General features: G+C 64.1%; 121 protein-coding genes, 4 tRNA genes, 1 other RNA gene and 1 riboswitch (1 of these 127 running past the window's edge). Of the genes, 87 read left to right on the forward strand and 39 right to left on the reverse strand.

Annotated features, from left to right (window positions below):
• The 7 genes from NJ75_RS24795 to NJ75_RS18830 all read left to right on the forward strand — a co-directional run.
• On the forward strand, positions 1-635 hold a 635-nt coding region (locus NJ75_RS24795), incomplete at its 5' end, for a hypothetical protein (protein WP_039337322.1).
• A gap of 99 nt (positions 636-734) precedes the next feature.
• Positions 735-810, forward strand: a tRNA-Ala gene (locus NJ75_RS18805).
• 136 nt (positions 811-946) lie between these two features.
• Positions 947-2005: a GTPase ObgE gene (obgE, locus tag NJ75_RS18810; RefSeq protein WP_039337324.1), complete on the forward strand. Its 1059-nt coding sequence runs from the start codon at positions 947-949 to the stop codon at positions 2003-2005.
• A 70-nt stretch (positions 2006-2075) separates the two neighbouring features.
• Complete coding sequence (proB, locus tag NJ75_RS18815) at positions 2076-3209, forward strand: glutamate 5-kinase (RefSeq protein ID WP_039337326.1); 1134 nt, start codon at positions 2076-2078, stop codon at positions 3207-3209.
• Complete coding sequence (locus NJ75_RS18820; protein WP_039337328.1) at positions 3209-4129, forward strand: NAD-dependent epimerase/dehydratase family protein; 921 nt, start codon at positions 3209-3211, stop codon at positions 4127-4129. The genes proB and NJ75_RS18820 overlap by 1 nt, the downstream gene beginning before the upstream one ends.
• 199 nt (positions 4130-4328) lie before the next feature.
• A complete protein-coding gene (locus tag NJ75_RS18825; RefSeq protein WP_052242648.1) occupies positions 4329-4772 on the forward strand; it encodes a DUF805 domain-containing protein in 444 nt (147 codons plus the stop codon).
• Between the two features lie 22 nt (positions 4773-4794).
• Positions 4795-5211 carry a DUF805 domain-containing protein gene (locus NJ75_RS18830; RefSeq protein WP_039337330.1) on the forward strand — a complete coding sequence of 139 codons (417 nt, stop codon included), beginning with the start codon at positions 4795-4797 and terminating at the stop codon, positions 5209-5211.
• Here NJ75_RS18830 and NJ75_RS18835 read toward each other — a convergent pair.
• On the reverse strand, positions 5208-7745 hold the full coding sequence (locus NJ75_RS18835; protein WP_039337332.1) for an ABC transporter permease: 2538 nt from the start codon (positions 7743-7745) through the stop codon (positions 5208-5210). The genes NJ75_RS18830 and NJ75_RS18835 overlap by 4 nt on opposite strands.
• Positions 7742-8449: an ABC transporter ATP-binding protein gene (locus tag NJ75_RS18840; protein WP_039337334.1), complete on the reverse strand. Its 708-nt coding sequence runs from the start codon at positions 8447-8449 to the stop codon at positions 7742-7744. Before NJ75_RS18840 ends, NJ75_RS18835 begins: the two co-directional genes overlap by 4 nt.
• A gap of 68 nt (positions 8450-8517) precedes the next feature.
• Between NJ75_RS18840 and NJ75_RS18845 the strand changes: the two genes are divergently transcribed.
• Positions 8518-9213, forward strand: coding sequence for an arylesterase (locus NJ75_RS18845; RefSeq protein ID WP_039337335.1), 696 nt, complete (start codon positions 8518-8520; stop codon positions 9211-9213).
• A 3-nt stretch (positions 9214-9216) separates the two neighbouring features.
• On the opposite strand, the gene recF is transcribed toward NJ75_RS18845, so the two are convergent.
• Complete coding sequence (recF, locus tag NJ75_RS18850) at positions 9217-10290, reverse strand: DNA replication/repair protein RecF (protein WP_039337337.1); 1074 nt, start codon at positions 10288-10290, stop codon at positions 9217-9219.
• A 68-nt stretch (positions 10291-10358) separates the two neighbouring features.
• Positions 10359-11387: a phage shock protein operon transcriptional activator gene (gene pspF / locus NJ75_RS18855; protein ID WP_039337338.1), complete on the reverse strand. Its 1029-nt coding sequence runs from the start codon at positions 11385-11387 to the stop codon at positions 10359-10361.
• Positions 11388-11568: 181 nt separating this feature from the next.
• On the opposite strand from pspF, the gene NJ75_RS24800 reads away from it, so the two are divergent.
• The 15 genes from NJ75_RS24800 to NJ75_RS18915 all read left to right on the forward strand — a co-directional run bounded on the left by NJ75_RS24800 (position 11569) and on the right by NJ75_RS18915 (position 16823).
• The gene (locus NJ75_RS24800; protein WP_169745747.1) at positions 11569-11727 is read left to right on the forward strand and encodes a hypothetical protein; all 159 of its coding nucleotides are present in this window, start codon (positions 11569-11571) and stop codon (positions 11725-11727) included.
• Entirely contained in the window at positions 11727-12548 is an 822-nt protein-coding gene (pspA, locus tag NJ75_RS18860; RefSeq protein ID WP_052242659.1) for a phage shock protein PspA, read from the forward strand. Before NJ75_RS24800 ends, pspA begins: the two co-directional genes overlap by 1 nt.
• Positions 12549-12551: 3 nt before the next feature.
• Positions 12552-12848, forward strand: a complete 297-nt coding sequence (gene pspB, locus NJ75_RS18865; RefSeq protein WP_039337340.1) for an envelope stress response membrane protein PspB — start codon at positions 12552-12554, stop codon at positions 12846-12848.
• Positions 12845-13219 (forward strand): envelope stress response membrane protein PspC, encoded by a 375-nt coding sequence (pspC, locus tag NJ75_RS18870; protein ID WP_039337341.1) that lies wholly within the window; start codon positions 12845-12847, stop codon positions 13217-13219. Before pspB ends, pspC begins: the two co-directional genes overlap by 4 nt.
• Before the next feature lie 30 nt (positions 13220-13249).
• Positions 13250-13534 (forward strand): hypothetical protein, encoded by a 285-nt coding sequence (locus NJ75_RS18875; RefSeq protein WP_039337342.1) that lies wholly within the window; start codon positions 13250-13252, stop codon positions 13532-13534.
• Positions 13531-13833: a hypothetical protein gene (locus NJ75_RS18880; protein ID WP_039337344.1), complete on the forward strand. Its 303-nt coding sequence runs from the start codon at positions 13531-13533 to the stop codon at positions 13831-13833. The genes NJ75_RS18875 and NJ75_RS18880 overlap by 4 nt, the downstream gene beginning before the upstream one ends.
• Positions 13830-14102 carry a hypothetical protein gene (locus NJ75_RS18885; protein ID WP_039337347.1) on the forward strand — a complete coding sequence of 91 codons (273 nt, stop codon included), beginning with the start codon at positions 13830-13832 and terminating at the stop codon, positions 14100-14102. The genes NJ75_RS18880 and NJ75_RS18885 overlap by 4 nt, the downstream gene beginning before the upstream one ends.
• Before the next feature lie 11 nt (positions 14103-14113).
• A complete protein-coding gene (locus NJ75_RS18890; RefSeq protein WP_039337349.1) occupies positions 14114-14359 on the forward strand; it encodes a hypothetical protein in 246 nt (81 codons plus the stop codon).
• A gap of 33 nt (positions 14360-14392) precedes the next feature.
• Positions 14393-14605: a hypothetical protein gene (locus NJ75_RS18895; RefSeq protein WP_039337351.1), complete on the forward strand. Its 213-nt coding sequence runs from the start codon at positions 14393-14395 to the stop codon at positions 14603-14605.
• Entirely contained in the window at positions 14602-14778 is a 177-nt protein-coding gene (locus NJ75_RS24805) for a hypothetical protein (RefSeq protein ID WP_169745748.1), read from the forward strand. The genes NJ75_RS18895 and NJ75_RS24805 overlap by 4 nt, the downstream gene beginning before the upstream one ends.
• A gap of 39 nt (positions 14779-14817) precedes the next feature.
• Positions 14818-14943, forward strand: coding sequence for a hypothetical protein (locus NJ75_RS25340; RefSeq protein ID WP_255527728.1), 126 nt, complete (start codon positions 14818-14820; stop codon positions 14941-14943).
• 9 nt (positions 14944-14952) lie between these two features.
• Positions 14953-15366: a SufE family protein gene (locus NJ75_RS18900; protein ID WP_039337353.1), complete on the forward strand. Its 414-nt coding sequence runs from the start codon at positions 14953-14955 to the stop codon at positions 15364-15366.
• Positions 15367-15382: 16 nt separating this feature from the next.
• Complete coding sequence (locus NJ75_RS18905) at positions 15383-15733, forward strand: YbaN family protein (RefSeq protein WP_039337354.1); 351 nt, start codon at positions 15383-15385, stop codon at positions 15731-15733.
• Between the two features lie 74 nt (positions 15734-15807).
• A complete protein-coding gene (locus NJ75_RS18910; RefSeq protein ID WP_039337355.1) occupies positions 15808-16380 on the forward strand; it encodes a hypothetical protein in 573 nt (190 codons plus the stop codon).
• Positions 16381-16409: 29 nt separating this feature from the next.
• Positions 16410-16823 (forward strand): hypothetical protein, encoded by a 414-nt coding sequence (locus NJ75_RS18915; protein WP_230487675.1) that lies wholly within the window; start codon positions 16410-16412, stop codon positions 16821-16823.
• 4 nt (positions 16824-16827) lie between these two features.
• Here NJ75_RS18915 and NJ75_RS18920 read toward each other — a convergent pair whose 3' ends face one another.
• Positions 16828-17343 carry a sterol desaturase family protein gene (locus NJ75_RS18920; protein WP_039337359.1) on the reverse strand — a complete coding sequence of 172 codons (516 nt, stop codon included), beginning with the start codon at positions 17341-17343 and terminating at the stop codon, positions 16828-16830.
• 136 nt (positions 17344-17479) lie between these two features.
• Between NJ75_RS18920 and NJ75_RS18925 the strand changes: the two genes are divergently transcribed.
• From NJ75_RS18925 to NJ75_RS18960, 8 genes are all read left to right on the forward strand, one after another.
• On the forward strand, positions 17480-17860 hold the full coding sequence (locus NJ75_RS18925; protein ID WP_039337361.1) for a hypothetical protein: 381 nt from the start codon (positions 17480-17482) through the stop codon (positions 17858-17860).
• A gap of 109 nt (positions 17861-17969) precedes the next feature.
• Entirely contained in the window at positions 17970-19409 is a 1440-nt protein-coding gene (leuC, locus tag NJ75_RS18930) for a 3-isopropylmalate dehydratase large subunit (protein ID WP_039337363.1), read from the forward strand.
• An 8-nt stretch (positions 19410-19417) separates the two neighbouring features.
• A complete protein-coding gene (locus NJ75_RS18935; protein WP_062780389.1) occupies positions 19418-19948 on the forward strand; it encodes a hypothetical protein in 531 nt (176 codons plus the stop codon).
• 184 nt (positions 19949-20132) lie between these two features.
• Positions 20133-21215 (forward strand): zinc ribbon domain-containing protein, encoded by a 1083-nt coding sequence (locus NJ75_RS18940; protein WP_236727192.1) that lies wholly within the window; start codon positions 20133-20135, stop codon positions 21213-21215.
• Complete coding sequence (locus NJ75_RS18945) at positions 21212-21709, forward strand: DNA-deoxyinosine glycosylase (RefSeq protein WP_039337367.1); 498 nt, start codon at positions 21212-21214, stop codon at positions 21707-21709. Before NJ75_RS18940 ends, NJ75_RS18945 begins: the two co-directional genes overlap by 4 nt.
• A gap of 60 nt (positions 21710-21769) precedes the next feature.
• A complete protein-coding gene (locus NJ75_RS18950) occupies positions 21770-21931 on the forward strand; it encodes an LPXTG cell wall anchor domain-containing protein (protein ID WP_156135865.1) in 162 nt (53 codons plus the stop codon).
• A 90-nt stretch (positions 21932-22021) separates the two neighbouring features.
• On the forward strand, positions 22022-22630 hold the full coding sequence (gene leuD, locus NJ75_RS18955; protein ID WP_039337370.1) for a 3-isopropylmalate dehydratase small subunit: 609 nt from the start codon (positions 22022-22024) through the stop codon (positions 22628-22630).
• 89 nt (positions 22631-22719) lie between these two features.
• The gene (locus NJ75_RS18960) at positions 22720-23721 is read left to right on the forward strand and encodes an NADPH:quinone oxidoreductase family protein (RefSeq protein ID WP_039337372.1); all 1002 of its coding nucleotides are present in this window, start codon (positions 22720-22722) and stop codon (positions 23719-23721) included.
• Positions 23722-23770: 49 nt separating this feature from the next.
• Here the strand turns inward: NJ75_RS18960 and NJ75_RS18965 are convergent, their stop codons facing one another.
• The 11 genes from NJ75_RS18965 to NJ75_RS19015 form a co-directional block, all read right to left on the reverse strand.
• Positions 23771-24430 (reverse strand): trimeric intracellular cation channel family protein, encoded by a 660-nt coding sequence (locus NJ75_RS18965; protein ID WP_236727193.1) that lies wholly within the window; start codon positions 24428-24430, stop codon positions 23771-23773.
• A 4-nt stretch (positions 24431-24434) separates the two neighbouring features.
• Positions 24435-24632 carry a hypothetical protein gene (locus tag NJ75_RS18970; protein ID WP_039337375.1) on the reverse strand — a complete coding sequence of 66 codons (198 nt, stop codon included), beginning with the start codon at positions 24630-24632 and terminating at the stop codon, positions 24435-24437.
• Positions 24633-24697: 65 nt separating this feature from the next.
• Complete coding sequence (locus NJ75_RS18975) at positions 24698-25393, reverse strand: spermidine synthase (protein ID WP_039337376.1); 696 nt, start codon at positions 25391-25393, stop codon at positions 24698-24700.
• 54 nt (positions 25394-25447) lie between these two features.
• Entirely contained in the window at positions 25448-25783 is a 336-nt protein-coding gene (locus tag NJ75_RS18980) for a DUF6481 family protein (protein WP_039337378.1), read from the reverse strand.
• Positions 25784-25927: 144 nt separating this feature from the next.
• Positions 25928-27328 carry a dihydrolipoyl dehydrogenase gene (lpdA, locus tag NJ75_RS18985; protein WP_039337379.1) on the reverse strand — a complete coding sequence of 467 codons (1401 nt, stop codon included), beginning with the start codon at positions 27326-27328 and terminating at the stop codon, positions 25928-25930.
• A 119-nt stretch (positions 27329-27447) separates the two neighbouring features.
• Complete coding sequence (gene odhB, locus NJ75_RS18990; RefSeq protein WP_039337380.1) at positions 27448-28692, reverse strand: 2-oxoglutarate dehydrogenase complex dihydrolipoyllysine-residue succinyltransferase; 1245 nt, start codon at positions 28690-28692, stop codon at positions 27448-27450.
• A 28-nt stretch (positions 28693-28720) separates the two neighbouring features.
• The gene (locus tag NJ75_RS18995) at positions 28721-31573 is read right to left on the reverse strand and encodes a 2-oxoglutarate dehydrogenase E1 component (protein ID WP_039337382.1); all 2853 of its coding nucleotides are present in this window, start codon (positions 31571-31573) and stop codon (positions 28721-28723) included.
• Between the two features lie 218 nt (positions 31574-31791).
• Positions 31792-32676, reverse strand: a complete 885-nt coding sequence (gene sucD / locus NJ75_RS19000; RefSeq protein ID WP_039337384.1) for a succinate--CoA ligase subunit alpha — start codon at positions 32674-32676, stop codon at positions 31792-31794.
• A 117-nt stretch (positions 32677-32793) separates the two neighbouring features.
• Positions 32794-33756 (reverse strand): malate dehydrogenase, encoded by a 963-nt coding sequence (mdh, locus tag NJ75_RS19005; protein WP_039337385.1) that lies wholly within the window; start codon positions 33754-33756, stop codon positions 32794-32796.
• Positions 33757-34082: 326 nt separating this feature from the next.
• The gene (locus tag NJ75_RS19010) at positions 34083-34382 is read right to left on the reverse strand and encodes a hypothetical protein (protein ID WP_039337386.1); all 300 of its coding nucleotides are present in this window, start codon (positions 34380-34382) and stop codon (positions 34083-34085) included.
• A 258-nt stretch (positions 34383-34640) separates the two neighbouring features.
• The gene (locus tag NJ75_RS19015) at positions 34641-35813 is read right to left on the reverse strand and encodes a cell wall hydrolase (RefSeq protein ID WP_039337388.1); all 1173 of its coding nucleotides are present in this window, start codon (positions 35811-35813) and stop codon (positions 34641-34643) included.
• Positions 35814-35992: 179 nt separating this feature from the next.
• A riboswitch (cobalamin riboswitch) is annotated at positions 35993-36193 on the forward strand.
• 69 nt (positions 36194-36262) lie between these two features.
• On the opposite strand from NJ75_RS19015, the gene NJ75_RS19020 reads away from it, so the two are divergent.
• The 4 genes from NJ75_RS19020 to NJ75_RS19035 all read left to right on the forward strand — a co-directional run bounded on the left by NJ75_RS19020 (position 36263) and on the right by NJ75_RS19035 (position 40873).
• Positions 36263-38194, forward strand: coding sequence for a TonB-dependent receptor plug domain-containing protein (locus tag NJ75_RS19020; protein ID WP_052242650.1), 1932 nt, complete (start codon positions 36263-36265; stop codon positions 38192-38194).
• A gap of 128 nt (positions 38195-38322) precedes the next feature.
• On the forward strand, positions 38323-39183 hold the full coding sequence (locus NJ75_RS19025; protein WP_236727194.1) for an ABC transporter substrate-binding protein: 861 nt from the start codon (positions 38323-38325) through the stop codon (positions 39181-39183).
• Positions 39180-40142 carry a FecCD family ABC transporter permease gene (locus NJ75_RS19030; RefSeq protein ID WP_039337390.1) on the forward strand — a complete coding sequence of 321 codons (963 nt, stop codon included), beginning with the start codon at positions 39180-39182 and terminating at the stop codon, positions 40140-40142. The genes NJ75_RS19025 and NJ75_RS19030 overlap by 4 nt, the downstream gene beginning before the upstream one ends.
• Positions 40142-40873: an ABC transporter ATP-binding protein gene (locus tag NJ75_RS19035; protein ID WP_082013473.1), complete on the forward strand. Its 732-nt coding sequence runs from the start codon at positions 40142-40144 to the stop codon at positions 40871-40873. Before NJ75_RS19030 ends, NJ75_RS19035 begins: the two co-directional genes overlap by 1 nt.
• Positions 40874-40879: 6 nt before the next feature.
• Here the strand turns inward: NJ75_RS19035 and NJ75_RS19040 are convergent, their stop codons facing one another.
• On the reverse strand, positions 40880-41095 hold the full coding sequence (locus NJ75_RS19040; RefSeq protein WP_039337394.1) for a hypothetical protein: 216 nt from the start codon (positions 41093-41095) through the stop codon (positions 40880-40882).
• Positions 41096-41358: 263 nt separating this feature from the next.
• Here NJ75_RS19040 and NJ75_RS19045 point away from each other — a divergent pair, with 263 nt between their 5' ends.
• The 4 genes from NJ75_RS19045 (at position 41359) to NJ75_RS19065 (ending at position 46455) form a co-directional block, all read left to right on the forward strand.
• Positions 41359-42288 carry a HupA family protein gene (locus NJ75_RS19045; RefSeq protein ID WP_039337396.1) on the forward strand — a complete coding sequence of 310 codons (930 nt, stop codon included), beginning with the start codon at positions 41359-41361 and terminating at the stop codon, positions 42286-42288.
• 36 nt (positions 42289-42324) lie between these two features.
• Positions 42325-43413 (forward strand): IS5 family transposase, encoded by a 1089-nt coding sequence (locus NJ75_RS19050; protein WP_039337497.1) that lies wholly within the window; start codon positions 42325-42327, stop codon positions 43411-43413.
• A 443-nt stretch (positions 43414-43856) separates the two neighbouring features.
• Complete coding sequence (locus NJ75_RS25195; protein WP_236727195.1) at positions 43857-45083, forward strand: transferrin-binding protein-like solute binding protein; 1227 nt, start codon at positions 43857-43859, stop codon at positions 45081-45083.
• A gap of 148 nt (positions 45084-45231) precedes the next feature.
• A complete protein-coding gene (locus NJ75_RS19065) occupies positions 45232-46455 on the forward strand; it encodes a transferrin-binding protein-like solute binding protein (RefSeq protein WP_039337402.1) in 1224 nt (407 codons plus the stop codon).
• 13 nt (positions 46456-46468) lie between these two features.
• Here the strand turns inward: NJ75_RS19065 and NJ75_RS19070 are convergent, their stop codons facing one another.
• Complete coding sequence (locus NJ75_RS19070; RefSeq protein ID WP_039337404.1) at positions 46469-46840, reverse strand: hypothetical protein; 372 nt, start codon at positions 46838-46840, stop codon at positions 46469-46471.
• Positions 46841-47080: 240 nt separating this feature from the next.
• Here NJ75_RS19070 and uvrA point away from each other — a divergent pair, with 240 nt between their 5' ends.
• The 5 genes from uvrA to NJ75_RS24480 all read left to right on the forward strand — a co-directional run bounded on the left by uvrA (position 47081) and on the right by NJ75_RS24480 (position 53777).
• Entirely contained in the window at positions 47081-49999 is a 2919-nt protein-coding gene (gene uvrA / locus NJ75_RS19075; protein WP_039337406.1) for an excinuclease ABC subunit UvrA, read from the forward strand.
• Between the two features lie 428 nt (positions 50000-50427).
• On the forward strand, positions 50428-51273 hold the full coding sequence (locus NJ75_RS23505; RefSeq protein ID WP_156135866.1) for a hypothetical protein: 846 nt from the start codon (positions 50428-50430) through the stop codon (positions 51271-51273).
• A 376-nt stretch (positions 51274-51649) separates the two neighbouring features.
• On the forward strand, positions 51650-52210 hold the full coding sequence (locus NJ75_RS19085) for a hypothetical protein (RefSeq protein WP_039337408.1): 561 nt from the start codon (positions 51650-51652) through the stop codon (positions 52208-52210).
• Positions 52179-52361, forward strand: a complete 183-nt coding sequence (locus tag NJ75_RS19090) for a hypothetical protein (RefSeq protein WP_039337410.1) — start codon at positions 52179-52181, stop codon at positions 52359-52361. The genes NJ75_RS19085 and NJ75_RS19090 overlap by 32 nt, the downstream gene beginning before the upstream one ends.
• A gap of 180 nt (positions 52362-52541) precedes the next feature.
• On the forward strand, positions 52542-53777 hold the full coding sequence (locus NJ75_RS24480) for a hypothetical protein (RefSeq protein WP_156484054.1): 1236 nt from the start codon (positions 52542-52544) through the stop codon (positions 53775-53777).
• Here NJ75_RS24480 and NJ75_RS19100 read toward each other — a convergent pair.
• From NJ75_RS19100 to NJ75_RS19125, 6 genes are all read right to left on the reverse strand, one after another.
• Positions 53671-55554 (reverse strand): ABC-F family ATP-binding cassette domain-containing protein, encoded by a 1884-nt coding sequence (locus NJ75_RS19100; RefSeq protein WP_039337414.1) that lies wholly within the window; start codon positions 55552-55554, stop codon positions 53671-53673. The two genes, NJ75_RS24480 and NJ75_RS19100, sit on opposite strands and share 107 nt — an antisense overlap.
• 116 nt (positions 55555-55670) lie before the next feature.
• Positions 55671-56495, reverse strand: coding sequence for a hypothetical protein (locus NJ75_RS19105; protein WP_039337416.1), 825 nt, complete (start codon positions 56493-56495; stop codon positions 55671-55673).
• Entirely contained in the window at positions 56492-57217 is a 726-nt protein-coding gene (locus NJ75_RS19110) for an SIMPL domain-containing protein (protein ID WP_156135868.1), read from the reverse strand. The genes NJ75_RS19105 and NJ75_RS19110 overlap by 4 nt, the downstream gene beginning before the upstream one ends.
• A 193-nt stretch (positions 57218-57410) precedes the next feature.
• Positions 57411-57487, reverse strand: a tRNA-Ile gene (locus tag NJ75_RS19115).
• 48 nt (positions 57488-57535) lie between these two features.
• On the reverse strand, positions 57536-58546 hold the full coding sequence (locus NJ75_RS19120; RefSeq protein WP_039337419.1) for a polysaccharide deacetylase family protein: 1011 nt from the start codon (positions 58544-58546) through the stop codon (positions 57536-57538).
• Complete coding sequence (locus NJ75_RS19125) at positions 58543-60291, reverse strand: histidine kinase dimerization/phospho-acceptor domain-containing protein (protein WP_052242652.1); 1749 nt, start codon at positions 60289-60291, stop codon at positions 58543-58545. Before NJ75_RS19125 ends, NJ75_RS19120 begins: the two co-directional genes overlap by 4 nt.
• A 258-nt stretch (positions 60292-60549) precedes the next feature.
• Between NJ75_RS19125 and NJ75_RS19130 the strand changes: the two genes are divergently transcribed.
• A complete protein-coding gene (locus NJ75_RS19130) occupies positions 60550-61026 on the forward strand; it encodes an Lrp/AsnC family transcriptional regulator (protein ID WP_039337420.1) in 477 nt (158 codons plus the stop codon).
• Positions 61027-61050: 24 nt separating this feature from the next.
• Here the strand turns inward: NJ75_RS19130 and NJ75_RS19135 are convergent, their stop codons facing one another.
• A complete protein-coding gene (locus NJ75_RS19135; RefSeq protein ID WP_039337422.1) occupies positions 61051-61341 on the reverse strand; it encodes a chorismate mutase in 291 nt (96 codons plus the stop codon).
• Between the two features lie 100 nt (positions 61342-61441).
• On the opposite strand from NJ75_RS19135, the gene NJ75_RS19140 reads away from it, so the two are divergent.
• Both NJ75_RS19140 and NJ75_RS19145 read left to right on the forward strand, forming a co-directional pair.
• Positions 61442-62455: a polyprenyl synthetase family protein gene (locus NJ75_RS19140; protein ID WP_039337424.1), complete on the forward strand. Its 1014-nt coding sequence runs from the start codon at positions 61442-61444 to the stop codon at positions 62453-62455.
• 31 nt (positions 62456-62486) lie between these two features.
• Positions 62487-63503 carry an aldo/keto reductase gene (locus NJ75_RS19145; protein ID WP_039337425.1) on the forward strand — a complete coding sequence of 339 codons (1017 nt, stop codon included), beginning with the start codon at positions 62487-62489 and terminating at the stop codon, positions 63501-63503.
• 2 nt (positions 63504-63505) lie between these two features.
• Here NJ75_RS19145 and NJ75_RS24485 read toward each other — a convergent pair whose 3' ends face one another.
• Entirely contained in the window at positions 63506-63652 is a 147-nt protein-coding gene (locus NJ75_RS24485) for a hypothetical protein (RefSeq protein ID WP_156135869.1), read from the reverse strand.
• A 108-nt stretch (positions 63653-63760) separates the two neighbouring features.
• Between NJ75_RS24485 and hrpB the strand changes: the two genes are divergently transcribed.
• The 3 genes from hrpB to ffs all read left to right on the forward strand — a co-directional run bounded on the left by hrpB (position 63761) and on the right by ffs (position 66670).
• Complete coding sequence (gene hrpB, locus NJ75_RS19150; protein WP_039337427.1) at positions 63761-66211, forward strand: ATP-dependent helicase HrpB; 2451 nt, start codon at positions 63761-63763, stop codon at positions 66209-66211.
• Between the two features lie 33 nt (positions 66212-66244).
• The gene (locus tag NJ75_RS19155; RefSeq protein ID WP_039337503.1) at positions 66245-66523 is read left to right on the forward strand and encodes an ETC complex I subunit; all 279 of its coding nucleotides are present in this window, start codon (positions 66245-66247) and stop codon (positions 66521-66523) included.
• A gap of 52 nt (positions 66524-66575) precedes the next feature.
• An RNA gene (gene ffs / locus NJ75_RS23900) (signal recognition particle sRNA small type) lies at positions 66576-66670 on the forward strand.
• On the opposite strand, the gene NJ75_RS19160 is transcribed toward ffs, so the two are convergent.
• Positions 66668-67156 carry a DUF4188 domain-containing protein gene (locus tag NJ75_RS19160; protein WP_039337428.1) on the reverse strand — a complete coding sequence of 163 codons (489 nt, stop codon included), beginning with the start codon at positions 67154-67156 and terminating at the stop codon, positions 66668-66670. The genes ffs and NJ75_RS19160 overlap by 3 nt on opposite strands.
• Before the next feature lie 98 nt (positions 67157-67254).
• On the opposite strand from NJ75_RS19160, the gene NJ75_RS19165 reads away from it, so the two are divergent.
• The 3 genes from NJ75_RS19165 (at position 67255) to NJ75_RS19175 (ending at position 70580) form a co-directional block, all read left to right on the forward strand.
• Positions 67255-69096 carry a DNA polymerase III subunit gamma/tau gene (locus tag NJ75_RS19165; RefSeq protein ID WP_039337430.1) on the forward strand — a complete coding sequence of 614 codons (1842 nt, stop codon included), beginning with the start codon at positions 67255-67257 and terminating at the stop codon, positions 69094-69096.
• Positions 69093-69428, forward strand: a complete 336-nt coding sequence (locus NJ75_RS19170) for a YbaB/EbfC family nucleoid-associated protein (protein ID WP_039337431.1) — start codon at positions 69093-69095, stop codon at positions 69426-69428. Before NJ75_RS19165 ends, NJ75_RS19170 begins: the two co-directional genes overlap by 4 nt.
• 129 nt (positions 69429-69557) lie before the next feature.
• Positions 69558-70580 carry an MlaA family lipoprotein gene (locus NJ75_RS19175; RefSeq protein WP_052242653.1) on the forward strand — a complete coding sequence of 341 codons (1023 nt, stop codon included), beginning with the start codon at positions 69558-69560 and terminating at the stop codon, positions 70578-70580.
• Between the two features lie 85 nt (positions 70581-70665).
• Here the strand turns inward: NJ75_RS19175 and NJ75_RS19180 are convergent, their stop codons facing one another.
• Positions 70666-71700, reverse strand: coding sequence for a hypothetical protein (locus tag NJ75_RS19180; RefSeq protein ID WP_039337433.1), 1035 nt, complete (start codon positions 71698-71700; stop codon positions 70666-70668).
• Between the two features lie 211 nt (positions 71701-71911).
• Between NJ75_RS19180 and lon the strand changes: the two genes are divergently transcribed.
• Both lon and NJ75_RS19190 read left to right on the forward strand, forming a co-directional pair.
• Positions 71912-74317, forward strand: coding sequence for an endopeptidase La (gene lon, locus NJ75_RS19185; RefSeq protein ID WP_039337434.1), 2406 nt, complete (start codon positions 71912-71914; stop codon positions 74315-74317).
• A gap of 211 nt (positions 74318-74528) precedes the next feature.
• Positions 74529-74801: an HU family DNA-binding protein gene (locus tag NJ75_RS19190; RefSeq protein ID WP_039337436.1), complete on the forward strand. Its 273-nt coding sequence runs from the start codon at positions 74529-74531 to the stop codon at positions 74799-74801.
• A 73-nt stretch (positions 74802-74874) separates the two neighbouring features.
• On the opposite strand, the gene NJ75_RS19195 is transcribed toward NJ75_RS19190, so the two are convergent.
• Together NJ75_RS19195 and rlmB are read right to left on the reverse strand one after the other, a co-directional pair.
• Positions 74875-75735 carry a hypothetical protein gene (locus NJ75_RS19195; protein WP_052242654.1) on the reverse strand — a complete coding sequence of 287 codons (861 nt, stop codon included), beginning with the start codon at positions 75733-75735 and terminating at the stop codon, positions 74875-74877.
• 18 nt (positions 75736-75753) lie between these two features.
• Positions 75754-76569: a 23S rRNA (guanosine(2251)-2'-O)-methyltransferase RlmB gene (gene rlmB, locus NJ75_RS19200; RefSeq protein ID WP_039337438.1), complete on the reverse strand. Its 816-nt coding sequence runs from the start codon at positions 76567-76569 to the stop codon at positions 75754-75756.
• 175 nt (positions 76570-76744) lie between these two features.
• Here rlmB and NJ75_RS19205 point away from each other — a divergent pair.
• The 4 genes from NJ75_RS19205 to NJ75_RS19220 all read left to right on the forward strand — a co-directional run bounded on the left by NJ75_RS19205 (position 76745) and on the right by NJ75_RS19220 (position 79414).
• A tRNA-Tyr gene (locus tag NJ75_RS19205) sits at positions 76745-76830 on the forward strand.
• A 92-nt stretch (positions 76831-76922) separates the two neighbouring features.
• Positions 76923-77786 carry an alpha/beta fold hydrolase gene (locus NJ75_RS19210; RefSeq protein WP_039337507.1) on the forward strand — a complete coding sequence of 288 codons (864 nt, stop codon included), beginning with the start codon at positions 76923-76925 and terminating at the stop codon, positions 77784-77786.
• A 39-nt stretch (positions 77787-77825) separates the two neighbouring features.
• Positions 77826-78575, forward strand: a complete 750-nt coding sequence (locus NJ75_RS19215) for a phosphatidylserine decarboxylase (protein WP_039337508.1) — start codon at positions 77826-77828, stop codon at positions 78573-78575.
• On the forward strand, positions 78572-79414 hold the full coding sequence (locus NJ75_RS19220) for a CDP-alcohol phosphatidyltransferase family protein (RefSeq protein WP_039337439.1): 843 nt from the start codon (positions 78572-78574) through the stop codon (positions 79412-79414). Before NJ75_RS19215 ends, NJ75_RS19220 begins: the two co-directional genes overlap by 4 nt.
• On the opposite strand, the gene NJ75_RS19225 is transcribed toward NJ75_RS19220, so the two are convergent.
• Positions 79362-79640 carry a hypothetical protein gene (locus NJ75_RS19225; protein ID WP_039337441.1) on the reverse strand — a complete coding sequence of 93 codons (279 nt, stop codon included), beginning with the start codon at positions 79638-79640 and terminating at the stop codon, positions 79362-79364. The two genes, NJ75_RS19220 and NJ75_RS19225, sit on opposite strands and share 53 nt — an antisense overlap.
• Before the next feature lie 466 nt (positions 79641-80106).
• Here NJ75_RS19225 and rpsB point away from each other — a divergent pair, with 466 nt between their 5' ends.
• The 13 genes from rpsB (at position 80107) to NJ75_RS19290 (ending at position 91974) form a co-directional block, all read left to right on the forward strand.
• Complete coding sequence (gene rpsB, locus NJ75_RS19230) at positions 80107-80865, forward strand: 30S ribosomal protein S2 (RefSeq protein WP_039337510.1); 759 nt, start codon at positions 80107-80109, stop codon at positions 80863-80865.
• A 124-nt stretch (positions 80866-80989) separates the two neighbouring features.
• Complete coding sequence (tsf, locus tag NJ75_RS19235; RefSeq protein ID WP_039337443.1) at positions 80990-81916, forward strand: translation elongation factor Ts; 927 nt, start codon at positions 80990-80992, stop codon at positions 81914-81916.
• Positions 81917-82058: 142 nt separating this feature from the next.
• Positions 82059-82781, forward strand: coding sequence for a UMP kinase (gene pyrH, locus NJ75_RS19240; protein WP_039337444.1), 723 nt, complete (start codon positions 82059-82061; stop codon positions 82779-82781).
• Positions 82782-82784: 3 nt separating this feature from the next.
• Positions 82785-83342 (forward strand): ribosome recycling factor, encoded by a 558-nt coding sequence (gene frr, locus NJ75_RS19245; RefSeq protein WP_039337446.1) that lies wholly within the window; start codon positions 82785-82787, stop codon positions 83340-83342.
• Complete coding sequence (gene uppS, locus NJ75_RS19250) at positions 83339-84049, forward strand: polyprenyl diphosphate synthase (RefSeq protein ID WP_039337448.1); 711 nt, start codon at positions 83339-83341, stop codon at positions 84047-84049. The genes frr and uppS overlap by 4 nt, the downstream gene beginning before the upstream one ends.
• Positions 84050-84125: 76 nt before the next feature.
• Positions 84126-84785, forward strand: a complete 660-nt coding sequence (locus tag NJ75_RS19255; RefSeq protein ID WP_236727196.1) for a phosphatidate cytidylyltransferase — start codon at positions 84126-84128, stop codon at positions 84783-84785.
• Positions 84786-84791: 6 nt separating this feature from the next.
• Positions 84792-85949 (forward strand): 1-deoxy-D-xylulose-5-phosphate reductoisomerase, encoded by a 1158-nt coding sequence (locus NJ75_RS19260; protein ID WP_039337454.1) that lies wholly within the window; start codon positions 84792-84794, stop codon positions 85947-85949.
• The gene (gene rseP / locus NJ75_RS19265; RefSeq protein WP_082013475.1) at positions 85949-87070 is read left to right on the forward strand and encodes an RIP metalloprotease RseP; all 1122 of its coding nucleotides are present in this window, start codon (positions 85949-85951) and stop codon (positions 87068-87070) included. Before NJ75_RS19260 ends, rseP begins: the two co-directional genes overlap by 1 nt.
• A 211-nt stretch (positions 87071-87281) precedes the next feature.
• On the forward strand, positions 87282-89915 hold the full coding sequence (gene bamA / locus NJ75_RS19270; RefSeq protein WP_052242655.1) for an outer membrane protein assembly factor BamA: 2634 nt from the start codon (positions 87282-87284) through the stop codon (positions 89913-89915).
• The gene (locus tag NJ75_RS19275; protein ID WP_039337455.1) at positions 89915-90598 is read left to right on the forward strand and encodes an OmpH family outer membrane protein; all 684 of its coding nucleotides are present in this window, start codon (positions 89915-89917) and stop codon (positions 90596-90598) included. The genes bamA and NJ75_RS19275 overlap by 1 nt, the downstream gene beginning before the upstream one ends.
• A gap of 24 nt (positions 90599-90622) precedes the next feature.
• A complete protein-coding gene (fabZ, locus tag NJ75_RS19280; protein WP_039337457.1) occupies positions 90623-91096 on the forward strand; it encodes a 3-hydroxyacyl-ACP dehydratase FabZ in 474 nt (157 codons plus the stop codon).
• Positions 91097-91195: 99 nt separating this feature from the next.
• On the forward strand, positions 91196-91420 hold the full coding sequence (rpmE, locus tag NJ75_RS19285) for a 50S ribosomal protein L31 (RefSeq protein ID WP_039337458.1): 225 nt from the start codon (positions 91196-91198) through the stop codon (positions 91418-91420).
• Positions 91421-91533: 113 nt separating this feature from the next.
• A complete protein-coding gene (locus tag NJ75_RS19290; protein WP_052242656.1) occupies positions 91534-91974 on the forward strand; it encodes a MarR family winged helix-turn-helix transcriptional regulator in 441 nt (146 codons plus the stop codon).
• Between the two features lie 3 nt (positions 91975-91977).
• On the opposite strand, the gene NJ75_RS19295 is transcribed toward NJ75_RS19290, so the two are convergent.
• On the reverse strand, positions 91978-92610 hold the full coding sequence (locus NJ75_RS19295) for a prolyl hydroxylase family protein (protein ID WP_039337460.1): 633 nt from the start codon (positions 92608-92610) through the stop codon (positions 91978-91980).
• An 85-nt stretch (positions 92611-92695) separates the two neighbouring features.
• Here NJ75_RS19295 and NJ75_RS23905 point away from each other — a divergent pair, with 85 nt between their 5' ends.
• The 15 genes from NJ75_RS23905 to NJ75_RS19365 all read left to right on the forward strand — a co-directional run bounded on the left by NJ75_RS23905 (position 92696) and on the right by NJ75_RS19365 (position 103905).
• Positions 92696-93166 (forward strand): GspH/FimT family pseudopilin, encoded by a 471-nt coding sequence (locus NJ75_RS23905; protein WP_169745749.1) that lies wholly within the window; start codon positions 92696-92698, stop codon positions 93164-93166.
• Positions 93156-93530 (forward strand): type II secretion system minor pseudopilin GspI, encoded by a 375-nt coding sequence (gene gspI / locus NJ75_RS19305; protein ID WP_039337461.1) that lies wholly within the window; start codon positions 93156-93158, stop codon positions 93528-93530. Before NJ75_RS23905 ends, gspI begins: the two co-directional genes overlap by 11 nt.
• A complete protein-coding gene (gene gspJ / locus NJ75_RS19310) occupies positions 93527-94123 on the forward strand; it encodes a type II secretion system minor pseudopilin GspJ (protein WP_039337463.1) in 597 nt (198 codons plus the stop codon). The genes gspI and gspJ overlap by 4 nt, the downstream gene beginning before the upstream one ends.
• Positions 94120-95103 carry a type II secretion system minor pseudopilin GspK gene (gene gspK / locus NJ75_RS19315; protein ID WP_039337465.1) on the forward strand — a complete coding sequence of 328 codons (984 nt, stop codon included), beginning with the start codon at positions 94120-94122 and terminating at the stop codon, positions 95101-95103. The genes gspJ and gspK overlap by 4 nt, the downstream gene beginning before the upstream one ends.
• Before the next feature lie 90 nt (positions 95104-95193).
• Positions 95194-95270: transfer RNA gene (locus tag NJ75_RS19320), tRNA-His, on the forward strand.
• 153 nt (positions 95271-95423) lie between these two features.
• Entirely contained in the window at positions 95424-96152 is a 729-nt protein-coding gene (gene ccmC, locus NJ75_RS19325; protein ID WP_039337467.1) for a heme ABC transporter permease CcmC, read from the forward strand.
• A 7-nt stretch (positions 96153-96159) separates the two neighbouring features.
• The gene (locus NJ75_RS24810) at positions 96160-96300 is read left to right on the forward strand and encodes a hypothetical protein (RefSeq protein WP_169745750.1); all 141 of its coding nucleotides are present in this window, start codon (positions 96160-96162) and stop codon (positions 96298-96300) included.
• Positions 96297-96776 carry a cytochrome c maturation protein CcmE gene (gene ccmE, locus NJ75_RS19330; protein WP_236727197.1) on the forward strand — a complete coding sequence of 160 codons (480 nt, stop codon included), beginning with the start codon at positions 96297-96299 and terminating at the stop codon, positions 96774-96776. The genes NJ75_RS24810 and ccmE overlap by 4 nt, the downstream gene beginning before the upstream one ends.
• Entirely contained in the window at positions 96773-98728 is a 1956-nt protein-coding gene (locus tag NJ75_RS19335; protein ID WP_039337468.1) for a heme lyase CcmF/NrfE family subunit, read from the forward strand. The genes ccmE and NJ75_RS19335 overlap by 4 nt, the downstream gene beginning before the upstream one ends.
• Positions 98725-99273 (forward strand): DsbE family thiol:disulfide interchange protein, encoded by a 549-nt coding sequence (locus tag NJ75_RS19340; RefSeq protein WP_039337470.1) that lies wholly within the window; start codon positions 98725-98727, stop codon positions 99271-99273. Before NJ75_RS19335 ends, NJ75_RS19340 begins: the two co-directional genes overlap by 4 nt.
• 14 nt (positions 99274-99287) lie before the next feature.
• Entirely contained in the window at positions 99288-99695 is a 408-nt protein-coding gene (locus NJ75_RS19345) for a cytochrome c-type biogenesis protein (RefSeq protein ID WP_052242663.1), read from the forward strand.
• Positions 99692-100390 (forward strand): tetratricopeptide repeat protein, encoded by a 699-nt coding sequence (locus tag NJ75_RS19350; RefSeq protein WP_039337471.1) that lies wholly within the window; start codon positions 99692-99694, stop codon positions 100388-100390. Before NJ75_RS19345 ends, NJ75_RS19350 begins: the two co-directional genes overlap by 4 nt.
• Before the next feature lie 166 nt (positions 100391-100556).
• Positions 100557-102491: a potassium transporter Kup gene (locus NJ75_RS19355; RefSeq protein ID WP_039337473.1), complete on the forward strand. Its 1935-nt coding sequence runs from the start codon at positions 100557-100559 to the stop codon at positions 102489-102491.
• 96 nt (positions 102492-102587) lie between these two features.
• Positions 102588-103562 (forward strand): sensor histidine kinase, encoded by a 975-nt coding sequence (locus NJ75_RS19360; protein ID WP_052242658.1) that lies wholly within the window; start codon positions 102588-102590, stop codon positions 103560-103562.
• Positions 103555-103905, forward strand: coding sequence for a response regulator (locus tag NJ75_RS19365; protein WP_039337474.1), 351 nt, complete (start codon positions 103555-103557; stop codon positions 103903-103905). The genes NJ75_RS19360 and NJ75_RS19365 overlap by 8 nt, the downstream gene beginning before the upstream one ends.
• Before the next feature lie 51 nt (positions 103906-103956).
• On the opposite strand, the gene NJ75_RS19370 is transcribed toward NJ75_RS19365, so the two are convergent.
• The 7 genes from NJ75_RS19370 to NJ75_RS19400 all read right to left on the reverse strand — a co-directional run.
• A complete protein-coding gene (locus NJ75_RS19370; RefSeq protein WP_039337476.1) occupies positions 103957-104262 on the reverse strand; it encodes a hypothetical protein in 306 nt (101 codons plus the stop codon).
• Between the two features lie 146 nt (positions 104263-104408).
• Positions 104409-104981, reverse strand: a complete 573-nt coding sequence (locus tag NJ75_RS19375; RefSeq protein ID WP_039337478.1) for a urate hydroxylase PuuD — start codon at positions 104979-104981, stop codon at positions 104409-104411.
• Positions 104982-105124: 143 nt separating this feature from the next.
• Positions 105125-105784, reverse strand: coding sequence for an inner membrane-spanning protein YciB (locus NJ75_RS19380; RefSeq protein WP_039337479.1), 660 nt, complete (start codon positions 105782-105784; stop codon positions 105125-105127).
• Positions 105781-106719 (reverse strand): signal recognition particle-docking protein FtsY, encoded by a 939-nt coding sequence (gene ftsY / locus NJ75_RS19385; protein WP_039337482.1) that lies wholly within the window; start codon positions 106717-106719, stop codon positions 105781-105783. Before ftsY ends, NJ75_RS19380 begins: the two co-directional genes overlap by 4 nt.
• Positions 106716-107936 carry a MiaB/RimO family radical SAM methylthiotransferase gene (locus NJ75_RS19390; protein ID WP_039337483.1) on the reverse strand — a complete coding sequence of 407 codons (1221 nt, stop codon included), beginning with the start codon at positions 107934-107936 and terminating at the stop codon, positions 106716-106718. Before NJ75_RS19390 ends, ftsY begins: the two co-directional genes overlap by 4 nt.
• Positions 107933-108742, reverse strand: coding sequence for a diaminopimelate epimerase (gene dapF / locus NJ75_RS19395; RefSeq protein WP_039337485.1), 810 nt, complete (start codon positions 108740-108742; stop codon positions 107933-107935). Before dapF ends, NJ75_RS19390 begins: the two co-directional genes overlap by 4 nt.
• Before the next feature lie 51 nt (positions 108743-108793).
• Positions 108794-110090, reverse strand: partial view of a putative bifunctional diguanylate cyclase/phosphodiesterase gene (locus NJ75_RS19400; RefSeq protein WP_052242664.1) — the 3' portion only. Its footprint extends 368 nt past the window's final position; the window shows 1297 of its 1665 coding nt (coding positions 369-1665); its start codon lies off the right edge, out of view; its stop codon occupies positions 108794-108796.

Genomic DNA, 110090 nt, shown 5'->3' on the forward strand with positions numbered 1-110090 from the left:
CCCCGCCACCCCCGCCACCCAAGGTCGTGGTCATTCCGCCAAAGCCCAAGGCACCCAATGGCGCTTCGGACAACATCGCGGTTCCGCCAGCCGATGCAAATGGACTGCGCCAATCGCTGAACCGCAACATCTCGTCGGCCCAGATGGTGTGGAACCTTCGCTCGGCCTACAATGTGGCCGCGCTGAACTGCAACGCCCCGGTCCATGCCGACATCCTGCCCCGCTACAAGGCTTTCCTGACCACGCACAACAAGGTGCTGAACGCGATTAACAAGCGCCTCGATGTCGAATTCAAGGCCAAGTACGGTGCCAAGTTCATCGCTCCGCGTGAGGCTTACATCACGCAGGTGTATAACCACTATGCCCTGCCACCGACGCTTTCGGACTTCTGCGATGCCGTGATGGCGGTCAGCCGCGATGGTGCGGCCGTCAAGTCGGCCGATCTTGAGGCCTTCGCCGTGCGCAGCCTGCCCAATATCGAAGTCGTGTTCGACGACTTCTATCGTCGTTATGAGGTCTATCGCACGGATCTTGCCATCTGGCAGGCCCAGTACGGCAGCCTTGTCAATCCGCCGCAGCAGGCGGTGAAGATCACCGCGGCGCCTGTTCCGGACGGTACTGCCGCCGGGCACTGAGCCGGACTGGACAGGCAAAAAATTTCTTTTCAGTGGGGAGGCGCTGCGCTAATGGCGGCTCTCCCTGCGGTGAGCACACCGTGGGGCGATACCGGGAACGGGGCCGTAGCTCAGATGGGAGAGCGCGTCGTTCGCAATGACGAGGTCAGGGGTTCGATCCCCCTCGGCTCCACCAGGTATCACCGAACCGCCTGATATGGCAGGCGCCTCGCGGTTCGGCGTTACAAGCTCTCCATGAACGGGTAAAAGGCTCGCTTCCGGGGCGGCGTGTTGCATTTGCTCCGGGCCTGTCATTGGAAACAGTTACCCGCATGCATTTTCTCGATCAGGCCAAGATCTTCATCCGTTCAGGGCAGGGCGGCCCAGGCGCGGTCAGCTTCCGGCGCGAGAAGTATGTCGAATACGGCGGTCCCGACGGCGGCAACGGCGGCAAGGGCGGCGACATCATCTTCGAAGCCGTCACCGGCCTCAACACCCTGATCGACTTCCGCTATACCCAGCACTTCAAGGCGCAGCGAGGCGGTGGCGGCGCGGGCCAGAACCGTACTGGTGCGGGCGGCAACGACCTCGTCATCAAGGTGCCGGTCGGCACGCAGGTTCTCGACGACGATCGCGAGACCGTCCTGCTCGACATGACCGAAGTGGGTGTCCAGAAGGTTCTTCTGCGCGGCGGCGATGGCGGCCGGGGCAATGCCTCGTACAAGTCGTCCACCAATCGTGCGCCCCGCCAGCACGGTCCCGGTTGGCCGGGCGAGGAAATGTACGTCTGGCTCCGCCTGAAGCTTCTCGCAGACGCTGGCCTTGTCGGCCTGCCCAATGCGGGCAAGTCGACCTTCATCAACCAGATCACCAACACCAAGGCCAAGGTTGGCGATTACGCCTTCACCACGCTGCGTCCGCAACTGGGCGTCGTGCGCCATCGCAACCGCGAGTTCGTGTTGGCGGACATTCCCGGCCTGATCGAAGGCGCGGCCGATGGTGCAGGAATTGGCGACCGCTTCCTCGGTCATATCGAACGTTGCCGCGTGCTGATCCACCTCATCGACATCCACAGTGAAACCGATCCTGTCGAAGCCATGCAGATCGTCGAAGGGGAACTCGAAGCCTACGGTGCCGGGCTCGATGAAAAGCCCCGCCTGATCGCACTCAACAAGATCGATCTTGTCGATGCCGAACTGGTCAAGGCCTTCACCAAGGAACTGCGCGAGGCAGGCGCAAGCAAGGTCTATCCGATCTCCGGCGCGACCGGGAAGGGCATGGACGCCTTGCTCGATGCAGTCCTCGAACACCTGCCGCTCGCCACGGCAACCGAGCGGCCGACGGGCGAGGTGGAGGAAGAGGCTGACCAGAAGCCGTGGTCGCCGATCTGATCGCCCAAGCGCTCCGCCAGCGGGACTGACAGCCCTTCACGATCCGTCACAATTGCCCTAAGCGGCCCTCATGAAGATCAGCCAGCTTGCCCACCTGACCGACGCCTCTGCCTGTCCGCGCCTGGTGGTCAAGGTCGGTTCGGCGCTGCTCGTGGGCAAGGACGGTGCGCCGCGGCGTGAATGGCTGTCCGCGCTGGTTGCCGAAATAGCGGCGGCCCGCGCTGCCGGTCAGGAAGTCATCGTCGTCTCCTCCGGCGCAATTGCCCTGGGCGCCCGCAGGCTCGGCCTTGCCAAGGGTGGGCGCGGAAGTCTTTCCGATGCGCAGGCTGCGGCCTCGGTCGGCCAGATCGCGCTTGCAGGCCTGTGGGCCGAATTGCTTGCCGCACACGGGCTTGCTGCGGCACAAATCCTGCTGACGCTTGAGGATCTCGAAGACCGTCGCCGCTACCTTAACGTCACCGCTACGCTCGGGACGCTGCTGGCCGCAGGCGCGGTACCGGTGATCAACGAGAACGATTCTGTCGCCACGCAGGAAATCCGCTTCGGCGATAACGACCGCCTTGCCGCCCGCGTCGGACAGGCAGCCGGGGCTTCGGGCGTCCTGCTGCTGTCCGATATCGACGGGCTGTATGACCGCGATCCCCGCCAACCCGGAGCCGTGCGCATTCCAGTGGTGAAGGGCGTGACGCCCGAAATTCATGCCATGGCGACAGGCGGTTCCTCCTCCGGCCTCGGATCGGGTGGCATGACGTCCAAGCTGCAGGCGGCAGAGATTGCCGAACTCGCAGGCATGGCACTCGCCATCATCGACGGTCAGCCCGTTTCGCCGATCCACGCTGCCCTGAGCGCCGATCGCGGTACGCTTTTCCTGCCGCGCGGCCGCAAGCAGGCGCGGAAGGCATGGCTGGGCGGACGCATGCGCATGCGCGGGAGCGTCCATGTCGATGCCGGTGCCGCTGCCGCTCTCGCGCGCGGCTCCAGCCTGCTTGCTGCCGGCATTCTGCAAGTCGAAGGCGATTTTCAGCGTGGCGATGCCATTGCCGTGATCGCACCCGATGGCCAAACGCTGGCGCGGGGGCTGTCGGAATATGACGCAGCCGAATGCCTCCGCCTCAAGGGCCATCACAGCCGCGAGCATGAGCAGATTCTTGGCTACGCTCCCCGCTCGGCACTGATCCATCGCGACCAGATGGTGCTGCTGTAATGGCGGCGGAACTGCTGGCGATTACCGGAGCCACCGGCTTCGTCGGCCAAGCCGTGCTCGACTACGCCGCCCGCGCCGGGATCGAGGTCCGCGCGCTCGCCCGCCGCCCGCAGGATGCCCGCGTCGGCGTCGAGTGGGTTCAGGGTGATCTGGGCGACAAGCGCGCGCTGCAGCGTCTCGTCGGACGTGCGAGCGTGGTCCTGCATATTGCCGGGGTGGTCAGCGCGCCGGATGAGCAGGGCTTCGAAGATGGCAACGTCTGGGGCACGCTGAATGTGGTCAATGCGGCGCTGGAAGCCGGCGTCCCGCGCTTCGTCCACGTCTCATCGCTCTCTGCGCGCGAGCCGGACCTGTCGATCTACGGCCGCTCCAAGTTGCGGGGCGAAAAGATCGTCAAGGCCAGCAGTCTCGACTGGACGGTGGTACGGCCGCCCGCCGTCTACGGCCCGCGCGATACCGAGATGTTCGAGCTGTTCAAGCTCGCCCGCCGGGGCATCGTGCCGCTTCCGCCGCAAGGGCATCTCTCGATCATCCACGTTAACGACCTTGCGCGCCTGCTGCTCGCGCTGATTCCGGGCGGCGAGGACGTCACGCACCTGACCTTCGAGCCCGATGACGGCACCCCGGGAGGCTGGACCCACAACGATCTCGCCAAGGCCATCGGCATGGCGGTAGGCAGGCGCGCCACCGCGGTAAACCTCCCCGCCAGCATCCTGCGCCTTGGCGCCAAGCTTGACGCCACGTTCCGTGGAAAGGGCGCCAAGCTCACGCTCGATCGCGTCGGCTACATGTGTCACCCCGATTGGCGCGCCGGCGAGGGCAATCAGCCGCCTCCCGGACTCTGGCTGCCGCAGGTCGAAACGGCAATGGGCTTGCATGCCACCGCCGCGTGGTATCGCGAGGCCGGCTGGCTCAAATGAATGTCGGGGCCCGTGCGCACTGTTTGACAAGTTTGGTCTGACCCTCGTTTCCGAACCGGGATCTGCGCCAAAGACCACCCCGGCATCTTTCCTGCGCGTGGCCAATTGACGAGACGGATATCGCACTGCGCTTGCAGTCTCCGCGAAATAATGGTCACTTGTCATCTCGCGTTGGTCACGCGGAAAGACTTGGGGGAAAATCATGGAATGGATGCTGATGCCGTATCGCCGTTACGCGGAATTTTCCGGTCGGTCCCGGCGAAAGGAATACTGGATGTTCACCCTGTTCACGGTGATCGTCTATGCCTTGATTGCGGCTTTCATGTTTGCCGGCGGCCTTGGTACAGCGCTTTCCGGCGTCGAGGACCCTCAGTTCGGAGTTTCGTTCTGGATCGGCGCCGTCTTGATGGTGTTCTTTCTCGGTACTCTTGTGCCGGGCATCGCAGTGATCGTGCGCCGCTTGCATGATCGCGACATGTCTGGCTGGTGGTATCTCGGTTTCATCGTGCTGGGCATGATCCCGTTCGTGGGTTGGATTGCCAGCATCGCGTTTCTCGTCATCCTGTGCCTGCCGGGCACCGCAGGCTTGAACCGCTTTGGCGATGATCCGAAGAACCCGGCTGGTTACGACGTGTTCGGCTGACCCAACGCAAGGGGCTTTCGCGATGAACTGGATGATCCTGCCCTATCGCCGCTATGCCGAATTCACGGGGCGCTCTCGGCGCAGGGAGTACTGGAGCTTCGCGCTGTTCTATGTGTTGGTGATGATCGTGCTGAACGCGGTTTTCGGCACCAATGAGGTGACGCGAGGCGAGGGGGCGTTTGTCTATGGTTCCCGGCTCGTGGGGGCCGGGGGATGGATCGGCGGGTTGTTCTGGCTCACCTCCATCGTTCCGGGCCTTGCCGTGTCGGTGCGGCGCCTTCACGATCAGGACCGCACGGGTTGGCTCCTGCTGCTTTGGCTCATTCCGTTGTTGGGCTGGTTCGCGCTGCTCGTCCTGATGTGCCTCGAGGGCACGCGTGGCCCCAACCGCTTCGGACCTGATCCCAAGAACCCGACGCCAGCGGACGTATTCTCCTAAAGCTCGCGCAGCACTTGTGCCGGTCGGGTTCGCAGCAGCCCGACCGAGCCGGTGATCGCCAGCACCATCACCAGCGCCACGCCAGCGCCCAGCACGCCAAGGATGCGCGGCCAGTCGGGCAGCCAGTCGAACTCGAACAGCAGCACGATCACGCCCCAGGCCACCCCTGTGCCCAGCACCAGCGCCACGCCCGCCAGAAGCGCGCTGAGCAGCCCGTATTCGGCCACGAGAAGCACCAGCAATTGCCTGCGGCTTGCTCCCAGCACGCGCAGGATGACGTTGTCGTAGGTCTTGCGTTCGCGCGCGGCGGCAATTGCGCCTGCCAGCACGGCCATCCCGGCAAGGATCGCCACGCTCGCCGCAGCAAGGATGGCCGCTCCCATCTGCGACAGGATCTCGCGCGCCTGACCCAGCACCGGCCCGATTTCGATCACCGAGCTTGAAGGCAGGGCCTTGACCAACCCGCCAAGGATCGCTCGGCGCACGTCCGGTGTCTTCGCGCCTTCCGGCAGGCTGATCGTGGCAGCCAGATTGTGCGGAGCATCGGCAATGGCGTTGGGGCTGAACACCAGCACATAGTTGAAGCCCATGTTCTCCCAGTCGATCCGGCGGAACGAGGCGATCTTCGCACTGCGCTCAACGCCAAGGATCGAGACCGCGATACGGTCGCCCAGCTTCAGCCCGAGCGCCTCGCGCAGGTCGTCGTCAACCGACACCAATGGCTCGCCAGAATAGGCCTTGGACCACCATTCACCTGCGGTGAGCACATTGCCTTCGGGCACTTCGTCGGCATAGGTCAGCCCGCGGTCGCCGCGCAGGGGCCAGGCATTCTCCGGAATTTCCTTGAGATCGGCGACCCGAGTCATCGCATCCGCTGGTCCATAGGCAACGATCGACCCGCGCAGGGCAGGGACCTTGCGGACTGCCGCATCAGGCGCGGCGCGCTGCACGATCCGGTCGAACTCCGCAGTCCTTCCCTGGGGCAAGTCGAGCACGAAGTAGTCGGGCGCCCGGTTCGGCACCCGCAGCGCGATGTTGCCGTCCAGACTGGTCTGTACGCCTGCCAGCAGAACGAAGGCGGCAAGCCCGAAGCCCAGTGCCACAACCAGAGCCGAAGTCTGCGCTCCCGGCCGATGCAGATTGGCCAGCGCCATCCGCGCAATCGCACCCCTGGGCCGGGGCAGCATTGCCGCCAGCCGTTGCAGCCCCCAACCGAGGGCGGACAGCAGGAGGAACAGCGCCGCCGCGCCGGCCAGAAATCCGGCGGCGAGCAGCTTCTGCGGTGCGGTCAGCACCGCCAGCGCCACGATCCCGCCAAGCCCGAGCGCGACCGGCAGCGCCGCGCCCTTCCAGCCGCCCGCCAACGGACTGACCCGCGCCCGCATCAGCGCCATCGCCGGAAAGGCCTTGGCCCGGGCCAAGGGCGGCGCGGCGAAAGTCAGCGCAATCAAGGCGCCATAGGCCGCTGCGATCGCCAGAGCGCCCCAATCAAGTACGAAGCCGGCCTCGATCGGCAGAAGGCCTTCCAGCGCCTTGCCGATCAACGGCGTGATGCTCACCCCGATCACCAGTCCGCCAAGAATCGCAAGAGACGCAGCGGCGGCCAGCTGCAGCAGATAGATCCGCGCAATGTCCCGGCTCGAAGCGCCGAGGATCTTGAGCGTCGCGATGCTCCCGCGCCGCCCTTCGAGGTAGGAGTTCACCCCATTGCCGATGCCGATCCCGGCAATCGCCAGCGCCGCCAGCGCCACCAGCACCAGAAACTGCCCCATGCGCGAGACGAAGCGGTCCAACCCCGGCGAGGCCTTGTCGCGCGTCCGCACCTCATAGCCGGCCAGCGGAAACTGCGCCTTTATCCTCTCGCCGAGCGCCACAGCGTCGGCGCCCGCCGGCAGCCGTACGCGCAGCTTGGTCCGCACCATCGATCCCGGCTGCACCAGCTTCGAAGCATCGAGCGCTGCCTTGCTGACAATCACCGTCGGCCCCAGCGAAAAGCCCTCTGCCAGCCGATCCGGCTCGGACCCGATGACCCCGCCGACACGAAGCTCGACCTCGCCCACGCGCAGCTTGTCACCGATCTTTACGCCGAGCCGGTCCGCCACGCCCGGCGCAATCCATGCCGCCATGCCTTCCGGCGCGCCCGCCACCTTGCCGCCTTCCAGCGTGAACCGCCCATAGAGCGGCCACTTGGCATCGACCGCCTTCAATTCGACAGGCGTCGTGCGCGTATCGTCATCCGGCACCCGCGCCATTGCCTGCAATCGCGCGCCTTCGGAAATGTCGCCCATCGCGGCGATGGCGGCCCGCTCCTCCGCCGAGGGCTGGCGCGCCGCCAAGGTGAATTCGAGATCTGCGCCCAGCATCTCCCGCCCGCGGGTCGCCAGTTCGCGCTCGATCGCGCCCGTCAGGGTGCCTATCGCCGAGAGCGCCGCCGTGCCCAGCACCAGGCAGACCAGCAACAGCCGCAAGCCCTTGAATCGCCAATCCAGCCCGCGTCGCGCCAACGCCCATGCGGCGCCCCACGAAAGGTTCACGAAGCCTTGTCCGAAGCGATCTGCCCATCGGCCAGCCGCACGATCCGCCTGCACCGTGCCGCCAGGGCTTCGTCATGGGTGACCATGATGAAGGTCGCACCGGCCTGCGCCGCGCGCGCGAACAGCAGGTCGGCCACCGCCTCGCCGGTCGCATGATCGAGATTGCCGGTCGGCTCGTCGGCAAACAGGATGGCAGGGCTCGGCGCGAGTGCCCGCGCAATCGCCACGCGCTGCTGCTCTCCGCCCGAAAGCTGCGCCGGATAGTGGTGCAGGCGATGGCCCAGCCCGACAGCCACCAATTCGGCTTCGGCCCGCGCCATGGCATCGACCTGACCCGCCAGCTCCAGCGGCGTCGCCACGTTTTCCAGCGCGGTCATTGTCGGCAGAAGGTGGAAGGCCTGAAGCACGATGCCAATCCGCCCGCGCCGCGCGGCGGCCAGGCCGTCCTCGTCCAGTACAGTGAAATCCGCACCGGCCACATTGAGCGACCCGCCGCTTGCCCGCTCCAGCCCGGACAGGATCGCAAGCAGCGATGACTTGCCTGAACCCGATGGCCCCAGCAGCGCCAAGGTCTCGCCTGCTGCCACGGTCAGGTCGATGCCACGGAGGATTTGCACCTGCGCTTCCCCGGTGCCGAGAGAGAGGGTGAGGGCGGATGCGGCGATTACCGGCGCCGATGAACTTGAAAGGGGGGTGCTTGTCACAGGCCTCACGTGGCATAGATTGGTTGCAGCGTGCAACCGGCACTTGGGGGCGCGCTAATGGAGTTTCAATGCGCCGCTTCGCTCATGCCGCCACCCTTGTTCTCGCCGCCTGCTCGCCAGAGAAGGCCCCCGAACCAGCTGCCACCCCTACCGCATCGGCATCCGCACAGGCGCCGGCACCTGTCCCGGCCGATGCCCCTGTCATACTGGCATTCGGCGACAGCCTTTACGCCGGCTACCAGCTCAACCCGGGTGAGGGCTATCCGCCGCGGCTGGAAGCGGCGCTCAATGCAGGGGGCGTGCCCGCCAAGGTCGTCAATGCGGGCGTCTCGGGCGATACGACTGCAGCGGCCCTCCAGCGCCTGCAGTTCACGCTCGATAACCAGCCGGTCAAACCCACCCTCGCGCTCGTCGGCCTCGGCGGCAACGACATGCTGCGCGGGCTGCCCCCGGCCGAGACGCGCGCCAACCTTGATGCGATCCTGACCGAGTTCGACAAGCGCGATATTCCGGTGGTGCTGACGGGAATGCTCGCCGCTCCCAATCTGGGCGCGGACTACCAGAAGCAATTCAACCCGATCTGGCCTGATCTCGCGAAGAAGCACAATGCAGGCCTGGTCCCGTTCTTCCTTGCGCCCGTCCTCGGCAACAAGGATCTGATGCTGGAAGACAATGTCCACCCGAACGCCCGAGGCGTCGACAAGATCGTCGCAGAGACAAGGGATCAGGTGGCAAAGGCGCTGAAAGCGGCCACGGTTAAGTAGCGATCAGAGCGGCTCGACCAATCCGTCGCGCACCGCCCACACGGCGCTGGACCCGGAAACTTCAGCAAACGGCGCCATCTCGGTGCCCGTCATCCACACTTGCGCCCCGCTTGATTCCAGCCGCTCGAACAGCGCCGTGCGCCGCACCGGATCGAGGTGCGCGGCAATCTCGTCGAGCAGCAGCAGGCGCGGGCGCTCGCCCGCCGTCAGTTCCGCATGGGCGAGGACAATGGCGATAAGCATCGCCTTCTGCTCACCCGTCGAACAATCGGCGGCGGGCGCGTTCTTCGCCGCCAGCGTCACGGCCAGGTCATCGCGATGCGGCCCGATCAGTGATCGCCCTGCCGCGCGATCCCGACGCCGCCCTTCGCGCAGCATGCTACGCAGTGCGTCCGCCTCGATCGGCACAGCGCTGGCATAGACCAGTGAAGGCCGCGCGAACGGCTGCTCCGGCACAGTCTCCAGCACGCGCCCGAGGGCTGCCACGAGTGCGGCCCGCGCCGCTGCCATGGCCGCACCGCTCTCGGCCATCTGCGCCTCGATCCCGTCAAGCCACAGCGGATCGGGTTCCGTCGGGTCACCCAGCAGCCGGTTGCGCTCGCGCAGCGCCGTTTCATAGCGGGTCGCATTGCGCGCATGGCCCGGCTCGCGCGCCAGCACCAGCCGATCGAGAAACCGTCGGCGTGATCCGGCACTTTCGGCGAAAAGCCGGTCCATCGCCGGCGTCAGCCAGGTGATCGAAAGCCATTCCCCCAGCCGCGCCGCCGGCCCTTCCGCACCATTGATCCGCACCAGCCGGCGATTGGGAGCCTCGTGCGCGGTCGACGTGCCGATCTGCACGGCCCCGTCCTCGATCTCCGCGGCGACTGCGAACCCGCCAGACCCATCACGTCCCGCCATCTCGGCCGGCTGCGCACGTCTGAGGCCGCGCCCCGGCGCCAGCAGGCTGATGGCTTCGAGCACATTGGTCTTGCCCGCGCCGTTCTCTCCCACCAGCACGTTGAACGCGCGCATCCCTTCCAGCCGTGTCGCGGCATGGTTGCGAAAGTCGCGCAGGGTCAGGCGGGTGAGGGACATTGCTTTGAGGCGTTAGTGGGTTTGCGCGACAAGCGAAACCTCCAGTCTTGTCGCTCAGGCCCTCTCGCTCAAGTCTTGTCGCTCAGGCCATGTTTCTTCATGCAATGGCGCAACTGGTCGTAGGTCAGGCCCAGCGCCTTGGCTGTCTGGCGCTGATTGTAGCGGTTGCGGCCGAGATGGTGCTCCACGATCGCGCGCTCGTGCGCATCTACCGCCGCACGCAAGTCCGCCACGCTATCGAAATCTGCTGACGGCATGGCGCTCCGCACCGGCACTGCCCCCTCGCTCTCCGCCACTTCCGACCGCATCGATGCCACCGGCTTCCACGGGCTCTCGAATGGATCGAACTGGACATGCCCGATGGGCTGGCTCCAGTCGTCCCAGCGATAGACGGCGCGCTCCACCACGTTGCGCAATTCGCGCACGTTGCCGGGCCAGAGGTACTCCTCCATGGCCTTCTGGACTGGACCTGCAAAGCCGGGCCAGGAATCCCAGTGCAGTTCCGCCGCCATGCGTCGCCCGAAGTAGTCGGCGAGAACTGCAATATCCCCTTCGCGCACACGCAATGGGGGGAGGGTGATCACCTCGAAGCTCAGCCGGTCAAGCAGGTCGGCGCGGAAGCGGCCCTGGTCCGCCAGCTTCGGCAGGTCCTCGTTCGTTGCCGCGACAATGCGCACGTCCACGCGGACCGGCTTGCTCGACCCGATCCGCGTCACTTCGCCATATTCGACCGCGCGCAGCAGCCGCTCCTGCGCCCCCATCGACAGCGTGCCGAGTTCGTCAAGGAACAGCGTGCCCCTGTCGGCTTCTTCGAACCGCCCGGTCCGCGCCCGCGTCGCGCCGGTAAAGGCGCCTGCCTCGTGTCCGAACAGTTCGGCCTCGATCAGGGTTTCGGGAAGCGCCGCGCAGTTCATCGTCACCAGCGGTTCCTGCCAGCGCGTCGACAGGCGGTGGAGGCGTTCGGCGATCAGTTCCTTGCCGGTCCCGCGCTCGCCGATGACCAGCACCGGGCGGCGCATTGGCGCCGCGCGGCTGGCGCGTTCGACCGCATCGAGGAACGCGCCCGATTGGCCGATGAACTGAACCTCCCTGTCCATGCCACAGGTTTAGCGCATTTTCCCAAGTCTCGGCAAGAATTCCCAACATTAAAGAAGGGTGACGCACCAAGAGTGGCGGAATTCCGGGCAAATCGCAGTTTGGCACACCCCTTGCTCTAACATGAACATCCGGCACCGAGCCGGCCCGAACTGACAAGTAACCTGCCGAAAGGTCACGAAAATGTACACCGCCCGCTTCTTCTCCACCTCGCTCGGCCGCGCCAGCCTCGCCAGCATTGGTGCGATGGTCGTGATGTGCTGTTTTGCCCTGACGCAGCAGGTGAACGCGGTTCCGACCGTCGTGGCTTCCACTGCCGCCATCACCGGTGAGCTGGCATGATGGCCGATGAACTCACCCCGATCCGCTCTTCGCGTGAGGAAGGTGGCCGCACCACCCGTCTCGATGCGGAACTGGATCGCCTGCGCAATTTCAGCAATGGTGGCGGCAATGGCCAATCCCGCCCCCTCTTCACTCCCGGAGCAAACCTGATGGGTATCTTTTCGCGGACGCGCGACATCATTGCAGCCAATTTCAACGACTTGCTTGATAAGGCTGACGATCCTGCCAAGATGATCCGGATGATCATCATGGAGATGGAGGAGACGCTGGTCGAAGTCCGCGCCTCGGCTGCCCGGACCATCGCCGATCAGAAGGAGATGGGCCGTCACGTTTCCAAGCTGGAACGCCTTCAGGCCGATTGGTCTGAAAAGGCCCAGCTCGCGCTGTCGAAGGACCGCGAGGACCTCGCCCGTGCCGCTCTGGTCGAGAAGAAGAAGGCCGCAGACATGGCTGACCAGCTCAAGACCGAGATCACCGTGCTCGACGATGCGATGCGCGCCTACGAGCAGGACATCGAAAAGCTGCAGACCCGCCTGCGCGAAGCCCGCAGCCGCCAGACCGCGATCGCCGCGCGCCTTGAAAGTGCCGAGAATCGCGTCCGCCTGCGGTCCTTGCTCGCCAGCGAGCGCGTCGATGAAGCCATGGCACGGTTCGACCAGCTGGAACGCCGCGTCGATTACGCCGAAGGCCGCGCCGATGCACTGAGCCTTGCCGACAACTCCAAGCCCAGCCTCGCGGACGAGATCGCCGCGCTCGCTGGGCAGGACAAGATCGACGAGGAGCTTGAAGCGATGAAGCGCCAGCTTGGAAAGGAAGGCTGAGCCATGGAAGACGTCGTTGCAATTGCTGCCATTTTCCTTGGTCTGCCGTGGATCATTTTCCACTACATCACCAAATGGAAAACTGCCGCCACGCTGACCAATGGCGATGAGGCGCTGCTGGAAGAGCTCTACCAACTCGCCCGCCGCCTCGATGAACGCATGGATACTGTCGAGCGCCTCGTCGCTGCCGACAATCCCGAATTCAGGCCTGCGCGCATCGTGCACGACCGCGAAACCGACAATCAGAAACTGCGCGAACTGGATCGCCTTTTCGCCGAACAGGGAAGGACCTCGAAGTGAACAGCCCCCGCACCCGCTTTTATCGCGACAAGGTCAATGGCAAGTTCATGGGCGTCTGCGCCGGAGTTGCCGATTACACCGGGGTCGACGTGCTCTGGGTCCGCCTCGGGTTTCTGATCCTGGCATGTTCGATGGGCTGGCCGTTCCTGGTCTACTTTGCCTTGGGCTTCCTTGCCAACAAGAAGCCGGCAAACCTCTACGGCGATCGTCAGGAGCAGCAGTTCTGGCAACGTGTCCGCCAGTCGCCCGCCCGCACCGCCCGCGAGGTCCGCGCCGAATTCCGCGACATCGACCGCCGCCTGGCCGACGTCGAGAGCTTCTACGTCAATTCGAACCCGCGCCTCTCGGCCGAAATCGAGAAGCTGCGCTGAGAACACAACCGTCCTGAGGGGGACTGAACCATGGGACCTGACACACTGGGGCCGCTGATCCCAATCGCGGCTCTGATGATCCCGATCGTCGCGATCTGGACCAAGCACCGCACCAAGATTGCGGAGATGCAGATCAATGCGACGGCCGAACTGAGCGCCGAAAAGGCGGCCCAATACGCCCAGCACACCCGCGAACTCGAAGAACGCGTCCGCGTTCTGGAACGCATCGTCACCGACAAGGGCTTCGACACCGCCGCGCAGATCGAGGCGCTCCGCCGGGACAGCGCCGCACTGGAAGACCGGAGGGCGCAATGAACTGGGGTGGTCCCGAATTCGTCCTGGCGATCATCGCCATCTCCACTGGCGGCTGGGTGATCAACAACTGGATCCGCGCACGCCACGGCTATGCCCTTGAGGACGAATGGGGCGGCAAGACCGATCGCGCCGATCAGGAAGCCTACGCCAAGCTGCGCGAGGAGAACGCCTTCCTGCGCGACCAACTGGACAAGACGCACCAGCGCCTTGCCAACGTCGAAGCCATCGTCACCGACAGCGGCTTCGACGTCTCCCGCCAGATCGAGGCACTGCGCCCCGCTCAGGAGAAAGCGCAATGAACGAAGACGTCATCATGGTGCTGGTGTTCATGGTCATCGTCGTGCCGATCGTGCTCGGCGTCGGGGCCGACATCTACAAGCGTCGCCTCGCTTTCCGGGAACGCGAACTGGAACTGCTCTCGAAGCAGACGGCCGAGAAAGCCGCACAGTACGCTGCCCAGGCCGAACGCCTTGAACAGCGCGTCCGCGTGCTCGAACGCATCGCCACCGAAAACAATTCCGACCTCGCGCTGCAGATCGAGAACCTGCGCGAAGTCAAGGTCAACTGAGGACGCAACAAGTGGGCCCCGGATCAACCATCGTCGCGATCATCGCGATCATCGCCTTCGTCATCATCCGCACCAACCGGGATCGCTATCGTGCCGGCAGCATGCAGCAACCGCCGTTCGATCCCGCTTACACCGCCAGCCTCGAACGCGAAGTCTCGGACTTGCGCAAGCGGCTCGAAGTCCTCGAACGCATCGCTACCGACGAGGGTGAAACCCGCCGCCTGTCGCGCGAGATCGAATCCCTGCGCGACCGTTGATTTGCGAAAGGTAATTATAAGGGAGTTGCTGACATGACCCCGGATCTCGTCCTTTCCCTCTCCGGCCTCACAGGGCTTGCCATGGTCGCCCTGGCCGCCCTTCGCGGCTGGGACGGCTGGCTCGCCCTCAAGCGTATGGAACTTGAACGCGCCGATACGGGAGACGCCGGCAGCCTCATCGAACTTGCCGACATGCGCGAGCGCCTGCGCAAGCTTGAAGCCATTGCCTCGGGCGTCGACCTGTGAGCCGTCACACGGAAGGTGCAGCCAAGGCCGGCATCGGCCTCGGCTCGGCGATTGCCATCACCATTTCGTGGAGTCTGCACAAGTCCATCGTCTGGGCACTGATTCACGGCGTGCTCTCGTGGATCTACGTGATCTGGTATGCGCTTACGCGTCCGGGCGGCCTTTCGGGCTGACATCGCACACCCTCGTCACCCCGGCGAAGGCCGGGCCCCATGACTTCTCAAGTGGGACCGATCGGAGCGTCATGGATCCCGGCCTTCGCCGGGATGACGAGGGTTCGTGGCTGGATCGCCCGCCTGCCCAATCAGGCCATGGACGCCCCCCGCCGCGCCCGCTAATGCGTGCCCATGCGCAGCCTTGAAGACATTCTCGAAGAGTACGAATTCCTCGATGGCGACGAGCGCTATCGGCTCCTGATCGAGCTGGGGCGCGAGCTTGAGGACATGCCCGATGCCCTCAAGACCGACGCCACGCTGGTGCGCGGCTGCTCGGCCAGCGTCTGGGTCTACCCCACGCAGGGTGAGGGCGGGAAGCTCCACTTTCTTGCCGATAGCAACGCCGCAATCACCAAGGGCATCGTCGCGCTTGTTCTCGCTGCTGTGCAGGACAAGCCCGCGGCAGACGTCGCCGCGACGGATATTGCCGAGGAACTCGCGCCCTTCGATCTGAAAAGGCAGCTCTCGTCCAACCGCACCCAAGGCGTACCCAACATGATCGCGCTGGTTCGCGAGCACGCCGCGCGCATCGCCGCCACGGCCTGACGGCAGGGCAGGGGACTTGCGCCGCCACCTCTATCTCGCTGGCGGCGTGATCAGCGTGGCCTTGGGCGCGGTCGGGGCATTCCTCCCGATCCTGCCAACAGTCCCCTTCCTGCTCCTTGCCACCTTCTGCTTTGCCCGCTCGAATCCCGCGTGGGAGCAGCGCCTGCTAAATCACCCGCGCTATGGCCCGCCCTTGCGCCAATGGCGGGACCGCCGCGCGATCTCGCGCAAGGCCAAGACGGGCGCGCTGATCGCGATGGGTGCAGGGGTGGTGCTGACCGGGGTGACCGCAGGGTGGCCCTGGGTCCTGATCCCGGCTGTGGTCATGGGTGTGACCGGCACCTGGATCTGGACGCGCGCCGAATAGTCACTGCCATCTGTTCCACTTTTGTTCCAAATCCGATAGAGTTGTGGTGGACTCGAACGGATTGGATGTGAACGATGATTTCCCTGACTGTCGGCCCGGCTGGAACTGACATCGGTTGGCTTGACTGGACCGCCTCGGTGCTCGCTGCCTTGGCATGGCCAGTCTCGGCGCTGGTCATCGCCCTGATTTTCCGCCGCCCCCTGCTGGCGCTGCTGGCCCGTCTCGACGAACTGAGCTGGGGCGACAAGTCTGCCCGTTTCGCACAGCGGCTGGACCGCCTCGAATCCGAAGCCAGCCCCGCGCCGCCCGGGCCTGAAGGCCCCGAGATCGCCCTGACCGGCGATCACGCCCGCTTCCTCAAGCTGCTCGATCTCTCGCCCGGAGCGGCCGTGCTCGATTCCTGGGCGGGGGTAGAGGACGCGCTGCAATCGCTCGCCATCGAGCATGCCCTTGCCACCCCCGATGTGTCAGAGGCGGGCCGAACCCTGCAGAAGCGCGGCGTCCTTCCCGCGCGCACCGTTGGCATGATCGAGGACATGCGCGCGCTTCGCAACGCCGCCGCGCACGATCAGGCCATCTCCGTCTCCGACGCCCTGCGCTTCCGCAATCTGGCCAAGGGTGTGCTGAACGAGATCAGGCTGGCCTAATTTATAACCACAAGGCTTTGCGAGATATCGTGATTGAAGTATTCGACTGGACCATGGAGTTTTTCTTCGAAATCTTTTTGCAGTTTTTTGGCGAGATTATCGTGCAGGTGCTTGCCGAGCTACTTGCAGAGTTCGGCATCCGGTCATTGGCCGATCCCGTGCGCGAACCCCGCACGCCTGTTTACTCGATGGTCGGCTACACACTCTGGGGTTTGATTGCTGGCGCAATCAGCCTGTTTCTGTTTCCGGCGTCGGCAATCCGGAATCCCGCTTTCCGCACAATCAATCTAGTGGTCACACCGCTAGTGATCGCTGCCATCATGGCGATGCTCGGCAGGGCTCGAAACAAGCGTGGCCAGTTGCTCGTCCGGCTTGACCGCTTTGGCTATGCTTACCTGTTTGCGTTCTCAATGGCGCTGGTACGATTTATTTGGGCTAGCTAGCGCCTCAATCCACCGCTTCCCTCAGCACCGCAATCCCCTGCTCGCGCTGCGCCCGCAGTTCCTTTTTCAGCACTTGGGGATCGCGCGCGAAGATGAAGCCGAAGCTTACTCCGCCTTCCTTGCCTATGGTTGCGTGGTGCAGCTTGTGGGCCTGCACCAGCCGCTTGGCATAGCCTTTCTTCGGAACCCATCGGAACCAGCGCTGGTGAACCAGCCCATCATGCACCAGCGTGTAGATCGCGCCATAGGCCATCACGCCAAGGCCGATGAACGTCGCCGGCCACCAGGCCTCGGTGCCCATCACCAGCGGGCTGCCGATCATGAAGAAGCTGATCGAGATGGCGGCACCGACCACCGCATAAAGATCGTTCTTCTCGAAAAACCCATTGTGCGGTTCATGGTGATCGCGATGCCAGCCCCAGCCGAACCCGTGCATCACGTACTTGTGGCTGGACCACGCCACGAATTCCATGACCAGCACGGTGGCAACGATGATCAGAATGGCAACAAGCGTCTGCATGGCGCTCCCATACACTCGCTTCGGCGCGCCCGCGACACATTCTTACACTTTGCCCGAAAGTCGCGACGGCTCGTTTTTCTGGTGTTCAGGCGCTGGCGGGCAGTTTGTCCTCACAGACCAATGAGGAGCTTTTCCCATGCGCAAGACCGTTCTCGCCGTAGTCCTTTCCAGCCTCGTCGCGGGCGTTGCCACTCCGGCTCTGGCTCATGGCGGTGACCGCTATCCCGGCAACAACCGCGCCGAAGCGGCCTACCTGACCCCTGCGCGCAATGCCGAAATCCGTCGAGAGATATACCAGCTCGACAACCGCATCTACCGCGCTCAGGTCAACCGGACGATTTCCCCGCGCGAAGCAGAAGGCTTGCGCCGCGATGCCCGCAATCTCAAGGTTGCCTATAACAATTCCGCCAATCGTGGCCTCTCGATCCGCGAATACCGCGAACTCGATCGCCGCGTGGCGACGATCAACCAGCGCCTGCGTGCCGAAAAATGGGACCGTGATGGTCGCCGGGGCTGATCGAGTGGCGGATAATGCCCAGAAGGCGTAACAAAATTACGCCGACGCGCCTCTTGGCCCGCCCTTTCCTGCTTGAATTGCGGGAAGGGCGGGCCTAACCGCTTGCACCATGTCGAACACCGCAGCACCCCGCACGCTCTACCAGAAGATCTGGGACGCCCACGTTGTCGAACAGCGCGACGATGGCACCGCGCTCATCTACATCGACCGCCACCTCGTCCACGAAGTGACGAGCCCGCAGGCGTTCGAGGCCCTGCGCGCGGCAGGCCGCAAGGTGCGCCGCCCCGATCTTACGCTCGCCGTGCCTGACCATAACCTGCCCACCACCGCGCGCCGCACCGCCGATGGCCAGCGCGTGCCCATTGCCGATCCGGAAAGCGCGCAGCAGCTCGAAGCGCTCGAGCGCAACGCACCCGCTTTCGGCATCCGCTACATCGGCGATGCTGATGCGGAACAGGGCATCGTCCACGTCGTCGGGCCGGAGCAGGGCTTCTCGCTCCCCGGCGCCACCATTGTCTGCGGTGACAGCCATACCGCCTGCCACGGCGGCCTCGGCGCGCTGGCCTTCGGCATCGGCACCAGCGAGGTCGAGCATGTGCTCGCCACGCAAACCCTGTTGCTCAAGCAGTCGAAGTCGATGGAAGTCCGCGTCGAAGGCACGCTGATGCCCGGCGTTACTGCCAAGGATGTTGTCCTGCACATCACCGGCGTGCTGGGTGCGGCTGGCGGCACCGGTTCGGTCATCGAATACACGGGCCAGGTCATCCGCGACCTTTCCATCGAAGGCCGCCTGACCATCTCCAACATGGCGATCGAGCACGGCGCCCGTGCCGGCCTGTGCGCGCCCGATGAAAAGACCTTCGCCTACCTCAAGGGCCGGCCTTATGCGCCGAAGGGTGAGGATTGGGACAAGGCCGTCGCCTGGTGGAAGAGCCTCGCGACCGACCCTGGCGCCACTTACGACAAGGTCGTGGTGATCGACGCCAAGGACATTGCCCCTTCGGTTACCTGGGGCACCAGCCCGGAAGACGTCCTGCCGATCAGCGGCCTCGTCCCGGCGCCGGAAAGCTTCGCCGATCCATCCAAGCAGGAAGCCGCCAAGGCCAGCCTCGCCTACATGGGACTGACCCCGGGTCAGCGCATGGAAGACGTCGAGGTGCAGAACATCTTCATCGGCTCATGCACCAACAGCCGCATCGAGGACATGCGTGCCGCCGCCGCGATCCTGAAAGGTCGCAAGAAGGCCGACAACGTCAAGTGGGCGATCGTCGTCCCCGGTTCCGGCCTCGTCAAGAAGCAGGCCGAGGACGAAGGGCTTGATCGCATCTTCACCGAAGCCGGCTTCGAATGGCGTGAACCGGGCTGTTCGGCCTGTCTCGGCATGAACCCGGACAAGGTGCCAGCAGGCGAACGCTGCGCCTCGACCTCGAACCGCAACTTCGTCGGCCGCCAGGGCCCTGGCTCCCGCACGCATCTTGTCAGCCCGGCGATGGCCGCTGCCGCTGCCGTCACCGGCCGGTTGACCGACGTGCGCAAGCTGATCGGCTGACGCAGCCCGTGGCAGGCCTTCCGACAGCCGCGCTCCAGCTCGCCGGGTTCCTCATGGCCCACGCGTTCTGGACGGCGTCGGACCTGCCGCCCGGCGGCCATTACCAACCGCAATCGCTGTGCATGCGCGCCGATGGCAGCCGCCAGCTTCAGACCTTCGACGGCGCCAGCCCCAAGGATCAGGACGCTGCCGCCCGGGCCTTCATCGGTGGCGGTGCAGCCCAGTGGCCCGATTGCGCCATTGCCCGGCAGGTCAAGGTCGACACGCCCACGGGCGAAGTCGATGCTCTGGTGATAGACGTCGTCCAGTACGGCGGCAGCGTGATGACCGTCGTGCAGGCCTTCCGTCCCGGCCCGCAGGACTTCCGCTTGCTGGGTGACGAACTCATGCTCGGCGATAACGGCCCGCTCCCGCCGCTCCCCGCCGCCCAGGCCGCCGCCGCCATGCGCGAAGGCGCGCTCGACCACACCGGCCTTGGTGATAAATGGCAGCAATGGGAAGCAGGGCGCGATCCCGTGAGCCCGCTGGTCCAGAAATAGGCCTCTTCCAACCCCCTGAAGCCCGCTCATGCTGAGCTTGTCGAAGCATCCGGCACAGCGGCGGCGCGGGCACCCTTCGACAGGCTCAGGGTGAGCGGATTTGGGAGGGCAGAAGCGTCCTCCACCCAATTTACATCGCCCCGCTCGAAGCTTAGCCTCACTCCAAACCAAGGAGGGGTGATCCATGGACATGATCAAGGGCGTGCGCGTGCCCGAACGCGTCTATCGCGGCGTGCTTTGGGCCGTTTCCATCGTCTTCGCCGGCTTCATCATCGGCTTTGGCAACCTCGTCATCGGCGACCTGCCGATGGTCGAAAGCCAGGTCTACACCGCGCCCGCTGATGACACTCCGGCCATTCGCGCGGTGCGCGACGAGATTCGCAGGATTGGCGACAGCAAGACCGCCATCGACGACAAGCTCGAGATACAGCGCCTCCAGCTCGAACAGGCACAGCGTGCCTCGGGCACCGCGAACGAGACGTTCAAGGCCTGGATCGCCGCCCGTACCGCCACGACCAATCCGGCGCAGGACCCCGAAGTCCTCGCCCGCACCCGTGAGCTTGAACAGCTCAAGGCCAACGAACGCAGCATCCAGCAGGCAATCGCCAATCTCGAGAATGAGCGCGCCCCGCTTGACCAGCGCGAAAGCACGCTGCGGCTGCGCGAAAACCAGCTGATCTCCGACGCCATTCCGGCGCAGGAGCGCGCGATGTTCTGGCAGGAACTGCGGGTCTTCGGCCTGCGGCTGCTCATCACCCTGCCGATGCTGGCGGTCGCCGCGTGGATGGTGGTGAAGAAGCGCAAGAGCGATCACTGGCCACTGATGCGCGGCTTCGTCCTCGCTGCAGTCTTCGTGTTCTTCGTGGAACTCGTGCCCTACCTGCCCAGCTACGGCGGCTACATCCGTTACGCCGTGGGCATCGTCCTGACCTTCGCGGCGGGTCACTTCCTGATCAAGAACATGCGCGCCTATCTTGCCCACCGTCAGGAAGTGGAGGCGCAAGCCGAGAAGGAGCGCCGCGCCCGCGTCAGCCATGACGAGGCCTTCAAGAAAATGGCCGCGAAGGTCTGCCCCGGCTGTGATCGCCCGATTTCGACCACCGGCGATGCCGAAGCCAACTTCTGCGTTCACTGTGGCATGACCCTGTTCGACCACTGCCACAGCTGCAACACCCGCAAGATGGCCTTCTTCCGCTTCTGCATGACGTGCGGCACGCCTGCGAAGGATGAGGTGGCCAGGAACGACCTCACTCCAGCGCCCGCGTGACCGACCGCAAGTCGTCCTTCGCGCCCGTTGCCGATCCACACACGCGGGTGCTTATCCTTGGAAGTCTCCCGGGTGAAGCCAGCCTCGCCGCCGCGCGCTACTATGCCAACCCGCGCAACCAGTTCTGGCGGTTGGTCGGAGCGGTGATCGACGTCGATCTTGTCGCGCAGGACTATGAAAGCCGCCTCGAAACCCTGCTCGCACATCGCATCGGCCTGTGGGATTCGATCGGGTCGGCCACGCGTTCGGGCAGCCTCGATACCGCCATTCGCGATGTCGCGCCCAATGCGCTGGCCGCTCTAGCCGCCTCGCTCCCGCATCTGCGATGTATCGCCTTCAACGGTGCCAAGTCCGCCAGCGTCGGCACGCCGCAACTGGTCGGGGCCGGGGCATTCGCGCTCCTGCGCCTGCCTTCCAGCAGCCCGGCCCATGCCTCGCTCACCTTCGAGGCAAAGCTTGGCGAGTGGACGAAGCTGCGGAAATTCCTCGTCTGAGCCTTGCAATCGCAGAACGCCCGGCCAATCTTGGCGTCACGTTTCAAGGAGTTCTCAAGCGTGACCAAGAAGACGGACTGGACCGGCAAGGCAGCCATGGCGGGCGCGGCAATCGGCTCGGCAGCACTCGCCGCCGCCTTGCTCTATGCGTCGCGCCGCAAGGAACGGGCCGAAAAGACCGAACCCAAGGCCCCGCCCGCCGACGCACCCGAGACCGACTGATTTCGGAATGTCCGCCACGCAATAATCTTGCGCCAAAGCTCCCCCAAAACGGGCATTGCATCACCTAACGCGCAAGCTATAGCGACGGTCATGGAACCGGTGAAGCAGATCGAAGGACGGGCCATCCCGTTCGGCCGCAAGAACGTCGATACCGACGTGATCATCCCTGCCAAGTGGCTCAAGACAATCACCCGTCAGGGACTCGGCAAGGGCGCTTTCGAGGCCTTGCGCGCAGATCCTGACAACATCTTCGATAGCGCGGAATTTTCCGGCTCGCCGATCCTGATCGCTGGCGACAACTTCGGCTGCGGCTCCAGCCGTGAACACGCCGCCTGGGCCTTGGGTGACATGGGCATCAAGGCCGTGATCGCACCCTCGTTCTCCGACATCTTTTCGGGCAACGCCTTCAAGAACGGCATTCTCACCGTCGTCCTGCCGCAGGAAGCGATCGACCGTCTGATGGAAGTCGCGCAGACCGATCCCGTCTCGATCGATCTTGAAACCCAGACCGTGACGACCCCTTTCCAGGACCGCTTCACCTTCGAGATCGACCCGTTCCGCAAGCACTGCCTGCTCAATGGCCTGGACGAAGTCGGCCTGACGATGGCGCGTGGGGACGCTATCTCCACGCACGAGGCGAAGATGCGCGACAGCCTGCCCTTCCTGGCACGCGGCACGGATGCCGTAGCGGCAGCTTAATCGTACGCTTAACAGGGCTTCCCAAGCCGCGCAAAACTTGCTTCCCTGATGCGGAGCGGATCGAATCCGCAACTATTGGGAGAAGTTGAATGAAGGCTCTGCGCACCCACGCCGCGGGCGGCCCTGAAACGCTGGTCATGGACGAATTGCCCGATCCCGTGCCGGGCAAGGGCGAAGTGCTGGTGCGGGTCCACGCCTGCTCGATCAATTTCCCCGACACGCTGATGATCCGCGATCTCTACCAGTTCAGGCCCGAGCGTCCCTATGCGCCCGGCAGCGAACTGGCTGGTGAGATCGAGGCGCTGGGCGAGGGCGTCACCGGCTGGAACGTCGGCGACCGCGTGATCGCGATGATCGGTAACGGTGGCCTCGCCGAAAAGGTCGTTGCTCCGGTCGCGCGCCTGTTCCCGCTGCCTGATGGCGTCGACTACGCCACCGGGGCATCTCTGCTGATGACTTACGGCACCACCATCCACGGCCTCAAGGATCGCGGACACATCAAGGCTGGCGATACGGTTCTCGTGCTCGGCGCTGCGGGCGGTGTCGGACTTTCGGCAGTCGAACTCGCCAAGGCCTTCGGCGCCCGCGTGATCGCCGCCGTTTCCAGCGAGGAGAAGGCACAGGTCGCGCGCGATGCAGGCGCAGACGACGTCGTGATCTATGGCCGTCCGCCCTTCGACAAGGCCCAATCCAAGGCACTGGCCGAGCAATTCAAGGCAGCCTGCGGCCCCAACGGCGCGGATATCGTCTACGATATCGTCGGCGGCGACTATTCCGAACCGGCCCTGCGCGCGATTGCCTGGGAAGGCCGTTTCCTCGTCGTTGGCTTCCCCGCCGGCATCGCCAGGCTCCCGCTGAACCTGACGCTGCTGAAGTCCTGCGACGTCTGTGGCGTTTTCTGGGGGGCGTGGACGGCCCGCGAACCCGCCGCCTTCAAGGCGGAGGTCGAGGAACTCTTCGCGCTGCTCAAGGCGGGCAAGATCAACCCCCGCGTCTCGCAGCGCTACACGCTCGATCAGGGGCGCGAAGCCATCGCCCTCCTCGAAAACCGCCAGGCCATGGGCAAGGTCGTCGTCGAAATGATCGGCTGACATCTGTTTCTCCCCTCCCGCATGCGGGAGGGGTTGGGGCTGGGCCTGCTCAGCCCTCGCGCTCGCCCGAGGAATAGACCGGCAAGCCCAGCTTCCACCAGATCGCCGCCCCCCTCAGTGCGAACCCGGCCAGCGCAGCCAGCGGCCAGACCATCCCTCTTTCCAGCCCGAGTACTGCCCCCCCTGCGCAAATGCCTGCAGACAGGGCCGCGGCCGTCACATAAAGCTCGGGCCGCATCAGGATGGAGGGTCTGCCTGCCAGCACGTCGCGGATGATCCCGCCGACGCAGCCGGTAATCACCCCCATCAGCACCGCTGGCACGGGCGCGACGCCAAACGCCAGCGCCTTCGCCGTCCCCAGCACCGCATAGGCGCCGAGCCCTGCCGCGTCGGCCCATTCCAGAACCGGCCAATTTCCGACTGGTTGCACCCACCAGCGATGCGGCGTGAACCACGCCACCAGTGCCACGCCAAGGCACACCGGCGCCACCCACGGATCGCGCACCCAGAAGACAGGCGCGCCGATCAGCAGATCGCGCACAGACCCGCCGCCCACGCCTGTCACCAGCGCGAAGAACGCCATCGTCACGAACGTCTGTCGCAACTGCGCCGCCAGCAGCGCTCCCGTCAGCGCGAACACGGCGATGCCAACGAGATCCAGCAACCCAATGAGGGCAGAAAGGTCTGCCGTGGGCAGAGCGGTGGGCACGGGCTCAGTTGCCCAGCAGCGCTTCCAGTTTGCCCTTCAGCGCCTGGATGCGTTCTGCTGCTTCGGTGAAGGTCTTGACGTCTTCACGGTTGTTGTTGCCGCGCGCTTCCTTTGCCGCTTCGACATAGCCCTCAAGATCGGCTTCGAGCGCATCGATCAGGATTTCGGTCTCGTCTTCGGTCAGGGTCAGCTTGATGGCCATCGTGGCACTCCTTCGATTCAAACCCTGCGGTTACCGTCAGCAGCCGCAGGGCACAAACAAAAGGTTCAGGCTTTCGTCGCGAAGAAGATCACGTGGTGCAGCGGCTTGCGCCCTTCGCGCGGTTCTTCTCCCGCATCGACGCTGGCCACGTCGACGGTAAATCCCGCGTGCTCCAGCAACTCGACGAAAGCCGGGTCCTGAAACGCTGACCACACTGCCAGAATTCCGCCCGGCCGCAACGCCCGCGCAGCTGCCTGCAGCCCGTCGGGCGAATAGAGCCAGCCGTTGAGCGCCCGGGTCAGCCCTTCGGGGCCATTGTCGACATCGAGCAGGATCGTGTCATAGGCGTTGCGCGCTGCATCGATCAGCATGGCAACGTCGTCATGGACCAGTTGCACGCGGCTATCGTCAAGGCACCCGGCGGTCAGCACCGCCATCGGCCCGCGCGCCCACTTCACGATCTCGGGCACGATCTCGGCCACGGTGACGTGTGCCGTCTCGTCCAGCACTTCCAGCGCCGCCCGCAGCGTGAAGCCCAGGCCATACCCGCCGATCAGCATCTGCAGGTTTGAACGTCCTGCCAGCCGTGCGCAGGTCATTTCCGCCAGTTGCACTTCCGAAGCGCAAACGTCAGTGCTCATCAGCTCGTTACGGTCTAGCAGGATGACGAAGTCCTCGCCGTTCCGGACCAGCCGCAGCCGCGCGCCATCCGGCACGCGACACGTGTCGATCAATTCGTCACCGTCTTCGAGCTCCCACATCGGGGGAGGGGCTACAGGCGAGGTTCCTTGAACCGGGAGGGTGGCGTCCAACGCCTACTTCTTCCGCGCCTTGCGGGCGGCATAGCGGGCATCGCGGGCCGCCTTCTGCGCGGCTTCCAGCTCTTCCTTGCTCGGTGGAGGCGGCACGTTGGCCTTCTCGGCCGCGATCCGCGCCTTTTCCGCCTTCTCTTCCTCGCGCTTCAGGCGGGCCGCCTCGCGCTTTTCGGCCTCGGCCTTCTCCTTGGCCTCGGCGCGGGCAAGCTTCTCGGCCAGCACCGCCGGGTCTACCGGAGCCTTCGCCTTGGCCTTCAGCGCCTCGATAGCCTTGGCGCGTGCCTCGGCCGAAGCGTTGCGGCGGTCGCCGAGACCGGGTTCCTTGTATCCTGCCATGATATTCGTCTGCTTCCTCAATTCTTGCTTGGCCGCTAGCAGCGCAGGCCAAGGATGTCACGCTGCAACGCCGCAGTCGTTCCCGGCAAACGAAAAGGGCCGCCCCGAAGGACGGCCCCGTTCATCAATATTACCCGAGCGCGATCACATGTGGATCGGCTTGCCCGTCACGGCCATCGCCGCTTCCTTCAGCGCTTCCGAATGGGTCGGGTGCGCGTGGCAGGTATAGGCGATGTCCTCGCTGGTCGCACCAAACTCCATCGCCTGCGCGGCCTGCGCGATCATCGTGCCGGCGACCGAGGCAATGCACCATACGCCCAGAACGCGGTCCGTCTTGGCGTCCGAGATGACCTTCACGAAGCCGTCCGGCTCGTGGTTGGTCTTGGCACGGCTGTTTGCGAGCATCGGGAACTTGCCGACCTTTATCTCGCCTTTTTCCTTCGCAGCCTCTTCCGTAAGCCCAACGCCCGCGAACTCCGGCATGGTGTAGACCACGCCCGGGATCACGTCGTGGTTCACGATGCCCGTGAGCCCGGCGATGTTCTCGGCCACGGCAATGCCTTCGTCCTCGGCCTTGTGCGCCAGCATCGGACCGGGGATCACGTCGCCCACCGCCCATACGCCCGGAACCTTGGTGGCAAAGTCGTGGTCGGTCTCGATCTGGCCGCGCGCGTTCAGCTCAAGCCCGATCTTGTCGAGGCCGAGGCCATCGACATTGGGACGGCGCCCGATTGCCACCAGCACGCAGTCGGCCTCGATGGTTGCCGCCTCGCCACCCTTTGCAGGCTCGACAGTCAGCGTGGCCCTTCCACCATCCACTGCAACGCCGGTGACCTTCGTGCCGAGCTTGATGTCCATGCCCTGCTTCTTGAAGATCTTGGCCGCTTCCTTGCGCACGTCGCCGTCCATGCCGGGCAGCAGCTGGTCGAGGAATTCGACGACCGTGACCTTCGCGCCAAGGCGGCGCCACACCGAACCCAGCTCGAGCCCGATCACGCCGCCACCGATGACCACCATGTGGTTCGGTACGCGGTTCAGCGCCAGTGCACCGGTGCTGTCGACAATCACGCCCGCGTCGTTGTCAACGGTCACGCCCGGCAGTGGCGTCACGCTCGAACCGGTGGCGATCACGATGTTCTTCGCGGTCACCTTCTGGCCCGCCACGGTCACGCTGTACGCGTCCTCGAACGTGGCGTAGCCCTTGAGCCAGGTCACCTTGTTTTTCTTGAACAGAAACTCGATGCCGCCCGTGAGGCCCTTGACCGAATCCGCCTTCTGCGCCTGCATCGCATCCAGATCCAGCTCGACAGCGCCGGTCTTGATCCCATAGCTGGCGAACGTGCCGTTCTTCGCCTCGTCGAATTTCTCCGACCCGTGCAGCAGCGCCTTCGACGGAATGCACCCGACGTTGAGGCAAGTGCCGCCCAGCGTCTCGCGCCCTTCGGCGCAAGCGGTCTTCAACCCCAGCTGCGCCGCGCGGATCGCCGCGACGTAACCGCCGGGGCCACCACCGATGACAAGGACGTCGTAATCGTATTCAGCCATTTTCGGCCTCCGTTGCGCGGTCATGCTTCGACAAGCTCAGCACGAACGGCCTTGGATTCAAGTCATAGCACAACACCCGCTCATCCTGAGCCTGTCGAAGGATGCCGCGCAACACCACCTCAAAGATCGATCAGCAGCCGCGTCGGATCCTCGATCGCTTCCTTGATCGTCTTGAGCGCCGTCACCGCCTCGCGACCGTCGATGATGCGATGGTCGTAGCTCAGCGCGATATACATCATCGGGCGCACCACGATCTCGCCATTGCGGACAACCGGGCGGTCCTCGATGCGGTGCAGGCCGAGCACGGCCGACTGCGGCGGGTTGATGATCGGGGTCGACATCAGACCGCCGAACACGCCGCCGTTCGAGATGGTGAAGGTGCCGCCGGCCATGTCCGCCATGGTCAGCGTGCCGTCGCGCGCCGCCTTGCCGTAGTTGGCGATCGACTTCTCGATGTCGGCAAAGCTCAGCTTGTCGACATCGCGCACTACCGGCACGACCAGCCCGTTCGGAGCCGAAACCGCGACCGAGATGTCGACGTAGTCGAAGTAGACGATTTCATCGCCCTGGATCTGTGCGTTGACCGAAGGGATGTCCTTCAGCGCCAGCACCGAGGCCTTGGCGAAGAACGACATGAGGCCGAGCTTCACGCCGTGCTTCTTCTCGAACACGTCCTTGTACTTGGCGCGCGCTTCCATCACCGCGCTCATGTCCACGTCGTTGAACGTGGTCAGCAGGGCGGCGGTTTCCTGCGCGCTCTTCAGGCGCTTGGCGATGGTCTGGCGCAGGCGCGTCATCTTTACGCGTTCTTCGTTGCGACCACCGGAAATTGCAGCCGCTGGTGCTGCCGCAGGAGCCGAAACGGCCGGTGCGGGCGAGGCCTGCTTGGCCGCAGCCGCTGCCATCACGTCTTCCTTGGTCAGGCGCCCGTCCTTGCCGGTGCCCTTCACGGTCGAGGGGTCGATGCCGTATTCCAGCACCGCGCGGCGCACTGCCGGCGAAAGTGCAGCAGCATCGCCCGATGGCGCAGCAGCAGCGATCGGGGCAGCAGGCGCTTCCGAGGCCGAAGCGGGCGGAACCGGCGCTTCGGTGCGCGGGGCAGGGGCCTGTGCGCCCGCAGCCGCCACGCTGTCCTCGATCAGCGCCAGCAGCGCGCCGACGTTCACCGTATCGCCCTCGTTGGCCACCAGCGCGCCAAGCACGCCTGCCGCCGGAGCCGGAACCTCGACCGCGACCTTGTCGGTCTCGAGGCTGACGATCGGCTCGTCCAGCGCCACGGCTTCACCCGGCTTCTTCAGCCACTGGCCAACGGTTGCTTCGCTGACGCTTTCACCCAGCGTCGGAACCTTCACTTCAATCGACATAATTCACGTTCCTCGGGGAGAAGGAAAATCAGTGCTTCTTTTGGCGGCGGATCTCGCCACGAACCGAAAGGCCCAGCGCATCGGCCACCAGCGCGCCCTGCTCGCTGGCGTGACGGCTGGCGAGACCCGTGGCGGGCGATGCCGCTGCGGCACGGCCTGCATAACGGGCACGGGCAACCTTGCTCTTGGCAGCCTTGAGCGCGTCCTCGATCATGGGCTCGACGAAGAACCACGAACCGTTGTTGCGCGGCTCTTCCTGGCACCACACCACTTCCTCGAGGTTGGTCATGCGCGAAAGGCGCAAGGCCAGCGGCTCGCCGGGGAAGGGATAGAGCTGCTCGAGGCGGATGATCTGCGTGTCGGTGATTCCGGCGGAATCGCGCGCTTCGATCAGGTCATAGGCGACCTTGCCCGAACACAGGATGACCTTGCGGGTGTCCTTGTCGGCTGCCGGGTTGATGTCCGACAGGATGCGCATGAAGTGCCCGTCGCCGATGAAGTCCGAAGCGACCGACTTTGCCAGCGGATGGCGCAGCAGGCTCTTGGGCGTCATGATGATCAGCGGCTTGCGGAACGGACGGTGCATCTGCCGGCGCAGCACGTGGAAGTAGTTGGCCGGCGTGGTGATGTTGCACACCTGGATGTTGTCTTCGGCGCAAAGCTGCAGATAACGCTCCATGCGCGCCGACGAGTGCTCCGGACCCTGGCCTTCGTACCCGTGCGGCAGCAGCATCACGAGGCCGTTGGCGCGCAGCCACTTGGCTTCGGATGCGGCGATGTACTGGTCAATCACGATCTGCGCACCGTTGGCAAAGTCGCCGAACTGCGCTTCCCACAGCACGAGGCTCTTGGGGTCGGCGCTGGCATAGCCATACTCGAAGCCGAGCACGCCATATTCCGAAAGCGTCGAATCCAGCACTTCGAACGAGCCGTGCGGCAGCGTCTTCAGCGGAACGTACTTGCGCTCGTCCTTCTGGTCCACCCACACCGCGTGGCGCTGGCTGAAGGTCCCGCGGCCGCAGTCCTGCCCCGAAAGGCGCACGCCATAGCCCTCGGAGACGAGGCTGCCGAATGCCAGTGCCTCACCAGTCGCCCAGTCGAAGCCCTGGCCCGAGCTGAACATCTCGCGCTTTGCATCAATCACGCGTGAGAGCGTCTTGTGGACCGTGAGGTCCTCAGGAACGGTCGTCAGCGTGCGGCCGAGGCTGTCAAACAGCTTCTGGTCGATGCCGGTTGCCACGTTGCGGCGCGCGGTCACAGGATCGGCCGGCTTGTTCAGGCCCGACCAGCGTCCGCCGAACCAGTCGGCTTCGTTGGCCTTGTAGCCCTTGGCCGCCTCGAACTCGGTCTCGAGCGTCGCCACGAAGTGGCTTTCGATCTCGCCCTTGTAGTTGGCGTCGATCACGCCTTCGGCGACAAGGCGCTTGGCATAGATGTCGCTCACGCCCGGATGCTGGCGGATCTTCGCGTACATCAGCGGCTGCGTGAATGAAGGCTCGTCACCCTCGTTGTGGCCGAAGCGGCGATAGCACCACATGTCGACGACGATGTCGCGGCCGAACTTCTGGCGGTAGTCGATTGCCAGCTTGCAGGCGAAGGTCACCGCTTCCGGATCGTCGCCGTTCACGTGCAGGATCGGAGCCTGCACGCCCTTGGCCACGTCCGACGGGTACGGGGACCCGCGCGAGAACTGTGGGCTCGTGGTGAAGCCGATCTGGTTGTTGATGATGAAGTGGATGCAGCCGCCCGTATTGTAGCCGCGCACGCCCGAAAGGCCGAAGCACTCCCACACGATGCCCTGACCTGCAAAGGCTGCGTCACCATGGATCAGGACGGGCAGCACCTGCTTGTGGCGGGCATTGGGCCCCACATCGTCGCCGATGTCGTCGCGGAACACCTGCTGCGCACGCACCTTGCCGAGCACGATCGGATCGACCGTTTCAAGGTGCGAGGGGTTCGGCACAAGGCTCATGTGAACCTTGGTCCCGTCAAACTCGCGGTCGGTCGAGGTGCCAAGGTGGTACTTCACGTCGCCCGAACCGCCGACGTCCTCCGGGTTGGCCGAACCGCCCGAGAACTCGTGGAAGATCACGCGATAGGGCTTGGCCATCACGTTGGCGAGCACGTTGAGGCGGCCGCGGTGGGCCATCCCGTAGACGATTTCCTTGACGCCCAGCTGGCCGCCGTACTTGATCACTGCTTCGAGCGCCGGGATCATCGATTCCCCGCCGTCCAGGCCGAAACGCTTCGTGCCGACGTACTTCTTGCCCAGGAACTTCTCGTACTGCTCGCCACGTACGACGGCAGCGAGGATCGCCTTCTTGCCTGCAGGCGTGAAGTCGATCGACTTGTCGCCGCCCTCGATGCGGTCCTGGATGAACTTGCGTTCTTCCACGTCGGCGATGTGCATGTATTCGAAGCCGACATGTCCGCAGTAATTTGCACGCAGGATCGCGACGAGTTCCTCAAGCGTCGCCCACTCGAGGCCCAGCACGCCACCGAGATAGATCTTGCGCTTGGCATCGGCGGCCGTGAAGCCGTGATACTCGGGCGAGATGTCGGCCGGGAGCTTCTGACGAGCAAGGCCGAGGGGATCGAGGTCTGCCGCCAGATGACCGCGCACGCGATAGGTGCGGATCAGCGTCATCGCGCGGATCGAATCCATCGCCGCCTGCTGCAGCGCCGCTTCGTCCAGCGCTACGCCGCCCTTCTTGGCCGACTTCTCGATGACGAGTTTCAGCGCCATCGGGTCCATCGCCTGGGTCAGGTCGTCGCCCGCCGCGGCATCGGTGATCGGCCAGCGCTTGTTGGCCCACGAAGGGCCGGGCTGCGGACCTTCCTGTGCCGGATCCACGTCGAAATCGTGCAGTTCAGAACCCATCATCAACTCCTGGTCCCCCCGGGGAGGTTGGGGGCTTCGGACTTCTTCCGCTCCACTGACCGTGGAACCGACCCTTCCGGCGCTCGCCTTGAAAGACTTGCGCAAAAATCCATAACTGAGGCAGGCCGCTTCCGTTGCGGTGTCTACCCTGAAATCTTCAAGCATCCGCCCGGTGGCACCTTACGCAAGGTAACCTATCCGGGCGGTAGCTTTTGGCCTCAGCCCTTCAGCACCTCGGCCAGCGTCTCGCCCAGCAGCGAGGGCGAGGCGGAGACCTTGATGCCGGCGGCTTCCATGGCCGCGATCTTGCTTTCAGCATCGCCCTTGCCGCCCGAGACGATGGCGCCGGCATGGCCCATGCGGCGGCCCGGAGGCGCGGTGCGGCCCGCGATGAAGCCGGCCATCGGCTTCTTGCGGCCACGCTTGGCCTCGTCGATCAGGAACTGTGCGGCCTGCTCCTCGGCATCGCCGCCGATCTCGCCGATCATGATGATCGACTTGGTGGCTTCGTCGGCCAGGAACAGTTCGAGCACGTCGATGAAGTTGGTGCCGTTGACCGGGTCCCCGCCGATGCCGACAGCGGTGGTCTGGCCAAGGCCGATGGCCGAGGTCTGGAACACCGCCTCATAGGTCAGCGTGCCCGAGCGCGAGACCACGCCGACCGAGCCTTCCTTGAAGATCGAACCGGGCATGATGCCGATCTTGCACTGGTTGGGCGTCAGCACGCCGGGGCAGTTCGGACCGATCAGGCGGCTCTTCGAACCCGACAGCGCGCGCTTGACCTTGACCATGTCGAGCACGGGCACGCCCTCGGTGATCGCCACGATCAGATCCATCTCGGCATCGATCGCCTCGAGGATGGCGTCGGCGCAGCCCGAAGGCGGCACGTAGACGCACGAAGCGGTCGCACCGGTGACGGCCTTGGCCTCGGCCACGGTATCGAACTGCGGCAGGCCGATGTGGGTCGTGCCGCCCTTGCCGGGGGTCACGCCGCCAACCATCTGCGTGCCGTAGTCAAGCGCAGCCTGCGTGTGGAAGCTGCCGGTCTTGCCGGTCATCCCCTGCGTGATGACCTTGGTGTTCTTGTCGACGAGAATGGACATCAATCACTTCCGGATATTGCGTCCCCGCGAAGGCGGGGACCTCGGTGTTGTTACGCAACACCTGCGTAAACCGACTGAGGCCCCCGCCTGCGCGGGGGCGCACGTCATCCTACCAAATTAAGCCAGCGAGCTATCGATGCCCTTGCAGGCTTCCAGCAGCTCCTTGACCGCGTCGACCGAGACCTGGAGGTTCGACTTGGCTTCGTCGTCCAGCTCGATCTCGATCACCTGCTCAACGCCGTTCGCGCCGATCAGCACCGGCACGCCAACGTAGAGGCCGTCAACGCCGTACTGGCCATCGACGTAGGCAGCGCAGGGCAGGATGCGCTTCTGGTCATTGAGGTAGGCTTCGGCCATGGCGATGCCCGAAGCGGCCGGGGCGTAGAACGCCGAGCCGGTCTTGAGCAGGCCGACGATCTCGCCGCCGCCCGAACGGGTGCGCTGCACGATCGCGTCGATCTTCTCCTGGGTGGACAGGCCCATCTTGACGAGGTCGGGCACCGGAATGCCGTTGACCGTCGAGTACTGGGTGACGGGCACCATGGTGTCGCCGTGGCCACCGAGCACGAACGTGTTCACGTCGCGGATCGAGACGCCGAATTCCCAGGCGAGGAACGTGCTGAAGCGCGCCGAGTCGAGCACGCCGGCCATGCCGACGACCTTGTTGTGCGGCAGGCCGGAGAATTCGCGCAGCGCCCAGACCATCGCGTCGAGCGGGTTGGTGATGCAGATGACGAAAGCGTCGGGCGCGTTGTCACGGATGCCTTCACCAACAGCCTTCATCACCTTGAGGTTGATGCCGAGCAGGTCGTCGCGGCTCATGCCCGGCTTGCGGGCAACGCCTGCGGTCACGATGATCACGTCGGCACCGGCAATGTCGGCATAGTCGTTGGTGCCGGTAATCTTGGCGTCGAAGCCTTCGACCGGGCCGCACTGCGAAAGGTCGAGCGCCTTGCCCTGCGGCACGCCTTCGACCACGTCGAACAGGACGATGTCACCCAGTTCCTTCTGGGCGGCGAGGTGGGCCAGCGTGCCCCCGATATTGCCTGCGCCGATAAGCGCGATCTTCTTGCGTGCCATGCTCTACGGTCCTTTCCCGTTCGCGGGGACAAGCATACAAATGCCAGCAGAGCTTTCGCCCAGGTCCCTCCCGTGCCCCGCGAGACAGGAAGGTTCTGGCAGAATGAATCGGGCCCTAGGCCCGCGCGCACACGAATGCAACCGCGAAAACCCGCTATATCCGGGGTTTTTGTGATATCAGTTCGCAATAGCAAAAGGTCTGTTTCCGAGGTGTTGCACAACCTCGCAATGCAACGTCGGCGGGCAATCTATCCGACCAGCAAAAAGCCCCGGCGTCTCCGCCGGGGCTCCATTTTGTTTTTCCTCTCCGCAAACTCTTGCGCGGATCAGCTGCGCTTGCGCTTCAGGAAGTCACGCGCCATCCGCCGGTCGAGCGTCGCGCAGACCTCGACCCAGAATTCCACGCGGCTCGGCTCGCCGCTGCGTTCGGCAATGACCGCAGCGTCTCGTGCGCGCGCCGCCGCCGAGAAGCCATGGGCGGCAAACAGGCGCAGCGCGGCGTCCAGCGCCTCATCCTGACAGATCGAGCCTGCCCCATTGTCGTTTACCGCCCGCAGGTGCCGCGCCTGGATCCGTCGCGAAAGACAGGGGGAAATGATGCCGTAACGGGGGGCAAATCGCAGCATGGTGCCTCAACTCTCTGACGGCGCCGGGGACAATCGGTGCCGTTCTCCACGACCCCGCCCTAGACCCACCTGCGCTAAGAGTGTGTGTGACGACACGGTAAAGGAACGAATAACCATCCGTCCTGAAACGGTTTTGCGACGAGCGGAATGGAACAGGTCTGCGGAATCCCGAACCCGCTCGTCCTGAGCCTGTCGAAGGACGCAGGCGCAGCATCAGATGTCTCCACAAGCTCAGCATGAGCGGACTTCACCGTCTGCTCAAGCCCCCGGCTGCGCGATCCACTTGTTGGCGTTCTCGTACCCCGGCAGCACCGACCCGCTTCCCGAAACCGGCGCGCTGGTCGCGCCCGCCTTCACCCCCGGCAGCACTTGCGGGCGGACGAGGTTCTGCTGCGCCGCAGCTTGCGGAACCGCCGCCACCGGAGCAAGTGTCGCGGCAGCACCCGGCGCCACGATCCGTCCTTCCTCGAACGCCTTCTCCAGCGCCAGCGGATCGGCGATGTCGACGGGCGAGGGCGTCCATGTGCGCGGATGCGGCGCGGCAATCGGCTCGCCGCCGAGATAGCGCGCGGTGAACGCCGCCGGACGCCCCGCTGCCCCTGCCCAGCGATAGAAGCGATGCGCCCCGATCGTGCCGATGAACGAAAGGCTCGGCGCCCAGTAGGGATGCACCGCCGTCGTATGATAGTGTGTCGCCAGCCCCACCGGCGCATAGACATAGCCGGCCAAGGCATCGGCCGCCACGCGTCGCGCCCGGTCCCAGAACGCCTTCATCGGCTTCCTTGCCAGCGAGCCATCGCACGCGAACGAGAACTGGCAGCCCGGCCGCTCCGACCCTTGGTAGACTACGCCGCACACCGTGTTCGGCCATGCCGGATGCGCCACGCGGTTGAGCACCACTTGCGCCACCGCGCGTTGCCCGCCGTCAGGCTCGCTCGCCGCCTCATAATAGATTGCTGCGGTCAGGCACTGCAGAGCCCGCCAGCGGTCCTCGCTCGACCCGGCCGCCGACACCGGACGGGCCGAGTGGATCTCGGCATCCGAATGGCTCTGGTCCCATTTCGCCTGCGCTTCTGTCGGCGCGATCAGTCCGCTGTCGCTGGTGTCGAGCCAGTAGAACGCCGAGCCCGGAAAGCTGTCACCCCCGCGCTCGAACGGTTGCAGTCCCGCCATCTGCGCGCGCGCGACAGCCGCTTGAACGCCGCCCGGTTCGCCCCACCCGGTCGGCCCGAGCAGCAGACCCAGCACGCCGAACATCGCCACGCCGCCCAGCCGCTGCCGCATCAGCGAAGGCGCGCGCAAGGCGTTGCGGATCGAGCGCATATCCCGGCGCCGGATCCGCGCCGCAAAATCGCGCGGACGCTGCTCGCCATAAGCCGTCGCTGCCACGCCGGGCAGTTCGATCGGGCGATAGGCAAGCTCGAGAGGCATGGGGCTGGGCTGAATCCTGAAAATCCTCAATTGCGCTAACCTTTTGCGCCCCCTCGCGCACGGCCGCATTTCCCGCTGTCCCGATGCGGCACAAGCTCCTGCGATCCGGTTAACCTCCACCGCCGACTTGCCCCGAAGTACGTAGTTCCTCTTGCAGCGCAGCAAAGTTCCCGCTAGTTCCCCGCGCCGACGCCAACGGTGCCCGGTAACACGGGCTAAGAGGGAAGCCGGTTCCAATCCGGCGCTGCCCCCGCAACTGTAACCGGAGAGCGCGCTGTCCAGTGATGCCACTGGTGCCGGATTCGATCCCCGGTACTGGGAAGGCGGGCAGCGGGCGATGACCCGGGAGCCAGGAAACCTGCCGATGGTAGTCGTTCCGCGGCCGGGCGGGGTGTACCGGGCGCACGCGACGAGGCGCGCCAGATTCATGGCCCAGCGCACCTCTCGCCATGGACGGCATCAACCGTTCGTGGCCGGAGTTGCGTCCTGTGAAGAAGTACCTGCTTTCCGTTTCTGCCCTTACCCTTGCGACGCCTGCGCTTGCCCAAGGTACGGACGACGTCGTCGTGGCTGACTACAAGATCGACCCGGCAACCATCACCGTCATTGCCACCGGCAGCGAAACCCCGCTCAGCAAGACCGGCCAGCCCGTCACCGTCATCACCGCCGACGAAATCCAGTCGATCCAGGGCCCCGACATCACCCGCGTCCTCGAACGCGTCCCCGGCCTGACAATTACCCGCAACGGCGGCCCCGGCAGCTTCACCGGCGTGCGTCTGCGCGGCTCGGATGCCGAGCAGGTCCTCGTCCTCGTCGATGGCGTTCGCCTCGAAGACGTCTCGGCCCCCTCGGGCGGCTTTGACTTCGGTACGCTGACCCCCGGCGGCGTCGAGCGGATCGACGTGCTGCGCGGCTCCAACTCCATCGTCTGGGGCAGCGCGGCCATCGGCGGCGTGATCGCGGTCCAGTCGCGCGATCTCAACGGCATTGAAGCCAGTGCCGAACTGGGCGCGAACGACAGCTATCTCGCCGATGCTGCAGCAGGCATCGCGTCAGACTTCGGTGCGCTCACCCTCAACGGCGGCTACAGCCGCAGCGATGGCGTCTCGGCCGCAGCGGTCGGCACCGAGCCCGATGGCTTCCGCCAGTGGCGCGTCGGGGGAAGGGGCCGCGTGAACCTGTCGCAAGACCTCGCGATCGTCGCCACTGCCCGCTACGCCGACACCCGCACCGACATCGACGGTTTCGGCCCGCCGACCTACCTCGTGTTCGGCGATACCCCCGAATACCAGACCACCCGCCAAGCCTCGGGCCGCGTCGGCCTGCGCTACACCGGCAGCAATCTCACGCTCAACACCGGTTTCGCGATCTCGGATACCAAGCGCGACTACTACGACCCGACCTTCGGCACTGATCCGTCCTACGGCTACAAGGGCCGCTCGGAGCGCGTTGACCTGACGGGCCGCGTCAACCTGCCTGCCGATTTCACGCTCGATTTCGGCGGTGACAGCGAATGGACGCGCTTCTCGAGCACTTTCGATGCACAGGCCAAGGCCAACCTCACCTCGGGCCACGCCCTGCTTGGCTGGAGCAGCGATCGCGCCAGCCTCGCCGCCGGTGTCCGCATTGACGATCACAGCCGGTTCGGCACGGCCTGGACCTTCGGTGCCAACGGCGCGTTCGAATTGGTCGATAACCTCCGCCTGCGCGCCAGCTATGGCGAGGGCTTCAAGGCCCCGACGCTCTACCAGCTGCTTTCAAACTATGGCAACGCCGCGCTCAACCCCGAACGCAGCAAGAGCTACGACGCCGGCCTCGAATGGGGCGCGCCCTACGGCAAGCTTCACGCCGCGGTCACGGTCTTCCGCCGCGATAGCCGCAACCTGATCACCTTCGTATCTTGCGCCAGCCTCAACGCCTGTGCCACGCGTCCTTTCGGCCTCTACGACAACGTCGGCCTTGCCCGCGCACAGGGCGTCGAAGCCGAACTCGGCGCGCGTCCTACCGACACGCTCCACCTGCAGGCCGCATACACCTACCTCGAAACCGAGAACCGCACGCGCGGCACCGCCAACTTCGGAAAGGACCTCGCGCGCCGTCCTGCCCACGCGCTGACCCTCTCGAGCGACTGGACATCTCCCCTCGCAGGCCTCACCCTCGGTGCCGACTTGCGCCTCGTCGGAGACAGCTTTGACAACGCGTCGAACACCCGCCGCCTCGATGGCTACGCGTTGACCACCGTGCGCGCCAGCTTCCCCCTGACCGAGAAGGTGGAACTCTACGGCCGTGTCGAGAACGTGTTCGACGTGAATTACCAGACCGTCGCCGACTACGGCACCTGGGGCCGCTCTGCCTATATCGGCATCCGCGCGAAGTACTGATGGCGAGGCGTTTCGTCTCGCTGGCGAAACGCCTTCTGCTCCCCTCCCGCATGCGGGAGGGGGTGGGGGAGGGCATGTTCTCCCGAACCCCCCTCGCCAGAACGGCCCTCCTCCTCACTGCCGCCGCCTTGAACAGCTGCATCCCCCAAGGCAAGGCCACTCCCGAATCCCGCGCAACCGCGCACCCGACCATCGTCAGTCTCAATCCCTGCACCGACGCGATCCTCGCCGAAGTGGCAGATCCGGCGCAGATCCTCGCCATTTCGCACTACAGCAAGGACCCCCGTTCCGCCTCGATGGACGCGCGCCTCGCAAGCGTCCTCCCGGCCACGCGCGGCACGGTCGAGGAAGTGCTGGCACTCAAGCCCGATCTCGTGCTCGGCAGCACGTTCATCGATCCCGCCACGGCCAGCGCCTACCAGCGCCTTGGCCTGCGCCTCGAAACCCTCGGCATGGCCAGCACCATCGAGGCCAGCCAGGAGCAGATCCGCCAGATCGCCACGCTCTCCGGCCATCCGGAGCGCGGCGAGGCGCTGATCGCCCGGATCGACGCCGCACTTGCCGCCGCAGCACCGCCAGCCGGAGTGCGCCCTATCGAGACCGTCGTATGGCAGTCGGGCGGCATGGTCCCCGGTGATGGAACGCTGATCGCAGATCTTTTGCGTCGCACTGGCTACACCAATTTCGCCGCTGCCCGCGGGCTCGGCCAGGCCGACCTGCTCCCGCTCGAAAAGATGCTGGCCGACCCGCCCGAACTGATCCTCGTCGCCGGGCAGAGCGCCGAGACCGGAAAAGGCGACGACCGCGTACTGTCACATCCCGCGCTGAAGGCGCTCAAGTCCACCCGCCGCGAGCGCCTCGATCCGAAACTCCTCTACTGCGGCGGCCCCACCCTGATCGCCGCCGCGCAAAGGCTGGCGCAAGTCCGCAATTCCTCCCCGGCAGGGGGAGGGGGACCATCGAAGGTGGTGAAGGGGCACTCGCGGTGACCCGCCCCGTCATTTCCCTTTGCGCCGCCCTGGCACTGGCCCTCCCGCTCTCGCTCCTCGCCGGGCAAGTGTGGATCGACCCCTTCGGCGCCCCCGTCCCCAACGCCACTGCGATCCTCATGGAATTGCGCCTGCCCCGCGCGCTTCTTGCCCTGACGCTCGGCGGGGGCCTGGGCGCAGCGGGCGCGGCCATGCAAGGCTACCTGCGCAACCCGCTGGCTGACCCCGGCCTCTTCGGCATCGCCCCGGCTGCAGCGCTCGGCGCGGTCCTCTCGTTCTACACCGGCTACGAAACGCAAGCGCTCACGCTCCCGCTCTTCGCCCTCGTCGGAGCCGCCGGAGCCATGGCCCTGCTTGCCCTGATCGCCGGGCGAAGTGGCGGCATTGCACTGTTCACGCTGGCGGGCATGATGATCGCCAGCCTTGCCGGGGCCATGACCAGCCTTGCCATCAGCCTTTCGCCCAATCCCTTCGCCCTGTCCGAGATCGTCACCTGGCTGATGGGGGCGCTGGCCGATCGCGGCTGGCACGAGGTGCGCCTGGCTGCCCCGCTGACCATCCTCGGCCTCGCTGCCCTGTGGCGCGCCGGCCCCGCGCTCGATGCCCTTGCCTTGGGCGAGGCCGCCGCCCGCTCTCTGGGAGTCGAACCTGCGCGCCTTCTTGGCATCATGATCGTCGCCATCGGCCTGATCGTCGGCAGCGGGGTCGCGGTGGCGGGCATGATCGGTTTTGTCGGCCTGATGGTCCCGCACTTCGTCCGCCCGTTCACCGACCAGCGCCCCTCGGCCACGCTCCTCCCCTCCGCCCTTGCCGGAGCGCTGCTGCTGCTCGTCGCCGATTGCCTGTGCCGCGTCCTTCCGCTGCAAGGAGGCGAGCTGCGCCTCGGCATAGCGCTCAGCCTTGCCGGCGCGCCGTTCTTCCTGCGCCTGCTCCTCAAGCTGCGGAGGGAACTGGCATGATGCTCGAAGCGCTTGGGCTGAACATCCCCCACCGCCTGCAGGGCGTCACCGCGCAACTGCGCGCTGGCGGTGTCACTGCCATTGTCGGTCCCAACGGTGCAGGCAAGTCCACGCTGCTTGCCGCGCTTGCCGGCCTGATCGAGCCCGCAACCGGCACCGTCACCCTTGCCAGCCAGCCGCTGGCGCAGATGCTGCCGCAGGAGCGCGCGCGCCGCATCGGCTATCTTCCGCAATCGGGCGAGGTCGCGTGGAACCTCTCGGTCCGCACGCTCGTCGGACTTGGCCGCCTGCCGCACCGCGCAAGTCCCGCCGAGGATGGCGAAGCCGTCGCCCAGGCCATCGCGACGATGCAGCTCGAACCTCTGGCCGAGCGCTCGCTGTCCACCCTGTCAGGGGGCGAGCGCGCCCGCGCCCTGCTTGCCCGGGTGCTCGCCACGAAGCCGCGCTGGATTCTTGCAGACGAACCGCTCGCCGCGCTCGATCTGGCCCACCAGCAGGCCTTGATCCAGCGCCTGCGCGGGCTCGCGGAAGAGGGCAGGGGAGTCGTGCTCGTCGTCCACGATCTCGCCCTGGCGATGAACCATGCCCATCACGTGGTCGTGCTCGACAGGGGCCGCATCGCTGCACAGGGCAAGCCACGCGATGCTCTCTCGCAGGAGGTCATCGCCCGCGTCTGGAATCTCGATGCACGCTGGCTGGGTGAGCCCGGCCACATGGCGCTGGCGATGTAGAAGGCGCTAGGCCGCGGTCGGGGCGATCTGGTCGTTCTCGTGACGATGCTCGGTCATCGCGGCGGCAAAGTCGGCTGCGAAATAGGCGGCAAAGCTCTCGCGCACCCGCATCGAGATCGCCGGACGATCCTCGCGCGCGCCAGCGCTGCGGCAGAACAGGCTCTGCGCCGGCGGGTTGCCGGATGCTGCCGGAATTGCTGGCAATGTACGGTCGGCGCTCATGCTTGGTGGCCCTGAAACCCTATCTTTGGTTAGCAGGCCCTAGCAAAGTTTCGTCACGCACGATTGTATGGTTTCGACAAACTTACGTAGTTTGCCGACGAAATTTCCCCCCAGCGTGGCCATCATGCACCTTTGCGCACGCAAAGATTGTGATGAAAATCACATGCTTGGCCTGTCTTTACGTTCGCACCCTTACGGGTTTGCCTCTAGTCCTTGTCATCAGGTTGCCCGGTGCGGAGATTCGGGCAGCAACAGAGGGCAACATGATCACGACGCTGCGCAACGCCACCGCCACCCTTTCGCTTGCAACCTTGCTGGCCTCCTGCGGCGGCGGCGATGGCGGCGGCATGGCATCCACGCCTCCGCCGGTCACATACAAGACGCTTGCCGAACTGTCCGGCGATCAGACCTTCCAGTCGGGCGGAATTACTGGCGTGCCCGTCGGCCCGGAACTCAGGAACCAAAGCACCCTTGCTTTCGGCCAGGGCGTGGAGATCAGGTATTCGGCCGCGACCGATTCCTACAACCTCAACAACGGCAGTGGCCTAGTTGTCGAATTTGCGCCCGCGCAGGTCGTCAATCGTAACGATACGACCGTCACCTGGCAGAAGCCTGCCGGCAACGGCGCTGTCGATTTTCTTTCAATCTCCAATCCCAGCGTCAACGGTGTGAAGCTCAGCTACGCGCTGTTCGGCAACTGGACGCATTATCAGCCGGGAGCGGACCGATCTTACAGCCTTGTCGGCGGCGTGCCCACCCAGGCCACCGATGTGCCGCGTAGCGGCAGCGCCACTTATGCGACCCAAGTCGTCGGGCTCGCCGCCAGAAGCGGGCAGGGCTACTACCTGATTGGTGAATCGACCGGCACATTCTCGGCCAATTTCGGCAGCAATTCGGTCAGCACCAGCCTGACGCTCGCGGGCAAGGCACCCAACAGCACCGTGGTCACCTCGTTTGGCAATTTCAACGGCACCGGCACGATCAGCAGTTCCGGCCCGGGCTTCACCGGCACGCTTTCGGGAAGCAACGCTTCGGGCGCCTTCAGTGGTGCATTCTTCGGCCCGCGCGGGATCGAGGCTGGCTACACCTTCTTCCTCAATGGCACCACTGACACCACGCTCAGCATTCAGGGCGCTTTGTTCGGCAAGAAGAACTGGATGCCTCGAAAAACCTCTGGCGTTGAGGGGCACTGAGTGATTCACTGCCTTTGTGGATGAGCGGAGGCGATGATGGCGGGACAGCCCGGTTTCTTTGATCTTTCGGACCGGTACGAGGCGTTGAGCGCAGCGGGTGATCCGCTGGAGCGGTTGTCAGGCGTGGTCGATTTCGAGGTGTTCCGGGGTCCATTGATTGCCGCTCTGCGCCGCAGTGTCCGCGGCAAGGGTGGCAGGCCGCCGTTCGACCCGGTGATGATGTTCAAGATCCTGGTGCTGCAGGCGCTCTATTCGCTGTCGGACGAAGCGATGGAATTCCAGATCAAGGATCGCTTGTCGTTCCAGCGCTTCCTGGGCCTTGGGCTCGATGGCACGGTGCCGGATGCAACGACGGTGTGGCTGTTCCGCGAGCGCTTGGTGCAAGCCAAGGCAATCGACAAGCTCTTCGCCCGCTTCGATGCAGCGCTGACCGACCGCGGCTATCTCGCCATGGGCGGCCAGATCATCGATGCTACCGTTGTGCCGGCACCCAAGCAGCGCAACACCGAAGAAGAGAAAGCCGCGATCAAGGACGGCCGGATTCCGGAGGCATGGAAAGCAAAGCCAGCCCGGCTCCGTCAGAAGGATCGTGATGCCCGGTGGAGTGTGAAGTACACCAAGGCCAAGGTGAAGGAAGGCGCCGATCCCAAGGCCTTCAAGCCGGTCGATCTCGCCATCCCGATGTTCGGTTACAAGAACCACGTGGGCATCGACCGGGCTCACGGGTTGATCCGGACCTGGGATGCCAGCGCCGCCAATGCCCATGACGGCGCCCGGTTGCCGAATCTGATCAGCACGAGCAACACCGGCTCGGGCGTCTGGGCCGATACCGCCTACCGTTCGAAGAAGAACGAGGCCTTCCTTGAGAAGGGCATGTTCAAGAGCCACATCCACCAGCGCAAGCCGAACCGCCGCGCCATGCCCGAGCGCGTCGCCAGAGCAAATGCGAAGCGCTCAGCCATCCGCTCGGCAGTCGAACACGTCTTTGCCGGGCAGAAGCATCGCATGGGCCTGATCGTGCGCACCATCGGCATTGCCCGCGCCCGCATCAAGATCGGCATGGCCAACCTCGCTTACAATTTCCAGCGCCTCACCTGGCTCGAGGGGCGAAGTGTGCCCGCATAACGCGAAAACGGGGTTCAGAGCGGCGCTCCAGTCTTGAAACCCAAGAAAATCAGAGGATCAACCAACCGAAAACGGGGCTCACCAACCCCTCGCTGGCCGTCACGTCCCTATCCTGCCAAAATCAGACGGTTCTTCGAGGTGTCCAACTGAGCCCGTTCCTGCTTTCAACAAGGTGGGGGGCATCCGCAGGTTGGTGGAGCGGCCCGAATGGGACAGCGCCTTGCAGAAAAGGGCGAAAACCAACCTCTTTGCCCCCTCCGGAAAGCGGGAGGGGTTGGGGTGAGCCTTCCTCGCACGCGGTCCCACGACTAGAAGTCTCCAAAACGTGATTAAAATCACACAATTGATCCAAATAGATGTTCGCGATTAACATCGGTTCTGGCTAATTCTTCCTCCGAATTGGTGTCTGAATACAGGGATTCGGGCCAGCAACGGGGGCAACCGTGAACCGCAAGATTTTCGCCACAACAGCCACGACAACGCTCGCCCTCCTGCTGGCCTCATGTGGCGGTGGTAGTGGCGGCGGTGTGAGCAGCACGCCAACGCCTGTTCCCACTCCGACGCCGACGCCGACGCCGACGCCCACGCCCACGCCCGCGCCCACTCCGACGCCTACGCCTACGCCTACGCCAACCCCCACACCGACGCCTACGCCGAGCGCGAATTCGGACCTGATCGGAACGCTCGCGACCGAGAGTTTCGCCAACCTCTCCATGCGCGCAACCGCCACGGCCAATGGAGAGAGTACGCGCGGCAGCGTCGCCAGCCAGACAGCTACAATCCGTTACGATGCGGCCAAGAAGTCCTATACCTTAACGACGGGTGGTGGTTCGATCACCTTCGGGCCGGGCGATCTTGATAGCGCCAGTTCGAACGCCGTCGCCACCGTCTACACGAGGAAGTCAGGTTCGACGACCGACGTTCTGACGCTTACCAAGGCGGGCACATCCGGCCTTGCTACCTACAAGTATGTCGGAAGCGCCTTCTGGGAACACACGCAGCTATCGAGTTCATCGGGAACAGGCAGCGTGGATGCGTTTGTTTATGGCATCCCCACTTCGGCCAGTGCTGTACCGCGTAGCGGCACTGGCGCCTACGAGATTGCCTTGATCGGAGTGGAATCCATTCCGGCGGGCAGTGCTGCGATGGCAGGCAGCGGCGGTGCGGTGGTCGAATTCGATACCGGCAAGATTCGCATTTCCGGCATGATGAAAGGCGTCTATTTCTCAGGCTCCGACATCCAGTTCGATGCAACTGCTGCACTGGCGGCAACGTCCAACAACTTCGCCGGAACCATCAAATGGTCGGACGCGGCGAACTTCTCGGGCGCGCTCAACGGCGAATTCTTTGGCCCTGCTGCTGAGGAATTGGGCGCCGTTTTCAATGCTACTGCACCGGACGGTCGGGTCGCCGTAGGCACGATCACCGGACGAAAGGGTGCTGTCGGCAACACGCAGTTCACAGAGGGAAGGCTGGCCAACACGCAGAGTTTCAGCACAAGCGCGCGCAGACTGGACTTCAAGTCTCAGGATAAATCGTTCAATTCAAATACGCTAGGCGATTTCACCAACCAATCACTAAGGCGTGAACCGCTGCAACTCACTTTTGATGCCGTGACCAAGAAGTATACGGTTACGACACCTGACGTCCTATACCCCTTACGAACATGATGGCGGAAGCAATTATCAGGACGATGCTACCGGGCTGCTCCTTCCGACTACACAAACTTACTCCGCCGTAGGCTTCTTCAGACAACGCACTGGAGGAACATCGCTCGATCCGCAGCTTTCGTATCAGATCGATTACTTCATTTACGGCATGCCGACAGCGAGCAGCGCGGTGCCGCGGAGCGGGTCAGCTGACTACAAGGTCCATATCGACGGACTGGCAATCGACAACGATTTTACTGACGCATTGAACGTTGTCGGTAATGGCGTGCTTTCCGCCGATTTCGCTACTGGCCGTCTCGATCTGGCCACATCAGTTGACTTGGGCGAAATCGACTACATCTCTGGCCACAACCCTCAAAGCACCACCGGGGTTTTTAGGGCCTCGGGCACAATCTCCAGCACGGCAAACACCTTCTCGGGCAATCTGACGCTCGACGGGATCGGCAACTACTCCGGCACATTTGATGGCAGCTTCTTTGGTCCAACGGCTCAGGAAGTCGCAGCAACCTGGTCGGCCGCCGATGGCGCCGACAAGGCCATTGGGACGATCATCGGTGCGAAGGATGCCAGTCTGACTGCGGCCCGAACGCCGCTGGGCGATTACACCACGCAAACGACATTCAGTGCGATCACGCTGCGAGATCATGGCGTATCCGATCCGGCGACCGTCACCTATAATCCCGCAACGGGCGCCTATCTTTTGCGTTTCACGCCCGAATACTCGAACACCACGTACGCCACCAAGTTTGAGCAGACAGACATCGACCCGGCGAAAAGTGACGCCAGCCGTACATGGTACGATCGTGGCGTCACCGCGAAGGGCTACGTCTTCAAGCCGGGCGACCAGAACCCCGTTCTGAAGCTGACTTACGCGACCTTTGCCGATTTGCAGGTGCGTGCGACGTCCTCCAATCCTCCAGACGCAATAAATGCCCAGTACTTCGTCATTTACGGCAATCGGACGCCTTATGCCCTACTACCGCGCTTCGGCTCTGCTACGTACGATGGGATTATCCGTGGACGAGGGCGCGCCAACGCGATCTCGTATGAAGGTACGTTCTCGGGCACAGCCACCGCGACGGCAAATTTCGCAGACATGAAGCTAGGCGCGACGGTTAACATCGTCGCCGACGATAGCACTGCATCGCCCGTGGGTACGTTCTCCTACACCGCGAACATCATCACGACGGACGGAACGACCTCGCTATTTCGTGGCTTTGCCACCACGCAAAATGGTGCTTCCCGTGGTCAGATCGAAGGCGGGTTCTTTGGTCCGAACGCGAACGAGATCGGTGCGGCGTGGTTTGTACAGCGGAATGGTCTTACCACCGGGCTCGACATCGGCGGCATACTGATCGGCAAGAAGAACTGACGGCTTCCGCCGCTCAACGCCCGCAGTATTCGTAGCGCCCGGCTTGGCACGCCGCCACCGCGCGGCGCCATTCGGCCATGCGCTGCTCGTAATCGTCCTGGGCTTGGGCATAGGCGCGGTTGGCGTCCTGGCCTCCACGGCCACTGCGGGCGTCATGCTCGCGCCATGCCGCCCAGTCTTTCGCATAGCGGGCATCGCGCTCGCGCACGCGGGCCAGTTCCTGCTGGTTGAGCTTGCGGATGATCGCCCGGTCGCGTTCGCGCGCGGCCTGCGTGCGCATCTGCGGGTCATGGGGATCGTCGGCCAGCGCCACGCCCGGCAAAGCCAGAACCCCAAGCGCCAGCGCGCTGCACATCATCCGCACGTTCATTCCCGAGACCCTCATGTTATCGCTGCTTCATCCCGCGGCCGCGGCACCCGCGCAATCCACCTTGCGCCGAACCGTTGGCACCCGGTCGCAGCCACCGTCCCTTTCGTCGCGACCGGGGATGGGGAAGCGAAACCGTGCCCCCGAAAGCCCATATTGCACTGCAATGGTCCGCTCCCCACATGGCGCTTGCAACCGGGCCGGCACTCGCGTCCGAATCCCTTGCGAAACCCGAACAAATATGGAACACCGCCGCGCATGTCTCTCACTACCATTTCCGTCCGCGGCGCCCGTGAACACAACCTCAAGGGGATCGACGTCGATCTCCCCCGCGATAGCCTGATCGTCATCACCGGCCTCTCGGGCTCGGGCAAGTCGAGCCTCGCGTTCGACACGATCTATGCCGAGGGCCAGCGCCGCTACGTGGAATCGCTCAGCGCCTATGCGCGCCAGTTCCTCGAGATGATGCAGAAGCCCGATGTCGAGCATATCGACGGTCTCTCCCCCGCCATCTCCATCGAGCAGAAGACCACCAGCCGCAACCCGCGCTCGACCGTCGCCACCGTCACCGAGGTCTACGACTACATGCGCCTGCTCTGGGCGCGCATCGGCGTGCCCTACAGCCCCGCCACCGGCGAGCCGATCAGCGCGCAGACCGTCAGCCAGATGGTCGACCGCGTCATGGCCCTGCCCGAAGGCACCCGCGCCTACCTGCTCGCCCCGGTCGTGCGCGGCCGCAAGGGCGAATACCGCCGCGAGCTCGCCGAATGGCAGAAGGCCGGCTACACCCGCGTCCGCATCAACGGCGAGATCATGCCGATCGAGGACGCGCCTGCGCTCGACAAGAAGCTCAAGCACGACATCGAGGTGGTGGTTGACCGCATCGCCGTCCGCGACGGCATCCAGACCCGCCTCGCCGACAGCTTCGAACAGGCTCTCAAACTGGCCGACGGCCTTGCCTACGTCGATCTCGCCGATGGCGTCGTCCCCGGCCGCGAGGAAGAATCGGACGCCAATGGCAAGAAGGGCGCCCAGAAGACGGGAATGAAGAAGACCGGCCTTGCCGCCAACCGCATCGTCTTCTCCGAAAAGTTCGCCTGCCCCGTCAGCGGCTTCACCATCGAGTCCATCGAACCGCGCCTGTTCTCGTTCAACGCCCCCCAGGGCGCATGCCCCGCCTGCGACGGCCTCGGCGAAAAGCTGCTGTTCGATCCCCAGCTCGTCGTGCCGAACGAGAACCTCAGCCTCAAGCAGGGCGCTGTCGTCCCTTGGGCGAAGTCCAACCCGCCGTCGCCCTATTACATGCAGGTCCTCGCCAGCCTCGCCGCGCATTTCGGCTTCAGCCTCGATACGCCATGGGACGCGCTGCCGGCCGAGGTCAAGATCGTCATCCTCTATGGCACCGCCGGCAAGGCGGTGCCGCTGACCTTCATCGACGGCAAGAAGAGCTACACCGTCAACAAGGCCTTCGAAGGCGTGATCGGCAACCTCAACCGCCGCATGCTGCAAACCGAAAGCGCCTGGATGCGCGAGGAACTGGGCAAGTTCCAGACCGCGCAGCCGTGCGAGACCTGCGAAGGCAAGCGCCTCAAGCCCGAGGCGCTGTCGGTCAAGGTCGCCGGGCGCGATATCTCCTCGGTCACCCGCCTCTCGGTCGCCGCCGCGGTCGAATGGTACGCCAATCTCGACAGCCAGCTCACCAGCCAGCAGAGCCAGATCGCCCGCGCCATCCTCAAGGAAATCAACGAGCGCCTCGGCTTCCTCAACAACGTCGGCCTCGATTACCTCAACCTCGATCGCACCTCGGGCACCCTCTCGGGCGGCGAGAGCCAGCGCATCCGCCTCGCCAGCCAGATCGGCTCCGGCCTCTCGGGCGTGCTCTACGTGCTCGACGAGCCGTCCATCGGCCTCCACCAGCGCGACAATGACCGCCTGCTCGAAACCCTCAAGCGCCTGCGCGACCTCGGCAACACCGTGATCGTGGTCGAGCATGACGAGGACGCCATCCGCACCGCCGATCACGTCGTCGATCTCGGCCCCGGCGCGGGCGTCCATGGCGGCGAGATCGTCGCGCAGGGCACGCTCGACGATATCCTCAACAACCCCAACAGCCTCACCGGCCAGTACCTCACCGGCGCGCGGAAGATCGAGGTCCCCAAGACCCGCCGCAAGGGCAACGGCCTGTTCATCGGCGTGGAGGGCGCGCGCGCCAACAACCTCCAGAACGTCAGCGCCAAGATCCCCTTGGGCACCTTCACCTGCGTCACCGGCGTCTCCGGCTCGGGCAAGTCGAGCTTCACCATCGACACGCTCCACGCCGTCGCCGCCCGCACGCTCAATGGCGCGCGCGTGATCGCCGGCGCGCACGATCGCGTCACCGGGCTTGAACACTGCGACAAGGTGATCGAGATCGACCAGTCGCCCATCGGCCGCACCCCGCGCTCCAACCCCGCCACCTACACCGGCGCCTTCACCCTGATCCGTGACTGGTTCGCAGGCCTCCCCGAAAGCGCCGCGCGCGGCTACAAGGCCGGCCGCTTCAGCTTCAACGTCAAGGGTGGCCGTTGCGAGAAGTGCCAGGGCGATGGCCTGATCAAGATCGAGATGCACTTCCTGCCCGACGTCTACGTGACCTGCGAGGAGTGCGACGGCAAGCGCTACAACCGCGAAACGCTCGAGGTGAAGTTCAAGGGCCTCTCCATCGCCGACGTGCTCGACATGACGATCGAGGACGCCGAGGAGTTCTTCAAGGCCGTCCCCCCGATCCGCGACCGGATGCACATGCTCAACGAGGTCGGCCTCGGCTACGTCAAGGTCGGCCAGCAGGCGACGACGCTGTCGGGCGGCGAAGCCCAGCGCGTCAAGCTCGCCAAAGAACTCGCCCGCCGCAGCACGGGGCAGACGCTCTACATCCTCGACGAGCCCACCACCGGCCTCCACTTCGAGGACGTGCGCAAGCTATTGGAAGTCCTCCACCGCCTCGTCGACCAGGGCAACAGCGTCGTCGTGATCGAACACAACCTGGATGTGATCAAGACCGCCGACTGGATCATCGACCTCGGCCCCGAAGGCGGCGTGAGAGGTGGCGAAATCGTGGCGGAAGGCACCCCGGAGCAGGTGGCCCAGAACCCCCGCAGCTTCACCGGCCAATACATGGCCCCGTTGTTGAAGCGCTAGTTCCTCCCCGCCCGCTCATCCTGAGCCTGTCGAAGGAGGGAGGGGGACCATCCGCAGGGTGGTGGAGGGGCACCCTCGCAACACCACCACCCGAAATGCCAACCCCGTCACCCTGAAACCGGTTCAGGGTCCATCTCTCCCCACATGCGGAGGCCCAATCGGCAAAATGGATCCTGAACCAAGTTCAGGATGACGAAGCAAGTGGTAACCACCCCACCACCCAAGCCCCGCTCATCCTGAGCCTCTCGAAGGATGGCAGCCCGACGCTGCTATCCCGGAAGCGCTCGACTTCGGCAAGGTCTAGAGTGACGGCGAATTCGGAATATAGGCCGTGACACCTTAATCCACCTGTCACCGTAATCCGAATATTGCGCTTGCAAATACAGGGGTTAGTATCGCCTAGAAGGAAATTTTAAGGAATCATTGCTGTGAAGAAGGAGAGTCCAGAAGGTCCTAAGGGCAACAACGCGCCGACTTGTGGGATCGTGATGCCAATCTCGGCATGGGGCGTCCATGATGCTCAGCACTGGTTAGAGGTCAAAGATATAATTTGCCGGTCGATTGAAGGGGCAAATTTTACACCAAAGCCTGTTTGGCAAAGTGCAGAAACGGACATTATTCAAAGTAGAATCGTGAAAAATCTATACGAATGCGATATGGTTGTCTGTGATATAAGTGCTTTGAACCCCAATGTAATGTTTGAACTTGGCATGAGGCTGACATTCAAAAAGCCAGTCGTGATCGTAGCTGATAAAGACACCAGATTGCCATTTGATACGGGCGTTATAGATACGCTGATATATCCGACAGATCTGCATTTCTCAAGCATTGAGAGGTTCATGCATGATCTAACAGCAAGAATCACCGACCTTCATTCACAGGTCAAGGCGAGCACGTTTAAGCCATATCTAGATACATTTGGTGCATTTACAGTCGTTGATCCGCAGTCGCAACATGTTCCATATGAAGAGTTTGTCACTGCTCAACTTGAAAACATCGCTCAAACTCTTAAGGCTTTGGATTATCGAGTCCGGCTGAACGAGGAGAACGCAAGTGCTGAACGAGTAAAGGGAGCTTTGGACAGTTTTAAGGGCTCCGTGGATACAGCTAAAATGAACGCTCTCCTCAAGAGCGCGAGCCCAGAAGATATTGCGCGATTAAACAGAGAGATCGCGGAGTCCATCAAAGATTTTAATGGTCTAAGTGTCAGAACAGATGGCACCGTCGGCCCAAGAAGGTCGGCGGGCGGCTTGGGGCGAACTACCAAATCCTAGAGTTACGGTGATAGCATGCTAAAACCCGAAACTCCCTTCGCCACCGTAAAACCCCGGACCTGATCCGGGGTCTTACTTTCTTCCTAAGGCAAAGCGTTCCCCGCAAGAAGCGGGATCCAGAGTCAAGCCGGGATGACGGGGCAGGGGATGTCCCTCCGCGTCTCCCATTTCCTCGGCGCCACTGCGCAAACCAAAAATCCATTTTCCTACACCCCCCATCCTCGCCTGGAAGTTCCCGTTTTGCTCCAAACGGGAGTCGCCCATGCCGCACGCCGCCGATCCGCATCAGCCTTCTTCACGCGCCGGAACCTCCCTCGGGCGCGGGTCGAGGTTCTGCGGTATGGCTTAACCCCGGCTCACCCGCTAACATCCCTGCATGACCAGCGCCGGCTACCGTCCTGAATTCGAAGCGGCGCTGCGCCTGCTGGCGCGGATCAGTGTCGAGATGGATGCTGCCGGGTTTCGCCCTCCGGTGCTTGTCGGCGGCGGGGCTGTCGAGGTCTATACGCTCGGTGCCGTAAACACCGGTGATTTCGATCTCGCCTGCGGGCGGCAGGACGTGCTCGAACAGGTCATGCAGCGGCATGGCTTTGTCCGACCATCGGGGCCGGGACTGGCCACGCGCGGGTGGGTCCATCCGCAACTGGCGCTCGGTTTCGAATGCGTGGCTGATACGCTGCTTGATGGCATGGCCGATCGGGACATGGTCCAACTGGTCGATCTGGGGGCAGATGGCAGTGTAGCGGTCATCGCCCCGGAAGACATCATTGCCGATCGCATGGGGCAATACGCTTCGGGCAGCGCGCCGGAGATGCTTGGGCAAGCCCGCGCGCTCTTTGCCCTGTGCGAAAGCCTCGATCTGGACTATATGCAACGCCGGATTGCAGAGGAAACCGCAGGCAGTCATGGCCTTCAAGACCTTCAAGACCCGGCGTGAACCGGTAAAGCTCGAAGAGCTTGGCGCGCAGATCGCGCGACGCGAAACCGCGCTCGGCGGCGTCGACGTGCCCCGCAACCCCGGCACCCGCCGCACTCCGTCAAAACGTGCGTTGCTCAAGGCGATAGAGGATCTCGGCGGCAAGTGGTGAGGGGGCGCTGCCGGAGGATCGCAGGACAGACCGGATCGCCTCTTTAAGGACAGGCGGACAAACTACCCTGTCCCGGCAGCAGTAGGATTCTGCCTCATTTCCGCGAACCCACAAAACCATTTTCCTACACCCCCCATCCCGGCCTAGAAGTTCCCGTTTCGTTCCAAACGGGAGCCGCCCATGCCGCACGCCGCCGATCCGCATCAGCCTTCCTCCTTCGGGCGCGGGTGGATCCCCGCGAGCCGGGATATCGGGCTGCCTGATGATGCTCTGCCTGCGGTTGGCACGAGGGGGTGGGGGCGCGTCCCCCTCCCGCAGGCGGGAGGGGAGAGACTAAGGGACGCCTGCCCGCCTGCGGGAGGGGGGAGAGACGGCACTGTCCTCCCGCATGGGGAAGAGCAAGAGGCATCACTCCTCCACCCCAACCAGTTCACGCCCACGCGCATCGCGCTGTTTCTCGAGCATCTCAGCCGCCACGGGCAGGTGCGCGCGGCGGCGCAGGTGGCGGGGGTGTCTTCGCAGACGGCCTATGTCCGCCGTCGGCGCGACCCGGCTTTTGCCGCCGCATGGGACGCTGCGCTGCTCCATGCGCGCGAGGCGGCCGAGCAGGTGCTTGCCACCCGCGCGCTCCACGGCACCACCGAGACGATCTGGTTCCGGGGCGAGGCGGTGGGCGAGCGGCGGCGCTTCGACGCGCGCCTGCTCCTTGCGCACCTCGCCCGGCTCGATGCCCGCGCCGCGCAGGCGCCCAGGGAAATCCATCACCTCGCCGAAGACTTCGACCGCATGCTCCTGGCCCTGGCCGAGGGCGCCGACGTCGCCGCCGCCACCGGCTTTGCCGACCCGGCGCAGGACCGCTTTCTCAAGGCTTGCGAGAAGCAGGCCGAACAGGACTTCAAGCGCGCCGTCCCCTATCCCACCGACGACGAGCCCGACGAGGCCTGGGACGACTGGCAGGAAGCCCACGACGCCCACATGGAAAGCGCCCGCCAGCTCGCCCGCGAAAGCTGGTCCGCCGCCCAGAACCGCCGTGAAGCCACGCTCCAAGCGCTGTTCGGGGAAGAGGAGGATAAAGATCAGACCGAAATCAGGGAAGCCTGCTCCCCCGCGCAGGCGGGGGCCTCGGTGTCGTTACGGAACGAACGCGAGAAACCCGAAGCGGTCCGTAAACCGGCCGAGGTCCCCGCCTGCGCGGGGACGCCGGAGGAGGAGCGCGGAGAGCAAAGCGCCCCTGAACCGTGTAAACCGCGTAAACCCCTCGGGCTGCTGCGGTGCGGAACGTCGCCCTCGGCGCTGCTTTCGGCGGGCCTCAACTGGCCGATTCAAGCGCCTCGCCAGCTTCCAGCCACGCCAGTTCCGCTTCCTCCAGCGCCTGCGCAACCTTGCTTCGCCGCTGTGACAGGTCACTCATGGTGAGCTTGGCGAATTCCGGCGCGGCGCTGCCCGGCTCGAACATCGCGCGGTCGATCTGCGCCAGTTCGGCCTGCAGTTTGGCCACGCGCTTTTCCGCCAGGCCTTGCGCCTTCTGCAGCGCCTTGTACGTCTCGCGCGCCGCGGCCCGCGTCTTGCGGTCCTGCTGCGCGCCGCCCTTGGCTGGCGTGTCGCTGCTGCCGCTCTCGGTCTTGGGCTGGTTGCGGCCGAGGATGAAGTCGATGTAGTCCTCGATGCTGCCGTCGAACGGCTTGGCGGTGCCGTCGTCGACGAGGACCAGCCGGTCGGCCACCAGTTCGGCCATGTGCCGGTCGTGGCTGATCAGGATCACCGCGCCCTTGTAGGCATTCAATGCCTGTACCAGCGCCTCGCGCGCATCGATGTCGAGGTGGTTGGTCGGCTCGTCGAGCACCAGCATGTGCGGCGCGTCGCGGGTGACGAGGGCGAGGGCAAGCCGCGCGCGCTCACCGCCCGACAGCGTGCCGACCTGCGCGGTGGCGCGGTTGCCGGAGAAGCCGAAGCGCCCGAGCTGCGCGCGGATGGCGGCCGGGCTCTTGCCCTCCATCGCCCGCGTCATCAGTTCGAGCGGGGTGCCGCCATCGGCGATCTCCTCGACCTGATACTGGGTGAAGTAGCCGACCTGCATCTTCCCCGTCGCCGTCATCGCCCCGTCCATCGGCGCGAGCTGCGCGGCGAGCAGGCGGGCGAGCGTGGTCTTGCCGTTGCCGTTGCGGCCGAGCAGCGCGATGCGGTCATCCGGATCGATGCGCAGGTTGAGCCGCTGCAGCACCGGCTTGCCGGGCGCGTAGCCCACGCTGGCAAGATCGAGCGTGATCAGCGGCGGGCGCAGTTCCTCGGGGTCGGGGAAGTCGAAGCTGAGCGAGGGGTCTTCCACCACTGCCGCGATCGGCTGCATCTTGGCCAGCATCTTGGCGCGCGACTGCGCCTGCTTGGCGGTTGAGGCGCGGGCGGAGTTGCGGGCGATGTAGTCGCGGAGCCGATCCGCCTGCGCTTCCTGCGCGGCGCGCGCGGCGGCCTGCTGGGCAAGCCGTTCGTTGCGCTGGCGCTCGAAGCTGTCGTACCCGCCGGGATAGAGCGTGAGCTTGCCGGCGTGGAGGTGGACGATGTGGTCGGCCACGTTGTTGAGCAGATCACGCTCGTGGCTGATCAGCAGCAGCGTGCCGGGATAGGCCTTGAGGAAGTTCTCCAGCCACAGCGTCGCTTCAAGGTCGAGGTGGTTCGAGGGCTCGTCGAGCAGCAGCACGTCGGGCGCGGAGAAGAGCAGCGAGGCGAGCGCGACGCGCATCCGCCAGCCGCCGGAGAAGCTGTCGAGCGGGCTGCCTTGCATCGCCTCGTCGAAGCCGAGACCGATCAGGATGCGCGCGGCGCGGGCGTCGGCGCTGTAGGCATCGATGGCGAGCAGGCGATCGTGGACATCGCCGAGGCGATCGGGATCGGTGCAGGTCTCGGCCTCGGCGAGCAGCTGGGTGCGCTCGACATCGGCGGCGAGCACGGTTTCGAACGGCGTGGCGCTGCCTGCGGGGGCTTCCTGTGCGAGGTAGCCAAGGCGAGTGCGGCGAGGCATTTCGATCGCGCCTTCGTCAGGCTCGATCTCGCCGATGATTGCCTTGACCAGCGTGGACTTGCCCGCCCCGTTGCGCCCGACCAGACCGACGCGCGCGCGCGGCGGCACGGCGACTGAGGCGCGGGAAATGATGTCGCGTCCGCCGAGGCGCACGGTGATGCCGTTGATGGTAAGCATGGGGAGAGACAGGCGTCCGGTTGGAAAAGTCAGGGAAAATCGGGCGCGCGAGTCCCTGTCACACTCCCCCGGTGTAGGCAAGCGGAGTTGAAACCCATCAGGCTGTCGTCAGCCCATCAGCGTCGTACCGTGTAGGCATAGGGTATGTAGAGGTAAACCTCCGTATTGCTGACCTGCGCCCAGGCGATGGCGCGATCGAGCCCGGTCACTTCGACGCCGTAACCCGGGCCGTAAGGGCTGGCTGCCTGAAGCGCGCTTCTGGCGATGCGCGCATTGATTTCCTCGCGGTACTGCTCGGGGTTGACGATGGTCAGCGCCATCGTGCCGAGCTGGCGAATTTCGGAGCGGCCCGTGGCGGGGACGGACTGGACGAAGGCCGAAACCTTGCGCTGCGCCTCGTCGATCGTGCCGGTGAGCTTGGCCTTGATCATCAGCCGTGCGGTGGCGGTACTTCCGTCGTCCTCGAAACCGGGCTGGACCTTGCCGTTACCTTCGTCCTCATCGTCGTCTTGACTGTCGTCATCATCCTCGTCATGCGAGGTGGTGGAGGGGCTGGCGAGAGCTGGGAACAGGGCGCGCCAGTTCTCGCGCGTGACTTCCTTAACCTCGAGTTCGCCGGTGACGAGGCTGAGGCCTTTGCGGCTGGCGCGGTCGAGCGCGGCGAGCAGCATGGCCTGCACTTCGCTGCGGCGCATGTCCTCGCTGCGGGAGTCCGAGCCGATCTCGATCCGGCGCACGACGCCGTCGGCGGCGCGGCGCAGGCCGATGGCAGGGCGGCGATCGAGATAGGGCAGGCTGGTCATCACCGAGGGAAGCCGCTCGCTGCGCCGAGTGGCGGTAACGATGACTTCGCCCATGCCCTCATCCTCTTGTGCCGACACCTGCAGGGGCGCAGCGAGCATCGCGAGCGCGACAAGGCGTGACAACGTGCGCTCGATCATGGTGCGGTCCTCCCGTCGGACTGCCTTGGCGTTATTGCGTAGCGGTATGGAATATACAGGAAGACATCGCTGGGGCTTGCCTGGGTCCAGATCACCTGCCCATCCACGCCTGTTACGCTGAACGTGAAGTCCGACCCGAAGATCCCGGCGGTGGTGCGCGCATCCTGGGCGACGAGGGCAAGGATCCTTTCGCGGTACTGGTCGGGATTGTCGACGCTGAGCGAAGTTACCGAAGTCGTCTCGATCGTCGCGCGGCCATTGCCTTTGAGCGAGGCGATGAACACCTTCAGCTTGTCCTGCGTGGCGCGGGACGAACCCTCGAACTTGCCCCTGACCATCAGTTCGACCCTGCTGGTATCCACCCGGCCGGCGGGCAATTGCGGAAGGCTGCGGTAGTTCGCCTTGGTCACGGGTTCGAGCTGCACGGTCCCGGTCACAAGCTGGAAGCCCGACGCGACGGCGCGATCAATGGCGGCGAGCAGAGCTGCGTCGATCTCGCTGCGGCGGGTAGCGGCGTCGCGGGTATCGGAGACAATTGTGAGGTTCATGACCATGCCATCTGCCTGGCGCCGCAAACCGACGACCGGGCGGTCCTTCTGCCAGAAGCGGGCATCGTTGCGGCTGGCGCTGACCAGCACCTCGCCGAGGCCCGCCGACTGCGCAGTTGCCGAACTCGCGCCAAGCCCCACGAGCAATGGGACAATCCCCAAAAGCATTCGCATCAGTGCTGCCCCCTCCAACCAGTTGCCGGGATGGATGCTACGGTGGAGGTGGCGGGCAGCCAAGGCAATTCATCCGCGCGCCTGAGCTGGCAGGGGCCGCAGCCGGTTCACGTGAGGATTCCGTGACAACACCGAGGCCCCCGCCTGCGCGGGGGGAGCAGGGTCATTTGTCCGACTCTATCGGTGGGAATGATGGTGGGCCCGGCAGGACTTGAACCCGCGACCTAGCCGTTATGAGCGGCCAGCTCTAACCAACTGAGCTACAGGCCCATCGCTGATCCCGCTAGCGGCGCAGTCGCGGCTTGGCAAGATCACTCGTCAGACTTGCGCGGCGGCGATGATCTCGCTGACGCAGGTCGGACGGACGCGGTGGCGGGCGAGATGGGCGAAGACGCCGCGCCACCAGTCATAGAACTGGTCGAGGTCATCCTCGCTGCGGACGTAGGGCGTGTAGCCCGGCCGAAGCGAGGGGCTGTGGAAGGAGAAAACGAGCAGGGGCAGGCGGCTTTCCAACGCCATGTCGATGCCGGTCAGCGCTTCGAGCACCGTGACACCTTCGGGAGTCAACGGGATCCGATCGAGCAGGCCGAGCCGGGCGAGCGCCCCGCGAAGGCGTGGCACGCGCCACAGGGCGGGGTAGACTGCCGGTCCGTGGCGGCGAAGGTGCCCGGCGAAAACCGTGGTGAGCGGCATTTCCATCAGACCGTTGCGGCGGTCGATCCACCAGGGGCGCAAGGGGTGATCGCGGAAGTTGGGGCCGCCGGTGGAGCTGTAATCGAAGCGCGAGCGGACCGAGGTGTCGATCGCGATGGCGCAATCGGACAAGGCGGCTGCGGTATTCGGGCCGACACCGTACCGCCCTGCGCGGTAGATCAGCGGGCCGACCCCGAAGGCCTGCTCGATCGTGTCGCGCAGCTTGCGGAACTTGGCACGTTCCAGATCGGCCGGAAGGTTGCCGGCGAAGCTGTTGTGGACATTGACGAGTTCATCGTAGGGCGGGTTGACCCAGGGGTGCAACTGCACGCCGATTTCGGCGCGCCCGGCGAGGACGGCGGCTCCGAGGACTTCGGCAGCGCGCGGGTCGCTCGCCACCGGGTAATCGACAAGGTAGACCGGGACAACACCGAGGCCCTCGCAGAACTGCTGGAATTTGGCGAGGCGGGGGATGTGGTCGAGGCCGTGGCTGGTGCGATCCAGCGGCTTGGACCAGTCAAATTCCTCTTCGGTGTCGACCGTCAGGATGAACCGGGTGCCAAATTCGGGCGCGAACGTGACGAAGTCTTCCGGCGACGGCAGGCGAAGGATCTGAGGAGAGGCCGAGGCTGTCATGCGCGGGCCTGCATCGGCGCGGCATCGCTCGGCGGTTCGTCCGCCAGCGGAATAGTGGCAACGAACTGCGAATGCTCCCGCAGCAGGGATCCGCCGCCGGATTCAAACTCTGCGCGGGCAAGGCGCAAGGCAAAGCCGTTGCCAAGCATTGCCGAAGCCGCCAGCACGCCACTGCCCGTCGGCGCTTCGGGCGCAAAGAGGGCCGCATCGTCAAGCCGGTCGAGCGCGGCAGGCAGCGTGACTGACAATCTGGCGCAGCGTTCGCGCTGTTCAAGCGCGATGGCGATGCGCTCGCCGGGCGCGACGCTGGTGGCGATGACCGAGAGCAGCCGCCACACGCTGCGTTCGATTTCATCGGCAGCGAATGCCACTGCAAGCGGGCCTTGTGACATGCTGACGGAAAGCCGGACGTTGCGGGCTGCAAGAACGGGGGAGATCTGTTCGACAAGCCCGGCGACCAGCGCAGCCGCATCGGCAAGGCCGGTGTCGATTGCAAGCGCGCGCGATTCCAGCTTCACCAGCCGCTCGATCTCTTCGAAGCCGGCGAGCATCTGTGCCGCATCTGCCGCAATGCTGGCAGCCATGGCGCGGTACTGGTGCGGCGTGGTGCCGAAGACCTGGGACTGGATCATCTCGGCAAAGCCCTGGATCGCGTTGATCGGCGTGCGCAGCTCGTGCAGCAGCTGCCGCAGACGGTCTGCCTCGGCCGAGACGGAGGGCGTTTCCAGAGCCAGTTCCGCAGCTGGCACTTGGACAAGGCGGCGCAGGCGCAAAAGGTAGCCGGCGAAGCGACCACCGTCGCGCGTGAAGATTGGCGTGCCATCGGCCTGCCAGTGGCCAGCCACGAGATCGGCGCCTTCGATCGACAGGAAGCCGGCCTCGATCGGCTGGCGCTGTCGGAATGCGCGAGCGGTGGTTTCATCGCACCGCATCGGCGAGGCGGCGTCTGCACAGAACATCTGGCTGCCGAGCAGGACCCCCGGCGGGTCGATGCCTGCGTGAACGACAAGCCCGAGCGCATCAGTGCGCAGGTCAATCGTCGCGACCGGCTTGCGCGGCGCTGCGTTCTCCTCGCCGAAGGGCAGGAGCGGGGCAAGACCATCGCCGCGAGCGGCCTGAGGCGCAGTGGCCTCGCGTTCCTCGCGCTTGCGCCGGAAGGCCTCGATCCGGCGGACGATCGCGCCGATGCCGTCGTCTGCCAGGAGGGGGTCCGGGAGGGGTTCGGGCACAGGCTCGGGCTCAGGCAGGGGCTCGGGCAGGGGGGGCGCCTGTCTGTCAGCTCGGGCCTGTTCGATTGCGACCGCAGGTTCGGGCTGGGGCAGCAGGAAATCGTTGATGCCAAGGCGTGATAGCAGCTGGCGGACCGGCTCTCCCAGATCGGCGCGATGGCGCACGAAGCCGCGCGCCTGTACCGGGAGGCGCGGGATCACGGCGAGCCAGTCCTCGTCGGTCAGCCGGGCGGCCGATACTGCAGCCGCCGCGGTACGGGGACCGCCTTGGGCAAAATGGTAAACCAGCACGGCAGAGCGGTGCGGGGCGGAGCGAAGAACTGCGGCGCATTCCTCGTCGGTCAACATGGCGCAAAGCAAATCCATGCGCTGGAGCGCGCCAGCGTGCTGCCGATTCCACGCGGCGAGCGGGACGGGGCCGAGCAGGTCAACCAACTGGCGCAGCTGCGTTCTGGCTGCCGTCTTGCCGGCCGCGTGGGTGCGCAGCACGGTCTCAAGGCGGTCGTCAACGATCATCAGAGCTCCGCGTGTGGCCTTTCGTGCACCGTAGCGTGAAGCTCCGGACAGGTTGCTAATCCGCTGAACTAGCCCGGAGAAGGCTAACAAATCGTGCCGGTTGCGGGAAGGTGACTATCCACTGCGTTGCAATGTGGGACGGTTGCACTATGAAACAATAAAATTATCTTGGACGGCGGATTTTGTGCGGAAAGTTGCGACTCACGCTTCTTTCCGAATTCCCCGGCCGGGGCTTTGCGAAACGGACGAACACGAAGAATGGCAACCCTTGATGGTATCGACCGGCGCCTGCTTGCCGAACTGCAGGCCGAGGGCCGCGTGACCAACGTGGAATTGGCGCAGCGCGTCGGACTTACCGCACCGCCCTGCCTGCGCCGGGTGCGCGCTCTGGAAGATGCCGGAGTGATCCGCGGCTATCACGCTGATCTCGACGCCTCGAAGCTCGGCTTTGCGATCACCGTGTTCGCTCTTGTTAGCCTCAAGAGCCAGGCCGAGGAATCGCTGCGTCAGTTCGAGGACCATATGCGCACCCTGCCCGAGGTGCGTGAATGCCACATGCTCAACGGCGAGATCGACTTCATCCTCAAGATCGTCAGCCGCGATCTGCAGAGCTTCCAGGAATTCCTTACCAGCAAGCTGACGCCTGCGCCCAACGTGGCAAGCGTCAAGACCTCGCTGACGATCCGCACTGCCAAGCAGGTGCCCGGCGTGCCGCTGGAAGATCAGGTCGGCTAAGCCCCGACCATCCCCTCCAGGGCTTCAATCGGCAGATCCGGCCGCTTTCTCGTGGTGGCGGATCACTTCCTGGATGATGAAGCGCAGGAACTTTTCGGAAAATTCCGGATCGAGCTTCGCGTCTTCGGCAAGCTTGCGCAGGCGTGCGATCTGGCGCTCCTCGCGGCCGGGGTCGGAGGCGGGAAGCTTGTTCGCGGCCTTGTAGGCGCCGACGGCCTGGGTGATGCGGAAGCGTTCGGCGAGGATGTGGATCATCGCCGCATCGATGTTGTCGATGGACTGGCGATAACCTGCCAGAACCGGATCTTCGCTCATTCCCTTACCCCGTCTTTTGGTCTGCGCGTTCGTGTCTGGGCCGCTACAGTGCAAGTTGCGTCTTGCCAAGCGCTGCCCTTGCCGCCAAGCGGTCAATCCGATGACTGCGACCATCCATACCCTGCCGCGCAAGGCCGAACCTTCGCTGGCGCCGATGATGGCCCTCGTTGCCGAGGGCATGAACAGTGTCAACGCCGTGATCCTCGATCGGATGCAATCGCGCATTCCGCTGATCCCGACGCTGGCCGGGCACCTGATCGCGGGCGGCGGCAAGCGCATGCGCCCGATGCTGACCCTGGCGAGCGCCTCGCTGCTGGGCTACGGCGGATCGCGCCATTACAAGCTGGCGGCGGCGGTGGAATTCATCCACACCGCAACGCTGCTGCATGATGACGTGGTCGATGGCTCGGACATGCGGCGCGGCAAGAAGACCGCCAACATTGTCTACGGCAACCCGGCGACGGTGCTGGTGGGCGACTTCCTGTTCAGTCGCAGCTTCGAACTCATGGTCGAGGATGGCAGCCTCAAGGTGCTGCGCATCCTCTCGAACGCCTCGGCGGTGATCTCGGAGGGCGAGGTCGACCAGCTGGTCGCGCAGCGTCAGATCGAGACGACCGAGGAAATGTACCTCGACATCATCGCGGCAAAGACGGCGGCGCTGTTCTCTGCGGCATGCCGGATCGCGGCGGTGGTGGCCGAGCGTGACGAGGCGGACGAGCTGGCGCTCGATTCCTATGGTCGGAACCTCGGCATCGCGTTCCAGCTGGCTGACGATGCGATCGACTATGATTCCGAAGTTGCCGAAATGGGCAAGGACCAGGGCGACGACTTCCGCGAAGGCAAGATGACCCTGCCGGTGATCCTCGCCTATGCGCGGAGCGACGCCGAAGAGCGCAAGTTCTGGCAGGAGGCGATTGCGGGCGACCGGTCTTCGGACGAAGACCTTGCCCACGCGATCGAGCTGATCCGCCGGCACGATGCGGTGAACGCCACGCGCGAACGAGCGCGGATGTATGCGCAGCGGGCAATCGACGCCATTGCCGGCTTCCCGGCCAGTGCTGCCAAGGTCGCCATGACCGAGGCCGCGCTGTTCGCCGTCGCGCGGAGATTCTGATCCAGTTTCATACGTATAGCGGGAGAGCCTGATGCAGCATCGTCGCCTCGGCCGGTCGGCCATTGTCGTTTCCGATATCTGCATGGGGACGATGACCTTCGGCAGCCAGGTGGATGAAGCCGAAGCGCTGCGGGTGCTGGATCGCTGCCATGACGCAGGGATCAATTTCTACGATACCGCCGAAGGCTATCCCGTGCCGCCGGACGTCAAGTGGGTGGGGCGGACGGAAGAGATCGTCGGCAAATGGCTCAAGACCAAGCCGCGCGATGCGATCGTGCTGGCGACGAAGGTTTCGGGGCCGAGCCATGTCTGGTTCCGCTCACCCTGTCGCAACGGCATGACCGCACTGGACCGGCGCAATATCGAGACGGCAATCGAGGCCAGCCTTAAGAGGCTCGGCACTGACTACATCGATCTTTACCAGACCCACTGGCCTGATCACGACACGCCTTATGACGAGACAATGGAAGTGCTGCACGAGCTGGTGCAGGCGGGCAAGGTGCGGATTACCGGCTGTTCGAACGAGACCAGCTGGGGCCTGATGAAGTCCCTTGCGACTGCCGAGCGTCTCGGCACGGTGCGCTACCAGACTATTCAGAACAACTTCAGCCTGAACAACCGTCGCTTCGAGGACGAACTGGCACAGGTCTGCCGACAGGAAGGCGTGAGCCTGATCCCTTACTCGCCAATTGCGGGCGGCGTGCTTTCGGGCAAGTACAACGGTGGAGCACGGCCTGAGGGCGCGCGGTTCTCGCGCTACCTGGCAATGGAAGGGCGGCAGGCGCAGATGGGCAAGCGCTTCGTCAACGATCGCAGCATTGCCGCGACCGAGCGGTTCATGGCCATTGCGGCGGAGGCCGGGCTCGATCCCGTAACGATGGCGGTGGCATGGTCAAAGCAACACGACTTCGTGGCTTCGACCATTGTCGGCGTCGGTGCCGAAGGTCAGCTCGACCCGATTCTTGCCGCGGCCGACCTCGTGCTGAGCGACGACGTGAAGAAGGCGATCAACAAGGTGAGCCGCGAGATCCCCTATCCGATGGGCTGACCTTACTTGCGCCTGCCGAAGCGGCGCCAGAGCCAGTAGCAGCTGCCGCCGCAGACCGCTCCGATGCTAAGCATGATGGCGCCGATCATCACACCGCTGAACAGCAGGCCGGTGGTCAGCGCCACGACGAATTCCAGCGTGCTCTTCATCTCTCCCCGCCTAGCATGCTTGTGCAGTCTGGACCATGAACGTTCTGTAAGGGTCTGCGTTTCCCGGAACATTGCCTTGGGCGGGCAAAGGCCGTTAAGGCGCATGGCGTGAGCGACCTGCCGATCCATGCCGTCCTGCCCGACCTGCTTGCAGCCTTGCGCGAGGGGCCAAGCGCCGTCCTGATCGCGCCGCCGGGTGCGGGCAAGACGACAGCGGTCGCGCCGGCGCTGCTGGGCGAGAAGTGGTGTGGCGGGCAGGTCATCGTGCTGTCACCGCGGCGTGTTGCGGCACGTGCCGCAGCCGAACGAATGGCCGAGCTGCTGGGCGAGGAAGCGGGGCAGACCATTGGCTATGTCACGCGCCTCGATGCCAGGCGCTCATCCCGAACGCGGGTGATCGTGATGACCGAGGCGATCTTTGTCTCGACCATCCTGAACGATCCCGAATTGCCGGGCGTTTCCGCCGTACTGTTCGACGAAGCGCATGAGCGGCATCTCGACAGTGACCTCGGGCTGGCGCTGGCGGTCGAAGCGCAAGGCGTGCTGCGGGAGGATCTGCGCATCGTGGTGATGTCGGCCACGATTGACGGTTCGCGCTTTGCCGCGCTGCTCGGTGACGCACCGGTTGTGGAGAGCGAGGGCAAGGCGCACCCGCTGACGGTGAAGTGGCTGGGCGCGCGGCCGGACCTGAAGATCGAGTCCGCGATGGCTTCGGCAATCCAGACGGCGTGGCGCGATGAGAGCGGCGACATTCTCGCTTTTCTGCCGGGCGTGGCGCAGATCGAGCGGACGGCGGATCTTCTGGCCGAGCGCTTGCCGGAGGCTCTGGTGCTGCCGCTGCATGGACAGGTTGAGCCGGCAGGGCAGCGTGCGGCCATCCGGCGCGATCCGCAAGGGCGCCGGCGCGTGGTTCTGGCGACCAGCATTGCCGAGACTTCGCTGACGCTGGATGGCGTTTCGGTGGTGGTCGATGCAGGCCTTTCGCGGCGGGCGGAGTTCGACAAGGCGGCCGGGGTGACGCGGCTGGTGACGACGCCGGCGAGCCAGGCTTCGGCAGCCCAGCGTGCAGGGCGCGCGGCGCGACAGGGACCGGGCGTCGCCCATCGCCTGTGGGAAGAGGCGGCGCACGCGGGGCGGCCCGCTTTCGATCCACCAGAGGTGGTTACGAGTGATCTTGCGCCGCTGGCGTTGACGCTAGCGCAGTGGGGGGCGGGTGACCCGGCGGGGATGGCGTGGCTCGATGCGCCACCGACGGCAGCGATGGCGGCGGCACGCGGGGCCTTGCAGGCCTTAGGCGCACTGGACGGCGAAGGTCGGATCACGGCACACGGGCGGGCGATGGCGCGCCTGCCGATGGAGCCGGCGCTGGCGCACATGCTGTTGTTTGCAGCCGAGCGCGGGCAGGCGGACGAAGCGGCGCAACTGGCCTTGCTGTTGCAGGAACGCGGGCTGGGCGGTCGCGGTGAGGATCTGGCGCGGCGGCTTGATCGCTGGGCGGGTGAGCGCGGGAGCAGGGCCGAAGGATCGCGCAAGCTGGCGGCGCGGTGGGCGCAGATGGCAGGCAGGCTGGGTGCGCGCGGGAAGGCTGGCGAGGTGCCGCTGGGCGTGTTGCTTGCGGAGGCGTTTCCCGACCGGATCGCGCGGGCGCGGGGGGCTTCGGGCGAGGACTGGCTGGCTTCGGGTGGCTGCGGCTATCGGCTTGATCCGGCATCGCCGCTGGCAACGGCGAAGTGGCTGGTGATCGGAGACGCGCAGGGCGAGGCCAAGGGCGCGCGGATCACGGCGGCGGTGGCGCTGGAGGAGGAAGACGTTGTCCGACACCTCGCGCATCGGATCGAGGAGCGGCATTCCCTCACCTGGAACGCGATCGAGGGTCGCGTCGAAGCGCGGCTGGAGCGCAAGCTGGGGGCCATCGTGCTGGCGCGGGTGCCCGACCCGAAGCCGGACGCCGAGGCTGTTGTGGCGAAGCTGATCGAGGTGGTGCGCGATGGCGGGTTGGCGCTGCTCCCGCTGGGCGAGGCCGCCAAGGCTCTGATCGTGCGGGCGGGGTATGCGGGGCTTGAGGCGCTGTCCGAAGAGGCTCTGCTTGGCGCGCTTGAGGACTGGCTCGGGCCATTGCTGGCGGGGCGGCGCGATCTGCAGATCGGCGCGGGCAGGCTGCACGAGGCGCTACTGAACCGGCTCGACTGGAACGAGCGGCAGGCGCTCGACAAGCTGGCCCCAGCGGAGTTCCGCTCGCCCGCCGGGACCAGCCACGCGATCGACTATGGCCACGAGGGCGGGCCGTGCGTGGAACTGCGGGTGCAGGCACTGTTCGGGCTGGAGCGGCATCCGTGCGTGGGCCATCCGCCCAAGCCGCTGCTGCTGAGCCTCACCAGCCCCGGTGGCAAGCCGATCCAGACGACGGGAGATCTGCCCGGCTTCTGGCGCGGATCGTGGCGCGATGTGGTGAAGGACATGAAGGGGCGCTACCCCAAGCACCGGTGGCCAGACGAGCCCTGGGCCGAAGACCCCAGCCTCAAGACCAAGAACGCCTTTAACGCGCAAAAGCGGACTTGATTTGCGACCTGATTCGTGTGCAAGCGCGAAGCCATGTCAGCACGCATCTATCAGCGCCCGAAGAATGCCATGCAGTCCGGCAAGGCCCGGACCAGCGACTGGCTGCTCGAGTTCGAACCTGCCGAAGCACGCCGCCCCGACCCGCTGATGGGCTGGGCTGGTTCGGGCGACACGCAGAGCCAAGTGACGCTTGCGTTCAATTCGCAGGAAGATGCGCAGGCCTATGCCGATCGCTATGGCATCGATGTGCGCGTGATCCCGACGCCGCCGCGCAAGCTGAAGCTGCAGAGCTACGCTGATAATTTTAAGTAAGCAGAGTTCGGCGAGGGCTGGACAAGCCTCCGCTTCCTCTCCATATGCCGCGCCGGGAGTCGGTCGGACGCTTGCGTCCGCCAACCTGGTCAGGTCCGGAAGGAAGCAGCCACAACGGGTTGCGGCGGGTCGGCCGGCTCCTTTTTACCCCTCCGTTGCTGTTTTCATGCGCGAGCGCGCCTCATTGCGCTTTCCGGTGGCGGGAATGAGTCCGGCGACCTTGCCGAGGCCGAAGGGTGGCATGTTGCCATAGATCGTTTCATAGGCCCCGGCTGATACGGCATAGGTCTCGTGAAAGATGCCGACGGTGCCGTCGCTGCCCACGGCCTTGTTGAACGCGGTCCAGGCTGGCCAGTGTTTCTGGTCCCGATCGCGGGCATAGGCTTCGAGACTGTCGAAATCACGCCAGTATTGCAGGAGCACGATGGTGCGCAGATCGCGCAGCATCGTTTCCGTTCCGAGAAAGCCGCTTTGTGGGTTTCGCGCAAGTTCGGCGAGCATCGGCCCCATGGCGCGAGCGACGGGCAGCCACTTTCCCACCTTGTGGAAGTGATTGATGCGCATGCCGATGACGAAGACCACCAACGAGCGATCGAAATCGGCGGTGAGGCGACCGGGAAGAACCTTGCTCATGAAGTTAAGGTTGCATTTTGCAACCTATGAGTCAATCCACCGATTCTCCCCCTCGGGGCATTCGACAATCGGGCCGGGAGTGCTTACCTAAGGCGGCAATGGCCGATTCCACCGACATGTTTGGCGATCCTCCGCAAGAGGAGGAGAACAAGCCCTCTGCTGCCGAGCTCGAGGCGGCGGGCCAAAGTTCGATGTTCGGCGATCCGGCGCCGGTCGCAGCGCCTGTAGCGCCTGCTCCGGCTCCTGCAGAAGTGGTGCGGGAGACGGCGCCACCGCCACCGGTCGCGCCCGCAGCGGCATCTGCTGCGCAACCCTATCGCGTGCTGGCGCGCAAGTACCGGTCGCAGACCTTTGCCGAACTGATCGGGCAGGACGCGATGGTGCAGACGCTGGCCAACGCGATCAAGCGTGACCGGCTGGCCCATGCCTTCCTGATGACCGGCGTACGCGGTGTTGGCAAGACTTCCACCGCGCGCCTGATCGCCAAGGCGCTCAACTGCATTGGCCCGGACGGGCAGGGCGGGCCTACGATCGATCCGTGCGGGTCTTGCGAACCATGCCGGGCGATTGCCGAAGGCCGGCACATCGACGTGATCGAGATGGACGCGGCGTCGAACACTGGCGTCGACGACGTGCGCGAGATCATCGAAGCGGTGCGCTATGCGGCTGTTTCGGCGCGCTACAAGATCTACATTGTCGACGAAGTCCACATGCTGTCGCGCAACGCGTTCAACGCCTTGCTCAAGACGCTTGAGGAACCGCCGGCGCATGTGAAGTTCCTCTTTGCGACGACCGAAGTGGACAAGCTGCCGGTCACGGTCTTGTCGCGCTGCCAGCGGTTCGATCTCAAGCGCATTCCCGCCCCGCTGCTCGCCAGCCACTTCGGCATGATCTGCGGCAAGGAAGGTGTCGAGGCCGAGGACGAGGCGCTGGCGATGATCGCCGCTGCCGCCGAAGGTTCGGTGCGCGATGGCCTTTCGATCCTTGATCAGGCGATCAGCCATGCCGATCTGGTTGGCAGCGAGGATGGCAAGACCCGGGTAACGGCCGAGCAGGTCCGGCAGATGCTGGGCCTTGCCGACAAGACCATGCAGCGCCGGCTGCTCGACGCCGTGCTTTCGGGCAAGGGCGGGACGGTGCTGGAGGAAGTGGCGCAGCAGTATGCGCTGGGGATCGAGCCGATCGCGATGATGCGGGCGCAGATGGATGTGGTCCATCGGGTGACGGTTACGCAGATCGGCGGTGTGGGGCCGGACATCCGCTCGACCGAGGAGCGGGAGGCTCTCGAGGGCTGGGCCAAGGCGCTTTCGGCGGGGCAGTTGCACCGGTTGTGGCAGCTGCTGCTCAAGGGTTACGAGGAAGTGAAGGTGGCGCCTGATCCGCTGGTGGCGGCGCAGATGGCGCTGTTGCGGGTGATGCACGCGGCGGACCTGCCCGATCCCAGCGGGCTGGTGAAGAAGCTGGAAGAGATTGCTTCCCGGCCCGTGGTCATGGCGCAGACCGCCGAACCGGGCGCTGTCGCGGCTCCCGTGGCGCAAGCGACCGCGGCGCCCGCGATGGACTGGGAAGCGCTGGTCGAGCAAGTCGAGCATGTCTCGCCATTGGTCGGATCGACGATGCGGCTGGGCGTGCGGGTGGTTGAACTCAAGGCCGGTTTGCTGCGCTATCAACTGGCGCCGGGATTGCCGAACGATCCGGCGGCGGATATCCGCCGCGCGTTAAACCACGTGACCGGCGAGGCATGGATCGTCGAGCGCGGGGAGGGCGATGCCCTGCCCAGCCTCGAGGAAGCCAAGGCCGAGAAGGTGGCGGCGGCGGACGCGGCGATGAAGGAAGATCCCTTGGTCAAGGCGGCGCTCGAAGCCTTTCCGGGCGCGGTGATCATTGATGAGGAAAGCTCGCGAGAGCACGAAAAGAGACCCTGGAGCAAACGCGCATGAAGTCGATGGAAGAGATGATCCAGGCCGCCCAGAAAGCGGCGCAGACCATCCAGAAGCAGATGGAGGACGCGCAGGCGACCTTGGACAACATCGAGGTCGAGGGCGCGGCAGGCGGCGGGCTGGTGAAGATCAAGGCCTCGGCCAAGGGCCGCGTGATCGGCGTCAACATCGACGAGAGCTTGTTGGCTCCGTCCGAGAAGGGCATCCTCGAGGATCTGGTTGCGGCAGCTTTCAACGACGCGCGCGGCAAGGCCGATGCTGCGGCTGCGGAAGAAATGCAGAAGGTGCAGATGGCGGCCGGCATTCCGCCGGGGTTCAAGCTGCCGTTTTGACCGGTGGCTTGACCGGTCAGGCCGGTGTGGGCTGGCGATGAATTGATGGTGTAGGACTTGCGGCGTGGCTGGGGGCGGGCCAAGGCTGTGCGGTAAACTGATGAACCGGACAGGAATTCCTGCTTGAGTGTGACCTTGCTTGCCAGCGCTGCCCTGCTTGCCGTTCCCGTTGCGGACGGACCATTGGTGCCGGAGGTTGCGCTGGTGCAGGACTCGCAAGCCTCCGCTGCCGGTGCAGCAACGCCGCTTCCTGCCGAAACCCCGTCTGAGCCACAGCCTACAGCACCTATCGCCTTGCCGCAGGCACCCGCGCCATCACTTGACCAGATTGAGCAGGACGAGCAGGCGATCGTCGTATCGGGCGAGAAGACCCCGCGGCAGGACCCGATGCAGGCGGTCAATCAGGCGAGCTACGATGCAGTGCAGGCAGTCGACGATGCGGTCATCGCGCCCGTTGCCAACGTCTATGAAAAGGGCGTGCCGCGCCCGATCCGCATGGGTCTCAGGAACTTCCTGCGCAACCTGACCGAGCCGATTGTTGCGCTGAACTATCTGCTGCAACTGAAGCCGGGCAAGGCGGCCGAGACGGTCGGGCGGTTCGCGATCAATTCGACGATCGGCGTCGGCGGTGTGATCGACGTCGCCAAAAACAAGCCCTTCAACCTGCCGTATCGGCGCAATGGCTTTGCCTATACCTTTGGATATTACGGTATCGGGCCGGGACCCTACATGTTCCTGCCACTGGTTGGCCCGACGACGCTGCGCGACGTGATCGGGCTTGGGCTCGACCGTTTCCTGATGCCGTTTGCCGTTGGCGGACCGCTGCGCAATCCGGGCTATGTCTATGGCAGCTTCGTCATCCGCTCTCTCGACGAGCGCGTGGCCAATGACGAACTGTTCAAGCGCATCCGCGAAGAGTCGAACCCTTACGCCTCCTATCGCGAGCTCTATCTCAAGACCCGGCAGGCAGAGATCGACGCGCTGAAGGGCAAGGCGGATTTCCAGAAGGAAGGATCGATCACCCTGCCAGCGATCACGCCGACACCGCCGCCTGCGATGCCTTCTGCGGCCAGCGAGCCCGTTCCTGCTACGCCGCCAGCGCCGATATTTGTCTCGGAGCCGGTGGTGCAGCCGCTGCCTTCCGCACGTTGAGATTGCGCCCCCGCGCAGGCGGGGGCCTCGGCCGGTTTATGCTGGTGGTCCGTAACAACACCGAGGTCCCCTCCTGCGTGGGGACTCAGCTTTCCAGCAGCAGCGAATAATCGCGCAGGACTTCCCAGGCCTTGCCCGGCGAGATCATCAACTGGTCGGCGCTCTCCAGACCTGCGAGGCGGCGAATCATCTGGGAGACGGTGGCGGCGTTGCCGCTGCTCATGCCGTAAGTGGAGATGAGCACTTCGGGATTATGCGAAAGTGTGTTCTCGAAAAGCAAGTCGACATTCTGGGGCTGGAAGCCGAAGCCGAGGAACACGAGGCGTTTTGCGCTGGCGACCGACAGGCGGATGTCGCGCAATGCATTGCGATCGGCGCTGCGTTCGTTGAGCGACTTCAACTGGGCAGCGATCGCATGGATGTTCCATGGCTGCTCGACACCCCATTCGGCCTGGGGTGCCTCACCCTTCTGCCATGGCAGACGGCCAACGGAGCCATGCGGGTGCACGATGTCGAGCTTCTCTGCAATGACTTGCTGCGCTTCCTTCAGCTCGATCCCATAGGCCATGACCAGCGCGTAAGGCAGGAAGTGTTCGACTGACCGATCGTAGTTGAAGTTAATGATGGTCAGCTGTTCGAGCGTCTGTCCGATCTTGCTCCGGGGAACGCCAGAGGTGATCAGCTGGCCGAGCTGATAGATCCAGTATTCGGCAATCTTCCCTTGAAGCGGCAGCTCGCCTTCCACGCGCGGGATATCCTTCAGGTTGCTGCGCGATTCAGCCTGGCCCATGAAGAATGTGATCGCCAGCTTGCCGCAGGCGACAACGAGCGGGTCATGATCGTACTGTTCAAGCACGGTATCGATCGAGCGACCGAGGCGGCAGGCGTTGCGCAGGCGCTCGGCGGCAGCGGCAACATCCTCGACCTTCTTGTTCAGCTTTTCAGCAAGCTTGTAGATATTGCGCAGAAGCAACTGGCCGTCGCGTGTCGAGGTCTCCGAGTTGGTGCGCTTGAAATCATAGCCCTGGATGATGCGAGCCAGCAGTTCCGCGTTGGTCGGAAACTGCAATTCTGCACTCGCCCCTGCGCCGACGATCAGCGTTGTTCGTGTACGCAGCATGCGATGTGGCAGCCTCCCAGTCCTTCACGTCCAATGCGTATTTATACCTAACATTCGGTTTACGGCTCTCGCCGACAAGAGGGTCAAACTGGCCAGGAGATGTCGTGATCCACAGCCGATATGGCAAAAGCCATTGCGACAGGCGCGCGGTCTCCCCATATCCCGGGAAAGCGCCGGGCGGCGTGCCCGGCAGGACGGAAACGAAGTGCCCATGAATCTCTATCCCCTGCTTCCCCTTCGCGACATCGTCGTGTTTCCCGGCATGGTCGTGCCCCTCTTTGTCGGGCGCGAGAAATCGGTAGCGGCGCTGGAAGCGGCCATGGCCGGCAACAAGGATATCTTCCTGCTCGCCCAGCTCGATCCGGGCTGCGACGATCCGGATCGCGACGATCTTTATGATACCGGCGTGATTGCCAGCGTCCTGCAACTGCTGAAGTTGCCGGATGGCACGGTCCGCGTGCTCGTCGAAGGACGGGACCGCGCGGTGCTTGACGGCCTGCGCGAGGAAACGACGACGCATGGCGCGATGCTTGTCGCGCAGGTCGAGCAGCAGGAAGCCGTGGTGGCCGAGAGCACCGAGATTTCTGCGATGATGCGGTCGGTCGTCGATCAGTTCGCCGAGTATGCGAAGCTTTCGAAGAAGCTGCCGCAGGACGCCGGCGGCCAGCTTGGCGATATCGAGGATGCTGGCAAGCTGGCGGATTCGGTTGCCGCGAACCTTGCTGCCAAGGTGGCTGACAAGCAGGCGGTGCTTTCCGAATCCGATCCGATGAAGCGGCTCGAGATGGTGCTTTCCTTCATGGAGGGCGAACTGGGCGTGCTGCAGGTGGAGCGCAAGATCCGTGGCCGCGTGAAGCGCCAGATGGAAAAGACGCAGCGCGAATACTACCTGAACGAGCAGTTGAAGGCGATCCAGTCGGAGCTGGGTGGCGGCGATGGCGAGGAAGCCAACGAGATCGCCGAGCTTCAGGAGAAGATCGACACTCTCAAGCTTTCCAAGGAAGCCAAGGCCAAGGCGACGGCTGAGTTGAAGAAGCTCAAGACCATGCAGCCGATGAGCGCCGAGGCGACTGTCATCCGCAATTACCTCGACGTGTTGCTGGGTCTGCCATGGGGCAAGCGCAGCAAGCTCAAGAAGGACATTCCCGCGGCGCAGGCGATCCTGGACGCCGATCACTACGCGCTGGACAAGGTCAAGGACCGCATCGTCGAATACCTTGCGGTGCAGGCGCGCACCAACAAGCTGAAGGGGCCGATCCTGTGCCTCGTCGGTCCTCCGGGCGTCGGCAAGACCTCGCTCGGCAAGTCGATCGCCAAGGCGACCGGCCGCCAGTTCGTGCGCCAGTCGCTTGGCGGCGTGCGCGACGAGGCCGAGATCCGCGGTCACCGCCGGACCTACATCGGCTCGCTGCCGGGCAAGATCGTGACCAACCTCAAGAAGGCAGGCACCGCGAACCCGCTGTTCCTCCTCGACGAGATCGACAAGCTCGGCCAGGACTTCCGCGGCGATCCGGCTTCAGCGCTGCTGGAAGTGCTGGATCCCGAACAGAATGCGAAGTTCCAGGACCATTACCTTGAGCTCGACTTCGATCTTTCGGACGTGATGTTCGTCTGCACGGCGAACAGCCTGAACCTGCCGCAGCCGCTGCTCGACCGCATGGAGATCATCCGTCTCGAGGGTTACACCGAGGACGAGAAGGTCGAGATCGCCGAGCGCCATCTGGTGCGCAAGCAGGTGGAGGCGCATGGTCTCAAGAAGGGCGAGTTCACGCTCGAGACCGAAGCACTGCGCGATCTGATCCGCTATTACACCCGCGAGGCCGGCGTGCGCACGCTGGAGCGCGAGGTAGCGCGTCTGGCGAGGAAGTCGCTGCGCCAGATCCTGGAAGGCAAGGCCAAGAGCGTGACGATCACGCCCGAGAACCTTTCCGACTTTGCCGGTGTTCGGAAGTTCCGCCACGGCGTCTCTGACGAGGAGAACCAGGTCGGCGCGGTTACCGGCCTTGCCTGGACCGAGGTTGGTGGCGAACTGCTGACGATCGAGAGCGTGACGGTGCCCGGCAAGGGCGCGGTCAAGACTACGGGCAAATTGGGCGAGGTGATGAGCGAGAGCGTCCAGATGGCGTTCAGCTTCGTCAAGGCGCGCAGTCCGGCCTACGGCATCCGGCCTTCGATCTTCAACCGCAAGGACCTGCACATCCACTTGCCCGAGGGTGCCGTGCCCAAGGATGGCCCGAGCGCTGGCATCGGCATGGTGACCGCCATGGTCTCGACGCTGACCGGCATTCCGGTGCGGGCGGACGTGGCGATGACGGGCGAAGTGACGCTGCGTGGCCGCGTGCTGGCCATTGGTGGCTTGAAGGAAAAGCTCCTCGCGGCACTGCGTGGCGGGATCAAGACGGTGCTGATCCCCGAGGAGAACCGCAAGGATCTTGCCGAGATCCCGGCCAACATCAAGGAAGGCCTGGAAATCGTTCCTGTAAGCCATGTCGACGAGGTGCTGGCACGTGCGCTGGCATCTGTGCCGCAGGCGATCGAGTGGACTGAAGCGGACGATCTCGCCTCTCAGCCGACCGCGCCGGCCGGAGCGGCCGGCGCTGCGCCGACTGCCCACTGACAGTTCTCAACTGCAAGTTCGGAAGGGGTGTGCGCACATTTGTTGCGCGCACCCCTTCCGTGTTCTGAAAAGTGCCTAAAAATAAGGTGATTCCGGGCTGGACTGAGCCGATTAGGCTTTGACAGGTGATTGTTTCTCGGCTTGTTTCCGTGCACCCGAAAGGCGACTCAATTCCATTCAACCCAAGACAAAAGACTTAGGGGGTTCCGCAATGAACAAGAACGATCTCATCGGCGCCGTCGCCGATGTCAGCGGCCTGTCGAAGGGCGATGCGACCAAGGCCGTCGAGGCCGTCTTCGAATCGATCTCCGGTGCGCTGGCCAAGGGCGACGAAGTGCGCCTGGTCGGTTTTGGCACCTTCTCGGTAGCCAAGCGCAAGGCGTCGACCGGTCGCAACCCGCGCACCGGAGAGCCGATGTCGATCAAAGCCTCGGCGCAACCCAAGTTCAAGGCTGGCAAGGGCCTCAAGGATGCGGTCAACTGATCGCAGCCTGACCGGGCCTACTGCCTGGTGAGTTTCGGAGCCGCGTCGGTCAGGCAGACCGGCGCGGCTTTTTTCATGGTGCGATGCGGATGAGCGCGGTGGGCGCTTCCTTGGTACGCTCGTTTACCTTCCACTGCAGCGTCTTGCCGGAAGGGGAGGCGACGGGCCCTTCGTCGGTATTGTTGGCGAGAATTTCGCCGTCTGTGCTGAGCATCAGCACGCCGTCGAGCACAGGCATGCCATCGCCGCCGGCCTTTCCGCTCTTTTCATCGGCAGCCATAGCAGCCATGCCCATGATCGGAGAGCTTGCCGCACCGGAGGCAAACGCAGGGGCATCGATGCGCACGCTGCCATCGGCGCGACGGATGAAGGTGACGAAGGGCATGACCATCGGCAGCTTTTCGATCATCGGGAAGCTGAAATCGTGGGTCAGCTTGCCGGTGATCGCGTATTCCACTTCGAACTTGCCGTCGCCCTTGTCGATGACTGACTTCCAGCCCTTCTGGCGGCGCAGGCGTTCGGCGAATTCCTGCGCTGCGCGCGGGTCTGAAGGATCGATGCCACCGAGCATGGCCTTGGCCATCTGCTCGTCGGATTTCTGCTTCTCAGCCGCGGCAGCCTTGCTGGCGGCGACCTCCTCTTCCCAGGCTTTCTTCTGCTCCGCGATCTCGCCGTCCGTGCAGGCCCGTTCCTCGACCTTCTCATCGTCGAAACAGCTCGAAGGTTCGAAAGGGGCGGTCTCGTTCTTGCGGTTGCGCTCTTCGGCAGCGAGCTTCGACAGGGCGAGGACATGGATTTCACCCTTGTAGGTGAAGCTGAAGCTGCCGTCCCTGCGCAGGTCGATGGCGGAAGTGAACTTGCCGGGGAGGAGCAGGCAGCCTGCCAGCAGGAGTGTAGCGAGCGTTGCCGCCGCCAAAGCCCAAGAACGCTGCATCTGCCCCTCCTGTCGCGCTTACCCCTCGCGCGTGGCCACCGCGTAGAGCGCGATCGCCGCAGCGTTCGATACGTTAAGGCTTTCAATCGCGGACGCAATCGGCAGGCGCGCGATCGCATCGCAGTGCTGGGCAACATTGTGGCGCAGCCCTTCGCCCTCGGCACCGAGGACCAGTGCAACCGGACCTGCGGGGACGGCGGAGGGGAACACCGCCTTGCCATCACCGTCGAGCCCGATGCGCCAGTAGCCTTCCTCGCTCATCCGCTCGAGCGCGCGCGACAGGTTCACCACTCGGACCCATGGCACGATTTCCAGCGCGCCGGAGGCAGATTTGGCGAGCGTGCCCGATTCGGGCGGGGCATGGCGGTCCTGCGTGACGAGCGCGGCGACATTGAACGCAGCGCAGGAGCGGAGAATCGCGCCGACGTTGTGCGGATCGGTTACCGAATCGAGCACGACAATCGTGCGGCCATCGGATTCGTCGAGAACATCGTCGAGAGCGACATCGTCGAGTGGGGCACAATCGAGCACGAGGCCCTGGTGGGGTGCATCCTTGGCAACAAGGCGCGCAAGGTCGGCGGCCTGAGCGTATTCCACCGGCAACGAGGCGGGCAGTTCGGCATCGTGATCGTCGAGCATGGCCTGGATTGCCTCGCGCGTGCCCCAAAGCTTCTTGGCGTCGCGGTTGGGATTGGTCAGCGCAGCCTCGATCGCGTGGCGGCCCCACAGGCGGATCGAGCCCGCGCTGCCCCGGCCCGAACCGCGTCCGCCCTTGTTGCGGCCGGCGCGGCCGCGCAGCGCACGGCCCTTCGGTTGATCGTCATTGCGGGGCATCAGGAGACCTTCTCTGCAAGCTTGTTGAAAAATTTCGTGTTGCGCATGCCAGCCTGCCCATTGACAGGCAAGTCCAGCTTCGCCAAAGGGGCCGCCACTCGGCCGGACGGTCTCTTCGGAGACTTCGAAAATCGGCTCTTCCTTCGGGAGGAACCGGCACCGGCAGCACTGGTGTGGACAGGTGGCCGAGTGGTTAAAGGCAGCAGACTGTAAATCTGCCCGCGCAAGCGTACGCTAGTTCGAATCTAGCCCTGTCCACCACCACTGCTTCTCGATTACGAGAGAATTCCCGGCTTTAATCGGCCAATTAATTCCTGTTGCATGGCGCGGGATGTTGCGCAACGCTGCGCAGCATGACGACGATCCGCATTCCCGCAGCTGGCGGTTTGGCCATCGTGGCCGACGAACTGGGCAACCCGGATGCGCCCACCGTGATCCTCGGGCACGGCGGTGGGCAGACGCGGCACAGCTGGGACCGCGCCGGGCATGAACTGGCCGAGGCCGGCTATCATGTCATCAACTACGATCTGCTGGGCCACGGTGAGAGCGACTGGGAGCCTGATGGCGATTATTCCTATGCCCGCCGTGCTGCTGACCTCACGGCCATCGCAGCGCGGGCGCGGGGACCATTCGCGTTCGTCGGTGCTTCCCTGGGGGGACTTTCGTCGATGGCGGCGGCAAGCCTTGGGACGATGCCGGCAGCGATGGTGCTGGTGGACGTGGTGGTGCGTCTGTCCGAATCCGGGGTGGACCGCATCGTCGAGTTCATGTCGGCCAATCCGCGTGGTTTCGGTTCGCTTGAGGAAGCTGCAGATGCGATCTCGGCCTATTATCCGGACAGGAAACGCCCGGCGCGGCTCGATGGCTTGCGCAAGAACCTGCGCGAGGGTTCCGATGGGCGGTTCTACTGGCACTGGGACCCGAAGTTCCTGATCGGAGGGCGGCCTCACGGCGCACTCGAAGACCTGATCGAGAACGCGGGTTGGACCGCGACTGTGCCGACATTGCTGGTCCGCGGCATGAAGTCGGACATCGTTACCGACGAAGGCGTGGCGCATCTCGCCGAACGGATTGCGCGGCTCGAGGTCGTCGACATTGGCGGCGCGGGACACATGGTTGCCGGCGATCGCAACGACCTTTTCAACGAGGCGGTCATCGGCTTTCTGGCGCGTGTGATGCCGCCTGTGACGGGCGAAGCGCTGCGCGAGCCGGGATGATTGCTTGTCCCGGCGCGAGGCAGCGCCTAGATGGGAAGCATGTCCGGAGAAATTCTCGATAACCGTGGTCGCGGTTCCGCCGGTTGGTCATGGCCATCCATCCATCCCGAAGGGCGCAAGTTTGGCCTGATCGCTGCTGCGTTGAGCGCGGGCGCCGCCTTCATGGCGTGGGAGACCATCGCCTGGCCGCTCGCCTTTCTGACGCTGGGCGTGCTGGCCTTCTTCCGCGATCCCGTGCGCGTTACGCCGCGGGACGACAGGTTCGTCGTATCGCCCGCCGACGGTCTGATCACGCTGATCCAGAAGGTGCCGCCGCCGCGCGAACTGTGCGCCGACGATGGTTCTGGCGTCCGCGGCATGAACCCCGAGCCGGTCACCCGCGTGTCGATCTTCATGTCGGTATTCGACGTGCACATCAACCGCACCCCGATCGCCGGGACGATTCGCCGTGTCGTCTATATTCCCGGCAAGTTCGTGAACGCCGACCTCGACAAGGCGAGCGACGAGAACGAACGCCAGCACTTCCTCGTCGAACGTGGTGATGGCGTACAGATCGGCTTTACGCAGATCGCAGGGCTTGTAGCGCGCCGCATCGTGCCGTTCGTCAAGGGTGGAGACATCGTGGCGGTGGGGCAGCGCGTGGGACTTATCCGTTTCGGCAGCCGTGTTGACGTCTATCTGCCTGCCGGGACCGAGCCGAAGGTGCTCATGGGCCAGAAGTGCGTCGCCGGGGAGACGATCCTTGCCGAGATCGGTGAAGCTCCGATGATCGAAGGCATCGGCCAATGATCGACGAGGGCAGGGCGGCTCGCCTCCGTCGCGGGCGCCTGCCCGGGGGGCTTACGTTGCGGGCGATGGCCCCGAATGCGATTACCACTGCCGCGCTTTGCTCGGGCCTGACCGGGATACGGTTCGCGGTTACTGCAGCGTCCGGCACCGATCCCGTGCAGGTGGCCGAGGATTGGCGCAAGGCAGTTGCTGCCGTCATCATCGCAGGCCTGCTCGACGGCATCGATGGCCGCATCGCCCGCCTGCTGAAGGCGCAGTCGCGCTTTGGAGCGGAACTCGACAGTCTGGCGGACAACGTCTCGTTCGGCGTAGCGCCTGCTCTCATCCTATTCCTATGGTCTCTGCAGGAGGCGCCCCGCGTCGGCTGGTTTGCCGCACTTGCGGTAGCGATCGCTTGCGCGCTTCGGCTTGCCCGATTCAACGCTCGCATCGACATGGAGGAACAACCCCACAAGTCGGCAGGTTTCCTGACAGGTGTACCTGCGCCGGTTGGGGCGGGGCTGGCGTTTCTGCCGCTCTACCTCTGGATTGCCACGGACAACCCGGTGTTCCGCGAACCCTTGCTGGTCGGGCCGTGGCTCGTTCTGGTGGCGTTCCTGATGATTTCCAACATCGCTACGCTGAGCTGGTCGTCACTCCGACCCCGTCGCAGCGTACGGCTGGAACTGATTGCACTGTTCGGTCTGGTGATTGCGGCGCTGCTAAGCGAGCCTTGGCTGACCCTGTCGGGGATCTGCATCGTCTATTTGCTGCTGATCCCCGTAGGCGTGGTGCGCTACGCGAGAGTCAGGCGGCAGCGCGCCGCGAGCGTGCGGAGCGAACCGCATCCTTCTGCTTGAACGGGCGGCGCGGCGTGCGACGGAGTTGAGGCGCGGCGAAAGCCCGGGGCGCCTCGGCTTCGTGGCTGGTGACATGGACCAGAAATTCGCGGTCACGCTCAAGCGAGCGGTATTCTGCCAGAAGAGCAGTGATCTGCCCTTTTCGCCCCTGCATCGTCACGAAAACCGCGCCCACGGCGAAGGTGGCTGCAGCTGCGAAGACGAGTGTGCAAACAAGAGCGAGCATTGGACCATTCCCTGCGTTCTGCCAGATCCACCTGGTTAAGAATCCATTTACGATTCACCTGTGGATAACCTGTGGATTGAGCTATCGTTCCTGACTGTCCGATGACTGATTCGGATATGGAGCCAATGTTCCTGTTTTGTTCCGATCCGTCAAGCTGGAACAGTCGTGCCAACAGCCAAATTGCTGCCAAACGACCCATGTCCTTGATTTGAAGCGGATGTTTATTGCAGCGTGATCGGATTAATCTCGATCAAGCACGGCGTTCGCCTAGGGACCAGCGCGCGATTCAATGCTGGATTTTCCCGCATTCCTCATCTATCGGCGGCGCGTTCGCATGAATCCGTTCGGCATGGTGCTGACGGAATATGGCGAACAATCCACACGGGATGCACTTTCACCGGTGCCGCCAGCGGGAGCTCCGCAGCGGTTCCAGCGTCCCGGAGGCACAACCGGAAAGGAATTACCCATGGCGGCACCAGTCGTCACGATGCATCAGCTTATCGAAGCCGGGGCCCACTTCGGCCACCAGACCCACCGCTGGAACCCGCGGATGAAGCCGTACATCTTCGGCGCCCGCAACGGCATCCACATCCTTGACCTGTCGCAGACCGTTCCCCTGTTTGCCCGTGCGCTCGAGTTCATCTCGGCGACGGTCCAGGCTGGCGGAAAGGTCCTGTTCGTTGGCACCAAGCGCCAGGCGCAGGAGCCAATCGCGCAGGCTGCGCGCGCTGCCGGTCAGCACTACGTCAACCACCGCTGGCTGGGCGGCATGCTCACCAACTGGAAGACCATCTCGGGGTCGATCAAGCGCTTCAAGGCTCTTGAAGAGCAGCTCGCTGGCGATACTGCCGGTCTGACCAAGAAGGAAGTCCTTCAGCTGACCCGCGAGCGTGACAAGCTTGAGCTGTCCCTGGGCGGCATCCGCGACATGGGCGGCATTCCGGACGTGATGTTCGTGATCGACGCCAACAAGGAAGAGCTGGCGATCAAGGAAGCGAACGTCCTCGGTATCCCGGTGGTCGCGATTCTCGATTCGAACGTCTCGCCCGATGGCATCGCATTCCCGGTTCCGGCAAACGACGACGCAAGCCGCGCCATTCGCCTTTACTGCGAAGCCGTTGCTGCTGCTGCCACCAAGGGTGGCCGTGACGCGGCGATCGCTTCGGGTGCCGACCTTGGCGCCATGGCCGAGCCGCTGGCAGAAGAAGCCACGGCTGAAGCCTGATCCGGATTTTCGTGTGGCGGCCTTGCCTTGCAACGGCGGGCCGTCACCGAACTGACCCGGGTACGATTTACGAGCCGCGGCAGTGCTGCGGCTTCCTGTGTTTTCAAGATAAAGGATCAACGCAATGGCTTACACCGCCGCTGACGTGAAGAACCTGCGCGAGCGCACCGGCGCCGGCATGATGGACTGCAAGAAGGCTCTCGACGAGGCCGGCGGCGATTTTGAAGCCGCCGTTGACGCACTGCGCGCCAAGGGTCTGGCCGCTGCTGCCAAGAAGTCGAGCCGCACCGCTGCCGAAGGCCTCGTCGGCGTTGCCGTTTCGGGGACCAAGGGCGTTGCCGTCGAAGTGAACTCGGAAACCGACTTCGTCGCCAAGAACGACCAGTTCCAGGACTTTGTCCGCAAGGCCACCGAAGTTGCGTTGAACACCGGCGCTTCGGACGTCGAGACACTGAAGGCCGCAGCCTATCCGGACGGCGGTTCGGTTGCTGACAAGCTGACCAACAACGTCGCCACCATCGGCGAGAACCAGCAGCTGCGTCGCATCAAGCATGTCGAAGTCTCGAACGGCGTCGTCGTGCCCTACATGCACAATGCGGCCGCCACCAACCTCGGCAAGATCGGCGTGCTCGTCGCGCTCGAATCGGACGCTGCTGCCGACAAGCTCGAGGCGCTCGGCAAGCAGATCGCGATGCACATCGCTGCTGCCTTCCCGCAGGCCCTCACCGCCGACCAGCTCGACGCCGAGCTGATCGCGCGCGAGCGCAAGATCGCGGCAGAGAAGGCTGCCGAGAGCGGCAAGCCGGCGGAAGTCCAGGCCAAGATGGTCGACGGTGCGGTCGCCAAGTACGCCAAGGAAAACGCACTGCTGTCGCAGATCTTCGTGATGGACAACAAGTCGACCATCCAGCAGGTCGTCGACGCCGCTGGCAAGGAAGCTGGCACGAAGATCGTGCTGAAGGACTATGTCCGCTTCCAGCTCGGCGAAGGCATCGAGAAGGAAGAGACCGACTTCGCTGCCGAAGTGGCTGCTGCCGCCGGCATCAAGTAAGTCTGCGTTGAACGATCCCCGCATGGACGGGCCGGATATCTGGCCCGTCGGTGCGGGGATTGTTATGCCTGCGCCCTTGGCAGGCCCCTTCACAGGGCTATAAGGGCGGCCACTTCCCTTTGGTTACGAGTGCATCCGATCCATGAGTGTCCCCAGCTACAAGCGCATTCTTCTGAAGCTCTCGGGCGAAGTGCTGATGGGGGAACAGCAGTTCGGGATCGACACGGACTACGTCGCCCGCGTGGCGCAGGAAGTGAAGGACGCGCGCGACAGCGGCCTCGAGATATGCCTGGTCATCGGTGGCGGCAACATCTTCCGCGGCATGGCCGGAGCTGCCAAGGGCATGGATCGGGCGCAGGCCGACTACATGGGCATGCTGGCTACGGTGATGAACGCGCTGGCGATGCAGTCGGCGCTGGAACAGCTTGGCGTCCCGACCCGCGTGCAATCAGCGATCGAGATGGACAAGGTGTGCGAGCCGGTGATCCGTCGTCGTGCCGAGCGTCACCTGGAAAAGGGCCGCATCGTGATTTTCGCAGCCGGCGTAGGCGCACCCTATTTCACCACTGACTCCGGCGCTGCGCTGCGCGCTGCCGAAATGAAGTGCGACGCCTTGCTCAAGGGGACCAGCGTGGACGGCGTCTATGATGCTGACCCGAAGAAGGATGCCACGGCAAAGCGTTATGAAACCGTGGATTATGACACGGTGCTGGCAGACAACCTGAAGGTCATGGACGCAAGCGCAGTGGCGCTGTGCCGTGACAACAACATTCCGATCGTCGTCTTTTCGATCCGCGAGCGCGGCAATCTTGCCCGCGTGCTTGCGGGCGAGGGGACGCAGACGATCGTCAAGCAAGGAGCCTGAGCCATGGCAAAGTACGACAAGGCCGATCTCGAACGCCGCATGAAGGGCGCTGTTGAATCGCTCAAGGGCGATCTTTCCGGCCTGCGCACCGGTCGCGCCAATACCGCGCTGCTCGATCCGATCATGGTCGAGGTTTACGGCAGCCACATGCCGCTCAGCCAGGTGGCCAGCGTCTCCGCGCCGGAACCGCGCATGCTTTCGGTACAGGTGTGGGACAAGTCGAACGTGACTCCGGTCGAGAAGGCAATCCGCTCGGCAGGCCTGGGCCTTAATCCGATCAGTGATGGACAGACCCTGCGCCTCCCGATCCCGGACCTCACCGAGGAGCGCCGCAAGGAACTGGCCAAGCTTGCGAGCAAGTATGCCGAGAACGCCCGCATCGCGATCCGCAATGTGCGCCGCGATGGCATGGATGCTCTCAAGGCCGACGAGAACAAGAAGGAAATCTCGGAAGATGAGCGCAAGCGCGCCGAGACCGACCTGCAGAAGCTGACCGACGATATCATCAAGCAGGCCGATGAAGCGGCTGTGGCCAAGGAAAAGGAAATCCTCGGCAAGTGACGGCGGTCCCCGCCTCGACGGGCGGCAGCGCGTCCCATGGCGCGCGGCACGTCGCGATCATCATGGACGGCAATGGCCGGTGGGCGAAGAAGCGGATGATGCCGCGCGCCTTCGGCCACAAGCGCGGTGTAGACACGGTGCGGGACATTGCCCGCGCCGCGCGCGACATGGGGCTTGAGGCGCTGACGCTCTATGCTTTCTCGTCGGAGAACTGGAAGCGTCCGGCGGACGAGATTGCCGACCTGATGGGGCTGTTGCGGACATTCATCCGCAATGACTTGGCGGAACTCGTTGGCAACAACACGCGACTGAAGATCATCGGCGATTATCAGGCGCTTGCGCCCGATATCGTGGAATTGATCGAAGATGCGATGGCGCGGACAGCGGGCAATACCGGCACGACGCTGGCAATCGCGCTGAATTACGGCTCGCAACAGGAAATCGCCCGGGCGGCGGCCAAGGCCGCAGCCAAGGGGCCGGTCACGCCCGAAGCTATCGAGGCGGAACTGGACACCGCGTGCCTGCCACCGCTTGACCTGCTGATCCGGACTTCGGGCGAGGTTCGCCTTTCGAACTTCCTGCTGTGGCAGGCGGCATATGCCGAGATGTGGTTCACGGACGTGCTCTGGCCGGACTTTACCGCGGCGCACCTGCGGGAGGCACTTGAGCAGTTCGGATCGCGCGAGAGGCGCTTCGGTGGACGCTGAACCCCAAGTCGCACCGAGCGCGGCAGAAGCTCCCAGAAAATCCGATCTCGGCGTGCGTCTTGCTTCCGCCGTCGTGATGCTCGCGATCGCCGGCGCCGCCTTCTGGGCGGGCGGCCTGTGGCTGGACCTGTTCGTGGCCGTCGTGGCTCTCGGCGTGTTCGTCGAGTACGTGCGTTTGGTAGGCAAGATCGCTGACGATGCAGCGCGCCTCTCTTCAATGGTGATCTTCGGTGCGGTCTATGTCGGCTGGGGCGGGCTTGCTCTTGCCGTCATGCCCGAGCCGTTGATGCTGGCGGTACTGGGCCTGGTGATCTGCACTGATACGGGCGCCTACTTTACCGGCCGTACGCTCGGCGGGCCGAAGATCGCTCCCAGGATCAGCCCGTCCAAGACATGGTCCGGGCTGCTCGGCGGCATGGCGGCGGCAGGCATCTGGGCGTCGTTGGTGGTGCTTTCCGCAAGCTATCTCGTCTCTGCTATCGGGCCCACGGGGCCAAGCGTGGCGGCAGCGCTGGAAGTCGCCAACCTTGGCATGGCTGCCATCGCGGGCGCGGTGCTGGCCGTTTTTGCCCAGATCGGAGACTTCTACGAATCGTGGTTGAAGCGCCGGGCAGGGGTGAAGGATTCATCGCGACTGATTCCCGGACACGGTGGTCTGTTCGACAGGGTTGACGGACTGCTCCCGGTTGCCATCATCGTCGGCACGGCTTGGGCCGCAACGCAGGCAGGACTTTAGAGGCAGATGGCGCGCTCCATTTCCGTTCTGGGCGCAACCGGCTCGATCGGTGCCTCCACGCTTGACCTGATCAGACGCAATCGCAATGACTGGCGTGTCGTTGCCTTGACCGCCAATGGTGACGCCGAAGGTCTGGCCAGGCTGGCCCGCGAGTTCGGCGCTGAAGTTGCGGTGGTGGCCGATGAGGGCGCGCTGCCCGCCCTCCGCGAAGCTCTTGACGGGACCAGCATTCACGCAGCAGCGGGATCGGCAGCGCTGATCGAGGCGGCCTCGCGTGGGGCCGACATTACCGTGGCAGCGATTGTGGGATGTGCCGGGCTTGCCCCGACGATGGCGGCAATCGAGCGCGGCGGTGTGATCGCCTTGGCCAACAAGGAAGCGCTGGTTTCCGCAGGAGACGTGATGACTGCGGCCGTCGCGCGGCACGGCGCAACGCTGCTTCCGGTCGATTCCGAGCACAATGCCATCTTTCAGTGCCTGGCTGGCAATAGCCTTGAGCACGTCCAAGCGATCACGCTGACGGCGAGTGGCGGGCCTTTCCGCGATTGGACGCTCGAACAGTTGCAGCGCGCAACCCCGGCCGAAGCGGTCAAGCATCCCAACTGGTCCATGGGCGCCAAGATCAGCGTGGATTCCGCCACGATGATGAACAAGGGCCTTGAGTTCATCGAGGCGTTTCATCTGTTCCCCGTCGGGGTGGAACGCCTGCGCATCATCGTCCACCCGCAATCGATCGTGCATTCGATGGTCGAGTATCGCGACGGATCGACTCTCGCCCAGCTTGGCCCCTCGGACATGCGGGTGCCGATTGCTTCAGCGCTCGCCTGGCCCGAGCGGATGGACACACCCTGTGCTCCGCTCGATCTCGCCGCCATTGGACAACTGACCTTCCGCACGCCGGATGAGATCCGCTTTCCGGCTACGCGCCTTGCTCGTAATGCTGTGATCGAGGGCGGGGCGGCCCCTGCCACTATGAACGCGGCCAACGAGATCGCCGTGGCAGCGTTTCTGGATGGTCAGATTGCATTCACCCGGATCGTGCAATCGGTTGAGGATGTGCTTTCGCGCAGCGCCATGCCGGCGCCCACCTGCCTTGACGATGTCATCGCGATCGATGCCGAGGCGCGGGCAAGGGCGCGCGAACTGATGGAACCCGTACGCTGATGTCGCCGATGGAAAGCCCCGGAATTCTCGTCACTTTGCTCGGTTTCGTGCTGGTGCTGGGGCCTTTGGTGTTCATCCACGAACTGGGCCATTACCTTGTTGGCCGCTGGTTCGGGGTAAAGGCCGACGTCTTCTCCATAGGATTCGGCAAGGAAATTGCGGGCTGGACCGACAAGCGCGGCACGCGATGGAAGCTCTCTGCCCTGCCGCTGGGTGGCTATGTCCAGTTCGCCGGGGACATGAATGCGGCGAGCCAGCCCAGCCCCGAATGGCTTGCTCTCCCGGCCGAGGAACGCAATCGCACCTTCCAGGCGAAGCCGCTGTGGCAACGGGCGCTGATCGTGCTGGCGGGGCCGGTTACAAACCTTCTGTTCGCGGTGCTGATCCTGGCCGGGTTTACCCTCGCCTACGGCAAATCGGTCGTTCCTCCTGTGGTGGGCGAAGTTCAGGCGGGTTCCGTTGCTGAGCGTGCAGGGGTGAAGGTAGGCGACCGCGTGGTTTCCATCCGAGGTCGTGCGATCGAGTCTTTCCTCGATATCCGTCTCGAGGTTGGCCAGAATCCGGGGGAACCACTCGATCTGGTCGTGTTGCGGGAAGGTCGCCAGATTGACGTGCCAGTCAGCGCCGCTGTGAAGGTCGAAAGCGACCGGTTCGGCAATACGCAGAAGATCGGCTTTCTTGGCATCGGTCCCAAAAGTTACGAGATCGTCAGGGTCGGGCCAGTTGAGGCGGTAGTGGACGGCGTCAGGCAAACCGGCAACATCATCGCGATGATGGTCAACGGGATTGGCCAGATTGTCATGGGCAAACGCGAGGTCAAGGAACTCGGCGGACCGATCAAGATTGCCAAATATTCGGGTGAGCAGCTGGTTTCCGGTTGGCAATCGTTCGTCGGCTTCGTGGCACTTATCTCGATTAACTTGGGGTTCATTAACCTCCTGCCAATTCCGGTTCTCGACGGGGGCCACCTCGCTTTCTACGCGGCCGAGGCAATCCGCCGGAAGCCGGTTGGCCAGCGCGGGCAGGAGTGGGCATTCCGCACCGGCCTGGCGTTCGTCATGGCATTGATGCTGTTCGTCACGATCAACGACGTGGCGTCGCTCAAGCTGTTTGGAGGGTGAGGCGAGTTTGACTGCGTCCGGTGCGGGGACGCGTGGTATTCGGCGGTCAGGGGTGGCAGGCGGATTTCCACATAATGTCTTTCCACAGAAATGCGGGGCAATGTTTGCTTGATTGGCCTTGTGGCATCGGGCAGAGGGCTACATTGCTTGCCGTGGCCGGACTTCCTCGGGGGCGTCCTGCTGCCACTTTATTACGGGATGGCGCTTGGTGATGATTGGACGTAACGCGGGCCGGGCAGAGAATCGGAACGCCAGGACTTCCCCGCTGTGCGCAGGCCTTCTGGCCACCAGCGCCTTGGTGGCTGTTCCAGGAATTGCCTCGGCGCAGGCCGTGGCTCCTGTTTCGCAACCTGCAGCCCCGGCTCCGGTGGTGCAGGCGCCGGTACCTGCCGGAGACGTCATTCGCACTGTGACTGTGCAGGGCTCGCAGCGCCTTGAGCCGGACACGATCCTTTCGTACATCCGCCTGCGTCCGGGCCAGACATATACGCAGGCGCTGGGTGACCAGGCGCTGAAGGACCTTTACGCGACTGAACTCTTCGCCGACGTCTCGATCCGCAACAACGGCGGTGACGTTGTGGTTCAGGTCAAGGAAAACCCGGTCATCAACCGCATCATCCTTGAAGGCAACAAGCGCCTCAAGGAAGACAAGATCCTCCCCGAGATCAAGTTGGCGGCTCGCCAGATCTTCACGCGATCAAAGGTTCGCGCCGACGTTGCGCGCATCATCGAACTCTACAAGCGGCAGGGCCGCTTTGCCGCGACGGTCGAGCCGAAGATGGTCATGCTTGACCAGAACCGCGTCGACATCGTGTTCGAAATCAGCGAGGGGCCGAAGTCCAAGGTTCGTCAGATCAACATTATCGGCAACGAGAAGTTTTCGGACGGGAAGCTTCGCGGCGAGATGGTGACCAAGCAGGCGCGTTTCTTCCGCCTGTTCTCCTCGGGCACCAGCTACGACCCCGACCGTCTGGCCTTCGATCAGCAGAAGCTGCGCCAGTTCTATCTGACCGAAGGCTATGCCGACTTCCGCGTGGTTTCGGCCGTGGCCGAACTGACTCCGGACAAGCGTGACTTCATCATCACCTACGTGGTGGAGGAAGGCGATCGCTACAAGTTCGGCGACGTGAAGGTTGACAGCCAGCTGCGCGATTTCGACAGCGATGCGATGTCCAAGCGCCTGCCGATCAAGGCGGGTGACTGGTACAACGCCAAGATGGTCGAGGACCAGGTCGACGCGTTGACCGAAACCGCAGGCGCGTTCGGCTATGCCTTTGCCGACGTCCGCCCGGACTTTTCGCGCAACAAGGATGACCTGACGATGTCGGTCACCTTCCGCATTGCCGAAGCGCCTCGCGTCTATGTCGAAAGGGTCGACGTCAACGGCAATACGCTGACGCAGGACAAGGTCGTGCGCCGCGAGTTCCGTCTAGCCGAGGGCGATGCGTTCAACACGTTCCAGGTCAAGCGTTCGACCAACCGCATCAAGTCGCTGGGCTACTTCCAGGAAAAGTTCGAGATCGAGCAGAAGCCGGGCAGCGCGCCCGACCGCATCGTGCTTGAAGCTAACGTGGAAGAGCGGCCCACCGGCGAACTCCAGCTCTCGGCCGGCTTCTCAAGCCTCGAGAGCTTCATTTTCCAAGGGTCGATCCGCCAGAACAACTTCCGCGGTCGTGGCCAGACCATCGGCCTTTCGGTCGACTACTCGCGCTTTACGCGTTCGGTCCAGGTGAGCTTCACGGAACCGTACCTCTTCGACAAGAACATCTCGCTGGGCGTTGATGTCTATCGGCGCGACCTCAACAGCTTCAACCAGTTCAACTCCAACCGCAACACGACCTACAAGCAGGCAACCACGGGCTTTTCGGCGCGTATCGGCGTGCCGCTGTCGGAGTACATGTCGCTGATCGGGCGCTACACGTTCAATCTCGATGACGTCACTCTGGACCAGAGCACGTTCTATGTGAACGGCCAGTGCAGCATTCTGCTGGCAGGGCGTTACCTGTGCGATGCCATCGGCAAGCGGACAAGCTCCATTCTTGGCGCTTCGCTGGTCTACGACACGCTGGATAACCGCCTGCGTCCGAGCCGGGGCACGCAGTTCGTCGTCGGCGCCGACGTTGCCGGGCTGGGCGGTTCGGTCCGCTACGCACGCATTACTGCCAACGCAGCCAAGTTCTGGCCCGTGGGTGGGGGATTCATCTTCTCCGTCCGCGCCGAAGGCGGCGCGATCAAGGCGCTTTCGAGCCGTTCCAGCGATCCCACCATCGACGACGTGCGCCTGACGGACCGCTTCTTCCTGGGCGAACCCCAGATCCGCGGCTTCGACATTCGCGGTGTCGGACCCCGCGTCCTGCGCAAGTTCCTGACGATCGATACCAACAACGACAACATTCCCGACACGGCATCGACTGACCGCAACCAGTGGGTCGATGACGCTCTGGGCGGCAAGTATTATTACCTGACCCGCGCCGAGCTTGAGATTCCGCTGGGATCGGGCGCACGCGAACTCGGTCTGCGTCCGTCGATCTATGTCGACGCCGGCGCCGTCTGGGGCATTGCCAACCCGCTCACGCAGAACCCGAACAACGTCGTCTATTACACTGACGCGCTGACCGGGAAGATCACGAACAGCCCGACCGCATCGGATGGTACGGCAAACACTGCCACGCGCTATATCGAAGAGTACGTTGGCGATACGCTGTCGCCGCGCGTCTCCGTCGGCATCGGCGTGAACTGGAATTCGCCGTTCGGCCCGTTCCGCCTCGATTTCGCCAAGGTTCTCAAGAAGGCCAATGGCGACGACCCCAAGACTTTCACTTTCAACGTGGGAACCCAGTTCTGATGAAAATCCGTTACGCTTCCGCGCTTCTCGCGGGCCTCGCTGTTCTTTCCGTTTCGCCGACCGCTGCCGTGGCGCAGGCCACCTCGGGCACGGTCACGCCCGGTATCGCCATCGCCAATCCCTCGGCGGTGGTCGCCGCATCTGCTGCATATCAGACCGCCCAGCAGCAGCGTCCGACGACCTACAAGCCGCAGATCGACCAGGCCAATGCACGCAAGGGCCAGATCGAAGCGCAGCTCAAGCCTCTGATCGACAAGCTTCAGGCGGATTCGAAGGCGGCCAACCCCAACCGTGCGGCGCTTCAGGCCCAGTACGAGCAGATCCAGCAGATCGAACAGGCCGGCCAGGCAGAGATCCAGAAGATTCTCGAGCCGCTGAACCTTTCGCAGCAGTACGTGCTCGAGCAGATCGGCGACAAGCTTGACGCTGCCACCCAGGCCGCGATGGACAAGAAGAAGATCACGCTGGTGATCGATTCGCAGTCGGTCATCAAGGCTGGCCAGGTCTACAATCTCAACCAGGACATCCTGACCGAGCTCAACAAGGCCATTCCTTCGGCACAGCTGGTGCCGCCGGCTGGCTGGATGCCGCGCGCGCAGCGTGAGCAGCAGGCTCAGGCTCAGGCCGCACAGCAGCCGGCAACCGCCGCGCAGCCTGCGAAGAAGGCACCCGAAGGCCGCTGAGGTCTTCGGTTTGGGGGCCGGGTAATGTCCGAGGAACAGAACGCGCCGCAGGGCGTGATCACCGACTATGACGTGCGCAAGGTTATGGCGGCGCTTCCGCACCGCTATCCGCTCTTGCTGGTCGATCGTGTCGCTTCGCTCACCCTGAACGAGCGTATCCACGCGGTTAAGGCCGTGTCGATGAACGAGCAGTTCTTCCAGGGGCATTTCCCTGGCCGCCCGATCATGCCCGGCGTCCTCCAGATCGAGGCGCTGGCCCAGGCGGCTGGCGTGCTCGCGGTGGAATCGCTTGGCCTCGCAGGTTCCGGCAAGCTGGTCTACTTCATGGCGATCGAGGAGGCCAAGTTCCGCAATCCCGTGGAGCCCGGCGTCCTGCTCGACCTGCATGTCGAGTTCACCCAGAAGCGTTCGCGCGTGTGCAAGTTCGCTGGCAAGGCGATGGTCGGCGACAAGGTGACCTGCGAGGTCGGCTTTACCGCGATGATCGCAGACAGCTGAGGCTGCAGCCGCTGGACAACCTTGCGGCTTTCCGCTAGGCGCGCGCCCTTACAGATTCTAGCGGCCGGTCGGAACCGGCTGCGCACCGGAGCAAGACCCATGAAGACTGGCATTCACCCCGACTACCACATGATCAAGGTGCAGATGACCGACGGCACCGTTTTCGAGACTCGCTCCACCTGGGGCAAGGAAGGCGACACGCTCGCTCTCGAAATCGACCCGACCTCGCACCCGGCATGGACTGGTGGTACGCGCCAGCTGGACCAGGGTGGCCGCGTTGCCCAGTTCAACAAGCGCTTTGGTGGTCTTTCGCTCAAGCGCTGAGCGCTGGCGACAGGACATTGACGGGAAGGGCGGCTTCGGTCGCCCTTTTCTTTTGCGTGAACGGTTTGCCATGGCATATTGCTATCACCGATAGCCGTCCTAAAGATCAGGCCATGACGCTGACCAATTCCCTCGAGAGCCGCCTCGGCTATCAGCTCCGCCGCGCATCCGCCGTGATGATGGCAGACCTGGGGCGCGAGCTTTCCGATCTTGACCTGCGTCCGGCCGAAGTGACGACGCTGTTGGTCATCGCCGAAAATCCCGACTGTTCGCAGACCGAGGTCGGGCAAGTGCTGGCGATCAAGCGGGCCAACATGGTTCCGATCATATCCCGGCTGATGGAACGAGGCCTGGTCGAACGTCGGCGTCTGGATGGGCGCAGTCACGCACTGACGTTGACGGACGCTGGCCGCAGGATGGCAGACGATGCCGTGGCGCGGATCGACAGGCATGAAACCCGATTTACCGCCTTGCTTGGGGATGCGGACACGGGCGTTCTGTTTCGGTGCCTTCCGACCATCCGAAGCGCGCGGAGTGGTGAAGAGGAAAGCTGACCGTCAGACCCAGGGTCTTTCACGATACCATTTGGTTATCACGTACTTGAGGCCCTTGCGCACCTTCATGGCATGGTGAAGCGTGGCCGGGTTCACCGAACCATCGGGACGACGATTGTTCCAGCACACCAGCTTGCCTTTTTCGGGCTGGATGATCTTGTCGATCACCTTGAACCGCGTTGCACCGCCCGCCTCGACATCGTTGAGATAGACCATGAAGGTCCACGTGCGCTGACCTGCTACGTGGCAATATCGCTGGAAGTCTGCGCCATGAGGATCGAAGTAATCCGTGTGCGATTTGAATTCCTGCCCCGGTTCGTACCGCTGACCCTGAATGGGTTCGCCGAACTGTCGATCAATTCCCGAGATTGCCGAGATCTTTTCGTCCAGCGCAACGATCTCCGGCTCCTGCATCGGCAGATCGCAGGTTTCGCTCGTCCGGAAATAGTGGTCACCGTTGGCATCTGCGATTGTGGAAGGCCGGCGGTCACGATCGATCCTAGCGATGAGCGAAGCGCATTCCCGATCGCTCAGAAATCCGCGCAGCATGAACATCTCGAGTCTGGGCGTTGGCACGCGCATCATTCCCGGCAAGGTCAGCAAGCGGTCGGCAGAAGCTTCATTGGCGGGCGTCATCGCCGGTTCTCTACTCCAGCGACATGCCAGACTGCAACTTGAAGCCTCTGGTGTCTTGGTCGTAAAACCGTCACGTTCCTGCCGCATGCGAGCTACCGTGCCCTGTCAGAGTCCATCCTGCGCTGTCCGCAACGGCTTCTCGCTGATCGAGATGATGGTGGTCCTGCTCGTGATGGGGCTGCTGGCGACCGCTGCAGTGCTGACGATCCCCGGCGATGGGCGCAAACTTCGCGACGAGGCCGAGCGCTTTGCAGCGCGAACGCTCGCGGCGCGGGACGAGGCCATTATTGGCGCGCGACCTGTATCGCTGGTAGTGAGCGAGAGGGGATACTACTTCGAAGGGCGCCGCGAAGGTCGTTGGCAGCCCTTGCCGGGCCGGGGCTTTGAACTTACGGGGTGGAATGCCGAGACCATTGTCGACGGCCAGCGGCAACGCATCGTTTTCGATTCGCTGGGGCTTGCCAGCAGCGAAGCCCTTATCCGCTTGCGGCGTGCTGAAGCGGCGCTTTCAATCCACCTGCGCCGCGACGGGAGCGTGATCGTCGATGGCGGCTGAGCGCAATGGCTTCACCTTGCTCGAACTGCTCGTTGCACTTACCGTGTTTGCGATCGCGGCGCTTGCCCTGCTGCAGATGGAAGGCGCGAGTATCTCCCGCACCGCAGATCTGGACCAGCGCCTGCTCCGGGAAATCGTGGCGCAGAACATGGCGGCCGAGATACTGACCGATCCAGCGCCGCCGCCGGTCGGATCGGCTTCGGGCACCATAGAGAATGCGGGACGCCGCTTCCAGTGGACCCGCACCGTCGAGATGCAGCAAGATTACGGCGTGTTGCGCATTGCTCTGTCGGTCCGCGAGACGACTCCGGGCGCGCAGAGCCAGGCTTTCATTCTCGATTTCACCAGGCTGCCGGGAGCATGAGGCAGGAACCCTCGCCCAACGGCTTCACCTTGGTGGAGATGCTGGTGGCGCTTGCCCTGTTCGCGGTAATCGCGGTCGGCGCACTGGGACTGCTGCGGTTCTCGGTGGACGCGGAGCTTGCGAGCCGGGACAAGACGGAAAGCATCGCCAGCCAGCGACGGTTCCTGTCAGTTTGGACAGCGGATCTGGCTCAGGCGGTGCCGCGCCCTTCGCGTGACGCATCCGGCACGAGCCACCCGGCCTTCGAAGCCGATACCGATGGCGTGATGATCCGTTTTACCCGGAGCGGCTGGGACAATGTCGATGGCGCGCCGCGTCCGAGCTTGCAGAAGGTCGAGTACCGAATCGCCGCAGGAGCACTGGTTCGCGCAGGCTATCCCTTTCCCGATGGCTCTGTTGCAGAAGCCGGAGCGGATGTTCTCTCCCTCAGCGCGCCGGCCACGGTGCGTTTCCGGGCGAAAGACGGCAATTGGCGCGATCGCTGGGACCCGCAACTGTCGACTGAACTGCCCGTGGCGATCGAGCTGCTGATCCCGCAAAAGGGCGTGCCGCCGTTGCGGGTGGTCTCCCTTGTCGGGGTGAACTATCAGTGAGGCCGCATGACCCTCGCGAGCGTGGCGCAGCTTTGCTCTCCGTCCTGCTGCTGGTCGCCGTGATGGCAGTCATTGCGGCGTTGATGCTCGACCGTCTCAATCTGGCCACGCGCCTTGCCGCCAATGGCCAGGCCATGACGCAAGCGAGGCTCTATGCGACAAGCGCCGAGACGCTGGCGATGGCGCGGATCAAGGCGCTCGTCGAAACCTCCCAGGAAAGGACGGTAGATCGCAGCGGTCTGCTCGGTCGAGACTTTCCGCTGCCCTTGCCGCGCGGCACCGTGATGGCGCGCGTTGATGATGCGGGGAACTGCTTCAATCTCAATTCGCTCGTCGAAGCCGATGTGCAAGGCGCCTTGCGCCTCAGGCTGGTCGGGCTGGGCCAGATGCGGGCATTGATGAAGGGTCTGGCCATTCCCGAAGCGGAAGCGGCCATCATAAGCGATTCGATTGCCGATTGGATCGACAGTGACAATGCGCCGGCTCCAAATGGTGCCGAGGACGACAGCTATCAGGGCCGTGCCGTCCCCTACCGCACGGCCGGCCGGTTGATCAGCGACGTCAGCGAGATTCGCGCGGTGCGGGGGATGACGCCGCAATTCTATGAGCGTTTGCGCCCATGGCTCTGTGCCTTGCCCGGGGCGGACCTGTCGCCGATCAACGTCAACACGCTGCGCCCGGATCAGGCCCTCCTGCTGACGATGATTGCACCCCAGGCGATTCCCGCGCAGCGCGCCCGCGCCATGTTGGCGGCACGACCTGCTCTTGGCTGGAAAAGTCCCGATGAAGCCTTGCGTGGCGTGGGAGGGGAGGGCGCTGCTGTTCCTCTCAACCAGTTGCAGGTGCGCAGCCGCTGGTTCCTGCTTACGCAGACAGTGACGGTCGACTCGGTCAGCGTGGAGGAGCAGGCATTGATCGATGTCGGCGTGAACCCGCCGCGCGTCGCTTTCCGCAGCTGGGGGGACAGGTTCAACCGCTGAATCGTCGCCACCCGCAAATTTCCGCTTCCATTTGTCCCGCCTTTCTGCAAAGGGGCCACCCCGCGCAGAGCAAACCTGCGCAGCAATGTGGCGACCGTAGCTCAGTTGGTTAGAGCGCCGGTTTGTGGTACCGGAGGTCGTGGGTTCGAACCCCATCGGTCGCCCCATTCTCTCCTGACATCAAAGGCATTTTCGCCATGTCGTATCGCCTTTTGGTACGGCTCGGCGCCATTGCGCTTGCCCCGTGGCGCGGCAAGTGGCAGAGCGATAATGGACCGGCGGCGGGGGTCGCCGGGAGAAGGATCAGATTCCCCGCGCCCATGCACGGATTTGCCAATCCCGCCCGTTTCCTGCGCCTTGCCCGCTGGATGATGCCGTTGCTTCTGGTGTCCGGCCTGCTCCTGTCGATGGGGGCGGTACTCTATGGCGCAATCGTTGTGCCGCCCGATCGGCTCATGGGCGATACGGTCCGCATCCTGTTCATTCATGTTCCGGCAGCCTGGCTCGGCATGGCTGGCTGGTCCACCATTGCCATCGCCAGTCTCGTCGAGCTCGTCTGGCGGCACCCGTTGGCAGCCATTGCAGGGCGGGCGGCCGCGGTTCCCGGCGCGACGTTCACGGCAATCTGCCTCGCCACCGGCTCGATCTGGGCGCGGCCCACTTGGGGCACGTGGTGGGTCTGGGATGGGCGCCTTACCAGTTTCCTCGTCCTGCTGTTCCTTTACTTCGGCTATATCGCACTGTCCGGCGCGGCGCAGCGCGACATGGCAGGCGGAGGTGGCGGCAGTCGCATCACGGCTATCTTCGGGCTGGTCGGTGCTATCAACATCCCGATCATCAATCGTTCAGTGGTGTGGTGGAACAGTCTGCATCAACCTCCATCTATCACGGCCGGCAAGTCTGCAATTGATGGCACCTTTCTGTGGCCCCTGCTGATTGCCGCACTCGGCTTCAGCCTCGTGTTCGGCGGCGTGGTCCTTGCGCGGATGCGCACTCTTCTGGCCGATATCCAGGCCGAGGCGCGGCTGCGCCGGAAAGCGATGGCGTAAACGTACGATGCGCGAAGGTCTTCAGCAGTGGGATTACGTGGCAGCAGCCCTGGCAATCGGCGTGATCGGCACGCTGGTGCTGGTAGGCTGGACGCTGGTGGCGATGATCCGGGCGGAACGCCGTCGTGACAAGGTGAGAGGCAAGTGAGCAGCATTTCCAGCGGCGGGCCAACCGGCGGCATCAAGCCGAAGCATCAGCGGCTCGTCCTGCTGGTCATTGCACTTGCTGCGCTGATCGGGGCAGGGCTGCTTGCGGCCTATGCCTTGTCAAACCAGGCCAGCTACTTCTACGTGCCGAGCGACCTGGTGAGAGACAAGCCGGAGCAGGGCCGCGCCATCCGCCTCGGCGGCATGGTCGAGCAGGGCTCGCTCAAGACGCAGGCCGATGGCGTGACGATCGATTTCATCGTCGGCGACGGCAAGGCCCGCGTGCCGGTCCGCTATACCGGCATTACCCCGGATCTCTTCGTCGAGGGATCGGGCGTCGTCGCCGAGGGCCGGATGGAGGGCGACACTTTCGTCGCCGACAATCTTCTTGCCAAGCATGACGAGAAGTACGTTCCCCGCCAGATGGGCGACATGACCGCCGCACAGGCCAAGCAAGTGGTGGCCGAAACCAAATGATCGCAGAACTCGGTCTTGCCGTATTGTGGATGGCGGCAGCGCTTGCCGTGTTGCAGCTGTTCGCCGGTTTCTCGGCGCTTCGGCCGGGCGGGAAGGTGCTGGCCGGCGTGGTTCGGCCGCTCGCGGTGATGCAGGGGGCACTGGTTGCGGTGTCCTTCCTCTGCCTGATCGACCTTTTTCTCGAGACCGATCTTTCGGTGAAGCTCGTCGCCGAGAATAGCCATTCGATGAAGCCATTCATCTTCAAGCTGGCTGGAACCTGGGGCAACCACGAAGGCTCGATGCTGCTGTGGGTGACGATCATGGCGGTTTCGGGCGGCATCGTTGCCCTGGTCGAGAAGCGCCTGCGCGAGGAAACGCTGCTGGCCACGCTTGCTGGGCAAGCCTTCGTCAGCCTTGGCTTCTATGCCTTCCTGCTCCTGTCGTCGAACCCGTTCGAACGACTGCCGGAACCGGCACCGGAAGGAGCAGGGCTGAACCCGCTTCTCCAGGATATCGGCCTCGCGTTCCACCCGCCGACGCTGTACGTCGGCTATGTCGGTCTTTCGGTCGCCTTCAGCTTCGCCATTGGCGCGCTGATCACGCGCGATGTTGGTCCCGCGTTTGCCCGGGCGATGCGTCCCTGGGTACTTGGTGCATGGATTTTCCTTACCATCGGCATCACTGCCGGTTCCTACTGGGCATACTACACGCTCGGCTGGGGCGGCTGGTGGTTCTGGGACCCGGTCGAGAACGCTTCGCTGATGCCCTGGTTGGCGGCGACGGCGCTGCTGCATTCGGCTTCGGTGCTGGCGAGCCGCAATGCCTTGCGGGCCTGGACCGTGATGCTCGGCGTGATTGCTTTCTCGATGTCGATGGTGGGCACGTTCCTTGTCCGCTCTGGCATTCTGACCTCGGTTCACGCCTTCGCAGTCGATCCTGAGCGCGGCTCGTTCATCCTTGCGCTGCTGGCGATTTACATCGGCGGTGCATTGGCTCTGTTCGGCGTTCGCGCCTCGACCGTCACCGAAGGTGAGCGGTTCAGCGTGTTCAGCCGCGAATCCAGCCTGGTGTTCAACAACGTGATGCTGTGCGGCATTCTCGGCATCGTGCTTCTGGGCACGCTTTACCCCCTGCTGACCGAGGCGTTCGGAGCCAAGGTCTCGGTCGGTCCGCCGTATTTCAATCCGGTCTCGGCCATTTTCGCGATCCCGATGATGATGGTCATGGCGGTCGGACCATTGCTGCGCTGGCGCAAGGACAAGCCGGGGCGGATAACCGCCACCGTCGCGGTGCCCGCATTGCTGGCGGCATTGGTGCTGCTGGCCGTTGCGGTCATGGCGCCGGGCATTCGTGTGCTGCCGATGCTGGGCATCGCCGTGGGCGCAGGGCTCGCAGTGGCGAGCTGGTTCCCGCTGCGTGGCCGCAATCTGCGCCGCACGCCGCTGGCGGTCTATGGCATGGTCTTCGGGCACTTCGGCATTGCCGTGGCGCTGCTTGGCGCGGCGGCAGAAAGTGCATTCTCGACCGAGCGCCTCGCCGCCATGAACGTTGGCGATACGCAGACCGTGGGGCCGATCTCGCTCAAGCTGCAAAGCGTCGAGCCGGTGGCGGGGCCGAACTGGACCGCGCTGGAGGCCACCGTCAGCGCATCGTACAAGGGCGGTACGCCGGTAACGCTTCACCCGCAGGCGCGCACTTTCACCTCGCCGCCGGGCGAGCGCACAGAATCCGCGCTGCACACGCGGTGGAACGGCCAGCTCTACGCAGTCTTGGGCAACGAGGGTGAGGACGGCCGCTGGCAGATGCGCTTCTGGTGGAAGCCCTTCGTGCCACTGCTATGGCTGGGTGGCCTGCTCGTGGCCTTTGGTGGCCTGCTCGCCTTGATTGGTCGCGCGGCGCACGACGTCCGTCGCCTGCGCGCTGAAGGGAAGATTGCCTGGCGCAAGTCGCAGCAGGAGCAGCTCAAGTGACCGAGCCCGCGCCAAAGCGCTCCAGACTCGCCATCTGGCTGCCACTGATCCTGTTCGGCGCGTTCTTCGCCCTCGTGATCTGGGGCCTTGTTCGCCCGGCTGACCGTGAAGTCGCAAGCACCTTCATCGGCAAGCCTCTGCCGAGTTTCGATCTCCCGGCAGCAACCGATGACAGGCCTGGGCTGAACACTGCAGAGATGAAGGGCAAGCCAAGGCTTCTCAACGTCTTTGCGAGCTGGTGCATTCCGTGCGCCGTGGAAGCCCCACAGTTGGAAGCGCTGCGCCAGCAGGGCATCGAAATTGACGGTGTTGCCTTGCGTGATCGCAAGCAGGACCTTGAGGATTTTCTTGCCAGAAACGGCAATCCCTTTGCCCGCATCGGCAAGGACGACCTCTCCGAAGTGCAGCTCGCCATTGGCTCATCCGGCGTGCCGGAGACGTTCGTCATCGATGCCAAAGGGGTGATCCGGTACCAGCACATTGGCGAGATTCGCCCCGAGGATGTGCCGCTGATCCTTGAAAAGCTGAAGGAGGCGCAATCGTGAAGCGCCTGTTCTTCATGATCGTGGCGTTGCTGGCGGCTCAGCCCCTGTTCGCTCAGGATCAGCTGCCACCTGCGCCTTATGCCTACAAGCAGCTTGAAGACCCGACGCTGGAGGCCAAAGCACAACGGCTGATGGAAACGCTGCGCTGCCTCAAGTGCCAGAGCCAGGCCATTTCGGATTCCGATGCGCCGATGGCCGGTGACATGCGGCATCAGGTCCGCACCCGCATCAAGGCGGGCGAGGATCCCGAGGCCATTCGCGCCTGGCTGGTTGAACGCTATGGCGATTACGTCAGCTACGCGCCGCAGAACAAACCGATCATGTGGCCGCTGTTTGCGGCACCGCTCGTCATTCTGCTCCTCGCTGCCGTTCTGCTGCGGGGGCGCTTCCGCAGGAGCATCAAGCCGGAGAACGGCCAATGACCTGGGTCCTGATCCTGCTGATTGCCGCGATCGTCTTCGTGCTGTTGGCTTTCGTGTTGAAGATGCCGCGTGCCGGCTGGGAACTGTCAGGCGCGGCGTTGCTCGTGGGGATCGCAGGCTATGCGCTGCAAGGCCACCCGGGCGCGCCCGGCGCGCCCAAGGCGCCGATCGAGAACAAGCGCGCCGCGGACGAGGCTCTGGTCAAGCAGCGCCAGCAGATGGGTGACCAGTTTGCCCAGGGGCAGAGCTGGATGATCCTGGCAGACGGACTTGCCCGGCAGGGGCAATACGGCGCGGCCGCGGAGGTTTTGCGCAAGGGGACGCAACAGTTCCCCCAGGACGCAGACTTGTGGGTATCGCTCGGCAATGCGCTGGTCGGTCACAGCGATGGCATAATCACTCCCGCAGCGCAGTTCGCGTTCCAGAAGGCCGCGGCGATTGCGCCGGATCATCCCGGCCCACCGTTCTTCATGGGGCTGGCACTTGCCCAGTCCGGTAGGCTTGCCGATGCTCGCGCGATGTGGGCCGAACTGCTCCGGCGTTCTCCTGCAGACGCGCCCTATCGCGCCGATCTCTCGGAGCGAATCCAGCGCATCGACTCGATGCTTGGCGCAACCTCGGGCGCGTCGACTGCCGGAGCGCCGGTTGCGGTGCCCTCGGCAGAGGCTGGCGGATCTGGTCAAGCTGCTGAATAAAAATCAGAATTTTCTGATGAGGAACGGCCCCGTATGCCGTTCGTTAGGCTCCCGCGCGCCCGTGTTCCAGCCCATTGCGGGGGCATTGGGGCAGTGCTAAAGCGCCGCGCCGCGCCGCCCTTTCGGCGGTCGCGATCAAGGCTATGAGGCCGGGGGCACTGTTGCCATGAGTAATGCTGTCAGCAATGCCGAACCAGCCAGTGGAAGCGCACCTGCGCATTCCGCAGGGCACGGTCATCCCGGCCATTCGCACGGCCCCCTGCTCAAACTTGCTGTCGGCGCCATCGGGGTCGTGTTCGGCGATATCGGTACCAGCCCGCTTTACGCGCTGCGCGATACGTTTGCCGGCCATCACAAGCTCCCGCTCGACCTGCTGCACATCTACGGCATCATCAGCCTGATGTTCTGGTCGATGATGATCATCGTGACGTTCAAGTACGTCTCGATCATCATGCGCGCCGACAACAAGGGCGAAGGCGGCAGCCTTGCACTGCTTGCGCTGATCAACCAGCACACGGATGGAAAGCGCTGGGGCAAGGGGATCATCCTTCTGGGGGTGTTCGCCACCGCGCTGTTCTATGGTGACTCCATGATCACCCCGGCGGTTTCGGTAATGGGCGCGATCGAAGGCGTCGCGGTTTACCGACCTGACATGCATCCGCTGATCGTGCCGCTGGTCGTCGGTATCCTGATTGGCCTGTTCTTTATCCAGAGCCGCGGGACCGAGAAGGTTGCCGCGTTCTTCGGGCCGATCATGCTGGTCTATTTCGGCACGATTGCGGTGCTCGGGAGCTTCAGCATCGCTGAATACCCTCAGGTCATCACCGCGCTCAGCCCCCACCACGCGGTCACCATGTTCATCTCCGACCCATGGCGAGGCTTCCTGGCCATGGGCGCCGCCGTGCTTGCAGTGACCGGTGCCGAGGCGCTTTACGCAGACATGGGCCACTTTGGCCGCAGCCCGATCCGGATGTCGTGGCTGGTCTTCGTCCTTCCGGCGCTGGTGCTCAACTATCTCGGCCAGGCATCGCTGCTGATCCGCAATCCCGCGGCGCTCGAAAGCCCGTTCTATTATCTTGCGCCAGAGTGGTTCCAGTGGCCGCTGCTGTTCATTGCCTCCTGCGCTGCCGTGATCGCCTCGCAAGCAGTGATCTCCGGCGCATTTTCGGTGACCCAGCAGGCGATCCAGCTTGGTTTCATCCCGCGCATGACGATCAAGCACACCTCCACTGCGGCCGGCCAGATCTACATCCCCGTGATCAACTGGGCGCTGATGATTGCGGTGATCCTGCTGGTGCTGGTGTTCCAGCGCTCGTCGAACCTCACGGCCGCCTATGGCATCGCGGTCACCGGTGCGATGCTGATCGACAACTTCCTTCTTGCCGTTGTGCTGTTCAAGCTGTGGCATTGGAAGGCTCCTGCGGCCGTCGTCATGCTGGCCTTGTTCTTCGCGATCGACGGGGCATACCTTGGCGCGAACATGACCAAGATCCCCGACGGTGGCTGGGTTCCGCTGGTGATGGGCATTGCCATCTTCACCCTGTTGACGACATGGTCGCGTGGCCGTGCCCTGATGCGGGAGAACATGGCCGAAGGCACGATCCCGCTTGAGGTGTTCACAAAGTCTGCCCATTCGAGCGCGGCGCGCGTGTCCGGCACGGCGATCTTCATGGCGTCGACTGCCGCTGGCGTCCCTTCGGCCCTGCTGCACAACATCAAGCACAACAAGGTCCTGCACGAGCGCGTCGTGATCCTCACGGTCTCGATCGAGGATGTGCCCTACGTTGACGAGGGCGATCGCTATTCGGTCAAGGACTTCGGCAACGGCTTTTACCGGCTGAACCTTCGATTTGGCTTCCTCGAAGAGACGGACGTGCCCGGCGCATTGAAGGGCGTGAGCATGTGTGGCGAGCCGTTCAACATGATGAAGACCAGCTTCTTCCTCTCGCGCCAGACGCTCATCCCCTCGGAAAAGCCCGGCATGGCTTTGTGGCGCGAGAAGTTGTTTGCCTGGATGTTGCGTAATGCGGCAAGCGCCATGGAGTTCTTCCGGCTTCCCACCAACCGCGTTGTCGAACTGGGCAGTCAGTTGAAGATTTGAACGGTCCGCTTCGGTTCGTCCGGTTTTCAGTAGCGGATATTGGAATTCGGGAGAATTCCGTTACTTCTTGCCCAACGTGGCAACAGGGACGCCCACATGGCCGATAGCGCGCTTCTGCGCGAGATTCTCGATGCTCAGCTTGAAACCGTCTGCCGTTTTCGGGCGGACGGCACGATCCTGTTCGTCAATCGCGCCTACGCAGCAACCTTGGGGCGCGAGCCGCACGAACTGACGGGGCGGAACCTGTGGGATTTCGTCACGGGTGAAGATCAGGCGCATGTCCGCGCCATGTTGCTCAACCTGACCCCTGCGCAGCCTGAACTGACCATAGAGAACCGTTTCGAAGCTGCGGGCGGGACCCGGTGGATGCTGTGGCGCAATCACGCCCTCGAATTCGATGATGCGGGCGCATGGTCGGTTGCCCAATCGACCGGCATCGACATTACCGAGCGCAAGCAACTGGAAGAGCAACTCAAGCTGCTCGTCGACGAGCTGAATCATCGCGTGAAGAACACGCTCATGGTGGTTCAGGCGATGGCTCATCAGACGTTTCGTGGCGAAGGCGCAGCCGATGGTCGCATCAGCACATTCAGCGACAGGCTTGCCGCGCTATCCGGAGCCCACGACGCCCTGAGCCGGACAAACTGGGCCGGAGCGCGGCTGGCCGATATCGTGAACCATGGGCTGTTGATCTGCAGAGCCGATGACATGCGGCTCGATGTGTCGGGGCCGGAAGTGATCATGCCTGCCAATGCCACTGTTTCGCTGGTCATGGTCCTGCATGAACTGGCTACCAACGCCATGAAATACGGCGCGCTGTCGGGCCTTACCGGCCGAGTGACGGTGCGTTGGGCGCTCGATGACTCCGAAATGGTTGTAATAGATTGGGTCGAAAGCGGTGGCCCTGAGGTGAATATGCCGGAACGCAAGGGTTTCGGCTCGCGCCTGTTGGCCGAAGCGATACCTCGCCAGCTTGGTGGTCGCGTCGATCTGGACTATGACAGGGCCGGGTTACGATGCCGTATCGCAGTGCCGCATTTCCGGCCATTTCCTGGGACGCAAGATGATTGACGGGAAACGCATACTGGTCGTTGAAGACGAGTTCATTGTCGCGGCAATGCTTTGCGATACCCTGGAGGATCACGGCGCCATGCCTGTGGGTCCGGTCGGCAGGGTGAGCGAGGGGCTGGATGTGATCGCCGCAGGCGGAATAGACGCTGCGGTACTTGATTGGAACCTTGCCGGGGAATCCGGTTCGTCACTGGCAGAAGCGCTTGCCGCGCGAGACGTTCCGTTCATCATCGCCACGGGTTATGGTTCGGTCGATGCGCCGTTCAACGATCGGCCAATTCTGAGCAAGCCGTACGTGTCGGCCCATCTCATTGAAAAGCTTTCCGGTCTTTTCACCGGCTGACTTGCAATACCGTTGAACCCCGGAGCGGCATTGCCGCCCCGGGAATTCAGATCAGTCCTTCTTGGCTTCCGCCACGGATTCGTTGTGAAGGCTGGCTTCGGCTTCGGCGGCTTCCTGCTTGGTAGCTGCAGCTGCCTTGTCGGCCATTTCGTCGGTCTTTGCGGCCGCGTTGTCGACGGCAGCAGCGGCCTTGTCACCCAGCTCGTCAGTAGCGGCCGCTGCGTTGTCGGCAGCGTTGGCAACGTCATTACCGGCCGATTCCGCCGTCGTCTCGGCAGCTTCCTGCGTCTTTTCCGAGCAAGCGGAAAGCGTCAGGGCGGTCGCCGCGGCGACAGCGAGGATCGTGAACTTGCGCATGTGGTGAATTACTCCCCTTGGTGTCGTACCCGCAGTGCGGGTTGAGGGGGCAACGCATGAACACGCATTAGTATCCCGTCGCAGAAAAAGAGCGCGGCATCCGAGAATGCCGCGCCCCAGTTCCAGCGCATCAAAGGCTAGAGCCATCAGCCAAGGTTTGCGCTCACCATGCAGTACAGCATCGGCAGCGACAGCAGCAGATTGGTGCGGCTTGCGGCCAGCGCGCGCGGTGCGGCGGCAGCCTTTTCCTCAGCCGATGCCTCGACGATGCCGAGAATCTTCTTCTGGGCGGGCCAGATGATGAACCATACGTTGAACGCCATGATCAGCGCCAGCCACATGCCAAGGCCGATCATGTTGACGTTGCCTTCGCCCGAGAAGGTCATCGCCTGGTGGCCGTATCCGTTCACGAACGCGATGACGAGGCCGGTGATGACCGTAAGCAGCGCGGCATAGCGGAAGAAGAAGAACACCTTGGGTGCGATGTGACCCGTGATCGCGCCCTTCTGTTCGGCCGGGATCTTCGGCATGGTCGGCACCTGCACGAAGTTCAGGTAGTAGAGTAAGCCGATCCACAGGATGCCGAAGAAGGCGTGGAGCCAGCGGAACACCGAGTTGGCGTCGACCGGAGCGGATGCGCCGTAGCCCACCATCACCGCAATGGCAGCGACGAGACCGACTACGAGTACGAGATGAAGATTGCCAAAGAATTTGGCCATGTGATTTCCCCCTATGTGCAACCGTCATATGGCAGGAGCACGACCATGCCCCCACGGTTGCCGCGCATATTAGGCAGCGTGCCGCAAATGTCACACAAAATTAGGGTTGGGCTGCCAGCCTCTTCGGGAAGGACAGGCGCGCCTCAGTCGTGCGGAGGGTTCTGTTCTACCTCGGTCTGTTCGTCCATTGCCAACCCGTGCTTCATCAGCATGGGTATCTGGGCGAACGTGAACAGGAACGACAGTGAGGTCACACCCCAGAGCTTTGCCTGCAGCCAGATTTCGAAGTTGCCGTTGGCCGTATTGAAGAAGTACCGCAGGACTTCATTCAGCCCGGCCAGGAACAGGAAAAAGAACGCCCAGTTCCGCGACAGCTTCAGCCAGCCTTCCTCGTTCAGACCATCGAATGCGGCTTCGAGCAGGTAGCGCAGCATGGCCTTGCCCTTGGCAAGGCCAGCGAACAGCACGCCAGCAAAGAGCAGATATATCGCCGTTGGCTTGACCTGGATCCAGAAGGGATCGCCCAGCAGGACAGTCAGCGTCCCGAACCCGAGGATCAGCACGGTCGACAGCCACAGCATCGGCGAAATCTTGCCGAGCCGCAGCTTCGAGACGATCAAAGCCACGACGGTTGCGACCATGAAGGCTGCAGTGCCTTTGGTAACGGCCACCACCTCGGCCAGCCCGGCATCACCACTGTCGCGCTTGAAGTAGCGATAGGCGAGGAAGAACACGAGCAGCGGACCGTAATCGACCAGCAGGTTCAGCCAGGACGATTTGGGCTTCTTTCGGGCCTCGCTCACCGGAACACTCCTGCGATGACCTTGGCGACAAGGTCGGGATCGAACGGGCGCAGATCGTCGATCTTTTCGCCCACGCCGATCGCGTGGATCGGCAAGCCGTACTGCTCCGCCGCCGCCACCAGCACGCCGCCACGCGCGGTGCCGTCAAGCTTGGTCATGATCAGGCCGGTCACCCCTGCCACTTCCTTGAAGATCTCGATCTGCTGCAGCGCATTCTGTCCGTTGGTGGCATCCAGCACCAGCACCACGTCATGCGGGGCTTCCGGATTGAGGCGGCCGAGCACGCGGCGCACCTTTGCCAGTTCGTCCATCAGCTCGCGCTTGTTCTGGAGGCGGCCGGCGGTATCGACGATCAGGGTGTCGATGCCGGTGTCGGTGGCGGTCTTTACCGCATCGAACACGATGGCAGCCGGGTCGCCGCCCTCGGGGCCGGTGACGATGGGCACGCCGAGGCGATCGGCCCATACCTTGAGCTGGCCGATCGCCGCCGCACGGAAGGTGTCGCCCGCTGCCAGCATCACGCCGTAGTCCTGCTCCTGGAACAGGTGGGCAAGCTTGGCGATGGTGGTTGTCTTGCCCGATCCGTTGACGCCGATCACCAGGATCACCTGCGGACGAGGAAATGCCACGATTTCCAGCGGCTTGGCAACCGGGCGGAGGATCGCGGCGATCTCTTCGGCCACTGCTTCCTTCAGTCCCCGTTCGTCCACGCCGTTCTCGAACCGGGCGCTTTTCAGGCGTTCGCGGATGCGGGCGGCGGCACGGGGGCCGAGGTCGGACAGGATCAGCGCGTCCTCGATATCATCGAGTTGCTCGTCGCTCAGGCGGCTGCTGCCGACGATCCCGCCGAGATTTTCGGCAAGCCGCTCGGACGTCTTGCGGAATCCGCCGAGGATGCGGTCGGACCAGCTGGGGCTGGCGGTTTCGGCACTCATTCGAGTATTCCTTCAAAAATCCTGGTCGGCGTTACCGTGACGAGGCTCCCGACGGGAGTGCCTTCCGGAACGCGGTAGGTCGCAAAGTGTCCCGCATGGCCGGTTCCGTCGCGCTCGGCAAGGACTTGCGCAGGCGTGCCGAGGAGCGACTGCAGCCAATCCCGGCGTTGCCTGGCCACTTCGGCCCGGACTTCGGCCGCGCGTTCCCTGACGAGCACGGGATCGACTTGCGGCATGCGCGCTGCCGGCGTGCCGGGACGAGGGGAGTAGGGGAAGACGTGGCCGTGGACGACCGAGCAGTCGCGCACGATCGAGACATTGTCGGCGTGCATTTCGGGCGTCTCGGTCGGAAAACCTGCGATCAGGTCGGCGCCGATTGCTATGCCTGGGCGTCGCGCCTTCAAGCGCTGCACCAGATCGATCGCGTCATGGCGCGAGTGCCGCCGTTTCATCCGCTTGAGCACCATGTCGTTGCCGGACTGCAAGGACAGGTGGACGTGCGGCATCACGCGCGCCTCCTGCGTGATCAGTTCGAACAATAGCGGATCGATCTCCACGCCGTCGAGAGAGGACAGCCGCAAACGGGGCAGGGCGGGAAAAGCGTGCAGGATCGCCGCGACAAGATCACCAAGCCGCGGGCTACCGGGCAGGTCCGCGCCCCATGAAGTGACATCGACACCCGTCAGAACCACCTCGTTGACGCCCTCAAGCCGCGCGATCGCTTCGATGACTGCTGCTGTCACGAGCGAAACGCTGGTCCCCCGGCCTTGCGGGATGATGCAGAAGGTGCAGGCGTGATCGCATCCGTTCTGCACCGGCACAAAGGCGCGTGTGTGAGAAGTGCCGCTTCCCCGCGAAGGCAGGGGCCGCAGCCGGTTTACGGAAGGTTCCGTCGCAACACCGAGGTCCCCGCCTTCGTGGGGACGCCATGTGGCGGGCTTCAGCTTGTCGGCATTTGGCACCACCGCATCGACCTCGGCCATTCCGGCGAAGGCGTCCTGCTCGATCGTGGCGGCGCAGCCGGTCACCACGAGCCGGGCATCGGGATTTTCTCGCCGCAGCCTGCGCACTGCGCGGCGTGACTGGCGCACGGCTTCGGCAGTCACGGCGCAGGAGTTGACGACCACGGTCGGCGGTCCATCAGCGAGAAACCCGCTGATCGCCTCGCTTTCGGCAATGTTGAGGCGGCAGCCGAGAGAGACGACCTGTCCGCTCATGCGGGGAAATCAGCGTCCTCGAAGGAGCCTTCGAAGCTCAGCGCGGCAGGACCGGTCATTTCGATCGAGCCGCCTTCCGGCCAGGCGATGGTGAGGGGGCCGCCGGGCAGGTCGACGCGGACCTTGCGGCCGGTCAGCTTGCGACGCATGGCTGCCACGGCGGTCGCGCAGGCGCCGGTGCCGCAGGCGCGGGTCAGGCCTGCACCGCGCTCCCACACGCGCAGCCTGAGGTGATCGGGGCCGACCACGCTGGCAACATTGACGTTCACGCGCTCGGGAAAAACCGCATCGTTTTCAATGATGGGGCCCAGTCTTTCGAGCTCTACCGCATCGGCATCAGGCACGAAGAATACCGCATGGGGGTTGCCGACATTGACGCCGACGGGATTTTCCAACTCTTCCCAGCCAAGCGGCAACTCCAGGGTATCCATGGCATAACTCAGGGGTATCTCCTGCCAGCCAAAGCGGGGCAGGCCCATGTCCACGGTCACGCCATCCTCGCCCGCCTCGGAGCGGATCAGGCCACCCAGGGTCTCGATCGAGTTCGTGCCCCCGAGCAGAAGTCCAACAGCCCGGCTGGCATTGCCGCAAGCCTCGACCTCGCCGCCGTCGTTGTTGAAGATGCGCATGCGCACGTCGGCGGCCTGCGACGGCTCGAGCACGATGAGCTGGTCGCAGCCAACGCCGGTGCGGCGGTCGGCCAGCGCGGCGGCGCGGCGGGTGGTCATTGCCACCGGCGTCTCGCGTGCGTCGATCACCACGAAATCGTTGCCGAGGCCATGCATCTTGCGGAAGGGAATGCGCATGGCGCGCGACTTAGGGATTACCGCGCCTCGTGGCAATCATTTCGCCGAAAATCAGGCCGTGGCCGCTCGCGGCATTTCGGGCAGTTCGTTGACCGAGATCGCGGGGGCGCTGGGCAACAGGTTGTGGCTGGCCAGCAGGGCCCGTACGGCGTCTGCGTCTTCAGGCTGACCGTAGAGATAGCCCTGGCCCTTGAAGGAGCCGTATTTGCGCAGTTCGTCGAGCACTTCCGGGCTTTCGATGCCTTCGGCAGTGATCGGCAGGTCCATGCCCTTCCCAAGCGACGAGATCGCTTCGATGATGGTACCGCTGTCCTTGCTCTTGCCGAGCGTCGAGACGAAGAAGCGGTCGATCTTGATCCGGTCGAAGGGCAGGGTGCGCAGCTGCGCCAATGACGAATAACCGGTGCCGAAATCGTCGAGGCTGATGCGGATGCCTTGATTCTTCAGGCTGGTGATCAGGGTGCGCACGACGCCGACGTTTTCATGCAGGCATGTCTCGGTAATCTCGATGTCGAGCCGGTGCGGCGGGAAGTTGGCTTCGACCAGCAGCTTGAGCAGCTTCTGGGCAAACCACGGATCGCGCAGCTGCAGCGGCGAGATGTTGACCGAGAGAGTGAGGCGAGGATCCCATTCGCGCGCATCGCGCAGCGCCTGACGGATCAGGCTTTCCGACAGCTCCGAGATCAGGCCGATTTCTTCTGCGATCGGAATGAAAAGTTCGGGCGAGAGCAGGCCATGCCTGGGGCTCTTCCAGCGGGCAAGCATTTCGAAGCCGGTCAGCTCGCCGGTGTCGAGATCGACTTGCTTTTCGTAATAGGGCACGAATTCGCCGCGAGGAATACCTTCGCGGATGCCGCGTTCGAGTTCGCTGCGGAAGCGCAGTTCGCTCTCCATGTTCTGTTCGAACCAGTAGTAGCGGTTCCGTCCGCCCTTCTTTGCCTGGTACATGGCCAGGTCGGCGCGGTGGATCAGCAGTTCCGCCAGGGTGCCGGCGTCGTTCGGGTCGGCCGGTCCCGTGTTGGCAAGGCCAATGGAGGCTGTCACTTCAAGTGCGAGTCCGTCGATTTCCACCGGGCGCGCGATCGAAGCGTTCAGGCGGATCATCAGGCGGTCGATGGCTTCGACATGATCCGGATCGTAAATGGTGGCAAAGGCGAATTCGTCGCCGCCAAGGCGCGCCATGATCGATTTCTCGGGCAACAGCGCGCGAATCCGTTCGGCGGTCTGCAGCAGCACGGCATCGCCAGCCTGGTGGCCGTGCGCATCGTTCGACTTCTTGAAGTTGTCGAGATCCATCATCATCGCCACCACCTCATGACCGGTGGCCCGGGCGGTGTGGATCATGTCC

Source organism: Novosphingobium subterraneum (genome assembly GCF_000807925.1).
In the GTDB taxonomy this organism is placed as follows: Bacteria; Pseudomonadota; Alphaproteobacteria; order Sphingomonadales; family Sphingomonadaceae; genus Novosphingobium; species Novosphingobium subterraneum.

Bases quoted from the DNA above. Each gene is read 5' to 3' on its own strand.
- NJ75_RS19190 (WP_039337436.1), top strand. From the start codon at position 74,529: ATGAACAAGAACGATCTCATCGGCGCCGTCGCCGATGTCAGCGGCCTG.
- NJ75_RS19110 (WP_156135868.1), bottom strand. From the start codon at position 57,217: ATGCGAATGCTTTTGGGGATTGTCCCATTGCTCGTGGGGCTTGGCGCG.
- dapF (WP_039337485.1), bottom strand. From the start codon at position 108,742: ATGCGCATTCCCTTCCGCAAGATGCATGGCCTCGGCAACGATTTCGTG.
- uvrA (WP_039337406.1), top strand. From the start codon at position 47,081: ATGTCTCTCACTACCATTTCCGTCCGCGGCGCCCGTGAACACAACCTC.
- NJ75_RS19065 (WP_039337402.1), top strand. From the start codon at position 45,232: ATGCCGACAGCGAGCAGCGCGGTGCCGCGGAGCGGGTCAGCTGACTAC.
- NJ75_RS19155 (WP_039337503.1), top strand. From the start codon at position 66,245: ATGTCAGCACGCATCTATCAGCGCCCGAAGAATGCCATGCAGTCCGGC.
- tsf (WP_039337443.1), top strand. From the start codon at position 80,990: ATGGCTTACACCGCCGCTGACGTGAAGAACCTGCGCGAGCGCACCGGC.
- NJ75_RS19015 (WP_039337388.1), bottom strand. From the start codon at position 35,813: ATGCCTCTCGAGCTTGCCTATCGCCCGATCGAACTGCCCGGCGTGGCA.
- NJ75_RS19195 (WP_052242654.1), bottom strand. From the start codon at position 75,735: ATGCAGCGTTCTTGGGCTTTGGCGGCGGCAACGCTCGCTACACTCCTG.
- NJ75_RS18880 (WP_039337344.1), top strand. From the start codon at position 13,531: ATGAACTGGGGTGGTCCCGAATTCGTCCTGGCGATCATCGCCATCTCC.
- NJ75_RS19160 (WP_039337428.1), bottom strand. From the start codon at position 67,156: ATGAGCAAGGTTCTTCCCGGTCGCCTCACCGCCGATTTCGATCGCTCG.
- NJ75_RS19130 (WP_039337420.1), top strand. From the start codon at position 60,550: ATGGCAACCCTTGATGGTATCGACCGGCGCCTGCTTGCCGAACTGCAG.
- NJ75_RS19135 (WP_039337422.1), bottom strand. From the start codon at position 61,341: ATGAGCGAAGATCCGGTTCTGGCAGGTTATCGCCAGTCCATCGACAAC.
- mdh (WP_039337385.1), bottom strand. From the start codon at position 33,756: ATGGCACGCAAGAAGATCGCGCTTATCGGCGCAGGCAATATCGGGGGC.
- frr (WP_039337446.1), top strand. From the start codon at position 82,785: ATGGCAAAGTACGACAAGGCCGATCTCGAACGCCGCATGAAGGGCGCT.
- gspJ (WP_039337463.1), top strand. From the start codon at position 93,527: ATGAGGCAGGAACCCTCGCCCAACGGCTTCACCTTGGTGGAGATGCTG.
- NJ75_RS19390 (WP_039337483.1), bottom strand. From the start codon at position 107,936: ATGAGCGGACAGGTCGTCTCTCTCGGCTGCCGCCTCAACATTGCCGAA.
- NJ75_RS19275 (WP_039337455.1), top strand. From the start codon at position 89,915: ATGAAAATCCGTTACGCTTCCGCGCTTCTCGCGGGCCTCGCTGTTCTT.
- bamA (WP_052242655.1), top strand. From the start codon at position 87,282: ATGATTGGACGTAACGCGGGCCGGGCAGAGAATCGGAACGCCAGGACT.
- NJ75_RS18895 (WP_039337351.1), top strand. From the start codon at position 14,393: ATGACCCCGGATCTCGTCCTTTCCCTCTCCGGCCTCACAGGGCTTGCC.
- NJ75_RS19215 (WP_039337508.1), top strand. From the start codon at position 77,826: ATGTCCGGAGAAATTCTCGATAACCGTGGTCGCGGTTCCGCCGGTTGG.
- sucD (WP_039337384.1), bottom strand. From the start codon at position 32,676: ATGTCCATTCTCGTCGACAAGAACACCAAGGTCATCACGCAGGGGATG.
- NJ75_RS18975 (WP_039337376.1), bottom strand. From the start codon at position 25,393: ATGTGGGAGCTCGAAGACGGTGACGAATTGATCGACACGTGTCGCGTG.
- NJ75_RS19040 (WP_039337394.1), bottom strand. From the start codon at position 41,095: ATGAGCGCCGACCGTACATTGCCAGCAATTCCGGCAGCATCCGGCAAC.
- NJ75_RS19295 (WP_039337460.1), bottom strand. From the start codon at position 92,610: ATGACGCCCGCCAATGAAGCTTCTGCCGACCGCTTGCTGACCTTGCCG.
- NJ75_RS23905 (WP_169745749.1), top strand. From the start codon at position 92,696: ATGCGAGCTACCGTGCCCTGTCAGAGTCCATCCTGCGCTGTCCGCAAC.
- leuD (WP_039337370.1), top strand. From the start codon at position 22,022: ATGGAACCGGTGAAGCAGATCGAAGGACGGGCCATCCCGTTCGGCCGC.
- NJ75_RS18830 (WP_039337330.1), top strand. From the start codon at position 4,795: ATGAACTGGATGATCCTGCCCTATCGCCGCTATGCCGAATTCACGGGG.
- NJ75_RS19180 (WP_039337433.1), bottom strand. From the start codon at position 71,700: ATGCTGCGTACACGAACAACGCTGATCGTCGGCGCAGGGGCGAGTGCA.
- ftsY (WP_039337482.1), bottom strand. From the start codon at position 106,719: ATGAGTGCCGAAACCGCCAGCCCCAGCTGGTCCGACCGCATCCTCGGC.
- NJ75_RS19290 (WP_052242656.1), top strand. From the start codon at position 91,534: ATGACGCTGACCAATTCCCTCGAGAGCCGCCTCGGCTATCAGCTCCGC.
- proB (WP_039337326.1), top strand. From the start codon at position 2,076: ATGAAGATCAGCCAGCTTGCCCACCTGACCGACGCCTCTGCCTGTCCG.
- rlmB (WP_039337438.1), bottom strand. From the start codon at position 76,569: ATGCCCCGCAATGACGATCAACCGAAGGGCCGTGCGCTGCGCGGCCGC.
- pspB (WP_039337340.1), top strand. From the start codon at position 12,552: ATGGAAGACGTCGTTGCAATTGCTGCCATTTTCCTTGGTCTGCCGTGG.
- NJ75_RS19050 (WP_039337497.1), top strand. From the start codon at position 42,325: ATGGCGGGACAGCCCGGTTTCTTTGATCTTTCGGACCGGTACGAGGCG.
- NJ75_RS19345 (WP_052242663.1), top strand. From the start codon at position 99,288: ATGATCGTGGCGTTGCTGGCGGCTCAGCCCCTGTTCGCTCAGGATCAG.
- NJ75_RS18845 (WP_039337335.1), top strand. From the start codon at position 8,518: ATGCGCCGCTTCGCTCATGCCGCCACCCTTGTTCTCGCCGCCTGCTCG.
- NJ75_RS19020 (WP_052242650.1), top strand. From the start codon at position 36,263: ATGGACGGCATCAACCGTTCGTGGCCGGAGTTGCGTCCTGTGAAGAAG.
- NJ75_RS19145 (WP_039337425.1), top strand. From the start codon at position 62,487: ATGCAGCATCGTCGCCTCGGCCGGTCGGCCATTGTCGTTTCCGATATC.
- NJ75_RS19090 (WP_039337410.1), top strand. From the start codon at position 52,179: ATGGCCTTCAAGACCTTCAAGACCCGGCGTGAACCGGTAAAGCTCGAA.
- pspF (WP_039337338.1), bottom strand. From the start codon at position 11,387: ATGGACAGGGAGGTTCAGTTCATCGGCCAATCGGGCGCGTTCCTCGAT.
- NJ75_RS19260 (WP_039337454.1), top strand. From the start codon at position 84,792: ATGGCGCGCTCCATTTCCGTTCTGGGCGCAACCGGCTCGATCGGTGCC.
- pspA (WP_052242659.1), top strand. From the start codon at position 11,727: ATGGCCGATGAACTCACCCCGATCCGCTCTTCGCGTGAGGAAGGTGGC.
- NJ75_RS18940 (WP_236727192.1), top strand. From the start codon at position 20,133: ATGGACATGATCAAGGGCGTGCGCGTGCCCGAACGCGTCTATCGCGGC.
- NJ75_RS18875 (WP_039337342.1), top strand. From the start codon at position 13,250: ATGGGACCTGACACACTGGGGCCGCTGATCCCAATCGCGGCTCTGATG.
- NJ75_RS24800 (WP_169745747.1), top strand. From the start codon at position 11,569: ATGTACACCGCCCGCTTCTTCTCCACCTCGCTCGGCCGCGCCAGCCTC.
- rpsB (WP_039337510.1), top strand. From the start codon at position 80,107: ATGGCGGCACCAGTCGTCACGATGCATCAGCTTATCGAAGCCGGGGCC.
- NJ75_RS19165 (WP_039337430.1), top strand. From the start codon at position 67,255: ATGGCCGATTCCACCGACATGTTTGGCGATCCTCCGCAAGAGGAGGAG.
- obgE (WP_039337324.1), top strand. From the start codon at position 947: ATGCATTTTCTCGATCAGGCCAAGATCTTCATCCGTTCAGGGCAGGGC.
- NJ75_RS19120 (WP_039337419.1), bottom strand. From the start codon at position 58,546: ATGACAGCCTCGGCCTCTCCTCAGATCCTTCGCCTGCCGTCGCCGGAA.
- NJ75_RS24480 (WP_156484054.1), top strand. From the start codon at position 52,542: ATGCCGCACGCCGCCGATCCGCATCAGCCTTCCTCCTTCGGGCGCGGG.
- NJ75_RS18820 (WP_039337328.1), top strand. From the start codon at position 3,209: ATGGCGGCGGAACTGCTGGCGATTACCGGAGCCACCGGCTTCGTCGGC.
- NJ75_RS19375 (WP_039337478.1), bottom strand. From the start codon at position 104,981: ATGGCCAAATTCTTTGGCAATCTTCATCTCGTACTCGTAGTCGGTCTC.
- NJ75_RS19045 (WP_039337396.1), top strand. From the start codon at position 41,359: ATGATCACGACGCTGCGCAACGCCACCGCCACCCTTTCGCTTGCAACC.
- lpdA (WP_039337379.1), bottom strand. From the start codon at position 27,328: ATGGCTGAATACGATTACGACGTCCTTGTCATCGGTGGTGGCCCCGGC.
- NJ75_RS19355 (WP_039337473.1), top strand. From the start codon at position 100,557: ATGAGTAATGCTGTCAGCAATGCCGAACCAGCCAGTGGAAGCGCACCT.
- rpmE (WP_039337458.1), top strand. From the start codon at position 91,196: ATGAAGACTGGCATTCACCCCGACTACCACATGATCAAGGTGCAGATG.
- NJ75_RS19010 (WP_039337386.1), bottom strand. From the start codon at position 34,382: ATGCTGCGATTTGCCCCCCGTTACGGCATCATTTCCCCCTGTCTTTCG.
- NJ75_RS18885 (WP_039337347.1), top strand. From the start codon at position 13,830: ATGAACGAAGACGTCATCATGGTGCTGGTGTTCATGGTCATCGTCGTG.
- rseP (WP_082013475.1), top strand. From the start codon at position 85,949: ATGTCGCCGATGGAAAGCCCCGGAATTCTCGTCACTTTGCTCGGTTTC.
- NJ75_RS19255 (WP_236727196.1), top strand. From the start codon at position 84,126: ATGCTCGCGATCGCCGGCGCCGCCTTCTGGGCGGGCGGCCTGTGGCTG.
- NJ75_RS18960 (WP_039337372.1), top strand. From the start codon at position 22,720: ATGAAGGCTCTGCGCACCCACGCCGCGGGCGGCCCTGAAACGCTGGTC.
- gspI (WP_039337461.1), top strand. From the start codon at position 93,156: ATGGCGGCTGAGCGCAATGGCTTCACCTTGCTCGAACTGCTCGTTGCA.
- NJ75_RS18925 (WP_039337361.1), top strand. From the start codon at position 17,480: ATGCGCAAGACCGTTCTCGCCGTAGTCCTTTCCAGCCTCGTCGCGGGC.
- NJ75_RS18970 (WP_039337375.1), bottom strand. From the start codon at position 24,632: ATGGCCATCAAGCTGACCCTGACCGAAGACGAGACCGAAATCCTGATC.
- NJ75_RS18920 (WP_039337359.1), bottom strand. From the start codon at position 17,343: ATGCAGACGCTTGTTGCCATTCTGATCATCGTTGCCACCGTGCTGGTC.
- NJ75_RS19140 (WP_039337424.1), top strand. From the start codon at position 61,442: ATGACTGCGACCATCCATACCCTGCCGCGCAAGGCCGAACCTTCGCTG.
- NJ75_RS19105 (WP_039337416.1), bottom strand. From the start codon at position 56,495: ATGATCGAGCGCACGTTGTCACGCCTTGTCGCGCTCGCGATGCTCGCT.
- NJ75_RS19170 (WP_039337431.1), top strand. From the start codon at position 69,093: ATGAAGTCGATGGAAGAGATGATCCAGGCCGCCCAGAAAGCGGCGCAG.
- NJ75_RS24485 (WP_156135869.1), bottom strand. From the start codon at position 63,652: ATGAAGAGCACGCTGGAATTCGTCGTGGCGCTGACCACCGGCCTGCTG.
- NJ75_RS18910 (WP_039337355.1), top strand. From the start codon at position 15,808: ATGATTTCCCTGACTGTCGGCCCGGCTGGAACTGACATCGGTTGGCTT.
- NJ75_RS19365 (WP_039337474.1), top strand. From the start codon at position 103,555: ATGATTGACGGGAAACGCATACTGGTCGTTGAAGACGAGTTCATTGTC.
- lon (WP_039337434.1), top strand. From the start codon at position 71,912: ATGAATCTCTATCCCCTGCTTCCCCTTCGCGACATCGTCGTGTTTCCC.
- NJ75_RS18900 (WP_039337353.1), top strand. From the start codon at position 14,953: ATGCGCAGCCTTGAAGACATTCTCGAAGAGTACGAATTCCTCGATGGC.
- NJ75_RS19335 (WP_039337468.1), top strand. From the start codon at position 96,773: ATGATCGCAGAACTCGGTCTTGCCGTATTGTGGATGGCGGCAGCGCTT.
- NJ75_RS19360 (WP_052242658.1), top strand. From the start codon at position 102,588: ATGGCCGATAGCGCGCTTCTGCGCGAGATTCTCGATGCTCAGCTTGAA.
- NJ75_RS19210 (WP_039337507.1), top strand. From the start codon at position 76,923: ATGACGACGATCCGCATTCCCGCAGCTGGCGGTTTGGCCATCGTGGCC.
- NJ75_RS25340 (WP_255527728.1), top strand. From the start codon at position 14,818: ATGACTTCTCAAGTGGGACCGATCGGAGCGTCATGGATCCCGGCCTTC.
- ccmC (WP_039337467.1), top strand. From the start codon at position 95,424: ATGCACGGATTTGCCAATCCCGCCCGTTTCCTGCGCCTTGCCCGCTGG.
- NJ75_RS24810 (WP_169745750.1), top strand. From the start codon at position 96,160: ATGCGCGAAGGTCTTCAGCAGTGGGATTACGTGGCAGCAGCCCTGGCA.
- NJ75_RS19070 (WP_039337404.1), bottom strand. From the start codon at position 46,840: ATGAGGGTCTCGGGAATGAACGTGCGGATGATGTGCAGCGCGCTGGCG.
- NJ75_RS19085 (WP_039337408.1), top strand. From the start codon at position 51,650: ATGACCAGCGCCGGCTACCGTCCTGAATTCGAAGCGGCGCTGCGCCTG.
- NJ75_RS19370 (WP_039337476.1), bottom strand. From the start codon at position 104,262: ATGCGCAAGTTCACGATCCTCGCTGTCGCCGCGGCGACCGCCCTGACG.
- NJ75_RS19035 (WP_082013473.1), top strand. From the start codon at position 40,142: ATGCTCGAAGCGCTTGGGCTGAACATCCCCCACCGCCTGCAGGGCGTC.
- NJ75_RS19225 (WP_039337441.1), bottom strand. From the start codon at position 79,640: ATGCTCGCTCTTGTTTGCACACTCGTCTTCGCAGCTGCAGCCACCTTC.
- leuC (WP_039337363.1), top strand. From the start codon at position 17,970: ATGTCGAACACCGCAGCACCCCGCACGCTCTACCAGAAGATCTGGGAC.
- NJ75_RS18995 (WP_039337382.1), bottom strand. From the start codon at position 31,573: ATGGGTTCTGAACTGCACGATTTCGACGTGGATCCGGCACAGGAAGGT.
- NJ75_RS18980 (WP_039337378.1), bottom strand. From the start codon at position 25,783: ATGGCAGGATACAAGGAACCCGGTCTCGGCGACCGCCGCAACGCTTCG.
- fabZ (WP_039337457.1), top strand. From the start codon at position 90,623: ATGTCCGAGGAACAGAACGCGCCGCAGGGCGTGATCACCGACTATGAC.
- odhB (WP_039337380.1), bottom strand. From the start codon at position 28,692: ATGTCGATTGAAGTGAAGGTTCCGACGCTGGGTGAAAGCGTCAGCGAA.
- NJ75_RS19100 (WP_039337414.1), bottom strand. From the start codon at position 55,554: ATGCTTACCATCAACGGCATCACCGTGCGCCTCGGCGGACGCGACATC.
- NJ75_RS19220 (WP_039337439.1), top strand. From the start codon at position 78,572: ATGATCGACGAGGGCAGGGCGGCTCGCCTCCGTCGCGGGCGCCTGCCC.
- pyrH (WP_039337444.1), top strand. From the start codon at position 82,059: ATGAGTGTCCCCAGCTACAAGCGCATTCTTCTGAAGCTCTCGGGCGAA.
- NJ75_RS19125 (WP_052242652.1), bottom strand. From the start codon at position 60,291: ATGATCGTTGACGACCGCCTTGAGACCGTGCTGCGCACCCACGCGGCC.
- NJ75_RS19350 (WP_039337471.1), top strand. From the start codon at position 99,692: ATGACCTGGGTCCTGATCCTGCTGATTGCCGCGATCGTCTTCGTGCTG.
- recF (WP_039337337.1), bottom strand. From the start codon at position 10,290: ATGTCCCTCACCCGCCTGACCCTGCGCGACTTTCGCAACCATGCCGCG.